Annotated in this window: 108 protein-coding genes and 1 tRNA gene; 71 read left to right on the top strand and 38 right to left on the bottom strand. The window is 70.9% G+C overall.

Annotated features, from left to right (window positions below; translation table 11 throughout):
- Positions 1-10: 10 nt before the first annotated feature.
- Positions 11-913, top strand: coding sequence for an NUDIX domain-containing protein (locus tag DC432_RS02845; RefSeq protein WP_116536594.1), 903 nt, complete (start codon positions 11-13; stop codon positions 911-913).
- Between the two features lie 416 nt (positions 914-1329).
- Here the strand turns inward: DC432_RS02845 and DC432_RS02840 are convergent, their stop codons facing one another.
- The gene (locus DC432_RS02840) at positions 1330-1710 is read right to left on the bottom strand and encodes an RNA-binding S4 domain-containing protein (RefSeq protein ID WP_116536593.1); all 381 of its coding nucleotides are present in this window, start codon (positions 1708-1710) and stop codon (positions 1330-1332) included.
- A 40-nt stretch (positions 1711-1750) separates the two neighbouring features.
- Entirely contained in the window at positions 1751-2329 is a 579-nt protein-coding gene (locus DC432_RS02835; RefSeq protein ID WP_165801166.1) for a GNAT family N-acetyltransferase, read from the bottom strand.
- 124 nt (positions 2330-2453) lie between these two features.
- Here DC432_RS02835 and DC432_RS02830 point away from each other — a divergent pair.
- Positions 2454-2527 (top strand) — tRNA-Pro (locus tag DC432_RS02830).
- Between the two features lie 374 nt (positions 2528-2901).
- Positions 2902-3261 carry a hypothetical protein gene (locus DC432_RS02825; RefSeq protein ID WP_133177872.1) on the top strand — a complete coding sequence of 120 codons (360 nt, stop codon included), beginning with the start codon at positions 2902-2904 and terminating at the stop codon, positions 3259-3261.
- A 6-nt stretch (positions 3262-3267) separates the two neighbouring features.
- Here DC432_RS02825 and DC432_RS02820 read toward each other — a convergent pair whose 3' ends face one another.
- On the bottom strand, positions 3268-3750 hold the full coding sequence (locus DC432_RS02820) for a MarR family winged helix-turn-helix transcriptional regulator (protein WP_108320015.1): 483 nt from the start codon (positions 3748-3750) through the stop codon (positions 3268-3270).
- Positions 3751-3935: 185 nt separating this feature from the next.
- Here DC432_RS02820 and DC432_RS16315 point away from each other — a divergent pair, with 185 nt between their 5' ends.
- The 3 genes from DC432_RS16315 to DC432_RS02810 all read left to right on the top strand — a co-directional run bounded on the left by DC432_RS16315 (position 3936) and on the right by DC432_RS02810 (position 4927).
- Positions 3936-4097, top strand: coding sequence for a hypothetical protein (locus tag DC432_RS16315; protein WP_165801165.1), 162 nt, complete (start codon positions 3936-3938; stop codon positions 4095-4097).
- A 32-nt stretch (positions 4098-4129) separates the two neighbouring features.
- Positions 4130-4471: a hypothetical protein gene (locus tag DC432_RS02815; protein ID WP_207770730.1), complete on the top strand. Its 342-nt coding sequence runs from the start codon at positions 4130-4132 to the stop codon at positions 4469-4471.
- Between the two features lie 117 nt (positions 4472-4588).
- On the top strand, positions 4589-4927 hold the full coding sequence (locus DC432_RS02810) for a hypothetical protein (protein ID WP_243392993.1): 339 nt from the start codon (positions 4589-4591) through the stop codon (positions 4925-4927).
- A 481-nt stretch (positions 4928-5408) separates the two neighbouring features.
- Here the strand turns inward: DC432_RS02810 and DC432_RS16830 are convergent, their stop codons facing one another.
- The gene (locus DC432_RS16830; RefSeq protein ID WP_116536589.1) at positions 5409-6008 is read right to left on the bottom strand and encodes a GH-E family nuclease; all 600 of its coding nucleotides are present in this window, start codon (positions 6006-6008) and stop codon (positions 5409-5411) included.
- A gap of 934 nt (positions 6009-6942) precedes the next feature.
- Between DC432_RS16830 and DC432_RS16700 the strand changes: the two genes are divergently transcribed.
- Positions 6943-7599 (top strand): excalibur calcium-binding domain-containing protein, encoded by a 657-nt coding sequence (locus DC432_RS16700; protein WP_243392992.1) that lies wholly within the window; start codon positions 6943-6945, stop codon positions 7597-7599.
- 146 nt (positions 7600-7745) lie between these two features.
- On the opposite strand, the gene DC432_RS02790 is transcribed toward DC432_RS16700, so the two are convergent.
- From DC432_RS02790 to DC432_RS02775, 4 genes are read right to left on the bottom strand one after another with little or no spacing between them, the layout of a single operon-like run.
- A complete protein-coding gene (locus DC432_RS02790) occupies positions 7746-8087 on the bottom strand; it encodes a hypothetical protein (protein ID WP_116536587.1) in 342 nt (113 codons plus the stop codon).
- Between the two features lie 50 nt (positions 8088-8137).
- The gene (locus DC432_RS02785) at positions 8138-8515 is read right to left on the bottom strand and encodes a DUF732 domain-containing protein (RefSeq protein WP_116536586.1); all 378 of its coding nucleotides are present in this window, start codon (positions 8513-8515) and stop codon (positions 8138-8140) included.
- Positions 8516-8568: 53 nt separating this feature from the next.
- Positions 8569-10245: an FAD-binding dehydrogenase gene (locus DC432_RS02780; RefSeq protein WP_116536585.1), complete on the bottom strand. Its 1677-nt coding sequence runs from the start codon at positions 10243-10245 to the stop codon at positions 8569-8571.
- Between the two features lie 60 nt (positions 10246-10305).
- Positions 10306-10518 (bottom strand): alternative tryptophan synthase beta-subunit, encoded by a 213-nt coding sequence (locus DC432_RS02775; RefSeq protein ID WP_116536584.1) that lies wholly within the window; start codon positions 10516-10518, stop codon positions 10306-10308.
- A gap of 137 nt (positions 10519-10655) precedes the next feature.
- Between DC432_RS02775 and DC432_RS02770 the strand changes: the two genes are divergently transcribed.
- The 3 genes from DC432_RS02770 to DC432_RS02760 all read left to right on the top strand — a co-directional run bounded on the left by DC432_RS02770 (position 10656) and on the right by DC432_RS02760 (position 12365).
- Positions 10656-11015, top strand: a complete 360-nt coding sequence (locus tag DC432_RS02770; protein WP_116536613.1) for a YnfA family protein — start codon at positions 10656-10658, stop codon at positions 11013-11015.
- A gap of 20 nt (positions 11016-11035) precedes the next feature.
- The gene (locus DC432_RS02765; RefSeq protein ID WP_133177871.1) at positions 11036-11245 is read left to right on the top strand and encodes a hypothetical protein; all 210 of its coding nucleotides are present in this window, start codon (positions 11036-11038) and stop codon (positions 11243-11245) included.
- Positions 11246-11552: 307 nt separating this feature from the next.
- Positions 11553-12365, top strand: coding sequence for a shikimate 5-dehydrogenase (locus DC432_RS02760; protein ID WP_116536612.1), 813 nt, complete (start codon positions 11553-11555; stop codon positions 12363-12365).
- Positions 12366-12435: 70 nt separating this feature from the next.
- On the opposite strand, the gene DC432_RS02755 is transcribed toward DC432_RS02760, so the two are convergent.
- On the bottom strand, positions 12436-13620 hold the full coding sequence (locus DC432_RS02755) for an MFS transporter (RefSeq protein ID WP_116536583.1): 1185 nt from the start codon (positions 13618-13620) through the stop codon (positions 12436-12438).
- 114 nt (positions 13621-13734) lie between these two features.
- Between DC432_RS02755 and DC432_RS02750 the strand changes: the two genes are divergently transcribed.
- Positions 13735-14181, top strand: coding sequence for a MarR family winged helix-turn-helix transcriptional regulator (locus DC432_RS02750; protein WP_108319990.1), 447 nt, complete (start codon positions 13735-13737; stop codon positions 14179-14181).
- Positions 14182-14233: 52 nt separating this feature from the next.
- On the opposite strand, the gene DC432_RS02745 is transcribed toward DC432_RS02750, so the two are convergent.
- Positions 14234-15538, bottom strand: a complete 1305-nt coding sequence (locus DC432_RS02745; protein WP_116536582.1) for an ABC transporter permease — start codon at positions 15536-15538, stop codon at positions 14234-14236.
- Positions 15535-16242 carry an ABC transporter ATP-binding protein gene (locus tag DC432_RS02740; protein ID WP_116536581.1) on the bottom strand — a complete coding sequence of 236 codons (708 nt, stop codon included), beginning with the start codon at positions 16240-16242 and terminating at the stop codon, positions 15535-15537. The genes DC432_RS02745 and DC432_RS02740 overlap by 4 nt, the downstream gene beginning before the upstream one ends.
- 134 nt (positions 16243-16376) lie before the next feature.
- Between DC432_RS02740 and DC432_RS02735 the strand changes: the two genes are divergently transcribed.
- The 5 genes from DC432_RS02735 to DC432_RS02715 all read left to right on the top strand — a co-directional run bounded on the left by DC432_RS02735 (position 16377) and on the right by DC432_RS02715 (position 20511).
- Complete coding sequence (locus tag DC432_RS02735) at positions 16377-17564, top strand: sensor histidine kinase (protein WP_243392991.1); 1188 nt, start codon at positions 16377-16379, stop codon at positions 17562-17564.
- On the top strand, positions 17561-18226 hold the full coding sequence (locus tag DC432_RS02730) for a response regulator transcription factor (RefSeq protein WP_116536580.1): 666 nt from the start codon (positions 17561-17563) through the stop codon (positions 18224-18226). Before DC432_RS02735 ends, DC432_RS02730 begins: the two co-directional genes overlap by 4 nt.
- 36 nt (positions 18227-18262) lie before the next feature.
- Positions 18263-18658 carry a barstar family protein gene (locus DC432_RS02725; protein ID WP_116536579.1) on the top strand — a complete coding sequence of 132 codons (396 nt, stop codon included), beginning with the start codon at positions 18263-18265 and terminating at the stop codon, positions 18656-18658.
- A 294-nt stretch (positions 18659-18952) separates the two neighbouring features.
- Positions 18953-19729, top strand: a complete 777-nt coding sequence (locus DC432_RS02720; protein WP_181373596.1) for a PH domain-containing protein — start codon at positions 18953-18955, stop codon at positions 19727-19729.
- A complete protein-coding gene (locus DC432_RS02715; protein WP_133177870.1) occupies positions 19729-20511 on the top strand; it encodes a hypothetical protein in 783 nt (260 codons plus the stop codon). Before DC432_RS02720 ends, DC432_RS02715 begins: the two co-directional genes overlap by 1 nt.
- A gap of 38 nt (positions 20512-20549) precedes the next feature.
- Here DC432_RS02715 and DC432_RS02710 read toward each other — a convergent pair whose 3' ends face one another.
- The 8 genes from DC432_RS02710 to DC432_RS02675 all read right to left on the bottom strand — a co-directional run bounded on the left by DC432_RS02710 (position 20550) and on the right by DC432_RS02675 (position 33803).
- Positions 20550-22319, bottom strand: coding sequence for a Na+/H+ antiporter (locus DC432_RS02710; RefSeq protein WP_116536577.1), 1770 nt, complete (start codon positions 22317-22319; stop codon positions 20550-20552).
- Positions 22320-22546: 227 nt separating this feature from the next.
- Positions 22547-25894, bottom strand: coding sequence for an ATP-binding protein (locus tag DC432_RS02705; RefSeq protein ID WP_116536576.1), 3348 nt, complete (start codon positions 25892-25894; stop codon positions 22547-22549).
- Positions 25891-26640: a DUF4194 domain-containing protein gene (locus DC432_RS02700; protein ID WP_116536575.1), complete on the bottom strand. Its 750-nt coding sequence runs from the start codon at positions 26638-26640 to the stop codon at positions 25891-25893. The genes DC432_RS02705 and DC432_RS02700 overlap by 4 nt, the downstream gene beginning before the upstream one ends.
- Positions 26633-28108: a DUF3375 domain-containing protein gene (locus DC432_RS02695; RefSeq protein WP_116536574.1), complete on the bottom strand. Its 1476-nt coding sequence runs from the start codon at positions 28106-28108 to the stop codon at positions 26633-26635. The genes DC432_RS02700 and DC432_RS02695 overlap by 8 nt, the downstream gene beginning before the upstream one ends.
- A gap of 87 nt (positions 28109-28195) precedes the next feature.
- Positions 28196-30163 carry a glycosyltransferase family 39 protein gene (locus DC432_RS02690; RefSeq protein ID WP_116536573.1) on the bottom strand — a complete coding sequence of 656 codons (1968 nt, stop codon included), beginning with the start codon at positions 30161-30163 and terminating at the stop codon, positions 28196-28198.
- A gap of 174 nt (positions 30164-30337) precedes the next feature.
- Positions 30338-31921 carry an APC family permease gene (locus tag DC432_RS02685; RefSeq protein WP_279304071.1) on the bottom strand — a complete coding sequence of 528 codons (1584 nt, stop codon included), beginning with the start codon at positions 31919-31921 and terminating at the stop codon, positions 30338-30340.
- Between the two features lie 8 nt (positions 31922-31929).
- Positions 31930-33336, bottom strand: a complete 1407-nt coding sequence (locus DC432_RS02680) for an aspartate aminotransferase family protein (RefSeq protein WP_116536572.1) — start codon at positions 33334-33336, stop codon at positions 31930-31932.
- On the bottom strand, positions 33333-33803 hold the full coding sequence (locus DC432_RS02675; protein WP_116536571.1) for an Lrp/AsnC family transcriptional regulator: 471 nt from the start codon (positions 33801-33803) through the stop codon (positions 33333-33335). The genes DC432_RS02680 and DC432_RS02675 overlap by 4 nt, the downstream gene beginning before the upstream one ends.
- Before the next feature lie 145 nt (positions 33804-33948).
- Here DC432_RS02675 and DC432_RS02670 point away from each other — a divergent pair, with 145 nt between their 5' ends.
- Both DC432_RS02670 and DC432_RS02665 read left to right on the top strand, forming a co-directional pair.
- Positions 33949-35643 carry a cellulase family glycosylhydrolase gene (locus DC432_RS02670; protein WP_207770731.1) on the top strand — a complete coding sequence of 565 codons (1695 nt, stop codon included), beginning with the start codon at positions 33949-33951 and terminating at the stop codon, positions 35641-35643.
- Positions 35644-35741: 98 nt separating this feature from the next.
- Positions 35742-37769, top strand: a complete 2028-nt coding sequence (locus tag DC432_RS02665; RefSeq protein ID WP_243392990.1) for a glycosyltransferase family 39 protein — start codon at positions 35742-35744, stop codon at positions 37767-37769.
- Between the two features lie 22 nt (positions 37770-37791).
- Here DC432_RS02665 and DC432_RS02660 read toward each other — a convergent pair whose 3' ends face one another.
- The gene (locus tag DC432_RS02660) at positions 37792-38589 is read right to left on the bottom strand and encodes an alpha/beta fold hydrolase (protein ID WP_116536570.1); all 798 of its coding nucleotides are present in this window, start codon (positions 38587-38589) and stop codon (positions 37792-37794) included.
- A 56-nt stretch (positions 38590-38645) separates the two neighbouring features.
- Between DC432_RS02660 and DC432_RS02655 the strand changes: the two genes are divergently transcribed.
- The 6 genes from DC432_RS02655 (at position 38646) to DC432_RS02630 (ending at position 42366) form a co-directional block, all read left to right on the top strand.
- Positions 38646-39212 carry a mismatch-specific DNA-glycosylase gene (locus DC432_RS02655; protein WP_116536569.1) on the top strand — a complete coding sequence of 189 codons (567 nt, stop codon included), beginning with the start codon at positions 38646-38648 and terminating at the stop codon, positions 39210-39212.
- Positions 39209-39691 (top strand): DUF2809 domain-containing protein, encoded by a 483-nt coding sequence (locus DC432_RS02650; protein ID WP_116536568.1) that lies wholly within the window; start codon positions 39209-39211, stop codon positions 39689-39691. The genes DC432_RS02655 and DC432_RS02650 overlap by 4 nt, the downstream gene beginning before the upstream one ends.
- Before the next feature lie 45 nt (positions 39692-39736).
- Entirely contained in the window at positions 39737-40033 is a 297-nt protein-coding gene (locus tag DC432_RS02645; protein WP_108320195.1) for a DUF1905 domain-containing protein, read from the top strand.
- A 5-nt stretch (positions 40034-40038) separates the two neighbouring features.
- The gene (locus DC432_RS02640) at positions 40039-40491 is read left to right on the top strand and encodes a prepilin peptidase (RefSeq protein ID WP_116536567.1); all 453 of its coding nucleotides are present in this window, start codon (positions 40039-40041) and stop codon (positions 40489-40491) included.
- A 95-nt stretch (positions 40492-40586) separates the two neighbouring features.
- Entirely contained in the window at positions 40587-41621 is a 1035-nt protein-coding gene (locus DC432_RS02635; protein WP_116536566.1) for a YhjD/YihY/BrkB family envelope integrity protein, read from the top strand.
- Positions 41614-42366, top strand: coding sequence for an NAD(P)H-hydrate epimerase (locus tag DC432_RS02630; RefSeq protein ID WP_116536565.1), 753 nt, complete (start codon positions 41614-41616; stop codon positions 42364-42366). The genes DC432_RS02635 and DC432_RS02630 overlap by 8 nt, the downstream gene beginning before the upstream one ends.
- Here DC432_RS02630 and DC432_RS02625 read toward each other — a convergent pair.
- Positions 42354-43109: a glutamine amidotransferase gene (locus DC432_RS02625; protein WP_116536564.1), complete on the bottom strand. Its 756-nt coding sequence runs from the start codon at positions 43107-43109 to the stop codon at positions 42354-42356. The genes DC432_RS02630 and DC432_RS02625 overlap by 13 nt on opposite strands.
- A gap of 68 nt (positions 43110-43177) precedes the next feature.
- On the opposite strand from DC432_RS02625, the gene DC432_RS02620 reads away from it, so the two are divergent.
- Entirely contained in the window at positions 43178-43405 is a 228-nt protein-coding gene (locus DC432_RS02620) for a response regulator (RefSeq protein WP_116536563.1), read from the top strand.
- Positions 43402-44046 (top strand): CYTH domain-containing protein, encoded by a 645-nt coding sequence (locus tag DC432_RS02615; protein ID WP_116536562.1) that lies wholly within the window; start codon positions 43402-43404, stop codon positions 44044-44046. The genes DC432_RS02620 and DC432_RS02615 overlap by 4 nt, the downstream gene beginning before the upstream one ends.
- A gap of 453 nt (positions 44047-44499) precedes the next feature.
- Here DC432_RS02615 and lpdA read toward each other — a convergent pair whose 3' ends face one another.
- Positions 44500-45897 carry a dihydrolipoyl dehydrogenase gene (lpdA, locus tag DC432_RS02610; protein WP_116536561.1) on the bottom strand — a complete coding sequence of 466 codons (1398 nt, stop codon included), beginning with the start codon at positions 45895-45897 and terminating at the stop codon, positions 44500-44502.
- A 9-nt stretch (positions 45898-45906) separates the two neighbouring features.
- Positions 45907-46551, bottom strand: a complete 645-nt coding sequence (locus DC432_RS02605; RefSeq protein WP_116536560.1) for a copper resistance CopC family protein — start codon at positions 46549-46551, stop codon at positions 45907-45909.
- A 267-nt stretch (positions 46552-46818) separates the two neighbouring features.
- Here DC432_RS02605 and DC432_RS02600 point away from each other — a divergent pair, with 267 nt between their 5' ends.
- From DC432_RS02600 to DC432_RS02590, 3 genes are all read left to right on the top strand, one after another.
- A complete protein-coding gene (locus DC432_RS02600) occupies positions 46819-47304 on the top strand; it encodes an FHA domain-containing protein (RefSeq protein ID WP_108320521.1) in 486 nt (161 codons plus the stop codon).
- Positions 47304-47990 (top strand): transcriptional regulator FtsR, encoded by a 687-nt coding sequence (gene ftsR, locus DC432_RS02595; RefSeq protein WP_116536559.1) that lies wholly within the window; start codon positions 47304-47306, stop codon positions 47988-47990. The genes DC432_RS02600 and ftsR overlap by 1 nt, the downstream gene beginning before the upstream one ends.
- A 95-nt stretch (positions 47991-48085) precedes the next feature.
- On the top strand, positions 48086-48631 hold the full coding sequence (locus tag DC432_RS02590) for a MerR family transcriptional regulator (protein ID WP_108320519.1): 546 nt from the start codon (positions 48086-48088) through the stop codon (positions 48629-48631).
- A gap of 218 nt (positions 48632-48849) precedes the next feature.
- Here the strand turns inward: DC432_RS02590 and DC432_RS02585 are convergent, their stop codons facing one another.
- Complete coding sequence (locus tag DC432_RS02585; protein ID WP_108320518.1) at positions 48850-49662, bottom strand: ParA family protein; 813 nt, start codon at positions 49660-49662, stop codon at positions 48850-48852.
- A gap of 68 nt (positions 49663-49730) precedes the next feature.
- On the opposite strand from DC432_RS02585, the gene DC432_RS02580 reads away from it, so the two are divergent.
- From DC432_RS02580 to def, 3 genes are read left to right on the top strand one after another with little or no spacing between them, the layout of a single operon-like run.
- Positions 49731-53138, top strand: a complete 3408-nt coding sequence (locus tag DC432_RS02580) for a pyruvate carboxylase (RefSeq protein ID WP_116536558.1) — start codon at positions 49731-49733, stop codon at positions 53136-53138.
- Between the two features lie 46 nt (positions 53139-53184).
- Entirely contained in the window at positions 53185-55479 is a 2295-nt protein-coding gene (locus DC432_RS16695; RefSeq protein ID WP_243392989.1) for a MinD/ParA family protein, read from the top strand.
- Positions 55476-55967 (top strand): peptide deformylase, encoded by a 492-nt coding sequence (gene def / locus DC432_RS02570; protein ID WP_116536557.1) that lies wholly within the window; start codon positions 55476-55478, stop codon positions 55965-55967. The genes DC432_RS16695 and def overlap by 4 nt, the downstream gene beginning before the upstream one ends.
- Positions 55968-56110: 143 nt before the next feature.
- On the opposite strand, the gene DC432_RS02565 is transcribed toward def, so the two are convergent.
- A complete protein-coding gene (locus DC432_RS02565) occupies positions 56111-57937 on the bottom strand; it encodes an AMP-dependent synthetase/ligase (RefSeq protein WP_165801163.1) in 1827 nt (608 codons plus the stop codon).
- A gap of 156 nt (positions 57938-58093) precedes the next feature.
- On the opposite strand from DC432_RS02565, the gene DC432_RS02560 reads away from it, so the two are divergent.
- Genes DC432_RS02560 through DC432_RS02550 form a run of 3 tightly spaced genes read left to right on the top strand, consistent with a single transcriptional unit; the run spans position 58094 to position 61092 of the window.
- Complete coding sequence (locus DC432_RS02560; RefSeq protein ID WP_116536555.1) at positions 58094-59029, top strand: ROK family glucokinase; 936 nt, start codon at positions 58094-58096, stop codon at positions 59027-59029.
- A 2-nt stretch (positions 59030-59031) separates the two neighbouring features.
- Positions 59032-59745 carry a lysophospholipid acyltransferase family protein gene (locus tag DC432_RS02555; RefSeq protein ID WP_108317461.1) on the top strand — a complete coding sequence of 238 codons (714 nt, stop codon included), beginning with the start codon at positions 59032-59034 and terminating at the stop codon, positions 59743-59745.
- 9 nt (positions 59746-59754) lie between these two features.
- Positions 59755-61092: a class II 3-deoxy-7-phosphoheptulonate synthase gene (locus tag DC432_RS02550; protein ID WP_116536554.1), complete on the top strand. Its 1338-nt coding sequence runs from the start codon at positions 59755-59757 to the stop codon at positions 61090-61092.
- Positions 61093-61204: 112 nt separating this feature from the next.
- On the opposite strand, the gene pknB is transcribed toward DC432_RS02550, so the two are convergent.
- Together pknB and DC432_RS02540 are read right to left on the bottom strand one after the other, a co-directional pair.
- Positions 61205-63157, bottom strand: coding sequence for a Stk1 family PASTA domain-containing Ser/Thr kinase (gene pknB, locus DC432_RS02545; protein ID WP_116536553.1), 1953 nt, complete (start codon positions 63155-63157; stop codon positions 61205-61207).
- Between the two features lie 60 nt (positions 63158-63217).
- Positions 63218-64219 carry a lytic transglycosylase gene (locus DC432_RS02540; protein ID WP_116536552.1) on the bottom strand — a complete coding sequence of 334 codons (1002 nt, stop codon included), beginning with the start codon at positions 64217-64219 and terminating at the stop codon, positions 63218-63220.
- 149 nt (positions 64220-64368) lie between these two features.
- On the opposite strand from DC432_RS02540, the gene DC432_RS02535 reads away from it, so the two are divergent.
- Complete coding sequence (locus DC432_RS02535) at positions 64369-64713, top strand: Rv2175c family DNA-binding protein (RefSeq protein WP_116536551.1); 345 nt, start codon at positions 64369-64371, stop codon at positions 64711-64713.
- Positions 64714-64843: 130 nt separating this feature from the next.
- On the opposite strand, the gene DC432_RS02530 is transcribed toward DC432_RS02535, so the two are convergent.
- A complete protein-coding gene (locus DC432_RS02530) occupies positions 64844-65926 on the bottom strand; it encodes a polyprenyl synthetase family protein (RefSeq protein WP_116536550.1) in 1083 nt (360 codons plus the stop codon).
- Positions 65927-65990: 64 nt separating this feature from the next.
- Here DC432_RS02530 and DC432_RS02525 point away from each other — a divergent pair, with 64 nt between their 5' ends.
- The 24 genes from DC432_RS02525 to DC432_RS02410 all read left to right on the top strand — a co-directional run bounded on the left by DC432_RS02525 (position 65991) and on the right by DC432_RS02410 (position 92817).
- Positions 65991-66371 carry a DUF3040 domain-containing protein gene (locus tag DC432_RS02525; protein ID WP_108320657.1) on the top strand — a complete coding sequence of 127 codons (381 nt, stop codon included), beginning with the start codon at positions 65991-65993 and terminating at the stop codon, positions 66369-66371.
- A gap of 303 nt (positions 66372-66674) precedes the next feature.
- Entirely contained in the window at positions 66675-67106 is a 432-nt protein-coding gene (gene mraZ / locus DC432_RS02520) for a division/cell wall cluster transcriptional repressor MraZ (protein ID WP_108320658.1), read from the top strand.
- Between the two features lie 98 nt (positions 67107-67204).
- Entirely contained in the window at positions 67205-68158 is a 954-nt protein-coding gene (gene rsmH / locus DC432_RS02515; RefSeq protein ID WP_108320659.1) for a 16S rRNA (cytosine(1402)-N(4))-methyltransferase RsmH, read from the top strand.
- Positions 68155-68799: a hypothetical protein gene (locus DC432_RS02510; RefSeq protein WP_116536549.1), complete on the top strand. Its 645-nt coding sequence runs from the start codon at positions 68155-68157 to the stop codon at positions 68797-68799. Before rsmH ends, DC432_RS02510 begins: the two co-directional genes overlap by 4 nt.
- A gap of 4 nt (positions 68800-68803) precedes the next feature.
- Positions 68804-70597 carry a peptidoglycan D,D-transpeptidase FtsI family protein gene (locus DC432_RS02505; RefSeq protein WP_116536548.1) on the top strand — a complete coding sequence of 598 codons (1794 nt, stop codon included), beginning with the start codon at positions 68804-68806 and terminating at the stop codon, positions 70595-70597.
- 64 nt (positions 70598-70661) lie between these two features.
- Positions 70662-72074 carry a UDP-N-acetylmuramoyl-tripeptide--D-alanyl-D-alanine ligase gene (locus DC432_RS02500; protein WP_116536547.1) on the top strand — a complete coding sequence of 471 codons (1413 nt, stop codon included), beginning with the start codon at positions 70662-70664 and terminating at the stop codon, positions 72072-72074.
- The gene (gene mraY / locus DC432_RS02495; RefSeq protein WP_116536546.1) at positions 72071-73177 is read left to right on the top strand and encodes a phospho-N-acetylmuramoyl-pentapeptide-transferase; all 1107 of its coding nucleotides are present in this window, start codon (positions 72071-72073) and stop codon (positions 73175-73177) included. Before DC432_RS02500 ends, mraY begins: the two co-directional genes overlap by 4 nt.
- Positions 73159-74694, top strand: a complete 1536-nt coding sequence (gene murD / locus DC432_RS02490) for a UDP-N-acetylmuramoyl-L-alanine--D-glutamate ligase (RefSeq protein WP_431739670.1) — start codon at positions 73159-73161, stop codon at positions 74692-74694. Before mraY ends, murD begins: the two co-directional genes overlap by 19 nt.
- A gap of 10 nt (positions 74695-74704) precedes the next feature.
- Positions 74705-75952 (top strand): putative lipid II flippase FtsW, encoded by a 1248-nt coding sequence (ftsW, locus tag DC432_RS02485; protein WP_116536544.1) that lies wholly within the window; start codon positions 74705-74707, stop codon positions 75950-75952.
- Between the two features lie 40 nt (positions 75953-75992).
- Complete coding sequence (locus tag DC432_RS02480; protein ID WP_116536543.1) at positions 75993-77066, top strand: UDP-N-acetylglucosamine--N-acetylmuramyl-(pentapeptide) pyrophosphoryl-undecaprenol N-acetylglucosamine transferase; 1074 nt, start codon at positions 75993-75995, stop codon at positions 77064-77066.
- Between the two features lie 76 nt (positions 77067-77142).
- On the top strand, positions 77143-78549 hold the full coding sequence (gene murC / locus DC432_RS02475) for a UDP-N-acetylmuramate--L-alanine ligase (RefSeq protein WP_116536542.1): 1407 nt from the start codon (positions 77143-77145) through the stop codon (positions 78547-78549).
- Between the two features lie 2 nt (positions 78550-78551).
- Positions 78552-79511 carry an FtsQ-type POTRA domain-containing protein gene (locus DC432_RS02470; RefSeq protein ID WP_116536541.1) on the top strand — a complete coding sequence of 320 codons (960 nt, stop codon included), beginning with the start codon at positions 78552-78554 and terminating at the stop codon, positions 79509-79511.
- Positions 79512-79662: 151 nt separating this feature from the next.
- Positions 79663-80862 carry a cell division protein FtsZ gene (ftsZ, locus tag DC432_RS02465; protein ID WP_108317887.1) on the top strand — a complete coding sequence of 400 codons (1200 nt, stop codon included), beginning with the start codon at positions 79663-79665 and terminating at the stop codon, positions 80860-80862.
- Between the two features lie 67 nt (positions 80863-80929).
- The gene (locus DC432_RS02460; protein WP_116536540.1) at positions 80930-81616 is read left to right on the top strand and encodes a YggS family pyridoxal phosphate-dependent enzyme; all 687 of its coding nucleotides are present in this window, start codon (positions 80930-80932) and stop codon (positions 81614-81616) included.
- A 31-nt stretch (positions 81617-81647) separates the two neighbouring features.
- On the top strand, positions 81648-82118 hold the full coding sequence (locus tag DC432_RS02455; protein ID WP_108317885.1) for a cell division protein SepF: 471 nt from the start codon (positions 81648-81650) through the stop codon (positions 82116-82118).
- A 6-nt stretch (positions 82119-82124) separates the two neighbouring features.
- Positions 82125-82427 carry a YggT family protein gene (locus tag DC432_RS02450; RefSeq protein WP_108317884.1) on the top strand — a complete coding sequence of 101 codons (303 nt, stop codon included), beginning with the start codon at positions 82125-82127 and terminating at the stop codon, positions 82425-82427.
- Between the two features lie 121 nt (positions 82428-82548).
- Positions 82549-83169: a DivIVA domain-containing protein gene (locus DC432_RS02445; RefSeq protein ID WP_116536539.1), complete on the top strand. Its 621-nt coding sequence runs from the start codon at positions 82549-82551 to the stop codon at positions 83167-83169.
- A 4-nt stretch (positions 83170-83173) separates the two neighbouring features.
- Entirely contained in the window at positions 83174-83758 is a 585-nt protein-coding gene (gene lspA, locus DC432_RS02440) for a signal peptidase II (protein WP_116536538.1), read from the top strand.
- Position 83759: 1 nt separating this feature from the next.
- Positions 83760-84683 (top strand): RluA family pseudouridine synthase, encoded by a 924-nt coding sequence (locus DC432_RS02435; protein WP_116536537.1) that lies wholly within the window; start codon positions 83760-83762, stop codon positions 84681-84683.
- 201 nt (positions 84684-84884) lie between these two features.
- Positions 84885-88349, top strand: a complete 3465-nt coding sequence (dnaE, locus tag DC432_RS02430; RefSeq protein WP_243392997.1) for a DNA polymerase III subunit alpha — start codon at positions 84885-84887, stop codon at positions 88347-88349.
- A 108-nt stretch (positions 88350-88457) separates the two neighbouring features.
- A complete protein-coding gene (locus DC432_RS16690; protein WP_243392988.1) occupies positions 88458-89924 on the top strand; it encodes a DUF4401 domain-containing protein in 1467 nt (488 codons plus the stop codon).
- Positions 89925-89987: 63 nt separating this feature from the next.
- Positions 89988-91289 (top strand): histidinol dehydrogenase, encoded by a 1302-nt coding sequence (gene hisD, locus DC432_RS02420; RefSeq protein WP_116536535.1) that lies wholly within the window; start codon positions 89988-89990, stop codon positions 91287-91289.
- A 9-nt stretch (positions 91290-91298) separates the two neighbouring features.
- Positions 91299-91784 (top strand): transcriptional regulator NrdR, encoded by a 486-nt coding sequence (nrdR, locus tag DC432_RS02415; RefSeq protein ID WP_108320526.1) that lies wholly within the window; start codon positions 91299-91301, stop codon positions 91782-91784.
- A 10-nt stretch (positions 91785-91794) separates the two neighbouring features.
- Positions 91795-92817 (top strand): quinone-dependent dihydroorotate dehydrogenase, encoded by a 1023-nt coding sequence (locus DC432_RS02410; RefSeq protein ID WP_116536534.1) that lies wholly within the window; start codon positions 91795-91797, stop codon positions 92815-92817.
- Between the two features lie 53 nt (positions 92818-92870).
- Here the strand turns inward: DC432_RS02410 and DC432_RS02405 are convergent, their stop codons facing one another.
- Positions 92871-93443, bottom strand: a complete 573-nt coding sequence (locus tag DC432_RS02405) for a DUF3043 domain-containing protein (RefSeq protein ID WP_116536533.1) — start codon at positions 93441-93443, stop codon at positions 92871-92873.
- Between the two features lie 46 nt (positions 93444-93489).
- Between DC432_RS02405 and DC432_RS02400 the strand changes: the two genes are divergently transcribed.
- From DC432_RS02400 to DC432_RS02375, 6 genes are all read left to right on the top strand, one after another.
- A complete protein-coding gene (locus tag DC432_RS02400) occupies positions 93490-94884 on the top strand; it encodes a dipeptidase (protein ID WP_108319515.1) in 1395 nt (464 codons plus the stop codon).
- Between the two features lie 72 nt (positions 94885-94956).
- On the top strand, positions 94957-95322 hold the full coding sequence (gene erpA, locus DC432_RS02395; RefSeq protein ID WP_058232406.1) for an iron-sulfur cluster insertion protein ErpA: 366 nt from the start codon (positions 94957-94959) through the stop codon (positions 95320-95322).
- A gap of 164 nt (positions 95323-95486) precedes the next feature.
- Positions 95487-96368 carry an aa3-type cytochrome oxidase subunit II gene (gene ctaC / locus DC432_RS02390; protein ID WP_108319517.1) on the top strand — a complete coding sequence of 294 codons (882 nt, stop codon included), beginning with the start codon at positions 95487-95489 and terminating at the stop codon, positions 96366-96368.
- Positions 96369-96370: 2 nt separating this feature from the next.
- Positions 96371-98134 (top strand): aa3-type cytochrome oxidase subunit I, encoded by a 1764-nt coding sequence (gene ctaD / locus DC432_RS02385; RefSeq protein ID WP_116536532.1) that lies wholly within the window; start codon positions 96371-96373, stop codon positions 98132-98134.
- A gap of 4 nt (positions 98135-98138) precedes the next feature.
- Positions 98139-98555, top strand: coding sequence for a cytochrome c oxidase subunit 4 (locus DC432_RS02380; RefSeq protein WP_108319521.1), 417 nt, complete (start codon positions 98139-98141; stop codon positions 98553-98555).
- A 4-nt stretch (positions 98556-98559) separates the two neighbouring features.
- Positions 98560-99351 carry a PP2C family protein-serine/threonine phosphatase gene (locus tag DC432_RS02375; RefSeq protein ID WP_116536531.1) on the top strand — a complete coding sequence of 264 codons (792 nt, stop codon included), beginning with the start codon at positions 98560-98562 and terminating at the stop codon, positions 99349-99351.
- A 36-nt stretch (positions 99352-99387) separates the two neighbouring features.
- Here DC432_RS02375 and DC432_RS02370 read toward each other — a convergent pair whose 3' ends face one another.
- The 6 genes from DC432_RS02370 to ctaE all read right to left on the bottom strand — a co-directional run bounded on the left by DC432_RS02370 (position 99388) and on the right by ctaE (position 105394).
- Positions 99388-100338 (bottom strand): alpha/beta fold hydrolase, encoded by a 951-nt coding sequence (locus DC432_RS02370; RefSeq protein WP_116536530.1) that lies wholly within the window; start codon positions 100336-100338, stop codon positions 99388-99390.
- Between the two features lie 63 nt (positions 100339-100401).
- A complete protein-coding gene (locus tag DC432_RS02365) occupies positions 100402-100809 on the bottom strand; it encodes a rhodanese-like domain-containing protein (protein ID WP_116536529.1) in 408 nt (135 codons plus the stop codon).
- A 146-nt stretch (positions 100810-100955) separates the two neighbouring features.
- A complete protein-coding gene (gene qcrB / locus DC432_RS02360; RefSeq protein ID WP_116536528.1) occupies positions 100956-102800 on the bottom strand; it encodes a cytochrome bc1 complex cytochrome b subunit in 1845 nt (614 codons plus the stop codon).
- The gene (gene qcrA, locus DC432_RS02355) at positions 102797-103855 is read right to left on the bottom strand and encodes a cytochrome bc1 complex Rieske iron-sulfur subunit (RefSeq protein ID WP_116536527.1); all 1059 of its coding nucleotides are present in this window, start codon (positions 103853-103855) and stop codon (positions 102797-102799) included. The genes qcrB and qcrA overlap by 4 nt, the downstream gene beginning before the upstream one ends.
- A gap of 39 nt (positions 103856-103894) precedes the next feature.
- The gene (qcrC, locus tag DC432_RS02350) at positions 103895-104707 is read right to left on the bottom strand and encodes a cytochrome bc1 complex diheme cytochrome c subunit (RefSeq protein ID WP_108319533.1); all 813 of its coding nucleotides are present in this window, start codon (positions 104705-104707) and stop codon (positions 103895-103897) included.
- 15 nt (positions 104708-104722) lie between these two features.
- Positions 104723-105394: an aa3-type cytochrome oxidase subunit III gene (gene ctaE, locus DC432_RS02345; RefSeq protein ID WP_108319535.1), complete on the bottom strand. Its 672-nt coding sequence runs from the start codon at positions 105392-105394 to the stop codon at positions 104723-104725.
- A 133-nt stretch (positions 105395-105527) separates the two neighbouring features.
- Here ctaE and trpD point away from each other — a divergent pair, with 133 nt between their 5' ends.
- Positions 105528-106589, top strand: a complete 1062-nt coding sequence (trpD, locus tag DC432_RS02340; RefSeq protein ID WP_116536526.1) for an anthranilate phosphoribosyltransferase — start codon at positions 105528-105530, stop codon at positions 106587-106589.
- Between the two features lie 2 nt (positions 106590-106591).
- Positions 106592-107584, top strand: a complete 993-nt coding sequence (locus tag DC432_RS02335; RefSeq protein ID WP_207770729.1) for a PHP domain-containing protein — start codon at positions 106592-106594, stop codon at positions 107582-107584.
- 13 nt (positions 107585-107597) lie between these two features.
- On the opposite strand, the gene DC432_RS02330 is transcribed toward DC432_RS02335, so the two are convergent.
- Positions 107598-108509: a 5'-3' exonuclease gene (locus DC432_RS02330; protein WP_116536524.1), complete on the bottom strand. Its 912-nt coding sequence runs from the start codon at positions 108507-108509 to the stop codon at positions 107598-107600.
- Positions 108510-108582: 73 nt separating this feature from the next.
- On the opposite strand from DC432_RS02330, the gene DC432_RS02325 reads away from it, so the two are divergent.
- The 3 genes from DC432_RS02325 to DC432_RS02315 all read left to right on the top strand — a co-directional run bounded on the left by DC432_RS02325 (position 108583) and on the right by DC432_RS02315 (position 110528).
- Positions 108583-108981 (top strand): YchJ family protein, encoded by a 399-nt coding sequence (locus DC432_RS02325; RefSeq protein ID WP_116536523.1) that lies wholly within the window; start codon positions 108583-108585, stop codon positions 108979-108981.
- 99 nt (positions 108982-109080) lie between these two features.
- The gene (locus tag DC432_RS02320) at positions 109081-109755 is read left to right on the top strand and encodes an SDR family oxidoreductase (RefSeq protein ID WP_116536522.1); all 675 of its coding nucleotides are present in this window, start codon (positions 109081-109083) and stop codon (positions 109753-109755) included.
- Positions 109752-110528 (top strand): isocitrate lyase/PEP mutase family protein, encoded by a 777-nt coding sequence (locus DC432_RS02315; RefSeq protein WP_108319547.1) that lies wholly within the window; start codon positions 109752-109754, stop codon positions 110526-110528. Before DC432_RS02320 ends, DC432_RS02315 begins: the two co-directional genes overlap by 4 nt.
- A 7-nt stretch (positions 110529-110535) precedes the next feature.
- Here DC432_RS02315 and DC432_RS02310 read toward each other — a convergent pair whose 3' ends face one another.
- Together DC432_RS02310 and DC432_RS02305 are read right to left on the bottom strand one after the other, a co-directional pair.
- Positions 110536-111189, bottom strand: coding sequence for an LON peptidase substrate-binding domain-containing protein (locus DC432_RS02310; protein ID WP_116536521.1), 654 nt, complete (start codon positions 111187-111189; stop codon positions 110536-110538).
- A gap of 87 nt (positions 111190-111276) precedes the next feature.
- A partial coding sequence (locus tag DC432_RS02305; RefSeq protein ID WP_347707116.1) for an FUSC family protein occupies positions 111277-112306 on the bottom strand: 1030 nt, incomplete at its 5' end.

Genomic DNA, 112306 nt, shown 5'->3' with positions numbered 1-112306 from the left:
GCTGGACGGGATGACGATCGAGCCCCCCGCCCCCGGTGAGCCGCGCCGCCCGCACGGTCCGCGCGACCCCGGCGATGCCTGGGTGGTCGCGCCCACGGGCGAGAAGTACTGGGGTCGTTTCGGTGCCGCGGGACTGCTCGCGCTCGACGCCGACCGCGGGGTGCTGCTGCAGCACCGCGTCGCGTGGAGCCACTTCGGCAACACCTGGGCCCTGCCCGGCGGGGCCCGGCACCAGGGCGAGTCCGCGCGCGACGGAGCGTTGAGGGAGTCGGGTGAAGAGGCGGGAGTGCCGGTGGATGCCGTGCGCGCCCGGTTCGAGAGCGTCCTCGACCTGGGCGTCTGGTCGTACTCGACCCTCGTCGCCGATGTGACCACGCCGTTCGAGCCGGTGATCAGCGACCCCGAGAGCGTCGCTCTCGAGTGGGTCGCCGTCGATCGTGTCGACGAGCTGCCGCTGCACCCCGGCTTCGCCGCGTCGTGGCCGGCGCTCCGCGCGGCGCTGGCGACGCGACCGGCGATCGTGGTCGACGTCGCGAATGTGATGGGCGCCGTGCCCGACGGGTGGTGGAAGGACCGCGCGGGAGCCGCCGGGCGCCTGCTCGCCCGGCTGTCGACCCTGTCTCAGCGGGGGATGGATGCCGACGCCCTCGGCCTGTCGGCCACGTTCTGGTTTCCGTCGCTCCTCGCCGTGCTCGAGGGGCAGGCGCGATCGGCGGCTTCGGCGGTGGCCGGCGTCGAGGTGCGCGAGGCGGCGGGTGAGGGCGACGACGAGATCGTCGCGGTCGCGCGGGAACTCGTCGCAGCGCACGACCCGGTGGTGGTCGTGACCAGCGATCGCGGGCTCGCGGAACGCGTCGAAGCGCTGGGCGCGAGCGTGCGCGGGGCGCGCTGGCTGCTCGATCAGCTCGACTGACGCTCGGGCGGCGGTGCTGCCGGGCTGCGGGTGCTGCCGGGCGCGGGTGCTGCCGGGTGCGGTGCTGCCGGGCGTGGGTGCACGGTGAGGGACCGGCGGTGCATAACCTCCGCGATGTGCGCAAAGTCGGTCGGATCGGGCGGGATGCCGCTGAGGTTGTGCGCATCGCGGAGTTTGTGTGCGGCGCGGCCGGTTTCGGGTGGTGGCGCGCGGGGTCGGGCGGCGGGTTCGGTGGTGCGCGCGGCGGGGTCGGTGGTGCGTAACCTCCGCGATGTGCGCAAAGTCAGTCGGATCAGGCGGGATGCCGCTGAGGTTATGCACATCGCGGAGTTTGTGTGCGGCGCGGCCTGCCTCGCGCGGATGCGGCCGGACCACGGCCGCTGCGGGTTCACCCCCGCAGACGACTGCCCGCGGGCTTACCCGAGCTCGCGGCCGCGGAGCTTCTCGATGTCGCGGCGGTCCCGTTTGGTGGGGCGTCCCGCGCCGCGGTCGCGGACGGGGACGAAGGGCATGCTCTCGCGCGACGGCGGCGGGGGAGTGCGGTCGTCGAGGGCTTCGGCGACGAGGGCCGCGCCGACGCGCTTGGCGATCGTCTTCTTGACGACGAGGATGCGGTCGAAGCCCTGGATTCGCACGCGCAGCTCGTCGCCGGGGCGCACGGGTTGGGCGGCCTTGGCGCGGTCGCCGTTGACGCGGACGTGTCCGGCGCGGCAGGCCGTGGTCGCCGCGGAGCGGGTCTTGTAGACGCGTACCGCCCAGAGCCACGCGTCGACGCGGGTGGTGGTGGCATCCGTCATGGGGTCCTCCTGGGGCGAACCTCCATCGTAGATCGGGGTGTCACTCGCGGAGGGAGAGGGCGACCAGAGCGCGATCGGGTTTCGGGCGGTCGACGACCTCGAAACCGGCGTCCTCGAAGACGGCGACCGTGCCGCGGAACAGCTGATTGGCCGGCTTCGACGTCACCGTCGGGTCGAGGGGGTAGCCCTCGACCACGCGCGCTCCGGCGTCGCGGGCGAACGAGACCGCGGCATCGAGGAGGGACCGCGTGAGCCCGGTGCCGCGGTGCTGCTTTCGCACGACGAAGCACGACACGGCCCATACGTCGGGGTCGTCGAGCGGTTCGGCGGTGGCGGTCATGACGTCGCGCGTGCGGGCGAGGCGGGGTTGCGATGGGCGGGGACCGACGCGCACCCACCCGGCGGGCTCGCCGTCGACGTAGGCGATCAGGCCGGGGGCTCGGTCGCCCTGCGTCTCGGCCCGGAAACGCTCCGTCAGATCGGCACGCGACTCGTCGTTGAACTGGGCGTTGGTCAGCAGCCACCACTGGCACTGGCATCCCGGCCCGTCGCCGCTGTCGAGCGCCATCTCGGCATCGTCGAAGCGCTCACCGGTGGCGGGCAGGATCTCGATCGTCATGGTGGCGACCGTAGCGAGGGGCTCCGACATCGACAAGGGGTCGCGCCACACGCCCGGGGTGGGCACTGGTTCGCGGCGGTGCCGGGGAGGGGCTAATATAGGGGAGTTGCCTGCTCGCAGGGAACGGGATGTGGCGCAGCTTGGTAGCGCACTTGACTGGGGGTCAAGGGGTCGCAGGTTCAAATCCTGTCATCCCGACGGAATGCGAAAGCCCCGGCGGATCGAAAGATCTGCCGGGGCTTTCGTCTTGCCCGGCGAGGTATGCAGCTATGCAGGGCTCTCGACCATCAGCCCACCATTCTCCGGAGAGGTCACGTCAGGGTTGAGTCCGACCGTTGCTGAGTGCACCAGCTCGACGTGCGGCTTTCGACACTCCCGGGTTGCGAAGCGCGTACGGTCGGCGGCGATGTCAGTGACACAGAGGGCCGACACTCCGCAATCATCTGTCCACCCGAGACGCGCCCGTCACCACGGCCTAGCTGTGCGGTCTCGGACTCGACGGTGTTGCGAGGCTGCTTTTCGTATCCCGTACAATTTCGAAGGCGGAACCCGATCCGCCCGTGAAGAAGAGGATGAGCGCGGTGCCGTTTCGCAGCAAGGATTTGTTGGAAGCCTGGCTCGACGAGTTCACCGCGAGCGGGGCCGGCGGCGGCGGTGTCGCCTATGTCGCTGACCAGGAACCGTTGAACGGCGCAGACAGTGGCCTGGTGATCTTCCCGCTGGCCAATGCGACGACGTCGGTGTACCTGGCGCCCGTGGCCGTCGGGGTGCCGGATTGGCGCGTCACGATCGAAGCTCAGCCCGAGGTGACCGAGCTTTCGCCGAGCGCGGTGTACGACCTCTGTCGCGAACTGTCGTACGCGGCGGATCTGTGCGCCTTCCTGCAGGTGAAGTCTGTTGCTCACATGGCCCAGCTCGCCGAGGACGCCTGAACCCTCTTACGCCGCGGACACTCCCGTGACGGCGGCACGATCCACACGCGATGCCTGCTCTTTGGCCGCGAGCGTCGCGTGGCGCATGAAGGCGGCGAAGTCTTCCTCGACCTTCGCGTCGAGCTGCTGGATGATGCCCCGGAACGTGTCTTGGAAGTGAGCCAGCTGCGACCACGGTTCTTTCTCGAGGTCGACCGCGAGGTGAATGTGGTTGACGCGGCGGTCATCTTCGTCGGCTTCGCGTCGGAGGATGCCGCGACGCACGAGGCGCTCGACCATCGTGGTGATCCCCGCCGACGTCACACCGAGGTGCCCGGCAAGCTCTGACGGCCGGACGCCCGGGTTCAGACGCACGTACGCGAGTGCCTTTGCGTCGAGTTCGTTCACACCGAGCTGCTTGCGCGCACGGGCTGCCGCCTCGTCTCGCTCCCAGCAGTACAGCGCCAGCGCTGCCATGAGGGGGGACGTCTCACCCGATTCTGCGTTCATCGACTCGCTCCAATGGTTTCGTGTGACGGATTCAGTGTACCTAAGGCTGTTAGGTTCTCGCGCTGATGATCACGTCAGCTGATGTTCAATCATCGTGACACTCAACTGAGTTACCTAACTGAGTTTATTATCTGCTACGTTGATCATCACCGGGCCAAGGTAGCTCGGATGAGAGGACGATCATGATGACCGACAACGCATTCGCCTGGGGCATGCCCGCTCGCCGTGTCACCTTCGTCCCCTCCGCGTCCGAAATCGCCCTTCGCCGGCTTCGGGTCGGGGTGTCCGTCGCGGCCGTCGTCGTCTCGGCCATCAGCGTCGGCGTCGTCGCCCCCCTCGTCTTTTAAGTAACTCGCCTTCTCCACAGTCAGGAGCCCTCATGGGACAGCTCTTCTACGGATCCGACCCACAGCCCATCGAGATGGACGACCGTCTGCTGCAATATCTGCAGGTGGTCCTCACCACGAAACTGCGTCGAGGCGAGTCCTTCACCATCACCTGGACCGACACCGCCTCGGAGCACAGCCGCACCACCCTGTGGATCCAGCCCGCGATCTCGATGCGATTCCAGTTCTCGTCCCCCGAGTCGCAGCGCCTGTCCGGCGGATACCTCCGTCAGCTCGCCGACAGCGCCGCCCTCTCATCCGGCCTCATGTTGAACGCCGCCACCTGGCAGCAGCAGGAAGACGCCCACCGCGTGCAACTCGCCGCGGCGGCGTGAAGGCTCCCGCGTTCACGGCCCACCCTCTCGAGGGTGGGCCGTTTCTCGATCATTCGACACTCTGGAGCGAAGAGCACCCCGATGCCGTTTCACAGTAAGCAGACACTCGAACACTGGGTGGCGGAGTTCGTCGCCGCCAGGGGAGCAGGCGAGGAAGTAAAGGTTGTGGTTCAGGATGGTCACGACGGTCAGGACACCGGTCTCGTGGTCATGCCGTTGGAGCATGCGCCGAACACGGTATGGATCGAACCGCGCGAATCCGGCGACGAACTCGCCTGGCACATCCTGATCGAGCCCTCGAGCGAAGCGCTCGACGTGACCAGCTTCGAACTCAACGCCCTGACTCACGAACTCCAGATCGCGGCCGAACTGTGCGCGTTCCTGCAGGAGAAGTCGTTAGGACACTTCGAACCTGACGGACCAGGAGCGCATCCGGAGACAACCACCGCCGAGTGAGGACGGGTTACGTCGCGTGGTCGCGCATCAGTCGCCCCTTTTGTGCCCGCGGCGGGCGCTCAGGCGGGGAGCGACCGCCCTGCGCCGAGATGCTCGGCGAGCGCGGTGTCCGTGGTCGTCTCTAAGAATCACGTGTCGGAAGAACGTGTCGATCGACGCCGAGGCCATGGCTGAAGCGAGGCGGAGCAGATCCGCACGCACATCCTTTGGCGTCTGTGGTGCGTCGAGGACGAGAAGTGCATCGGCGCGGTCTCTGACATCGGTCGCCGCTTGCCGTGGTGTTCAGGCCGCCGCGGTCCGCACCCGTCGCGGGCGCGAGCAATCACCGTGTTCTCCGCCGCCGCTGAGCGCACGAGAAGGGGCGGAATGACGCCGGGTGATGCGCTCACTCACCCAGGGCTGGTCGGGTGGTCGATATCGCGCTCATCGCGCAGCAAGACGATCTCGCATGACTCAGCACGCGCGCGACCTGGCTCGGCTGTCAGACGGCGCTAGACCGCCCGGTGTCGTAGATGTCCACGGCGTCGCTCTCGAATGTGTCGATCAGCTTCTCGACGCCAGCGTCGAGAAGCCACTCGACATCGACGCCATCCCGGCTCAGCCCGTCAAAATGCGTGTCCCACGCGAACGGGTACCAGAGGAGGCCGTGGGGGGTCGCGATGTCGGGGCCATAGCCATCGAAGATGCCGGGGAAGACAATCCCGGGCTTAGCCTGATACCCGCCCGAGGCGATGTTCAGGGCCGCGTTCGCGAGCCCGCTTGCAAGGAAAGTGTTCTCCTCGCGCCCAGTGACGAGCAGCTCGATGCCGATACGGTTGCCACTCTCGGACGTGAGCCCGTTGTCGAACTGGCTGAGGCCGATGGTGGCGTACGTACAGAGCCCGGCCTCAGGCAGCTCCGGGCGATAGCGGTGCCAGGCGTTGTGCGCGTCGAGGAACTCTGCGCGTGAGATGCCACGGTCCGCGGCCGAGACCTGGTGCTTCCGGACCTTCCACCCAGGTAGGTGCCCCATGTCCCATCCGGTCCGACGAGTCGGGGCGGCTGCTCGTCCGAATCCCGACAGCGGCGATGCGAAGGGCATTCATGCCGAGCTCCCTGCCAGCTGCAGACGGGCCCGATCCTGCATCTCCAGAAGCTTCGCTCTAGGGCGAGAGCGCGGGCTCATGCTCGATCACGCGTGCGACGAACGACCGAGCGCGTGATCCGCGAGGAACATCGCGCTCTTCAACGTCAGGCGTCGCTCCCTCCGCCGGAGAGCACGCGTGACATTCACGGTGTCTCGGCGCTCCACGGGAATTCCCTCGAGAATGGCACTCGCCCACTGGAGCGCAGCCCTGGGAGGCCGACCACTCTTGGGCACCTCACCGCCGAATACGGACTGCAATCGCGCACGCGGGTCTTCCCTGTCCCCGAAGATCTTCGCGGCCCACTCGCTCTGCATCTTTTTGCACCTCCGCGGCCGAACCTACGCCGATATGCTCCGCTCGTCCTCCGCCGCACGACGGATGTCGGCGCAAACCGGCTGCGTACCGTGAAGGCTCGCCCCGGAATATCGGCATCTTCGGCGGGGGTCCGTCTGGCAGCACGAGTTCGAAGAGTGTGGTGAGACTCGTTCGACCTGATCGGCTTCTCCGCCCGATAGCGAGGAACTCATTCGTGGGCGACGGCGAGCTTCGGGCCTCGCTCCGCTGGGCGCACAGGAAACCGGATGCGGCGGAAAAGGGCGAGCGGTTCGCGTCATGCATTCTCCGGTCTTCGTCGGTGGAGGTCTTGCTCGCTCGCGCCGGCGGTTCTGAACGCTGAGTGTCCGCTATGTTCCAATCGAACAGTTCTCTATGGGGGGATATATTTTGCGACGATCTCGCGCGCGTATCGCGCTTTTCGCCGGAGCGGCGATCCTGTTTTCTCTGCTGACGCCCGCGGTGGCGAATGCGGTCGATGACGTCCCGGAGGCCGCTCCCCTCGGGACGGGTGCGGTATCCATCAAGGGGCCGTCGTCGGAACTCCTGCCGGGCGTGACCGTGGAAATCCGTCAGGGCGACTGCGATGGCGCGGCGGTCTGGCTGACCACCACCACCGATCGGCCCGACGCCTACGGTGCGTTCGGTATCGGGCTCGAGCAGGGCTCTTACTGCATCAGGACGCTCTCGGTGCCGGCTCCGTACTCGGTGCCGGCCGACGTGACCTTCACGATGGAGGCGCGCCCGGCGAACTGGGTCACGGTGTGGGTACCCGGGCCGGTGATCGTCACGGGGGCTCTGGTCGCGAAGAACAGCAACGGCACGCCCATCAACGGTGTCACGGCGTACATCGCAGAGGGATCGTGCAGCCAGCCGGGCCGTGGGGTGTGGCAGAACACGACCGCCGCCAATCAGTGGGCCGAGGGGGGCTTCGGCGTCTCGCTCGCGACGGGTGTGCACTGCGTGTCGACGCTGTCGGTGCCGTCCGGTTATCAGACACCGGCGCCCTATCAGATCGATGTGACCGCTCCGTCTCCCTACTGGATCACCACGTGGGTACCGGGGACGGGACCCTCGACGGGGACACCCGAGCCGTACTACGCGAATTGCGCGGCCGTCCGCGCCGCGGGAGCCGCGCCGCTCTACCGAGGTCAGCCCGGCTACAGCAGCCACCTCGATCGGGACGGTGACGGAGTCGCCTGCGAGAAATGAACGGCTGAGCGGTTCGTGAAGAACGCCCCCGTCGATAGCGACGAGATCGCATCGACGGGGGCGTTCTTCCGTCCTTCGGGGGTGCGTCGGTGGAGGGGCCGTCCGGCGCCGGAAGCGGTCGCGCGCCGACCGATGCCCCCCGCCTCTCAGCTCACCGGCGCGGCGGCATCCGTCCGCTTCTGCAGGTACTCGCACAGCTGGCCGGTGGTGAGCAGTTCTTCGCCGAGCGCGATCAGGTGATCGCCCGGAAGGGGGAATTCGCCCGAGCGCTCGGTGAGCGCGGCGGTCCAGCGCCGTTCGCAGTCCACATTGAGGTAGATCGACGCGGGACCGTGGTTGAGGTGCACGGCCACGATGCCGGAGTCCACGTGGTCGAGGTCTTCCTGCGGCAGCACGTGGACGGTGGCGTGGGCGACGCGCGAGGTCTTCTCGTAGTCGGCCACCCAGTCGGTGATCTCGGCGAGCGTCGGGCGAGAGCTGCACGTCATGCGCCAAGGCTATACGCGTTACACCGCGGCGTCGCCGTCACGAGACAGTCCTACGGCGTGGGCGTCGGCGCGTATTCCGGACACAGGTGGATGCCGGAGAGCACCACGACCACGCTCGCCTCCTGCTGCGTGACCCCGCCGCCCTGCATCGAGTCGAACAGTTCTTTCGGGGTCAGGCCGTCGTCGAACCCCGCGCAGACGGCGTGCCCGAGATCGACCCAGACTTGCGTCGCCGACAGGTCGGTCTTGGGCAGCTGCTGACGCAGCGCCCGCACGTACGCGACCTCTTGCTCGTAGACCTGCTGCGCCCGCGCGTCGACGGTGGGCGTGGGTGACGCTTTCGGCGCCTGCCCGACGGGGATCGCGCCGCAGCCGCTCAACCCGGCGGCCAGCGCGACGGCGACGGCCACGGCGCCGATCTTCCTCATGGGGCGAGCGTACGCTGGGGCGTCGCTCGGCGCGAGGGTCTCCGTGGCCACGGTCAGAGCGCGGCGGCGATGGCCCGGCCCACGGTCCGCCCGGTGAACAGGCACAGCCCCAGGAACGTCCCCTCGAGCGCGTTGTACCCGTGCGCGCCTCCGCCGCCGAACCCCGCGGCCTCTCCCGCGGCGTACAGGCCGGGGATCGGCATCCCGGATCCATCCAGCGCGCGTCCGTCGAGGTCGGTCTGGATGCCGCCGAGCGTTTTGCGCGTGACGACCCACAGGCGCACGGCGATCAGCGGACCGTGCCGGGGGTCGAGCAGCGCGTGGGCGGGCACGGTGCGGAAGAGGCGATCGCCGCGGAAGCGACGGCTGTTCTGGATGCCGATAGTCTGCGCGTCCTTGGAGTAGGGGTTCACGACCTCGCGATCGCGCGCCACGATCTGCGCGCGGATCGCCTCCTCGTCGAGCAGGTCGTCGCCGGTGAGGTCATTCATGCCGCGCACGAGCTCGCCGAGGGTGTCTGCGACGACGAAGTCGGCCCCGTGCGCCTTGAAGTCCTCGACCGGACCCGGTGCGGCGCGGCCGAGCCGCGTCCTCAGCAGCAGGCCCAGGTCGCGATCGGTGATGTCGGGGTTCTGCTCCGACCCCGACAGGGCGAACTCCTTCTTCACGATGGTCTGATCGAGCACGAACCACGAATAGTCGTAGGCGGCGATGTCGGGCGTCGTGCGCAGGATCTTGAGCGTCCCGAGGGTGTCGTGGCCGGGCAGCCCCGGTGCGGGCAGGCGTCGGCCGCGCGCATCGAGCCACATCGACGAGGGACCGGGGAGGATCCGGATGCCGTGCCCCGGCCAGACGGGGTTCCAGTTCTGCAGCCCCTCGGTGTAGTGCCACATGCGGTCGCGATTGACCAGGCGCACGCCCTGGTCGGCGGCGATGTCGAGCATGCGCCCGTCCACGTGGGCGGGGACGCCCGTGACCATCTTCTGCGGGGGAGTGCCGAGCCGGTCCGGCCACCACCGCCGCACGCGCTCGTGGTCGCCGCCGATGCCCCCGGACGAGATGACGACGGCCTGCGCCGAGAGGGTGAAGGCGCCGACCTCCTCGCGCGAGGACGACACTCCGCGCGCCGCGTCGTCGGGCGCCAGGATCGTGCCGCGTACGCCGGTCACCGTGCCGCCCTCGACGACGAGTCCGTCGACGCGGTGACGGAACAGCAGGCGGACGGTGCCGGCATCCGCTGCTTCTCTGGCTCGATCGGCGAAGGGTTCCGAGATGCCCGTGCCGGTGCCCCACGGCACGTGGAACCGGGGGACCGAGTTGCCGTGCCCGCCCGCGGTGAACGAGCCGCGCTCGGCCCATCCGACGACGGGGGTGAAGCGCACGCCGTGCGCGCGCAACCAGGAGCGTTTGTCGCCGGCGGCGAACTCGACGTAGGCCCGACCCCACTTCTGCGCCCACTCGTCCTCGGGATGCGCGCCGTCGAGGCGGTCCCATCCCGCCGAGCCCTGCCAGTCCTGCCACGCGAGGTCGAGGGAGTCCTTCACGCCCAGGCGTCGCTGCATGGGGGAGTCGATGAGGAAGATGCCCCCGAACGACCAGAACGCCTGGCCGCCCAGGTTGGCGGCGTTCTCCTGCTCGACGATGACGACGCGCTTGCCCGCGCGCACCAGTTCGTTGCTCGCGACCAGGCCCGCGAGCCCGGCTCCGATGATGATGACGTCGGCGTCCATGTTCCCCCTCGGCGTCGAGTGCGACACCTCACGCTACGCCGGAGAGGGAGCTGGTCGGGCTCATCCGTGTCGCGGTGCGGACCCGGAGCGCGCGGGAGGCGGGTTCAGCAGCGAGATCTCGCGCACGTCGAACAGCCCGCGACGCGCGCGGACCATCGTGATGCCCTGTCGGCGCAGCTCGTCGGCGAGGTCGACGGTGAGCGGACCGTGCCGCGCGCGCTGCCAGCCGCCGGCCAGGGTGTACGTGTGCGTCACCGTGCGAGGTCGGGTCATGGGCTCCTCCTGAGGGCACCGTATCGAGCCGCCGCGGCGTCGCGCCGAAATGTTTCGCACCCGTCATCTGCCCGTGTTGCGGCGTAACCCGCACGGTCACGCGAGGCCGGTCCGGGGCGCCGGGGATAATGGCGCGCATGACCACGGCCCGCATCGTCATCCTCTTCGCCCTCGCCGCTCTCGCCGAGATCGGCGGCGCGTGGCTGATCTGGCAGGCGGTGCGCGAGAACCGGGGATGGTGGCTCGCGCTGCTGGGCATCATGGCGCTCGGCGCGTACGGGTTCGTGGCGGCGCTGCAGCCCGATGCGAACTTCGGGCGCGTGCTCGCCGCGTACGGCGGGGTGTTCGTCGCCGGCTCGCTGGCCTGGGGCATCGTGATCGACGGCTTCCGACCCACGATGTGGGACTACATCGGCTCGGCGGTCGCGCTGGTGGGTGCCGGCATCATCGTGCTGCAGCCGTCGCTCGGCGTCACGGACGCGGCCCCGGGGTCGTGAGCGCGCGTACGCTGGCGGTCATGACGAACGCCCCCGGAGACTCCGACCGACTGCGCGCCGTGCTGGCGAAGATCGATGCGGACAATCCGCTGAAGGTGCCCTTCAGCTACAACCAGGGTCATATCAGTCCCCGCCTGGATCGCCTCGAGGCCAAGCTGTCGTACATGGCCGAGTACATCGCCTACCTCGAGCAGCGCATCGAAAGTCTAGAGGCGCAAGTAGTTAGCTAGGCGAGATATAAGGCTGTTGTCAAGCGCCTCTCCCGACGACGACCTCTCGCGCACACTGATGGCATGCAGAACGAATACGCGCCTCACGAGGGCATTGCCGACGACTTCGCCGCCACCGAGACCGGACGCCCCTTCGGGTCGTACCTGTCGGTGATCAACGGCGGTAACTAGTCGTCCGGAACCTCCGTGCGAGGTTCGAATGAGAGGGCCGGATGCCGTCAGGCGTCCGGCCCTTCGTCGTTCCCGCGCGAGGGCCCCGGGAACGGCCGCCCGTAGCATGGAGATCCGCCGTTCGAAGGAGCCCCTCATGCCCGAGCTCAGCAAGGACACCACCCTCTGCATCTCGCTCTCGGGGCGCCCCTCCAACATCGGGACGCGTTTCCACAACTTCCTCTACGCCGAGCTGGGGATCGACTTCGTCTACAAGGCGTTCACCACGACCGACATCGCGGCGGCGATCGGGGGAGTGCGCGCCCTCGGCATCCGGGGATGCTCCGTCTCGATGCCGTTCAAAGAGGCAGTGATCCCGCTGGTGGACCGGATCGAACCGTCCGCGGCGGCGATCGGGTCGATCAACACGATCGTCAACGACGACGGAGCGCTGACGGCGTCGAACACCGACTACGAAGCCATCGCGAGTCTGATCGAGAGTCACCGGCTCGAGCCCGCGGCATCCGTCGTCGTCCGTGGATCGGGCGGGATGGCCAAGGCCGTCGTCGCGGCGTTCCACGGGGCGGGTTTCGGCGACGTCACCGTGCTGGCCCGCAACGCGGCCGCCGGATCCACCCTCGCCGAGGCGTACGGCTACCGGTGGATCGCCGACGATCCCGCCCCCGGCGCCGCGATCATCGTCAACGTGACGCCCCTGGGCATGGACGGTGCGGATGCCGGGACCCTCGCCTTCTCGCCCGCGCACATCGAGGCGGCGCGCACCGTGTTCGACGTGGTCGCTTTTCCGGCCGAGACGCCGCTCATCCGCGCCGCGCGCGCGGCGGATCGCGACGTCATCACCGGCGCCGAGGTCATCGCCCTGCAGGCCGCCGGTCAGTTCGCCCGGTACACCGGCGTGACGCCCACGCCCGACCAGGTGCAGCGCGCCTCGGCGTACTCGCGGGCGTGAGTGGCGGCATCCCTCCTCAGACGCCGGTGACCCGCACCCCGAGGGGGGACGGGTCACCGGGCGACTCGGGTCAGGCCATCGCGGCCACGGGCTGAGGCGCTGCCGTCCGCCGACCCCGGGCGCTGAGCATGGCGGCGACGACCACCACGAGGGCGGCAGCGGTGATGGCGGCGCCGATCCACAGCGGCGAGGTGTAGCCCCAGCCGGCGGCGATCCCGAGGCCACCGGCCCACGCACCCACCGCGTTGCCGACGTTGAAGGCGCCGATGTTGGCGCCCGAGGCGAGCGTGGGTGCGCCCCCGGCGGAGTTCATGATGCGGCTCTGCAGACCCGGGACGGTGCCGAAGCCGAAGCCTCCCATGAGGAACAGCGCGATCGCCGCGGCGATCCCGGATGCCGCGAGAGCCGCGAACGCGACCAGCACCATCAGCAGCGCGGTGACGAAGAACAGCAGGGTGCGGTCGATCGAACGGTCGGCGAGGCGCCCGCCGACCACGTTGCCGATGACGAGGCCCACGCCGAACAGGACGAGCAGCCAGGGGACGGACTCCGCGGCGAAACCGCTGACGTCGGTCAGGGTGTAGGCGATGTAGGTGAAGGCGCCGAACATCCCGCCGTAGGCGAGCACGGTGATCAGGAGCGAGAGCCAGACCTGGCCCGAGCGGAACGCGGCGAGCTCGTTGCGCAGCGCGACCGGAACGGCCGGGCGGGGCAGGGACGGCACCAGGGTCAGGATGCCGACCAGGGCGACGACGCCGACGGCGACGATCGCCCAGAAGGTCGAGCGCCAGCCGAACTGCTGACCGAGGAAGGTGCCGAGGGGGACGCCGAAGACGTTCGCCGCGGTGAGCCCGGTGAACATGAGGGCGATGGCGCCCGCCTTCTTCTCGGGGGCGACCAGGTCGGCGGCGACGACCGCGCCGATGCCGAAGAAGGCGCCGTGGCACAGGGCGGCGACGATCCGTCCGATCATCGCGACGTCGTACCCCGGGGCCATCGCGGTCAGGGCGTTGCCGATGAGGAAGAGGACGATAAGGCCCACGAGGACGGGTTTGCGGGGGAGGCGGGTGGTCGCCGCCGTCAGTCCGAGGGCGCCGACGACGACGCTCAGGGCGTAGCCCGAGATGAGCCAGCCCGCGCTGGCCTCCGACACGGCGAAGTCGCGCGCGACCTCGGGCAGCAAGCCCATGATGACGAACTCCGTGAGTCCGATTCCGAAGGCGCCCACGGCGAGGGCGACGAGTCCGAGAGGCATGAGGGGTCTCCTGATACACTGAAGTAGTTGCACGCGCGCTCTTTTGCAGCGCGAGAGAGATCATTGCATACGCAAGTATCCCGCGCAAGCAACTATCTACGAGAGGAGTGCGCCATGGGCATCGCCGACGACGCCGTCGAGGTCCGCGCCCAGGGCTGGCGGACCCTCGCCGCCCTGCACGGACTGATCGAGGCCGAGCTCGAGCGGGCGCTCGCCGCCGTCGAGCTCTCGGTCGTCGAATACACCGTCCTCGACGCCCTCGACCGCCAGGACGGCTGGCACATGCGCATGCAGCAGCTCGCTCGGGCCGCGGCCCTCAGCCCGAGCGCGACGACCCGTCTGGTCAACCGGCTCGAGGGGCGCGGCCTGCTGACCCGCGTGCTCTGCGCCGATGACCGCCGCGGCATCTACACCGAGCTGACCCCCGCGGGGCGGGCGCTGTATCGCGACGCCCACCCGGTGCACGACGCTGCTCTGGCGCGCGTGCTCGCCGACGCCGAGCAGCAGCCCGAGCTGGCCCCGGTCGTCGGCGCGCTGCACGGGGTCGCGCTGCCCGCCTGAGAACGCCGCGACGGCCCGGGCTCTGTCGAACCCGGACCGTCGGCTGCCGCGCTCACTCGTAGCGCAGCGACTCCACCGGGTCGGCGCGCGCGGCGCGGGCCGCGGGGAGGCTTCCCGCGAGGAACGCGATCGCCATGATCGCCACCGTCGTCACCAGGATCGACACGGGGTCGAAGGCGATCAACTGCAGGCCGGGCAGGTCGCTGAACAGCGTCCGGCCGAGCTGCGCGCTCACGGCGGAGCCGACGACCATCGCCGCCCCCGCGCCGATGAGGCTGCCCAAGAGCCCCAGGAACACGGCCTCGAGGCTGAAGAGCGAGAACACCCGTCCGCTCCCCATCCCCATGGCCTTCATCAGGCCGATCTCGCGCGTGCGCTCCTGCACCGACATGAGCAGGGTGTTGACGATGCCGAAGCTCGCGGCCAGCAGAGCGATCACGGCGAAGGCGTTCAGCACGAGCACGATGCCGTCGATCACGGCCTTGAACGTGCCCAGCTGGTCGGACACGGTCCGGCCGCTGTATCCGGCATCCGACAGGGCGGTCTTGACCTCGTCGATCTGCGCCGTCGTCGACGCAGGCGACACGAACGCGCTCGCGCTCGCGTACCGGTCGAGCTGATCGGTGGGCACCCCGGTGTTCTGGGCCGTGAAGAGCGCGTCCTCGAGCGCGGGGGTGGTGGTCAGCGACGTGGTGTCGGCGAACGCGCCCTCGGTCACCCCGGTGATCTCGGCCTCGACGAGGTGCTGCGTGCGCACCGGGTCCGAGACGGCGATCGTCAGGGTCGCGCCGATCGCGTCGTCGGCGCTCGAGAAGCCGAGCGGGGTCACCAGCGACTGCGGGATGGCCGTCTGGAGCGTGCTCGCGGAATCATCGGGGGCGGAACCCGCCGCGAGCTGCGGCGTCTGTCCGCCGATGAGCGACCCGGCCGACGCGACGTAACGCTCCCCTCCGTCGACCTGGACGAAGTCGATCTTCACGGCCTTCGTCGGCACGACCTTCTCGACGCCGGGCAGCTGCGCGATCGTCGAGAGGTCGGCATCCGTCAGGGCGGACACCTCGGTCGTCGCCCCGGGACGGCCCGGATTAGTGGTGCCCGAGGCGACGGACTCGGGGTCGTACTTCTGGGGTCCGGTGGATGCCGCGCCCCCGCCGGTCGCCTTGGTCACCGTCAGCACGTCGGACGCGCCGATGCCCGCGACCGTGTCATCGATGAAGCGGTTGATGCCCGTACCGAGACCGTTGGTCAGGGTGAGGGTGAACGCCCCGACGAAGATCGCGAGGACGGTGAGGACGGTGCGGGTCTTGGACCGGAAGGTGTTCGACGCCGCGGTCGAGACGAGATCGGTGGTCTTCATGCCGCGCTCCGTTCCTCGGCGACGATGACACCGTCGCGGATCAGCACCCGGCGATCGCACCGCGCGGCCAGGTCTTCGTCGTGCGTGACGACGATCAGGGTGATGCCGTGCTCGCGGTTGAGGCGGAAGAGGATGTCCTCGACGACGGCGCCGGTGGCGGAGTCGAGGTTGCCCGTGGGCTCGTCGGCGAAGATCACCTGCGGGTCGTTCACCAGCGCGCGGGCGATGACCGCGCGTTGCTTCTGGCCTCCCGACAGGGCGGTGGCCTTGTTCTTGGCCTTGTCCTGCATGTCGAGCTCGGCGAGGGCGGCGAGGCCGCGGCGGCGGCGTTCGGCCCGTCCGACGCCGGCGATCTTCAGGGGCAGCACCACGTTCTCGAGCACCGAGGCGGTGGGGGTCAGGAAGAACTGCTGGAACACGAAGCCGAACGTCTTGTTGCGGGTGCGGTTGAGGCGGCGGCCGCGCAGGGTCGCGGCATCCGTCCCCTCGAGGCGGACGGTGCCGCGGGTGGGTGCGTCCATCAGGGCGAGCAGGTGCATGAGCGTGGACTTGCCCGAGCCGCTCTTGCCGACGATCGCGATGCTCTCGCCGCGGTGGATGTCGAGGCTCACGCCGCGCAGCGCGTCGAAGCGCGCCGAACCGCGGCCGTAGGACTTGTGCAGATCGGTGACCGAGAGCAGTGGGGGAGGAGGTGCGGATGCCATGTCCTCACTGTCGCCCGCCGGCCCCGGCATCCGCGTCGCTCGGTGGGGGTGACCGCCTCCCCCCGTGGGGGTATTCCTCGACCGCCCCGGCAGGGCGATGGAGAGCCGGCGGCCCGAGCGGTCAGACTGGAGCGATGCGACCCGACCCGATGACGGACTCCCCGCCGCGCCTGGTGCCGGCCGGTCGCGCGTGGATCGTCGACGTCGTCATCGCCGTGCTCGTCGTGGTGCCGACCTTCGCGCCGGTCCCCTTTCCCGAACTGCGCCCGTCGAGCCCCCTCGTCTGCGCCCTCGTCCTCGCCCCGGCGGTGCTGCTGCCGCTGCGGCGTCGCCTGCCGCGGTCGGTCCTGATCGCCTGCATCGCGCTGTACGTCACCGCGCTCGCGCTGGGCACGCTCGCCCCGGGCGCGGCCCTGGCGGTGGTGATCGCCGCGTACGGCATGGCCGACCGCCTCACCCGTCGCGAGGCCGCGCCCGTCGCGATCCCCGCCGTCGCGGGCCTGGTCGCCGCCGGCATCGTCATCGAGCTGACCACGGGGCTCGACACCCGCTTTCTGCAGGTCGGCCTGGCCGTGGCCCTGGCGGGAGCCCTGGGGGATGCCGCGCGCTCTCGCCGCGCGTACGTGGATGCCGTGATCGAACGCGCGCGTCGCGCCGAGCAGACCCGCGAGGCCGAGGCGCGCCGGCGGGTCACCGAGGAGCGCCTGCGCATCGCCCGCGACCTGCACGATGCCGTGGCCCACCAGATCTCGGTGATCAGCCTGAACGCCGGGGTGGCGACCTCGACCCTCGAGGCGCGTCCGGAGCGGGCGCGCGAGGCCCTCGCGACCATCCGGACGGCCTCGCGCGACGTCCTCGCCGAGATCGGCTCGCTGCTGGCGGTGCTGCGCGCCCCCGACGAGTCCGGCTCGCGCGAGCAGCCGGGCCTCGCGCGACTCGGCGACGTCGTCGAGTCCGTGCGGGTCGCGGGGTTCGACGTGGTCGTCCGCGACGAGCTCGCCCCCGACGTCCTGCCCCTGACCCTCGACATCGTCGCGTACCGCGTGGTGCAGGAGGGGCTGACCAACGCGCTCAAGCACGGCACGGGCCGACGCGCGCACGTGCTGCTGCGCCGGGTCGACGACGCGGTCGAGGTCGTCGTCACCAACCCGCTGGACCGACCCGTCGAGGAGCCGACGGCCTCGGGCTTCGGGCTGGTCGGCCTGCGCGAGCGCGTCGAGTCGGTGGGCGGGAACCTGCAGGCGGGCGTGGCCCCGGGTGGTTTCCGCCTCGCCGCGCTCCTCCCGCTCTCGCGCAGCGAGACGTCGGGAGCAGACCGATGACCCGTGTGCTCGTCGTCGACGACCAAGCCCTCATCCGCACCGCCGTGCGTGACCTGCTCGACGCACAGCAGGGCATCGAGGTCGTCGGAGAGGCGACCGACGGCGAAGAGGCGGTCGCGCTCGCCGCGGCGCTGCGCCCCGACGTGGTGGTGTGCGACATCCGCATGCCGCGCATGGACGGCATCGAGGCGACCGAGCGCATCTGCGCCGATCCGGCGCTGGGCGAGACGAGGGTGCTCATCCTCACCACGTTCGAAGAGGACGACTACGTCGTCGCGGCCCTGCGCGCGGGAGCGAGCGGGTTCATCGGCAAGGGCGCCGAGCCCGACGAGATCGTCCACGCCGTGCTCACCGTCGACGAGGGCGGGGCCCTGCTGTCGCCCGTCGCGACGCGGGCCATGATCGAGAAGTACGTCCGCCGCGCCGCGACCGCCGCCCCGCGGGACGCCCCCTCGCTGGCGATGCTGACCGAGCGCGAACGCGAGGTGCTCGCCCTCGTGGCGCGCGGCCGGTCGAACGACGAGGTCGCGGCATCCCTGTTCATCTCGCCGCACACCGCGAAGACGCACGTGAAGAACACGATGCTCAAGCTCGGCGCGCACGACCGCGCGCAGTTGGTCATCGCGGCCTACGAGAGCGGGCTGCTGGTCCCGGGGGAGTGACGCCCCGATCCGAGAGGGCGCACCAGAATGGATGCCATGCCCCCGCGTACCCTCGAGATCGACGGTTCGGTGGTCCGCGGCATCCCGTCGCTCTATGCCGAGCTGAACCGTGTCTTCATGCCGGACGAGGAGTGGACGCTCGGTGAGAGCCTCGACGCTCTCGACGACCTTCTGTACGGCGGGTTCGGGGTGCTGCGCGGCGCGGAGCCGGTCCGCGTCGTCTGGAGACACGCCGACGTCGCGCGGCGGGCGCTGGGCGTCGCGGCGACGAAGGAGTACTACCGTGCCAAGCTCGGTCGACCCGAGGTGTACTCGCAGGATGCCGCGCGCCGCGCGCTCGAGGCGCTGGACGCCGGGGGTGGAGAGACGTACTTCGAGCTGGTGCTGCGCGTGTTCGGTGAGCACCGCAATATCGAGGTGGTGCTTGACTGATGAATAGGTGGCTCCCTGTCCTCGGGGGTCGTGAGTGCGCTGGGAGGTATGGGGGTGCCTCCGGTGGAGCCGCGGTAGCCGTCGCTGCTTTCGGAGGCAGCAATCCAATCGGGTGGGCGATCACCGGCGCGGTAGTCGGCAGCATTGGCGCCGGCGTCGGTGCCCGGTGGCTGTGGGAGGCCGCCGTAGGTCTAGATGTGCGCGAGAGCATCGATGATTTCTTTGTTGGAAGTCCTCCGCGTTTGGAGGGTCATGACGCGCCACCCCCGCGCACTCGATAGATGGGAATTCAGAATGGGTCTCGTGACAGCGCATCCGCGTCTCAAGGAGCCTGGTGCGCCATCCGTTCCGCTTTTTCGGAACGGTCGCTCGCCTGGGAGGCTGGCGCCGGTCATCCTGGCCTTCGCCGTTCCTCCGGCTGCTGTAGCCGTCTTTGATGACCGTCTGGGGCTCCGGCTCGTCATGGCGTCGTTGGTCATCGTGATCTCGGTCGCGGCGATCGTCGCGGTCGTCCGGTCGCGAACCATGGCGGCGGGTGTCGTACGCTTTCACAACTCGTCTCACTCGCTCTGGCTGCGACCACCTGTCATCCCTTCCCTCGCGGTCGTCGTTCTTCTCATCGTGCTCCTTCTTCCGGCCGTTGCGCAGGGCGCCGTGGAGCTTTTCGGGCTCGACACCATGCCGTCCGGTCTCGTTCGACGGGTGCCCTACGTGCTAGCGGCCCTCAGTCTCGTCAGCCTTGTCGTGATGCTGTGGCGTCTCCGGCTCGCGCCGGGAATCGAGATGACGCCGACGGGTATCCACGGCGTGCGCGGTGTCGGGGCGGTTCATTGGCGCTGGGACGAGGTGGGAGACGTGACCGTTGAACCGGGCCGCGTCGCTCGTCTCGCTCTCGCGCACGCAGGGGGGTCCCCGGTCCTGGCCGTTCCGGCGCTTCTGCTGGGGTCGGATCCGAGGCAAGCGGCCGCGCTGCTGCAATTCTTCAGAGACAATCCCGAGGACCGCGTGGTCCTCGCTGAGGGAGGCGCGGCGGCCCTCCGCCGTGTCCGTGAAGTCACAGCCTTGCGCTGATGCCGGTCGCCGAGGTGTCTCTGCGACTACCGCCCGACGTTCGGACCAGGGTGCCCGTGAGCGTTCAACCCCGCGCGCTGGCGCCGGCATTCGTCGGTGCGTATGCCCTGGGCGGAGTCGCCCTCTTCCTCGCCGTCGTGCTCGGGGTTCCCGGGGTGCAGCTCGTGATGGCGCCAATCGGTTTCACCGTCGTGGTCGCCACGACGGGGGCCGTCATGCAGCTGCGGCAGGTGAAGGAGCGTCGTCTTCTGATCGACACGTCGTCCGCTTCGCTCCGGTTCAGACCCCGCGCATCACGCGGTGCCTGGATGGTAGCGACGGCAGCGTCGACCCTCGCACCGGTGACGGCGATGATTTACGGGCTTGTGAAGGGACTGCCAGGGAGCTCGTCACGGTCGATCGTGATCGGTACCAGCGTGATCGCCGTCGTCGGTCTGATCGCACTCGCGCGAATGCTGTGGGCGGCTCGGTTCCCTGAGGGACTGGAGATGACGGAACTCGGAATCCACGGCATCCGGGGTGCAGGAGAGGCCCACCTGATGTGGGATGACATCGCCGACGTCGGAGTCGTCGCGGCACCCGCGGCGAAGCTGTCGATCGCGGACGTGAATGGCTCCCATCCAGTCCTGGCCGCTATGCCCTACCTCGGTGCGGACCCGAATGACGTCGCGGTGGTGCTGCGGTTCTTCCGAGACCACCCCGAGGAACGGTGGGTGCTGACGACAGGCGGGCGAGCCGCACTACGGCGCGTGGAGGAGGCTCTCAGCGGGACGGCCGTCTGACCGCCCAGAGGACCACGCCGAGTCGTCGGCCGGCGCGATCACTCGCCCGCCTTCTCGATTCCCCGGGTGCGGATCTCCTCTACGTCCAGGTCGGCGAGGATCCGGCGGGCGACGAGGTCGTCGATCGTCCCCTCGCGGCGCAGGCGCAGCAGCACCTCGCGTTTGCGATCGAGGATCGCGAGGCGCAGACGCTGCGCCTCTTTGTGACGCAGCAGGGGCGAGCGCTGGGTGACGTCGATGTCGTCGCTGACGGCGATCATCTGCAGGGGCCCGGTGAAGGCGGCATCCTGATCCGTTTCCGCGGCCGCACGGTCGCCGGTGCGCTGCTCGCCGTCCGGCCCGTCGGGAGGCACCGGGCCCGTCGACGACGCGTCGTCGAACGACGCATCGAGCTCGGCCAGGTCGCGCTCCTCGATCGCACGCTGGCGCGCGACCGCGCGGGCGTTGGCGAGTTCGAGACGCTCGTATCCCTCGCGCCGAGCACGGTCGCGCACGCGGTCGCTGATGCCGTGCTCGACCGCGAGGTCGTCGAGGGCCGCGAGAGCCGCACCCGAGATCGCCCGCTCGGCGAGTTGGTATTCGTCGACCGCGGCATCGTCGCCGGGCAGCTTCGCCCAGCGGATCACAGCGGGCAGGAGTGGTCCCTGCACCAGGAGCGTCAGGACGATGACCCCCGCGGTGACGAAGACGATCGCGTCGCGTCCCGCGACAGGCTCACCCGCGGCCGTGGTGACGGGCACCGACAGGGCGATCGCGAGCGACACGGCGCCGCGGAACCCGGCGACCGTGCTCACCACGCGAGAGCGGTGCCGAAGCGACCTCGACGACCCGGCGGGGGGCCGCGAGAAGGGCGAGAAGAGCCACTGGAACAGGTACCGCACCACGAAGAGCGCGATCCACGCGGCCACCGTCACCAGCAGCAGGATGCCGATCTCGGACCCCGAGATCTCGTGCAGCACGAGCTGGACCTCGAGCCCGATCAGCACGAAGAGGGCCCCGTTCAGCAGGTAGACGCCGAAGGGCCACGTGGCATCCGCCGCTCTTCTCGACATGGCCGTCGTGATGCGCGGCGAGACCCACGCCATGATGAGGCCCGCGAAGACGACGGCGAGCACCCCCGATGCATCGATCAGCTCGGCGATGAGGAACGAGACGAACGGCACCAGCGCCAGCGTGAGGTTGATCGTGAGGGTCGACTGCATGCGGCGCAGGGCGAAGAACGCGGCGGCGGCCACGGCGATACCCGCGGCCGCCCCGCCGAGGTACGACAGCAGCACCATTCCGGTGATCTGCAGGGGGGTGATCTGGTCGCCCAGCAGCAGCGCCACCGCGATCGCGTACAGCACCAGGGCGGTGCCGTCGTTGGTGAGGCTCTCGGCCTTGAGCTTCATGAACGTCTTCGCCGGCAGCAGCCGACCCAGCGCGGCGACGGCGGTGGCGTCGGGCGGGGCAACCGCCGCCCCCAGCACGAGGGCGGCCTCCCACGGCACTCCCATCCAGGTCGCGACTCCGGCGACGGCGAAGGCGGATGCCACGACGAGCAACGTGCTCATGGGGATGATGTAGCGCAGTGACCGCCGTACCGAGCGCAGCGATGTCGTCCACGCCTCGCGGAAGAGCAGGACCGGAAGGAACAGCAGCAGCACGGTCTCGGGCGGCAGCTCGATCCGCCGCAGCTCGGGGATGAAGCCGAGCGCCAGGCCGATGACGAGCAGCACGAGCGGCGTCGCCACCCGCAGGCGCGGTGCCAGCACCGTGCCGACGAGCATCGCGAGCCCGAGCAGAACCGTGATCTCGAGTCCCTGCATGCATGCCGCCTTCCGTGCGTGTCCCTGGACACAGCGTAGAGAGGGGCGCGGGCATTCCCGAGGGTCTGTGCGCGCGCATCCTCCGCGATGCGCACAACCTCCGTCACGCAGAGTCGAACCGAGCGGAGGTTGTGCACATCGCTGAGGTTGCGCACGCGCCCCGCGCCCGGCCGCGTCTGCCCGGCGCCCCGCGCTCGCGCGCCTGCCCGGCCGCGCGCGCTTCGCGCTCAGCCCGGCAGAGCCACCTTCGCTTTCGCCCACGAACGGCCGCGCGTGTCCTTGAGGATGTCGTACTCCACGTCGACGTGCGGTTCGATCGCGCTGTACTTGTCGTTCGGCGCCCCGATGACGAGCTGGAAGCCCAGCCCGCGCCACGCGCCGATCGCGCGCTTGGTGAAGTGCGCGTCGGCCTTTATCAAGGCCTCGTCCAGGAACACCGGGGCGTAGCGGGGGCGCTCGGCGCCGGCATCCCCCAGCTGATAGCGCAGAGCCGCGCCGACGATGAAGGCGATCAGCTCCTGCGACTCGCCGCCGGACTTCTCACCGATGTGGTCGTACAGCGCCACGTGCTCGCCGGTGTCGGCGCGGAAGCGCTCGGCGCTGACGCGCACGTGGTTGCGCACGTCGACGAGGTCGGCGAAATCGGGCGAGTCCGGGCGCACGCGGTTGATGATGCGCGCCATGCGCGCGTACACCGCCTCGCGCTCGTCGTCGCTGCCGGCCGCGTCGATGGCGGCCCGTACGTCGCGCAGCTCGCGGCGGAACCGGCGGCGCACCTCGGACTGGTTCTCGCGCGGAACGATCTGCAGGCGGTGATCGTCGTCGTAGAACGGCAGGTCCTGCATGATGTCGTTGATCGGGGCGATGCGCTCGCGGATCTCGCGCAGCGCGCGGGTCAGGGCCGAGTCGAGGTTGGTCAGGTCGTTGCCCGACAGGCGCAGCAGCGAGTCGCGCCACTCGGCCTCGAGCTCGTGCAGGCCGCTGGCCTCGAGGTCGGCGAGGATCCGCTCGAAGTCGCCGAGAGATTCGTCGGGATCGGCGAGCAGATTCGGGCTCGGCCACCGGTCGGTGAACGCGGTGAGCGTGCGCCGCAGTCCGTCGCGCTGGTCGGCCCACGTCTCCTGCGCGGCGCGCTGCTCCTCGGCGAGGCGCTTCGCGGCGGACTCCAGCGCCGTGTCGAATCGGGCGAGCAGCTGCGACGGCGTGGCGTCCGTCGACCCGGGCGCCACGAACAGGGCGTCGAGGTACGCGACCTCGTCGGGTGACAGGGCGACGTCGTGATCCTCGGCGCGTTCGAGCAGCAGCTGCGCGGCATCCACCTCGTCGGTCACCTGCGCCCAGCGTGCGGCCAGGGCCTGCTGCTCGGTTTTGGCGGCACCGATCTCTTCGCGCAGGCGCGCCGCGCGAGTGCGCGTGCCCGAGATCTGCTCCTGCAGCTCGGCGATGCGCGGGTTGCCCGCGGTGATCTCGACGACGGTCTCGTTCCAGCGCTCGCGCTCGCGGTCGACGGATGCCACGTCGACCTGGTCCCACGTCAGGTCGGCGATCTTCTCGAGGGCGCCGCGCCGGTCGTCGAAGGCGTCGAGGGCCGCGGCGGCCTCGTCGACCGCGGCCTTGGCGGCGGTGAGGTCGCGGCGCACGGTCACGATCTGCTCGCCCAGCTCGGTCAGACGCACCCGGCTCGAGAAGCCCAGGATGCTGTGCGCCGCCGACCCGCCGTGCGCGCCGCGCGCCCCCTGGCTGGTCTGCCCCGAGATCGTCAGCGCCATCCGGTGCTGCGACAGCCGGGTTGCGGCATCCACGCAGACGAAGGCGAACTGCTGCTCGAGCCGGTCCTGCAGCCAGCCGGTGAAGGGGGAGCGGCGGAACTCCAGGCGCCCCGGCAGGGTCGCGGGGTCGAGCGCGCCGCGCTCGGGAAGATCGGTGGGGACGCCCTCGAACCGCAGACGCTCGCCCAGGCGCACCCCGTCGATCGCGGAGCGGAAGGATGCCAGGTGCCCGGCGTCCACGAGCAGCGTCGTCGCGAACCCGCCGAGGGCGAGGGTGAAGGCGCCGCGCCACGGCTCGAACTCGGTGCGCACGTCGATCAGCTCGGCCACGAACGGCAGTTCGGCCGCCGTCAGTCCGGCCGCCGCTGCCAGCGCCTCGCGGGCCTCGTGCAGGCGCGGGGGGATGTTGTCGTCGCGGGTCTGCGTGCGGCGGTGCTCGGTCTCGAGAGCGGCGAGCTGCTGACGCAGGTCGGTGTGGCGACTGCTCGCGGCCACGAAGGCCTCGCGTACGGCGGCCTTGGCGTCGGTGTCGGCGAGGGTGCGGCGGGCCTCGTCGACGAGCGCGGTGAACGCGGCCGCGGTGTCGACCTCGGTGCCGAGCACCGCGAGGGCGGCCTCGAAGCGCTCGCGGTCGCGCTGCATGCCGGCGAGACGGCGCTCGAGCCCGCGCAGTTCGCGCTGGGCGGCGTCCAGCCGGTCGCCGCCGGCCGCGCGCAGCACGTCGCCGAGCCCCTCGCGCTCCGCCTCGGCGGCGTCGGCCAGAGCCTGACGCTCGCGCACGAGGGCGTCCGTGGCGTGCGTGCGCTCGCGCAGTTCGTCCTCGACGGCGCCGAGCAGGTCGACCCGACGTTCGGCGCGCCAGAGCGAGGCGCGGGACTCGGGGTCGGTGAAGCGGCCGAGCGCGTCGATCAGGCGCAGCCGTTCGGTGGCCTCGTCGATGCGCGTCCTCATCGCGCGGATCGGTTGCAGCGCGCGCACCTGCTGACGCGCCTCGAGCATGCGCGTGCGCGTGCCCTCGAGACCGTCGAAGTGGGCGACCACGGCCTCGGCGACCGCGAGCGTCTCGGGCTCTTCGAGCACCATGCGCTTGTACAGGTCGTCGACGGTGGTGATCTGCTGACCGGCCTGGATGCGCGCGAGCAGGCTCATCGCCTTCGCGCCCGACCCGGCGGCCCCGATCCCCAGAACGGCGTGCAGCCGCGCCGAGAACTCGCGGTCGGTCGCGAGGGTGTCCAGGCCCGTCGCCCGCACCGCCGTGTCGGAGAGGTGGCTCTGCGCCGCCCGCTCGAGCTGACGCAGGTCGAACGCGCCGTGCACCGTCGCGCGCACCTTGACGGCGTCGTCGAGGGTGCGTGCGGCGGCCGGGATGTACCAGGCCCGCACCGCGGTGAACCGCGCGCCGTCGTGATCGGCCCAGGTCATGGCGATCGCGGTCCACGTGTCGGCGCCGTCGCCGCGCAGCACCCGCACCTTCGTGCCCTCGTCGGTGCGGGACTCGTCGAGCTTGCCGCGGCCGTACGACAGGATGTTGCGCTGCTCCTGCCCGCGCGGACGCCCCACCACCGCGCCGTTCGAGGCGCCGTTGAAGGGGGTGGTGTGCGGCATCATCAGCGCCACGTAGGCGTCCATCAGCGTCGACTTGCCCGACCCCGAACCGCCGCACAGCAGCGTCGCGGTCGGCGCGAACCGCACGCGGTGCGTGCCGTCGTATCCGCCCCAGTTGATCAGCTGCAGGTCTTCGGCGACCCACTGCTGACCGCGCGAGGCGGCCGGGATCAACCCGAACAGGGTCTCGAGCATGGTCATGAGAGAAGTCCCTCCTCGGGAGCCCCGGGTTCTGCGGCGGACGGCGTCGGCGTGGCATCCGCCGTCTGCTCCTCCAACCAGCGCTGCAGCTCCCGCAGGGTCGCGGCGTCGAGAACGATCTCGATGAGCGGGCCGATGCGGTAGCGCCCCTCGGACTCCTCCTCGATGATGCCCTCGCGGTCCAGGCGCGCGATCGCCGTGCGCACGGCCCGCTGCTGGCTGGCGCGCGTGCCGTCGGTCTCGCTGAAGTAGGTCAGCACGGTCTGCTCGACCTCTTCGACGTCGACGCGGGCGGATGCCGTGCCGGCGGTCGTCTCGCGCTGGAACACCGTGCGCAGGTACACCAGCACCAGCGTCTCGGCGCGCGAGTAGGCCTCGTCCTTGAGCAGGATGGGCACGTCGACGTCGTCGCTGCGCACCTGCTCCTTGTAGGCCACGCCGCGCGCGTGGTCGACGACGAGACGCACGAACAGGTCGTTCAGGCGCGACTCGATGCTCTGCTGGTGCTCGAGCAGCAGCTTCCACTCGGTCGGCGAGGTCTCGGCGAGCAGGAACCGCCGCTGCAGGATGCGCACCAGGACGCGGCGCACGTCGGCATCCAGGATGCCGCGGTCGCCCGCGAACAGGGCGTCGGGGTCGTTCTCCATCGCCACGGGGGCGATGAAGGCGGGCGTCTCGGCGTCCGTCGCGCGGTCGTCCGCGTCGCCTCGGGTGTCGGCCGGTGCGGCCGTGTCGATGTCAGTCATCGGCATCCGTTCTCGTGTGTCGCGCGGCCCGGACCGCTCCGAACGCGAAGCGCCGGGTCGTGCCGTCGGGGCGAACGGCCTCGACGACCGAGACGTCGTCGGTCTCGATCAGGCCGTCGCGGTGGACGATCTCGAGCAGACCGACGAGATCGACGGGCCGGCGGGTGTCGGCATCCGCCCCCGCGAACGCCGTCGCGAGGTCGAAGCCGTCGTCGAGACCGCCCACGTAGGCCTCGAGCTCGGCGTAGTGCGGCCCGCCCCACGCGCGCGTGTCGGCGTCGACGAACTCCACGTCGTCGTCACCGGATGCCAGGGGCTCGGGCGCTCCGGGCGGACGCACATCGCTGAGCGAGCGGCGCAGGTGCCCGATGTCGGCGAGGGGCAGGGTGCGCACCGGCTCGACCCGGCCCGGGGCGCGGGTCTGACTCCAGCGGTGCAGCCCCGCCATCACCGAGCGCAGCAGGTCGTCGACCTGGCGGTCGCGGATCGGGTCGTGCGTGCGCACCTGGGCGGTGATGACGTGCGAGGCGCGCCGCTGCGCCGTCAGCACCTCTTGCACCCCCGCTTCGACGCGGCGGGCGATGGCGTCCAGGTCGCCCCGCTGCTCGGGGGTCATGAGGCGCGAGAACGGCTGGGTCAGCACCGCGTGCACGCGGTCGGTGAGGTCGTCGATGTGCTCGGGGTCGCCGATCAGGCGCAGCGCGCCCTGGAACGCCCGGCCCTCGGGGGTGGCCTGCATCACCTGACGGCCGCGTTCGAGGTATTCGCGCAGCACCTCGCCGGTGGGTCGCACGTCACGCCGCAGCTCGGCGACGACGTCGCGCTGCATCGCGGCGATCGACTCCGCGACCCGCGAGAAGTCGGCGGGGAGCTCGCGGGCGAGGTGGATGACGTTCTCGGCCTCTTCGAGCAGGTGCTCGTCGTCGAGGGGCTCCACGACGCCCTCGTCGAGGGCGGCGATCTCGGCGTCCAGGGCCGCGCGCTCCTCGAGCAGGGCCTCGCGGCGGCGGGCGGGGTCGCTCTCGGCGTCGCGGGCGAGGCGGTCGACGGCGTCGAGCAGCGTCCGCACGCGCGAGCGCGACACGCGGGCGCGGCCCCCGCCGGCGCGGCCGGCGATCTCGAGGGCGCCCACCGCGTGCGCCGACAGGCGGTAGACCTCGACGTCGTCCTCGATCTGCAGGCCCAGCCAGCCCACGCGCACCCAGCCGCGGCAGATCTCGCGGGCGGTGCCGGCGGGGATGCGGCGGTCGTCGTCGGTGTCGATGCCGGCCGCACGCAGCTCGTCGATGGCCTCGGCGACCTCGACGTGCGCGTCGGCCACGGCCACGGCGGGACGGTCGGGGGTGAAGACCACCGACAGGACGGCGACGACGAACGGCGCGAAACGCCCGTGCAGCAGGTCGAGCGTCGGGTTCTTGAACGCCGTCGCCGAGCGCAGGTATGCGGCTTCGGCTCGGGTGCGGGTCACTGAGGGGAGTCTACCGGCGACGCGGCGGTGGCCATGGCCGGTGACGGGCCGGGCTGCCCGCGAGCGAGCGGGTGATCCCGGGATCCGTCAGCCCGCGCTGCACGTGTACAGGGTCGCGCCGGTGACCTTGTTCACCTCGCCACCCTCTCCGGGGTCGCCGAAGTCCCATGACCGCACCTCGCGGCATCCTGGTCCCGTCGCCACCTCGCGCACGGGGTCGCCCTCGGGGGCGCCGTCGGCGACGACGAACAGGTGGGCCCCACCGGTGCGCAGCGAGCGCTGCAGATCGTCCGCGGTGAAGACGGGGACGCGGCCGCTGTAGCCGCCGTCGGTGAGCACGCTCGCCCCGGTCGCGTCGATGACCTGCGCCGACAGGGCCCACGAATCGGTCGTGAACAGCGGGGTGCCGTCCGCTCCGCCGCCGTTCTCGCGCGCGGCCTCGACGAGCTGGGCGACCGCGGGGGTCATCTTGGGGGTTCCGCCCCACATCGCCGGGCTCGAGACGGCGAAGGTCTCGTCGGGGTGTCCGCCACGCGCGGTGACGCCCACGTACGCGTCGCCACCGCTGCCGTCGCGGGCGTCGTCGAGCACCTGCAGGCTCGTCGCGACCGGCAGGCAGAGCAGGGCGATCGCGAGGCCGGTCGCGGCGGCGGCGCGGCCAGCACGACCCCCGCGCACCGCGACGACGATGCCGAGCGCCAGCCCGACCGCGCCGACGGCGATGGCCGGGGCGAGCAGCACCAGCGGCAGACCCGCGGTGGGGATCAGCACCGCCCACCACACCGCCTGGATCACGACGACGACCGGGAGCACGAGACGACGAGTCAGCCGCGGCGATGCGAGTCGTCGCGCGCCCTCGCTCCAGGCCTGGGCGGCGAGCAGCGCCAGGGGGACCCCGAGCGCCGCGACGTACGCGGTGTGCGGGACGCGCGTCAGCGTCAGCACGAGGGCCGCCGTGACCAGCCACACCGCGAGCGCGAGGGTGAGGGCGAACCGCTGCCGGCGCGCGGGGGAGCCGGGGCGGCCGCGGCGCGGGCGGAAGCCCCACACGCCCAGCGCGATCCCCGCGAGGGCGGCCGGGTAGAGCCACCCGATCTGGGTTACGAGGGGCAGCTGCAGCAGTTTCAGCGCGGACGAGCTCGCGTCCGCCGAGGCGGCCGCGTGCGACGACAGCGCGTGCGCCAGAGCAGCGAGGGTCGTGCCGACCCCGCCGGTCGAGGTCGACGAGCCCACGCTCCCCGGCCACGCGCCCGGCGCGAACCGGTCGATGCCGTTGTAGCCGAACACCATCGCGAACACGTCGTCGTCGGTCGATCCGTCGACCCAGGGGCGGGAACCGGCGGGGACCAGCGCGATGACCGCGATGCCGGCGATCGAGGCCAGCACGGCGGCGCCGGTCACCGTGCCGGCGCGCGCCAGGCCCCGGCGCCGCCCGACCGTGGCGACGAGGGTGCCGACCACGAGCGCGGGGAGCACGAACCAGGCGGCCATCATCTTCGCCTGGAAGCCGACGCCGACGAACAACGCCGCCAGCAGCAGCGGCCACGACCGCGCCGTGAGCATCGCGCGCTGCCACCAGACGACGGCGACCGCGAGCGCCATCGTGAGCAGTCCGTCCTCCATGGGGTGGGCGAACATCGACACGAAGACGGGCGTCGATGCCGCCGCGGCCGCCGCGACCAGGCCGAACCCGCGGCCGCCCGCGCGCAGACCCACGACCGCGCACGCCACCACCGTGACGACGCCCTCGATCACCTGGGGCAGGGCGATCGCCGAGATCGACATGCCGAAGAGGCGGATGCTGAGCGCCTGCGGTACCGCGAAGCCGCTCAGCTTGTCGAGGGTCACCGTCGCCGCCGGGTCGAAGGCGCCGAACAGCAGCGCGTGCCACGACTGCGACATCGACCGCGCCGACGCCTCGTAGAACGAGAAGTCCCCGCCCCGCGCCAGGTTCCAGCACGTCAGCAGCGCGAACCCGGCGACGATCAGACCGAGCGCGACACGCGCCCACCACGGTTCGCGCCACCAGCGCGCGAGGGGGACGGGATTCTCCACGCTGCACAGCGTGGCGCGGTCAGGGCGGCGGCGGGTATCAGCCGGGTATGAGCCCGCTGTGGGTCTGGCCGCCCGGAACGCTGCGGTGACGGCATCCGTTCCCGGGGAGCCGAGACGCCGGAATCCGCCGCCCGCGGCGAACGCGCGGGCGACGGATTCCGGGTGAGGGGTCGATCAGATCTCGGAGCGGGGTCCCGGCACGGTCTTGTTGAAGCCGGTGACCGGCTCGTTCTCGTCGAACGAGGCGATCGGGCGGCGGAACCCGCGCGTCAGCACGATGAGGTAGACGACGCCGATGCCGGTCCAGATCAGACCACCGATCAGCGCGTGCATATCGAGGTTCACCCACAGCAGGCCGGTGAGCACCATGCCGATCGCGGGCATGACGATGTAGCGGGCGATGTCGCCGGGGGTCTTGCGCAGCCCCTTGCGGACCGCGAACCAGGCGATGACCGAGATGTTGACGAAGGTGAAGGCCACGAGCGCGCCGTAGTTGATGTACGCCGCGATCTGCTCGAGCGTGAAGGCGATCGCCAGCAGGCTCACCACCCCCACGATCACGATCGAGAACGTCGGGGTGTGGGTCTTCGGGTTGATGAAGCCGAAGATCCGCCGCGGCAGCACGTTGTTGCGGCCCATCACCATGAGCATGCGCGACACCGAGGCGTGCGAGGCGAGCCACGATGCCAGGGTCGCGGCGAACCCGGCGGCGGTCAGGACGGCCTGCAGGACGGGGCCGCCGACCTGGACGCCGATCTCGGGGAGCGTGCTGTCTTCGATCGCCTCCTGCGGGAACGCGGTGGAGTCGGGGAAGCGCAGCTGCGTGACGTAGGCCGCGACGAGGAAGATGACGCCTCCCGCCACCAGGGTGAGCAGGATCGCGCGGGGCATGATCTTGGGGGTCTTGGCCTCTTCGGAGTACATCGACACCGCGTCGAAGCCGATGAACGAGAAGCACACGACCGTCGCCCCGGCCAGCACCGCGCCGAACTGCACCTCGCTGTGGGCGAAGGGGGCGAGCGAGACCGCCGTCCCCGCTCCCGCGCCGCCGACCAGCTGCACGACGACCATGACGACGAACACCGTCATGACGAGGATCGAGAACACGAGCAGGATCATGTTGACGTTCGAGGTGCCGCGCATCGTCAGGTAGATGACGCCGGTCACCCCCGCCGTGAAGACGACCACCCAGATCCAGCCCGGCACGTCGGGGAACAGCGCCTCCATGTAGCTGCGCAGGATCAGCGCGTTGACCATCGGCAGCAGCATGTAGTCGATCAGCGCCGTCCAGCCGACGACGAAGCCGACGCCGGGGTGGATGGACTCGCGCGCGTAGGTGTACGCCGAACCCGCGCTCGGGATGACGCGGACCATCTTGCCGTAGCTGATCGCGGTGAACACCAGCACGACCAGGGCGACGGCGTACGCGGCGGGGACGACGTTGTTCGTCTTCTCGGCGACCAGGCCGAAGGTGTCGAAGACGACGGTGGGGGTCATGTACCCCAGGCCCAGGCCGACGATCGACCAGAGTCCCAGGGTGCGGGCGAGCTTCGCGCCCGAACTCGTCTGCGCGGCGGTGGCGGCGCGGGTGTTCTCGTTCGTGGCTCCTCCTAGAGGGGGCGGGTCGCGTGGACGCGACGTGCGGATGATGTCGGGTACAGCATCGGAGCGCCGCTCGATCGAGCGGGGTCTGGAGGGGAGCGGGCGCCCCCGTGGGGTGGAGAGGGGCACGGATGCCGACGCGCCCGGCGCCGGCATCCCCTCGATCAGAGTCGGGTCCAGGCTTCGGTCAGCACGCCGCGCAGGATCTGCTCGATCTCGTCGAACTCGGCGGGGCCGAGCGTGAGGGGCGGGGCGAGCTGGATCACGGGGTCGCCCCGGTCGTCGGCGCGGCAGTACAGCCCCGCGTCGAAGAGCGCTTTGGACAAGAACCCGCGCAGCAGGCGCTCGGATTCGTCGTCGTCGAAAGTCTCTTTCGTGGCCTTGTCCTTGACCAGCTCGATGCCGAAGAAGTACCCGTCGCCGCGGACGTCGCCGACGATCGGCAGGTCGAGCAGGCGCTCGAGCGTCGAGCGGAACACGGGGGAGTTGGTGCGGACGTTCTCGAGCAGCCCCTCCTCTTCGAAGACGTCGAGGTTCTCCATCGCCACGGCCGCCGACACCGGGTGGCCGCCGAAGGTGTACCCGTGGGGGAAGGTGGCGTCGCCGTGTGCGAAGGGCTCGTACACCCGGTCGCTCACGATCGTGCCGCCCAGCGGCGAGTACCCGCTGGTCACCGCCTTGGCGAAGGTGATCATGTCGGGCTGATAGTCGTAGGCCGAGGCGCCGAAGTAGTGGCCCAGGCGGCCGAACGCGCAGATGACTTCGTCCGAGACGAGCAGGACGTCGTACTTGTCGCAGATCTCGCGCACGCGCTGGAAGTATCCGGCGGGGGCGGGGAAGCATCCGCCGGCGTTCTGGACGGGCTCGAGGAAGACCGCCGCGACCGTCTCGGGCCCTTCGAACTGGATCATCTGCTCGATGCGGTCGGCGGCCCACAGCCCGAACTCCTCGGGAGTGCCGCCGCCGAAGCCGGACTCGGCGGCGCGGTAGTAGTTCGTGTTGGGCACGCGGAACCCGCCGGGGGTGACGGGCTCGAACATGTGCTTCATGACGGGCAGGCCCGTGATGGCGAGGGCGCCCTGGGTGGTGCCGTGGTAGGCGATCGCGCGCGAGATGACCTTGTGCTTCGAGGGCTTGCCCTGCGTCTTCCAGTACTGCTTGGCGAGCTTGAACGCGGTCTCGACCGCCTCGCCGCCGCCCGTCGAGAAGAAGACGTGGTTGAGCTCGCCCGGCGCGAGGTGGGCCAGGCGCTCGGCGAGCTGGATCGCGGCGGGGTGGGCGTACGACCACAGGGGGAAGAACGCCAGCTCTTCGGCCTGCCGCGCTGCGGCCTGGGCGATGCGGCGCCGGCCGTGACCGGCGTTGACGACGAACAGCCCGGCCAGGCCGTCGATGTACCGCTTGCCCGCGGCGTCGAAGATGTGGTGGCCCTCGCCCTTGACGATGATCGGGACGCCCGGGCCGTCGGTCATCGTCGACTGACGGGAGAAGTGCATCCAGAGGTGATCGCGGGCCTTGCTCTGCAGCGCGGCCTGCGCGTCGGTGTGCGGGTCGGTTTCGATGAGTGTCATCGGGTTCCCCAGTTGTAGAGCTGTCGGTGCAGCTTGAGATAGACGAAGGTCTCGGTCGAGACGACGTCGGGCAACGACCGGATGCGGTCGTTGAGCAGGTCGATCAGGTCGTCGTCGCTCTCGCAGACGACCTCGACCAGCAGATCGAACGAGCCCGCGGTCGAGACGACGTAGGTCACCCCGGGCAGTTCGGTCATCGCGGCGGCCGCGACCCGGGTGTCTCCCGAGACGCGGACGCCGATCATGGCCTGCCGCGCGAACCCCAGTTGCAGGGGATCGGTGACCGCGACGATCTGCAGCACGCCGGCGTCCTGCAGTCTCTGCACGCGCTGTCGGGTCGCCGTCTCGCTCAGACCCACGGCCTTGCCGATCTCGGCGTAGGAGCGGCGGCCGTCCTCTTGCAGCTGCTCGACGATCGCTTTCGACACGGCGTCGATGACGGGGGCGCGAACGGCTGCGGGGCTCATGATGGGGCGACGGTATCAGCGGTCGAATTGCCAAATCAATGATGATCTCGATATTTCACACGCGGAAACAAAACGGAAACCGCCTCCCTTGAGAATTCCCCATGAGATTCTCGCGACCGCCGATACGATCAACGCGGGGGTGCCCATGTCCGAGAAGCGCGACCGCTGGTCGACCATGCGTTCGTCGATCCGCCGCGCGGCGGCGATCGCCGCCGGAGCAGCGCTCGTCGCGGCGGGCGCCCTCGCGGCCCCCGCGGCCTCGGCGGCGGCGCTGCCCGGGTGGTTGTCGACGAACGGCTCCACCATCGTCACCTCGGCCGGGACCCCGTACACGATCAAGGCCGTGTCCTGGTTCGGAATGGAGACGTCGAACTGCGCGCCGCACGGTCTGTGGACGATCCCCCTCGACGACGGCCTCGCGCAGATCGCCGGCATGGGGTTCAACACCATCCGCCTGCCGTTCTCGAACGAGTGCCTCGCAGCGTCGTCGTCCAACTCGATCAACGCCTCGGCCAACCCGACGCTCGTCTCGCTCACGCCGCTGAAGCTCATGGACACCGTCATCGCGCGCGCCAAGGCGTACGGTCTGTCGGTCATCCTGGACCGTCACCGTCCCGACTCCGCCGCGCAGAGCGAGCTCTGGTACACCGCGCAATACAGCGAGCAGCGCTGGATCGACGACTGGAAGATGCTCGCGACCCGGTACAAGAACGAGTCCGCCGTGATCGGCGTCGACCTGCACAACGAGCCGCACGGACCCGCCTGCTGGAACTGCGGCGACGCCGCCCGCGACTGGCGGGCCGCGGCCACGCGCGCGGGCAACGCGGTGCTGTCGGTCAACGCGAAGCTGCTCATCATCGTCGAGGGCGTCGAGCGTCAGCAGGACGGCTCGAACACCTGGTGGGGCGGAGGCCTCAAGGACGCCGGGGCGGCGCCCGTGACGCTGTCGGTGAAGAACCGCGTCGTCTACTCGCCGCACGACTACCCGGCCAGCGTGTACGCACAGCCCTGGTTCTCGGCATCCGGGTATCCCGCCAATCTCGAGGCGGTGTGGGATGCCAACTGGGGTTACCTCGTGCGCAAGAACATCGCGCCCGTGCTGCTCGGCGAGTTCGGCACGAAGCTCGAGACAGACAGCGACAAGGCCTGGCTGAACACCCTCGTCGCGTACCTGGCGAAGACGAAGATCTCGTACGCCTACTGGTCGTTCAACCCCAACAGCGGCGACACGGGCGGACTCGTCGCCGACGACTGGCGCACGCCGCAGACGGCCAAGCTCGCCGCGCTCAAGCCGATCCTCACCCCGACGGCCACGGCCACCCCCCAGCCCACGGCGACGCCGACCGCGACGCCGAAGCCGACCGCGACGCCCAAGCCCACCGCGACCCCCACCGCGACGCCGAAGCCCACCGCGACCGCCACGGCGACGCCGAAGCCCACGGCCACCCCGACCGCGACGCCCAAGCCCACGGCCACTCCGACCCCGACCGCGACGCCGAAGCCCACGGCATCCGCCACCCCGACCCCGTCACCGAGCGCGAACGCGGGCATCACCGCGGAGTGGATCCCGCAGAACGCCTGGGGCGAGGGATACGTGGTCGAACTGTCGGTGACGGCCACGGGGCCGGTGAAGCAGTGGTCGGTCTCGTTCGATGCCCCCGGCACCACCGCGATCACCAACGCGTGGGGGATCGGGTGCGCGATCACCGGCACACGCGTGACCTGTACCGGACGGGAGTGGGCGCAGACCCTGACCCCCGGCCAGAACGTGCGCGTCGGCTTCCAGGCCGCCGCCACCCGCGCGCCGCAGTCCCCGACGCTGACCCTCTCGGCATCCTGAGCCCCGAGGGCGCGCGGTGCCCGCGGGTGCCGGCATCCATCGCCCACGCATAAGCGTCTCTGGGCTGCGACGAGGCATGCGCTGCCTACGATGCGCGGGTGACCGCCCTCGTCTCCGCCGCCCCGTCGGCCACCCCCGCCCGTCTTTCCGCCGTCCGCCGACCCCGGGGGTGGCCGCTCGGTTTCGCCGCGATCGGGATCGTCGCCCTCGTCCTGACCGGGTGGCAGGTGTGGGCGGGCGCTCCGAGCGAGTACTACGCCTCGATCGCCCTGTCGATGAGCCGCTCGTGGTCGAACTTCTTCTTCGGCGCCGTCGACCCCGCCGGCACCGTGACCCTCGACAAGATCCCCGGCTCGTTCTGGATCCCCGCGCTCATCGTGCGCGTCTTCGGATACTCGGCGTGGGCCGTCATCCTCCCCAACGCGCTCGCGGCGGTGGCGGCGGCGCTGATCACCGCGGTCACCGCTCGCCGCCTCGCCGGGGTGCGGGCGGGCCTGATCGCCGGAGCGGTCGTGGCGACCACGCCGATCCTCGTCGCCGTCGCCCGATCGAATCAGCCCGAGACGTTCTTCGTGCTGGGGCTGGCCCTCACCGCGTGGGCCGCGGTGCGGGCGGTTCAGCAGCGCCGTCTCGGCTGGCTCATCGCGGCAGGGGCGCTGGTGGGGCTGTCGTTCCAGTTCTACATGCTCGAGGCGTGGGCCGTCTGGCCCGCCCTCGCCGCGGCGTACCTGTTCACACGGCAGTCGTGGGCGCGCCGGATCGCCCACCTCGCCCTCGCGGGGGCGGTCAGCCTCGTGTCGTCGCTGTGGTGGGTGGCGATCGTCGCCGCGATCCCGGCGGGCGCCCGGCCCTACATCGGCAGCACCCTGTCGAACGACCCGTGGGAGATGGTGTTCGGCTACAACGGCCTGGGGCGGTTCGCGGCGACGGCCGACAGCAGCGCGTACGAGTCGTTCACCCCGCCCTTCTCGGGCGAGCCGGGCGTGCTGCGCCTGTTCAACGCTCAGCTCGCGGGGCAGATCGCGTGGCTCGTTCCCGCCGCGGTCGTCGCCCTCGTGATCCTGTGGGTGCTGCGCTTCCCGCGCCCGCTGACCGTGCTGCTGACCGTGTGGACGGCGACCTTCGCGGCGATGTTCTCGGCCGTGGCGGGAATGCACCAGTTCTACACCGCGGCGCTCGCGGTGCCCCTCGGCCTCGCGATCGCGACGGCGCTCGCGGCGGCGCACCGGGCCGATCGGACGTGGCCGCAGATCGCGATCGTCGGTACCGCGGGCGCGACCGCGTTGGGCATCGGTCTCGCCTCGGGCGGATACAGCGTGCCGGTCTCGATCGCGCAGGCGGTGGCGGCCGCGGTCGCGATCGCGCTGCTGTCGAGCAGGCGCGCCCCTCGCGCCGTGTCGACCGCGGTGATGCTGGTCGGCCTGCTGCTGACCCCGACGGCCTGGTCGGCGATCACGATCGCCCACCCGAGCTCGATCAACCCCGTCGCGGGTGGTGTGTCCGAGATGACCGGCGGCGGCGGGTTCGGGGGAGGGGCGGGGATGCCGGGCTCCGGCCGCGACGGACGCGCCGCCGGGGCGGTTCCCGGCGGTGCGGCACCCGGCGGTGCGGCACCCGGCGGTGCGGCACCCGGCGGTGCGGCACCCGGCGGTGCGCCGCAGGGCTTCGCGCGGGGCGGGGCCGCCGGCGGGGGAGCGCAGGCGGGCGCGGCACCCGGCGGTGACGGCGGGCGTCCCGGGGGCGGCGCGTCCGGCGGCGCCACGACGGCCGACACGCAGCTGATCGCCTGGCTGCAGCAGAACGCCGCCGGATCGACCTATCTCGCCGCGACCTTCGGAGCCCAGTCTGCGGCGCAGCTGATCCTCGCCTCGGACGGGGGGTCGTTCCTGCCCATCGGCGGTTTCAACGGAACGGATGCCGTCCCCACCCTCGACGAGTTCGTCGCGCTCGTCCAGCAGGGCCAGGTGCGGTACGTGATCGAACCCGCCGGGCAGTGGAACGGCAGCCGTGGCGGTGGCCTGTCGAGCGGCGACGACAGCTCGGCCTCGGCGCAGATCCGCACGTGGGTGGGGCAGCACTGCGCCGTCGACGCGAGCGCGCCGTCCACCGTGTACGCGTGCGGGTGACGGACGGACGCGTGGTTCAGCGCTACAGGGTCCGGTTCAGGAACTCCAGGCCCGTCTCGCGGAACGCCCGCGAGCCCGGCGCGTTCACGTGGTGCCGCTTCGGGATGTCGGCGAACTCGCCGCGCGGCAGCAGCCCCGCGAGATGCGCGGACTGATCGTGGATGGGGTCGTCCGTGCCCGTCGCGATGAGCACCGGTTGCTGCGGAGGAGCGCTCGGATCGGGGTCGGTCTCGCCGAGGCGCATGCCCTCGGCGATCGCCACGAGCGCGCGCAGGTCGTTGCCCGGCACGCGCTCGGCGAGCGAGACGTACCGCTGGGTCGTCGCGTCCTCGACGGGCGTGCCGTGGTCGAGGAAGGCACGCGCCTGGTCGACGCGCAGGCGCGCCAGCGGTCGTCCGTCCGGGATGCCGCCGAGCACCGCCCGCTCGACGTGCTCGGGGGCGTCGACCGCGAGCTGCCAGCCCACGCGACCGCCGAGGGAGTAGCCCAGGTAGTGCACCTGGTCGACGAGGTAGGTGTCGAGAACCGCGACGAGGTCGGACACGAGCGTCGGCATCGTGTACGCCGCCGCATCGTGGGGCTTCTCGCTCTCGCCGTGACCGCGCTGGTCGACCGCGATCACGCGGAAGCCCGCCCGCAGCAGATCCCGCACCCAGCCGGTGTTGACCCAGTTGTCGCGGGTGCTCGATCCGAAGCCGTGCACGCACAGCACGGGGTCGGCGTCGATGTCGCCCCACGAGTACGTGGCCAGGCGCACGTTGTCGCCGACGAGGACGGACTGCGCGGGGGGCATCTCGGTGAGGGCGGGGACGGCATCCATTCCCCCGATCCTGGCAGAACGCCGAGTGGCGCGCCCGTAGTGGTCATAGTGGTCGTATGGGGTTCACGCGCGCCGAGCTGGAATCGTTCCGGGATGCCACCATCCCCCCGCTCGTCGAGCCCGGGGTGCGGCTGCTGTTCGTCGGGATCAATCCCGGCCTGTGGACAGCGGCGACCGGCACGCCCTTCGCCCGCCCCGGCAACCGGTTCTGGCCGGCGCTGGTGACGGCGGGGATCCTGCCCCGCCTGCCGCGGTACGCCGAACCGCTGAGCGCCGACGACCGGCGGATGATCTTCGACGCCGGGGTGGGCGTGGACAACCTCGTCGCGCGCGCGACCGTCCGGGCCGACGAACTGTCCCGCGACGAACTGCGCACCGGGGCGACCGCCCTGGCAGACCGCGTGGGCGCGTGGCGACCGCGGGCCGTGGCCGTGGTCGGGCTGACGGCGTACCGGCAGGGCTTCGGGCGACCTCGGGCGGTGGCGGGACGTCAGGACGACGACATCGCGGGGGTTGCGACCTGGGTGCTGCCGAACCCGAGCGGGCTCAACGCCCACGACACGGTGGAGTCCCTCGCCCGTGCGTACGCCGGGCCCGCCCGCGCGGCGGGGGTGATCGGGTGAGCGGGCGCGATCGGGGCGCCGTGCCGATGCCCACCCGACGGATCGCCGCGTCGATCGCCCTGGCGGCGACGATCGCGGCGGGGCTCGCCACGCGCGCCGACGTCGTCCCCGAGCTGCTCGGCGACGTGGCCGGCGACGCGCTGTACACCGTCGCGGTGTACGCCGGAACGGTGCTGCTCCTGCCGCGTCTGCGGCCCGCGGTCGTCGGGCTGATCGCCGGCGGGTGGAGCGTCGCCGTCGAGCTCTTCCAGGCCACCGGCATCCCGATCGCGCTCGCGGAGGCCTTCCCCCCGATCGCCCTCGTCCTCGGCACCGGGTTCGACCCGCGCGACCTCGTCGTGTACGTCGCCACGGCGGTCGTGGCTTCTTCCATCGACGTGGGCGCGGGGGCGGCCCGACGCACCCGCCGCGGGGCCGCACCCCTCCTCCCGACCCCGGAACCGAGCCGGTCGGCGGGGGAGGGCGAGGGCCCCGCGTGATGTCCCGGGTATCGTGACCGGTCCAGCCGACGAGGGGAGCGGGCGATGCGCATACGGTTCGAGGGCGAGGTCTTCCGCTGGGAGGCGCGTTCCGACAGCGACTGGTACTTCGTCGCGCTCCCGCCCGCGCTCAGCGACGACATCCGCGAGACGCAGACGTACCGCCGGGGCTTCGGCGGGGTGCGGGTCGAGGCGACCATCGGGTCGTCGACCTGGCGGACGTCGATCTTCCCGCAGGCGGGCGGGGTCTACGTGCTGCCGCTGAAGAGGGCCGTCCGCGACGCACAGCGCATCGCCCCCGACGGTGTCGTCGAGGTCGACCTCTTCGTGATCGACGCCTGAGCGCGATGCCCGCCCTGCTCGCCGCCTGGGGCGTCCTGGCCGTGGCCGGAGTCGCTCTCGCCGTCATCGACGTCCGGCGGCACCGCCTGCCGGATGCCGTGGTGCTCCCCGCCCTGGCGCTCTCGCTGGCGCTGCTGGCGCTCGCCGCCGCCGCGCGCGACGAGCCGGCGCGTGCTCACGGCGTCGTCGGGGGAGCCCTCCTGGCCTTCGCGCTGTGCGCGGCCGTGCACCTGGCGCGCCCGTCGGCCCTCGGTGGGGGAGACGTCAAACTCGCCGCCCTGGTGGGCGCCCACCTCGGCTGGTTCGGCGCCGAGGCCGTGGCATCCGCCCTCGCCATGGCCGGCGTCCTGGGCGGGTGCGCGGCCGCGGGCGTCCGGCTCGCGGGGATGCGGCGGGCGGAACTGGCGTACGGGCCGTATCTGCTCGGCGGGGCGTGGTGGCGGATCCTGCACGGGTGACCGCGCGCGGCGGTGCGACGGGCGCCCGGTGCCCTGCGCCGACGCGCCGGTCAAGCCCGCACGGCGCCGGGTCACCTGGCGGATAGCCTGAGCCAATGGCCGACCTCATCCGTCGCGTCACCGCGTGGGCCCTGTCGCTCCGCATCGTGCGCGCCTTCCTCGTCTACTCGGGCGCCCGCGGTCCCGCGTTGGCCGACAGCGTCACCTACCGCACGCTGTTCAGCCTCTTCGCCGCCGTCCTCATCGGTTTCTCGTTCGCGGCGATCTGGCTCTCGGGCAACCCCGACGCCCTCGCCGCGCTCGAGCGGTCGGTCAACAACGTCGTGCCCGGGCTGGTCGGCCCCGACAACCTGCTCGACGTCAGCAGGCTCGACGCCCCCCGCGAATTCACCGTCGCGGGCGTCATCGGTGCCCTCGGTCTTGTCGGTGCGGCCATCGGCGCGATCGGCACCCTGCGCACGGCCCTGCGTCAGATCGCCGGGGTCACCACCGACGACACCCTCCCGGTCCTGGTGATCCTGCGCAACCTCGCTGTCGCCGTCGGCATCGGTGTCGCCCTCGTCGGCGCCGCGGTCGTGACCTTCCTCGCCACGGCGGGACTGACCTTCGTCCGCGAACTGCTCGGGATCCCGGCCGACTCCTGGGTCAGCGCCGTCCTCACCTGGCTGATCTCCACAGCCGTCGTCCTGCTGCTCGACACGGCGGCCGTCGCCGTCGCCTTCGCCGCCCTGTCGGGGGTGAAGGCTCGCCGGAGCACGCTCATCCGCGGTGCCCTTCTCGGTGGCGTCGGTCTGGTCGTGCTGCAGCAGCTGTCGGGCCTCTTCGTGGGCGGTGCGGGCAACAACCCGCTGCTGACGACCTTCGCCTCGCTCATCGCGCTGCTGCTGTGGCTCAACCTGTCGAGCCAGGTCATCCTGCTCTCCGGCGCCTGGATCACGGTCGCCACCGAAGAGGACCACGACCGCGTCAAGGCGAAATACGGCGCCTCCACCCTGATCCAGTTCCGCGTCGCCCGCGCCGAGAAGGCGGTACGGGCGGCGACCGGAGAATTGGATGCCGCCCGCACGGCCGAGAAGAAGGAACGCGAGACCCTCGCGGCCGCGGCGCAGAAGGCCGCCGCCGATGCCTGAGTCCGCGTCCGGAGCCCGCGAGAGCGCGCCTCGCGTCCCCGCGTACGAGGCCGACGCGGTCCGCGCCGCCGAGAAGCCCTCGCTCGCCGCCGGACTCCCGCTGATGCGGTGGGCCGCCTCGGCTCTCGCCGACGTCGTCGCCGCCGAGCTGCGAGCCCGCCCGGGGGCGATCCTCGTCATCGCCGGCGCGGGGGACAACGGCGGCGACGCCCTGTACGCGGCGGCCGAGCTGTGCGGCGCGGCCGACCGGGTCGACGTGGTCCTCGTCCGCGACCGGGTGCACCGCGCCGCCCTCGAGGCGGCCACCGCTGCCGGGGCCCGCGTGCGGTCGACCTCCGAGGCGTGCGCCGATCTCGCCGACTACACGGTCGTGATCGACGGCATCCTGGGCATCGGTCGCCTCGCCGACCGGCGACTGCGCGGCAGCGCCCGGGCGCTTGTCGAGCGCGTCCTGTCGCTTCCGACGCGGCCGCGGGTCGTGGCGGTCGATCTGCCGAGCGGCCTGGACCCCGACGACGGATCCGCGGATGCCGCCGTCCTCCCCGCCGACGTCACCGTCACCTTCGGTGCGCTCAAGGCCGGTCTCGTGCGCGGTCGCGGGCCCGACCTGGCCGGTCGCGTGCACCTGGTCGACCTGGGTCTGGATGCCGCGCTCCGCCTCGCGCGGCCCGCCCTGACCGCGCCGCTCGATCTCGTGCGCGTGTCGACGCCGGGTTCCTCGGACGCGGTGGCTCAGCGCGCGTAGCGCTCGACGAACGTGCGCAGCAGTCGCGACGGAGCCGTGACCGGCGCCCGCCGTACCGCCGCGAGGGTGAGGTCGAGCTCGTCGGGACCGAAGTACCCGTACGACGCGTAGGCGTGGATGCGCGTGACGATGCCGTCCAGGTCGAGCTCGGGGTGGAACTGGGTGGCGTACACGTTCCGTCCGAGCCGGAACATCTGCACGGGGCAGGTGGGAGAGGACGCCAGCAGCTCCGCCTGGGGAGGAAGAGCGCTGATCGCTTCTTTGTGGCCGACGAAGGCGGTGAAGCCCTCGGGCAGGCCGGTCGTCAGCGCATCGGCGCGGCCCGCGGCCGTCAGGCTGATGTCGACGACGCTGATGGGCTCGGCGAAGGTCGCGTCGATCGGGGCGCCGAGGTGCGTGCCGAGGGTGCCGACGCCGTAGCAGGCGCCCAGGAACGGCGTGTCGCGGGCGACGACCTCGGCGACGAGCTCGGCCATCTCGGCCTCGACCCGTCGCTGCACCGCCGACTTCTTCTCGAGGGGGTCCGACGCGTTGAAGGGGCTCCCGCCGACGAGGATGCCCGACACCTCGTCGAGGTCGAGCGGCGGCATCGGGTCCCGCTCGAGGCGCACGCGCAGGAGCCGCTCGGGGGAAAGCCCGGTGTACCGCAGGAACAGCGCGTACTCCTCGTCGGCCGGCAGGTCCTCGGCCCGCGTGGCCAGCAGGACGAAGGGGCGGTCGCCGGGCAGTTCCGTCGCAGTCACCCGAGCGATTCTAGGTCAGCGGTGTCAAGGCGCCGGGCGCGGGGGCGCCCGCGGTCTACGCTGGCGACATGGCTATCGCACGACTGACCGGAGGCCCGCTCGACGGGCAGGTCATCCCCCTCGAGAACGACTCCGACGACACGCTGATCATGCCCTACAGCGAGGGCCAGCTGATCTACCGCCGCCAGGGCGAGGCGACGAACACCGGGGATGCCGACGGCCCCACCCAGAGCGTCTTCGTGTATGCCGAAGAGACCGAGGACATCAACCCCGACGGCTACGGGCGCGACGATTGAGCGCAGCCCCCGCGGGCGGGTCGAGCGTCGAGGTCGAGAAGAAGTACGACGTCGACGCCGACACGCCCCTTCCGGACTGGTCGACGCTGCCCGGTGTGGTGCGCGTCGGCGACGCTGAGCCGCGCGATCTCGACGCCCGGTACGTCGACACCCCCGACACCGCGTTGGCGCGGGCGGGCGTGGCGGTGCGACGCCGCCGTGGCGGCCCCGACGAGGGCTGGCATGTCAAAGGCCCCCTCGAGGGTGGCGGTCGCCGCGAGACGCAGTGGCCGTTGGGCGACGTGACCGACGACGACGCCGACCCGGTGGTTCCCGAGGCGGTCCAGGATGCCGTGTCCTCCCTCGCGCAGCCGCCCTTCCTGCCCCTCGCGCGGGTGCGCAACGCCCGCACGGCGTACGCCCTGCTCGACGCCGAGGGCCGTGAGGTCGCCGAGTTCGTCGACGACCGGGTCCGTGCCCGCGACGAACGCCGCGACGCCGAATCGGCCTGGCGCGAGTGGGAGGTCGAGCTCGGTCCCGCCGCCCCCGCCGACGACGCCGAGCGCGCCGCGTTCTTCGCCGCCGTCGATCAGGCCGTCTTCGCCGCCGGCGGCAGGCCCGCGGCATCCGGCTCGAAACTGGCGCGCGCCCTCGGCCACTGACCCGGCCGGCCGCCCGCCCGGTCGCGCCGCGCCGGCGCCGCGCCGCCGCCGCGCCCGTGCGCCGTTCGCTCGGCGCGGCTGAGCGCGAGACTGCGTTCCGCTGACGAGTCGGTTGCAGGATGTCGCCGAGTTGTCAGCGGCATGCTGTTTCGCGACGCTGCGCGCGATGCGGCCCGGCCGTGGGCCGCTCGCGGGCTGCTCGCGGACTGGGCCGCGCCCGGCGAACCCGCGCGCGGTCCGGCTTCGCGTGGCTGCGCGCGAGACTGCGTTCCGCTGACGAGTCGGTTGCAGGATGTCGCCGAGTTGTCAGCGGGATGCTGTTTCGCGACCCCGAGCCCGAGCCCGAGCCCGGGCCCGAGCCCGAGCCGAGCCCGCGCCCGCGCCCGCGCCGCGCCCGAGACGCGCGAAGGCCCGCCCGGCGAGCCGGGCGGGCCTTCGTGATGGTCGGTGCGATCAGAGGTTGATCATGTGACCCGTCAGGCCGTGGAACGCCTCTTGCAGACCCTCCGACAGCGTCGGGTGGGTGTGCACGTTGCGAGCCGCCTCGAGGGCCGTGAGGTCCCACTTCTGCGCGAGGGTGAGTTCGGGCAGCAGTTCGGACACGTCGGGGCCGATGAGGTGGCCGCCGATGAGCTCGAGGGTGTCGGCGTCGGCGACGAGCTTGACGAAGCCGACGGGCTCGCCCAGGCCGTTCGCCTTGCCGTTGGCCGAGAAGGGGAACTTGGCGACCTTGATGTCGTGTCCGGCGTCGCGGGCCTGCTGCTCGGTGAGGCCGAACGAGGCGACCTGCGGGTTGCAGAAGGTGGCGCGGGGCATGTTGCGGTAGTCGCCGAGGGTCTGGGTCTCGGCGTTTGCGATGGTCTCGGCGGCGACGACGCCCTGCGCTTCGGCGACGTGCGCGAGCTGCAGCTTGGCGGTGACGTCGCCGATGGCGTAGATGTGGGGCACGTTGGTGCGCATGTGGTCGTCGATGTCGATCGCGCCGCGCTCGGTGAGCTTCACGCCCGTGTTGTCGAGACCGAAACCGTCGACCTTGGGGGCGAAGCCGATGGACATCAGCACGCGGTCGGCGTCGATGGAGCCGGTCGAGCCGTCTTTGGCGGTGTAGGCGACGGTGACCTTGTCGCCGTGGTCGGTGACGGAGTCGACCTTGGTGGAGGTGAGGATGTCGACGCCGTAGCCCTTGTACTGCTTCTGGATCTCTTTGGACACCTCGGCGTCTTCGTTGGGCAGGGCCCGGTCGAGGAACTCGATGATGGTGACCTTCACGCCGTAGTTGGTCATGACGTAGGCGAATTCCATGCCGATGGCGCCGGCGCCGACGATGACGATCGACTCCGGCAGCTCACGGGTGAGGATCTGCTCCTCGTAGGTGACGACGTTCTCGCTGAGGGTGACCCCCGGCAGCAGACGCACGGTGGAACCGGTGGCGATGATGACGTTGTCGAAGGTGACCTGCTCCTTCGAGCCGTCGGTCAAGGTCACATCCAGGGTGTGGTCGTCGGTGAAGTGACCGCGGCCTTCGTACTCGGTGACCTTGTTCTTCTTCATCAGGTAGTGGATGCCCTTGACGTGGCCGGCGGCGACCGTGCGGGAGCGGTCGAACGCCTTGCCGAAGTCGAAGGTGACGTCACCGGAGATGCCGAACAGGTCGGCCTTCGCGTGGAACGTGTGCGCGAGGTCGGCGTTGCGCAGGAGGGCCTTGGAGGGGATGCAGCCCACGTTCAGGCACACACCGCCCCAGTACTTCTCTTCGACGATCGCGACCGACAGTCCGAGCTGTGCGCCGCGGACGGCGGCGACGTACCCGCCGGGACCCGCACCAAGAATGACCAGATCGTAATGAGGCATGGCTCCAGCCTATCGCCCGGAGGTCCCGCGGTCGGCGGTGTTCCCCCGCCCGCGAGCGGCGAAGACGTACACCAGGACGCCGGCCACGACGACCAGGGCGACGGCGAGCAGGATCCACGGCAGGGGAGAGGCCGGGGAGGCCGTCTCGGCGGGGGCCGCGGTCGCCGCTGCGGTCTCGACGGGTGCGCGAGAGGCCTCGGCCGAGGGCGTCGGAACCGCGGTGGTCGCCTGGGGGGTCGGGGTGGGGGTGGATGCCGCCACGGGCACCGAGAACGAGAAGTCGCCGTCGATCGGGTGGCCGTCGCTCGAGACCACGCGCCACAGCACCGTCACCGCCCCCGACGCCTCGCCGGTCAGCGCCTGGGTGACCTCGGTGCCCGCGACCTGCGGCGCACCGTCGTCGAGGCGTGTGCCGGCGGCATCCGTCACCTCGATCACCGTGGCCCCCGCGTCGGTCAGGACGTCGGCGCTGAAAGACAGCGTCAGCTGGGACGGGAGCGCATCGAGGACGGCGTCGGCACCCGGGTCGCTCGAGACCAGCTCGTCGTGCGCGGACGCCGGCAGAGCCGGGAGGAGCACGGCGGCCAGGGCAAGCAGCAGGGCGGCCACGACGGCGGGAAGGGAGCGTCGGCGGAGAGCGGAGGAAGAGGTCACCCGGCGAGCCTAACGAGGGCGTCCGACATCGTCCTGGGAGCGTCGCGGGTGATCCGCCGCGCCCGGCGGGTGCACGCGGGGGTGGCCGGACTCGACAGGGGCGACCCCGGGTCGATAGGTTCGAGTGTCTCGTCGACCGATTCCGCACCCCCATCTCCGCGGCGTCGTCGACGAAGCCGAGACATCACGCCTCACCATGGCCCGCGTCCGCTCGGTCGCTCCTTCCGCGCAGAAGCGATCGGTTATGGTGAAAGAGAGGGAGTAGCCGTGGACGAGACCAGCCGATTCGATCGCGACGAGATCCGACGCGCGGCCGACGCCGCCGCCGATCGCGCGCACGACACGACCCAGACCCACGACGCCGACCTGTCGTTCGTCCCCTTCGGAGCCGACCTCACCGAGGCCGAGCTCGAGGCCATCGATGCGCTGCCCTCGGGTGCGGCTCTGCTGATCGTGCGCTCGGGCCCCACGACCGGTGCGCGCTACCTGCTCGACACCGACGTCACGACCGTGGGCCGGCATCCCGAAGCCGACCTCTTCTTCGACGACGTCACGGTCTCGCGTCGTCACGCCGAGATCATCCGCAACGGCAGCGCGTTCGAGATCGTCGACCAGCGCTCGCTCAACGGCAGCTACGTCAACGGTGAGCGTGTCGACCGCTCGGCCCTGGTCAACGGCTCCGAGGTGCGCATCGGCAAGTTCCGGCTGAACTTCTTCGGTTCGCCCGTCGACCTGCCCGCGGCAGAGCACTGATGGCGGCAGCCCCCTCCCGTGGTCGTCAGGCGGCTGCGGGGCTGCTCAGCATCGGCCAGGTGCTCGCGCGCCTGACCCCCGACTTCCCGGCGCTGACGTCCAGCAAGCTGCGCTTCCTCGAGGTGCAGGGCATCGTCACGCCCACCCGCACCGAGTCCGGTTACCGCAAGTTCTCGGGCGCCGACCTCGAGAGGCTGCGACTGGCGCTCACCCTCCAGCGCGATCACTACCTGCCGCTCGTCGTGATCCGCGAGTACCTCGAGGATCTCGACGCCGGCCGCAATCCCGCGCCGCCCACCGCGATCCCCTCGATGACCACGGCTCCGCGCCGTTACCGCCGCGAAGAGCTCCTGGCCGCGGCCGGTGCCGGTCCGCAGCTGCTCAACGACGCGGTCAGCACGGGCGTGATCGCCGCGGCCGACAGCTACTCCGAGCAGACGGTCACGCTGCTGCGCGCCCTGGTCGCGCTCGATCGGTACGGGATCGAGCCCCGGCACGTCCGCTCGCTGCGTCAGAGCGCCGAGCGCGAGGTGTCCCTCGTGGAGTCGGCGCTGTCGGCTCTGCTGCGTCGTCCCGATGCGCCCTCGCGCGCCAAGGCGAGCGAGCTCGCGCCCGAGCTGGCGACGCGTCTCGACGAGGTCCGCGCGATGTTCGTGCGCGACGCCCTGGAGCGATTGCTGTCCTGATCGCGACACGCCGCGGCCCTCGGAGCGGATGTCATTGCCGGGGGAGCCTCGCTGATCTAGCGTGGAAGAAACGAGCAGAAGAGGAGGGCGCGAGCATGAACGCTGGCGACGCAGTCGGCGAACCCCGGTTCGCCACCGACCTCCTCTTCACCGACGGTCTGCCCGAGATGGACGACGACACCGGATACCGCGGAGCGGTCGCCGCCCGCGCCGCCGGGATCACCTACCGTCAGCTCGACTACTGGGCCCGCACCGAGCTCGTGGTCCCCACCGTGCGCGGCGCGAGCGGCTCCGGTTCGCAGCGTCTCTACGGCTTCCGCGACATCCTGGTGCTCAAGCTCGTCAAGCGCCTCCTCGACACCGGCATCTCGCTGCAGCAGATCCGCACCGCGGTCGACCAGCTGCGTGCGGCCGGCATCCGCGACCTCGCGGGCACGACGCTCATGAGCGACGGCGCCTCGGTCTATCTCTGCACCTCGAACGACGAGGTCATCGACCTCGTCAGCCGCGGTCAGGGCGTCTTCGGCATCGCGGTCGGCAAGGTGCTGCGCGAGGTCGAGTCGACGCTGGTGGACTTCGAGAAGGCCACCCCCGAGGCGGTCGACGAGCTCGCCGCCCGCCGCGCGGCCCGCACCGCCTGACGCGCCCCCGACGCTCTCGGATCCCGGATGCCACGGCATCCACGTTTCGCGTGCCCGGCGGCCGCACAGCCTGACGCTCTCGGATCCCGGATGCCACAGCATCCACGTTCCGTGTGCCCGGACCCCTCGACGGGCTCAGGTCCTCGACCGGGTCACCAGGGAGAAGAAACGCCGCCCCGGCTGCAGCGCAGCGGGACGGCGTTCTCGCGAAGGCGGGGTCAGGCCTGCGGGGCCTCGGACGCAACCGGGATCCGACCCGTGCGCACGATGCGGTCGAGCAGGGCGTCGAAGTCGGCGGCGAGCTCCTGCGCCGAATCGCCCGGCCACACGTGCAGCGGCTTGGCGGCACCCTGCGCCTGCTGCAGCGAGGTGCGCTCGGGCAGCTGGGGGTTGAGCACGAGCGGGCCGAACATGTCGCGCAGTTCTTTGATGCGGAACTGGTGCTCGATCGACTGCGGGCGCACGCGGTTGACCACGACGCCGAGGGGCTGCAGACGCGGCGACAGGCCGCGGCGGATCTCTTCGATCGCGCGCAGTGCGCGGTCGGCGGCGGCGACCGAGAACAGACCCGGCTCGGTCACCACGACCACGCGGTCGCTCGCGGCCCACGCGGTGCGCGTGAGCGCATTGAGTGAGGGGGCGCAGTCGATGAGCACGAGGTCGTACTCGCTCTCGATCGTGGCGAGGGCCTCTTCGAGCTTCCAGACGTCGCGCACGCTCGGGTGCGGGCCGTCGAAATTGATGGCCGACGGGCTGCCGATGAGCACGTCGATGGTGCCGGGGTGCACCTTGGCCCACCCGCTCGAGGTGATCGCCTGGCGCACGACCTTCTCTTTCGGGTTCGCCAGGACATCGGCGATGTTGAGGCGACCGGCGACCTGGATGTCCATCCCGGTCGACACGTCGGACTGGGGGTCGAGGTCGACGACGAGAGTGCGAACGCCACGTGCGAAGGCGGCCGAAGCCAGCCCGAGTGTCACGGTCGTCTTGCCGACCCCGCCTTTGAGAGAGCTGACGGAGAGTACGTGCACGAGAGTCCACGTTACCGTCCCCTAGGCTGTGAGCACATTCAGCTCCGCCAGCTTGACGTGAGGTGCGCATGTTCTCGAAGATCCTGGTCGCCAATCGCGGGGAGATCGCCATCCGGGCGTTCCGCGCCGCTTACGAGGTCGGAGCGCGCACCGTCGCGGTCTACCCGTACGAGGACCGCGCGTCCTTGCACCGCCTGAAGGCCGACGAGGCCTACCAGATCGGCGAGCGCGGGCACCCCGTGCGCGCCTACCTCGACGTGGACGAGATCATCCGTGTCGCGCGCGAGTGCGGGGCGGATGCCATCTACCCCGGCTACGGATTCCTGTCCGAGAATCCGGAGCTCGCCGCCAAGGCCGCCGCTCACGGCATCACGTTCATCGGCCCGCCCGCCGAGGTGCTGTCGATGGCGGGCAACAAGGTCACCGCGAAGGAGCACGCCGTCGCCGCGGGCGTCCCGGTGCTGCGCTCCACTCCCGCCTCCGACGACATCGACGCGCTGCTGGCGCAGGCCGACGACATCGGCTTCCCCCTCTTCGCCAAGGCGGTCGCCGGTGGCGGCGGGCGCGGGATGCGCCGCGTCGAGACCATCGGCGAGCTGGCCCCGGCTCTGGCCGAGGCCATGCGCGAGGCGCAGAGCGCCTTCGGCGACCCCCGCATGTTCCTCGAGCAGGCCGTGCAGCGCCCGCGCCACGTCGAGGTGCAGATCCTCGCGGATGCCACGGGCGAGACCGTGCACCTGTTCGAGCGCGACTGCTCGGTCCAGCGCCGCCACCAGAAGGTCATCGAGATCGCGCCCGCCCCGAACCTGGACGACGCCGTGCGTCAGGACCTCCACCGTCACGCGGTCGCCTTCGCCCGGTCGATCGGCTACCAGAACGCCGGGACCGTGGAATTCCTGCTCGAGACGGCGGGGCCGCGGACGGGTGAGGTCGTCTTCATCGAGATGAACCCCCGCATCCAGGTCGAGCACACCGTGACCGAGGAGGTCACCGACGTCGACCTCGTGCAGTCGCAGATGCGCATCGCCGCGGGACAGACCCTCGCCGACCTCGATCTGCGCCAGGACGACATCCGCCTGCGCGGAGCCGCCCTGCAGTGCCGCATCACGACCGAGGACCCCACGCAGGGCTTCCGCCCCGACACCGGCAAGATCACCACCTACCGTTCGCCCGGCGGTGCCGGCATCCGCCTCGACGGCGGGACGACCGCCGCGGGGTCGCAGGTGAGCCCGCACTTCGACTCGATGCTGTCGAAGCTGTCGTGCCGCGGTCGCGACTTCCCGGCGGCGGTCGCCCGCGCCCGGCGCGCCCTGGCCGAGTTCCGCATCCGCGGTGTCTCGACCAACATCCCGTTCCTTCAGGCGGTGCTCGACGACCCCGCGTTCGTCGCCGGCGATCTCAGCACCTCGTTCATCGACGAGCGTCCCGAGCTGCTGAAGGGGCGCGAGTCCAAGGACCGCGGCACCAAGATCCTGTCCTGGCTGGTCGACACGACTGTCAACCGGCCGAACGGCGAGAACCCGCTGTCGATCGACCCGGCCGCCAAGCTCCCGCGCGTCGACCTCGCCGAGCCCGCCCCCGACGGCTCGCGTCAGCGGCTGCAGCAGCTCGGGCCTGACGGCTTCGCCCGCGCCCTGCGCGAGCAGACGGCTCTCGCCGTCACCGAGACCACGTTCCGCGACGCCCACCAGTCGCTCCTGGCGACGCGCGTGCGCACGCGCGACCTGGCGCGGGTCGCGCCGTACGTCGCGCGGATGACGCCCGGACTGCTGTCGGTCGAGGCGTGGGGCGGGGCGACCTACGACGTCGCTCTGCGCTTCCTCGGCGAAGACCCCTGGGAGCGCCTCGACGCGCTGCGCCAGGCCCTGCCGAACGTGGCGATCCAGATGCTGCTGCGCGGCCGCAACACGGTCGGCTACACCCCGTACCCCACGCAGGTGACCGATGCGTTCGTGGCCGAGGCCGCGGCATCCGGTGTCGACATCTTCCGCATCTTCGATGCGCTCAACGACGTGTCGCAGATGCGGCCCGCGATCGACGCGGTGCGGGCGACGGGCACCGCGGTCGCCGAAGTGGCGGTCTGCTACACGGGCGACCTGCTCGACCCCGCCGAGAACCTCTACACCCTCGACTACTACCTGCGCCTGGCGGAGCAGATCGTCGAGGCGGGCGCGCACATCCTGGCCGTGAAGGACATGGCGGGTCTGCTGCGTCCGGCGGCGGCGGCGCGCCTGGTGTCGGCGCTGCGCGAGCGCTTCGACCTGCCGGTCCACGTGCACACGCACGACACCGCCGGAGGGCAACTCGCCACGCTCCTGGCCGCCTCGGCGGCCGGGGCGGATGCCGTCGACGCGGCCTCGGCGCCGATGGCCGGCACCACGAGCCAGCCCTCGCTCTCGGCCCTCGTGGCCGCCCTCGCCCACACCGAACGCGACACGGGGATCGACCTGGCCGCCGTGAGCGACCTCGAGCCGTACTGGGAGGCGGTGCGTCATCTGTACCGCCCCTTCGAGTCGGGCCTCGCCGGTCCGACCGGGCGCGTGTACCGTCACGAGATCCCCGGCGGCCAGCTGTCGAACCTGCGTCAGCAGGCGATCGCCCTGGGGCTCGCCGACGATTTCGAGCTCATCGAGGACATGTACGCCGCGGCCGACCGCATCCTGGGACGCGTGCCCAAGGTCACGCCCTCGTCGAAGGTCGTGGGCGATCTGGCGCTGCACCTGGCCGCCGTCAAGGCCGACCCCGCCGACTTCGAGCGCAACCCCGAGAAGTACGACGTTCCCGACTCGGTCGTGTCGTTCATGGCGGGCGAGCTCGGCGACCTGCCCGGGGGCTGGCCCGAGCCGTTCCGCTCGAAGGTCCTGTCCGGTCGGGATGCCAAGACCGGGACGACCCCGCTCACCGACGACGACGCCGCCGCGCTCGCGGGGGAGTCGAGCGAGCGCCGCGCGCGTCTGAACGCCCTGCTGTTCCCCGGGCCCACGCGCATCTTCCTCGAGACGCGCGCCGCCTTCGGCGACCTCAGCGTGCTCGACACGGCCGATTACCTCTACGGCCTGCGGCCCGGAGGCGAGCACACGGTCGAGATCGAGCGGGGCGTGCAGCTGTTCGTGGGGCTCGAGGCCGTCGGCGACGCGGACGACAAGGGCATGCGCACGGTCATGACGACCCTGAACGGCCAGCTGCGACCGGTCTTCGTGCGCGACCGTTCGATCGACGTCGAGGCTCGCCAGGCCGAGAAGGCCGACACCTCTCGACCGGGTCAGGTCGCCGCCCCGTTCTCGGGCGTGGTCACCCTCAAGATCGCCGCCGGCGACCGCGTCGGCGCGGGCCAGGCCGTCGCGTCGATCGAGGCGATGAAGATGGAGGCCGCCATCACCACGCCGGTCGACGGGGTGGTCGAGCGTGTCGCGATCGGTCCCACGCAGCAGGTGGAGGCCGGCGACCTTTTGCTGGTGATCCGCCCCGCGCAGTAGCCTGGGAGGGGGCGCTTTCGCGCCCTCTTCCCGTTTGGAGACTGCAGTGACCCCCGACCGCACCGACGCGACCCCCGACGACGGCGCCGAGCACGGCGTGCTCGATGAGAGCGGGAACCTCGACACGGCGAGCATCACGATCCTCGGAGGGCACATCGCCCAGGTCAGCGTCGACCTGCCGGTGACGTCCGGCGACGACGACATCGACGACGACGTGATCGAGGACGAGATCCCGATCGAGTCCGCCCCCGGCGACCACGCCCTCGGCGAGCTGTCGTCGCCGACGCTCACGGCCGACGCCGAGCCCCGCGCCGACGATGCCCCCGCGCACGAGTCCGAGCTGGTGCAGGAGCACCACGTCGAGCAGCTGCCGACCGGCGACATCATCCTCGAGCCGCATGACGACGCCCCCGAGCCCGAGACCCTCGACGACGTCCTCGACGCCGAGGTGGTCGACGAGGAACCGCCGACGGATGCCGTGGCCCGAGACGCCGACGAGCCGGTAGCTGCCCACGCGCACGGCGCGGTCGACGAGGTCGACGACGTGGTCCTCCACGACGCATCGGACGCGGACGGGCCCTCCGAGCCCGCACATGACGAAGACGTCGAGGTCGTCCGGACCGACGAGCCGGGGTTCGACGACCGCGTCGTCGCCGACGAGCACGTGGCCCGAGAGCACGCCGCTGACGAGCACGGCTCCGAAGAGCACGACTCCACCGAGCACGACGCCGGAGAGCACGACGCCGAACAAACCGAGCCCGACGAAGACGAGGCCCGCGCGGCGGACCTGCACGATCTCGACGTGGTCGAGGACGTCGAGCTGTTCGAGGCCGACGCCGCCGAGCCGGTGGACCCGAGCGACGCCGCGGCCGGCACCGAGGCGGTCGCCGAGCCCCTGACGCACGCGCCCTGGACGCCCGCGCCCGCTGCGCGGGTCGCCGACGAGTCGGGTGCCGACGAGGCCGAGGCGCACGAGCCGATCACCGTCGAGAGCCCCGCCGCGACGTCGGCCGTCGTCGTCGAGCCCTCCGGCGCCTCGGACGAGGGCGCGGCATCCCCGGCCATCGAAAGCACGGCCGTCGTCGCGGCCCCGCATGACGTCGCCGGCGCCGCGGCCGGATCCGTCGCTCCCTCGGTCCCGCCCGCCCCCGCGGACGCCGCCCCCCGCACCCCGGCCACCGGACCGGTGCCCGCGACGCGTGGCGAGCGCGCCGCGACCGGCGTCATCGGCACGATCCCGCTCACGCGGCGCAGCGCCCAGCAGGCCGACGAGGCCGCACGCAGCGCCGACGAGGCCGCGCGCGTCGACCGCGCCCACGCGATGGAGCGGGTGCGCACGCCCGCGCCCGAGGTCGCGTTGACCTCCAAGCGCATCGGACAGATCGACGACCAGCGCGAGAGCAGCGACCTGCTCACCGCTGATCGCCTGCTCGACCCGCGGCAGATCGCGCGTCCCGAACCCGAGGGCCTCTTCCAGCAGCTCGTGTACTCGGTGTCGCGGCAGCGCATCAACCTCGGCGACGGTCGCCGCGCGCGCGAGCGCAAAGAGCTGGACCGCCGCATCTCGACGCCGCTGAGCGGCGGGGCGCGCTTCGTCCCCGTGCTCTCGCGCAAGGGCGGGGTGGGGAAGACCACCGTCACGTCCCTTCTCGGCATGGCGCTGGCCGACGCGCGCGACGATCGCATCATCGCCGTCGACGCCAACCCCGATCGCGGAACGCTCGCCGACCGCGTGGGCCGCTCCAACGGTCGGACGGTACGCGACCTCGTCCGCGCGCACGACGAGATGGCCGGGTACAACGACGTCTCGTCGATCGTGGCCCGGGATGCCACCCGCCTCGACGTCCTGGCATCCGATTCCGATCCTCGGGTCTCCGAAGCCTTCAGCGACGACGACTACCGCCAGGTCGCCGACGTCGCCGCGCACTACTACTCGATCGTGCTGACCGACACCGGCACGGGGATCGTGCACTCGGTCATGGGGGCGACGCTCGAACTCGCCGACACCCTCGTGATCGTCGCCGGCCTGTCGGTGGACGAGGCGCGACTGGCCTCCGAGACCCTCACCTGGCTCGAGACGAACGGCTACGGCTCCCGCGTCCGCGACGCCGTCGTGGTGCTGAACAACAGCCGTCCGGGTGCACCGCTGGTGCGCGAGAACGAGCTCGAGGCGCACTTCCGCTCGCGCGTGCGCACCGTCATCCGGATGCCGTACGACCCGCGTATCGCGGCCGGCAGCGCGATCGTCTTCCGCGACCTGCAGCCCGCGACGCGCCAGGCCGCGCGCGAGCTCGCCGCCGCCGTGGTCGAGGGCCTGCGGGCACCGGTGGGTGCCGCATGACCGTCCGACAGATCCGCTTCTTCGGCGACCCCGTCCTGCGCGCCACGAGCGAGCCGATCACCGAGATCGACGACGGCATCCGCGCCCTCGTCCAGGACCTGCTCGACACGGTCGCGCTGCCCGGTCGCGCCGGGGTCGCGGCACCCCAGATCGGGGTCGGCCTGCGCGCCTTCAGCTACAACATCGACGGCGACATCGGCTACGTGCTCAACCCGGTACTCGTCGAGACGCGCGGCGAGCCCGAGCCGGTGGGGGAGGGATGCCTCTCGGTCCCCGGCCTGTGGCACGACGCCATCCGCTACCCGTGGGCGCGTGTCGTCGGCCACGACCTCGACGGCAACGAGGTCGTGCTCGAGGGCGAGGGGCTGCTCGCGCAGGCTCTGCAGCACGAGACAGACCACCTCGACGGCATGCTCTACCTCTCGCGGCTTCCCGCCGAGACGCGCCGCGAAGCGATGCGTCAGGTGCGCGAGAGCGACTGGTTCTGACCCCGTCGCGTCGCCGAGACGGGCTTCCGCGCCGAGAGCAGGGCGATCCGCCGCGGAACGTCCGGTTCTCGCCGCAGACCCTGCTCCGGTGACGCGGAACGGCCCGGCCCCCGCGGGGACCGGGCCGTTCTCGGCATCCGGGATCAGGGGAGCGACACGTTGGTCGTGTTCACCGGCACGGCGTAGATGTCCTCGATCGCGTCGGCGAAATCGGTGACGATGACGTTGCGCTTGATGCTCATCTTGGGCGTCAGGTGCCCGCTCGCCTCGGTCCACTCCGTCGGCAGGATCGTGAACTTGCGGATCGACTCGGCGCGCGAGACGCGCGTGTTCGCGCGATCGATCGCGCCCTGCACCTCGGCGCGAACCTTGTCGTTCGCGCTCGCGTCGGCGAGGGACATGTCGGCGGGCAGGCCGTTGTTCGCCAGCCACGTCGGCAGCATCTCGGGATCGAGGGTGACCAGCGCCGAGATGAACGGCTTGTGGTCGCCCACCACCACCACCTGACCCACGATGGGGTTGGCGCGGATGGGATCCTCGAGGGCGGCCGGGGCGACGTTCTTGCCGCCCGCGGTGACGATGATCTCTTTCTTGCGGCCGGTGATCGCCAGGAACCCGTCCGCATCGAAGGCGCCGATGTCGCCGGTCTTGAACCACTCGCCGTCGAACGCCTCGGCCGTGGCCTCGGAGTTCTGCCAGTACTCGCGGAACACGTTGATGCCGCGGACCTGGATCTCGCCGTCGTCGGCCAGGCGCACGCCGACACCGGGCAGCACGGGACCGACGGTGCCGATCTTCGACTTCGTGGCGAGGTTGACCGTCGCGGGCGCCGTCGTCTCGGTCAGGCCGTACCCCTCGAGGATGACCACGCCGAGGCTGCGGAAGAAGTGGCCCAGGCGCGGACCGAGCGGAGCCGACCCCGACACCGCGTAGACGACGCGTCCGCCCATGGCATCCCGAAGCTTCGAGTAGACCAGCTTGTCGAACAGCGCGAACTTGGCCTTGAGCACGAGCGGGATCTTCTTGCCGTCCTGCAGGCGCTGGGAGTGCTCGACGGCCGTGGCCGCGGCGGCGCGGAAGATCTTGCCCTTGCCCCCGGCCTCGGCCTTCTGCTCGGCCGAGTTGTACACCTTCTCGAACACGCGGGGCACGGCCAGCAGGAACGTCGGCTGGAAGGTGCCGAGCGCGGGCAGGAGCTGCTTGGTGTCGGGCTGGTGGCCCGTCTTGACGCCCGCGTGGACGTTGAGCAGCGAGATGAACCGGGCGAAGACGTGCGCCGTCGTGATGAACAGCAGCGTCGAGGCGCCGGGGGTCTCGACGACCTCGTGCAGCGCCTTGGCGGAGTTGCGGGCGAGCTCGACGAAGTTGCTGTGCACGAGCACGCACCCCTTGGGGCGGCCCGTCGACCCGGACGTGTAGATGAGGGTGGCGACGTCCCCGGCCTTGGCGAGGCGGCGACGCCGCTCGATCTCTTCGTCGGTGATGTGCGTACCGTTCGCCGCGAGCCGATCGAGGTCGCCCCCGTGCATGCTCCACACTTCGCGCACGAGCGGCAGGTCGCTGCGCACCTCGTCGAGACGCTGCGCGTGCTCGGCGGACTCGAGGACGACCGCGATCGCGCCGGAGTCCGACAGGATCCACGAAATCTGCGACGGCGAACTGGTCTCGTACACGGGGACCATCACGGCCCCGGCGTAGAACAGCGCGAAGTCGACGAGCGTCCAGTCGTAGGTGGTGCGCGCGATGAAGCCGACCTTCTCGCCCGGCTGAACGCCCGCGGCCACGAAGCCCTTCGCCAGGGTGATCACCTGACGCTCGAAGTCGGCGGCGGTGACGTCGCGCCACCCGTCGGCGTCGGGCACGGCGAACAGGGGCCGGTCGGGCGTCGCGCGGACGCGCTCGGCGAGCAGATCGGACGCGTTGGCGTCGGGATCGGCGGGGACGACAGGGGGGAGGTCGAACTGGATCACGGTAACTCCTTTGGCACCGGAAAGAACGTCGAACGGTCCGTCGAGTCTATCCGCATGCATCGGAGCGGCCCGGGACGGCGCCCGCCCCGCGCGGGTCGTCGGGGGTGGCTAGACTTTCCCGGGCCGCGCGGCACGCTCGGCCCGGAAGGGAGCGCGGTGCGCAACGTCGGCATCGACATCGGGGGAACCAAGATCGCGGGTGGCGTCGTCGACGACGACGGGACCATCATCGAAAAGCTCCGCGTCGACACCCCCATCGACCCCGCGGCCCTCGTCGACGCCGTCGTCGACATGGCCGAGCACCTGCGACGGGCGCACGACATCCACGCGATCGGCGTCGCCGCCGCCGGCTTCATCAGCCGCGATCGCAGCACCGTCATCTACGCCCCCAACATCGACTGGCGCGACGAGCCCCTGCGCGCGCGCCTCGAGCAGCGCCTCGACGCGCCCGTCACCATCGAGAACGACGCCAACGCCGCAGGCTGGGGCGAGTACCGCTTCGGTGCGGGCCGGGGCGTGCGCGACATGGTCATGCTGACGATGGGCACCGGGGTCGGCGGAGCCGTCGTCACCGACGGCGAGCTGTTCCGCGGCGGCCACGGCATCGGCGCCGAACTGGGGCACATGCGCTTCGTGCGCGGCGGCCACCCCTGCGGGTGCGGGCAGAACGGATGCCTCGAACAGTACGCCTCGGGACGGGCCCTGCAGCGCGAGGCCAACGACATCGCCGACGAGGGCGGCATCGGCGCGGCCCTCGCCGCCGTCCGGGCGGAGCGGGGCGCGATCCCGGGACCGGCCGTGTCGCGCCTGGTGCTGGCCGGAGACCCCGGTGCGGTCGAGGCCCTGCGCCGCGTCGCCACGGCCCTGGGCGAGGCGTGCGGCGGTTTCCAGGCGGTGCTCGACCCCGAGGTCTTCGTGATCGGCGGGGGAGTGGCGCAGCTCGGCTCCGACCTGCTCGAGCCGGTGAAGCTGGCGTACGAGACGTCGCTGCCGGGGTACGGTGAACGTCCGGTCGCGGAATTCGCGATCGCGCGCCTGGGCAACGACGCCGGTCTGATCGGGGTCGCCGACCTCGCCGGGAAGGAGCGCTGACGATGTTCTACTGGCTCATGAAGTACGTGGTCATCGGACCGGTCATCAAGGCCGTGTTCCGACCGTGGATGGTGGGCCGGCGCAACATCCCCGCCGAGGGCGCCGCGATCCTCGCCAGCAATCACCTGTCGTTCTCGGACTCGATCTTCCTCCCGCTGATGATCGACCGCCGCATGGCGTTCCTCGCCAAGAGCGACTACTTCACCGGCAAGGGCCTCAAGGGCTGGGCCACCCGCATGTTCTTCACCGCGACCGGACAGCTGCCCATCGACCGCTCCGGCGGCAAGGCCTCGGAGGCCTCTCTCAACACCGGCCTCGGCGTCCTGGGCCGCGGCGAGCTGCTGGGCATCTACCCCGAGGGCACCCGCAGCCCCGACGGAACGCTGTACCGCGGTCGCACCGGTATCGCCCGCATGGCGCTCGAGGCTCGCGTGCCCGTCATCCCGGTCGTCATGGTCGACACCGGCTCCGTCATGCCGATCGGCCAGCGCGTGCCCCGCGTCGGACGGGTGGGCATCGTGATCGGCGAGCCGCTCGACTTCTCGCGCTTCGAGGGTATGGAGGGCGACCGCTACGTGCTGCGCTCGGTCACCGACGAGATCATGGTGGCCCTGCAGCGCCTCGGCGAGCAGCGTTACGAGGACGTCTACGCCTCGACCGTGAAGGACCGTCTCGTGACCGCGCAGGCGGCGAAGGCGCCGTCGACGCGCCAGTAGACTTCAGGGGTGAATCAGCAGCTTCCCGACCTCGACCACTGGCGTTCCCTGCCCATCAAGCAGCAGCCGCAGTGGTATGACGAGGCCGCGGTGGCCGCGGCATCCGCAGAGCTGGCGACCCTCCCGCCGCTGGTCTTCGCCGGCGAGGTCGACATCCTGCGCGACCGCCTCGCGCGCGCCGCCGCCGGACAGGCCTTCCTCCTGCAGGGTGGTGACTGCGCCGAGACCTTCGCCGGTGCCACCGCCGAGCAGATCCGCAACCGCATCAAGACGGTCCTGCAGATGGCCGTCGTGCTCACCTACGGCGCCTCGATGCCCGTCGTGAAGATGGGCCGCATGGCGGGGCAGTTCGCCAAGCCCCGCTCGAGCGACACCGAGACGCGCGGCGAGGTGACGCTGCCGGCCTACCGCGGCGACATCGTCAACGGCTACGACTTCACCGAGGAGTCCCGCAAGGCCGACCCCGCGCGCCTGCTGAAGGGGTACCACACCGCCGCCTCGACGCTGAACCTCATCCGCGCGTTCACGCAGGGCGGGTTCGCCGACCTGCGCGAGGTCCACAGCTGGAACAAGGGCTTCGCGAGCACGCCGGCGAACCAGGCCTACGAGAGCATGGCGACCGAGATCGACCGCGCCATCAAGTTCATGGAGGCCGCCGGGGCGAACTTCGACGAGCTGACGCGCGTGGAGTTCTACACGGGCCACGAGGGCCTGCTCATGGACTACGAACGGCCCATGACCCGCATCGACTCGCGCACGGGGCTGCCCTACAACACCTCCTCGCACTTCCAGTGGATCGGCGAGCGCACGCGCGAGCTCGACGGCGCGCACGTCGACTACTTCTCCAAGATCCGCAACCCCATCGGCGTCAAGCTCGGTCCCACGACGACGCCCGAGACGGCCCTCGCCCTCATCGACAAGCTCGATCCCGAGCGCGAGCCGGGTCGTCTGACGTTCATCACGCGCATGGGTGCGGGCAAGATCCGCGACGCCCTGCCGCCGCTGCTCGAGGCCGTCCGCGACGCGGGCGCCACCCCCCTGTGGGTCACCGACCCCATGCACGGCAACGGCATCACCACCCCCACGGGCTACAAGACGCGTCGCTTCGACGACGTGGTCGACGAGGTGCGCGGCTTCTTCGAGGCGCACCGCTCCGTGGGCACGCACCCCGGTGGCATCCACGTCGAACTCACCGGCGACGACGTCACCGAGTGCCTGGGCGGTTCGGAGCAGATCGACGAGGCGACCCTCGCGACCCGCTACGAGAGCCTGTGCGACCCCCGTCTGAACCACCGGCAGAGCCTGGAGCTGGCGTTCCTCGTCGCGGAGGAGCTCGAGAAGCGCTGACGCCCCGCGCCACGGACGACGCCCCCGACCTGTCGCGGTCGGGGGCGTCGTCGTCCGCGGTGGCGGAGCGGACCCGATGTCGAGATGGGCCGGATGGCGACGGCTCGTGACGTCAGAGCGTCGGCGTCAGGGTGATCGTGGCACCCCGCGGGGCGGTCGACCCCGGCTGCGGGTTGCTCGCGCGCACCTTGTAGATGTCCCAGTACTTGAAACCGAGGGGCAGGGTGCCGTCGTCGATGCCGGCGTTCACCTCGAAGCCCAGGCCCTGCAGCTGGTTCACGGCGTCGCGGATGGACTTGCCGACCAGATCCCCGGGGATCTGCACGGGCTCGGGGCCCTTCGACACCACGAGGGGGACGGTGTCGCCGGGCCGCCAGTTGCCCCCGCCGTCGCGATCGCCCATGCTGATGACGACCCCGGATGCCACGGAGTTGCTGAAGCGCTCCGACACGCTGTAAGCGAGCCCGACGCCGTCGAGCGCGCGCTGGGCCTGGCTCTGCGACTCGCCCGTGACGTCGGGGATCGGACCGAGCGAGACGACCAGGGTCGCGGCGTCGCCCTCGTACACGGTGCACCCCTCGGTGCAGGCGATCGCGTCGCCGCCGGAGCGGGGGATGATCGACGCGCCGATCACGGTGTTCTCACCCGCGTCCGAGAACTGCCGTTCCGGGTCGTCGCCCACGCCGACGAACACGGCCTGCAGGATGCCGCGCACCTCGTCGGCGCTCTTGCCGCCGAGGGTGGGGATCTGATGAGAGGCCGGGCCGATCGACACGAAGACGGTCACGACGGAGTCCTTGTCGAGACGCTCGCCGGGGGAGGGGTCGGAGCCGATCGTGGTGCCCGAGGGGATGTCGCGATCGTTGACGTCCTGCTGCTGGGCCTGCAACTGCTGCTCGGTCAACAGCAGCTCCGCGTCGGCGAAGCTGCGACCCGACACGTCGGGCACCGCGACGAGCGAGCCGGGGCCGGAGCCGAAGTACCAGCCCGTGAACCCGGCGCCCGCGGCGAGCAGCAGCACGACGATGAGCGCCCAGACGCCGCGGGCCGAGCGCTTGCGGGTGCGCGCGCGCAGCCGCGCGGCGTTGTCGGGTTCGTCGACGGTGGCCGAGGGGACGGCCGCCGTCTGCGGCAGCACCTTGGTCAGCTCGCGCGACTCGGCGGGCGTGGGGGCGCCGGCCGTGCCCACGGCGACGGCGCGGGCGACCTGCGGCGCGAGGCCCAGTTCTTTCTCGATGCCGCGGAGGCGCTCGAGCATGGCGCCGGCGTCGAGGGGACGGTCGCCCGGCTCGCGTTCGGTGGCCCACAGCACGAGTTCGTCGAGCTGCTCGGGCACGCCGGGGTTCTTGGCGCTGGGCCGGGGGACCGAGTCCGTGGCGTGCTGGTAGGCGATCTGCATCGGCTGCTCGCCCTTGTAGGGCTGCTCGCCGGTGAGCATTTCGTAGAGCATGATGCCGAGCGAGTAGATGTCGCTGCGGGCGTCGGCGGTGCCCCGCGTGACCAGCTCGGGCGCGAGGTAGGCGATCGTGCCCATCAGCTGGGCGCCGCTGGCGGTGTTGGCCGTCGTCGCGCGAGCGAGGCCGAAGTCGCCGATCTTGATGCGACCGTCCTCGGCCAGCAAGACGTTCTCGGGTTTGACGTCGCGGTGGACGATGCCGGCGCGGTGGGCTGCGGCGAGGCCCGACAGGATGGCATCCATGATCGTCAGGGTCTGATCGATCGTGAGGCGCCGGTGCTCGCGCAGCAGTTCGCGCAGCGTGATGCCGGGCAGGTACTCCATGACCAGGTAGGCCATGTCGCCGTCCTGGCCCTGGTCGAAGACGTTGACCACGTGCGGGTCGCTCAGACGCGCGGCCGATCGCGCCTCTTGGATGAACCGGCTCTGGAACACGGTGTCGTCGCTGAGGTGGCCGTGCATGACCTTGAGCGCGATCCGGCGCTCCAGGCGCAGGTCGGTCGCGACGTACACGGTCGCCATGCCGCCGCGCGCGATGCGCGCGCGCACCCGGTACCGGCCGTCGACGAGACGGCCGATCAGCGGGTCGGCCTGCTGACTCGTGCTCACGAGTCGAGTCTACGGAGGTGCCCCTGTGAGCCCGGGCAACGGCTCACCGCGTCCTCGGCCTCAGCCCAGCACCTGCAGCCACGTGGTGGCGGGGGACTCCCACTGCGCGTAGCGGTCGGGGTAGGCCGAGATCTGCACGGCCTGCGCGGCGTCGGCGTAGGCGAGATGGTCCCAGCCGGGGATGTCGAGCAGTCCGCGCGTCGTCGCGCCGTTGGGGTCGGCGCCGCCGCCGTAGAACACGCGCGTCGCGCGGTCGCGGTCGCGGATCTGCTCGGCGGTGCCCCACCCCATGCTGGGCCGCTGCTGGAAGAGCCCGAGCGAGTCGCGATCGCCCCAGTCCAGGTTGCGCAGCCACGACTCCTGCATGGCGGTGCCGAGCGCGATGACGATCCCGCGGTCCGAGACGCCCAGTTCGCGTCCGATGCGGATGATGAGGCGGGCGTTCTCGCTCTGCTCGGCGTCGAGTCCGGGAGCGGTGGCGGGGGCGGATGCCACGGCGGGCGCCGCGGCCGCGGCCGAGGGGATCTGCAGGACGTCGCCGGGGTAGATGATCGACGCGCGCGTGAGGCCGTTGGCTCCGAGCACCGCGTCGACCGAGACGCCGTTCGCGCGCGCGATCGCCGACACGGTGTCGCCGGGACGGACCTCGTGCGTCGCGGCGGTCGGGGCGGGGGCGGGCGCGTCGACCGGCATCGCCGCCGGGCCGAGGGCGAGCACCTGGCCGGGCTGGATCACACTGCCCGGGCCGAGCCCGTTCGCCGCCTGGATGGATGCCGTCTCGACCCCGTGCGCGCGGGCGATCGCCCACACGGTGTCGCCGGGGCGGACGGTGTAGGTCGCCGGGGGAGCGACGGCGGTCGTGACCACGACGGTGGCGCGGGGGGCCGCGGGGGGTACCGCGGCGAGAGGGGGGACCGGCGGCGCGGCGTGGGCGGCGTTCTCGCCCGTGAGGCTGAGGGCGATCGTGCCGGCCACGGCGGCGGGCCACACCATCGCGGTGCGGCGGCGGGTGGTGTCCGCGGTGACGCGGACGGGACGGGGGGAGGAGGGGAGTCGTCGCATGGTGGGGGGATTTCCGTTCTTCCGACTGCCCGACACGCTGACACGGCCCGGGGAGGATGTCAACGCGTGAGGCTGATGTGACGAATGTGACGCGTGAGACGATCGGGTCGTCGGCGCGAGCCGATCGATCCGGGTGAGATAGTGGAAACGTGACCGAGAACTCCCGTTACGCGACCGAGTGGCTGACCATCCCCGACCTCGTCGAGCTGCTCGACGAGCCGCTCGGAAAGGTCCGTCGCCTGATCGACGAGAACTACCTCGTCGGCTCGCGCCGCGACGGCGTGTTCAAGGTTCCCGCCGTCTTCCTCGTCGACGGTCGCCCCCTGCCCTCGCTGCGCGGCACGATCATCGTGCTGCACGACGCGGGCTTCGACCCCGACGAGACGATCGACTGGCTGCTCACCCCCGAAGAGACCATCGGTCTCGCGCCGATCGAGGCGCTGCTCGCGGGGCGCAAGAGCGAGGTCCGCCGCGTCGCGGCGACCCTCGCCTGAGCCTGAGCCTGAGCCTGACCGAGGCCCGAGGTCCAGGGCCTGGGGCCTGAGACCCACGCCCGGGGGTCGCCGGCCGGACGTGCTCGAGGCCTCGCCGTACGCGGCGGACCGGGCGGCTCGGCGCGCCCGGTCAGGACGTGCGCTGGGTCGCCGCGTGCGCCAGGGCGCGCAGCTCGCTCACGGCGTCGTCGCGCAGGGGGGCGCCCTCGAGGGCGCCGTCGGCGGTGTGCGCGTAGCCCGAGATGAGGCGCTCGAGGCGATCGAGAGCGCCCGTGTCGACGATCACGCGCTGCAGGTCGGCGATCTGGTCGGCATCCAGGCCCGGGTCGCCCAGCAGGGCGTCGACGCGCAGACGCTCGCTCTCGGGGAGGGCCTCGCGCGCGTAGGCGACGAGCACGGTCCGCTTGCCCTCGCGCAGATCGTCGCCGACGGGCTTGCCGGTCACGGCGGTGTCGCCGAACACGCCCAGCACGTCGTCGCGCAGTTGGAAGGCCATGCCGACGTCGTGGCCGAACCGGCTGAGCGCGTCGTGCTGCGCCTCGTCGGCGCCGGCCAGCGAGGCGCCGATCAGCAGGGGCTGCTGGATGCTGTAGCGCGCCGATTTGTACGAGGCGACGCGCAGCGCCCGCTCGGCGTGCGAGTCGTCGGGGTAGGCGGTGTACGCCGACTCCTCGGCCACGTCGAGGAACTGGCCGATCGTGACGTCGCGGCGCATCTGCGCGTACGCGCGTCGCGTCGCCGCGGCGGAGGCGGGCGAAAGCGCGAGGCCCTCTTCGAGAAGGTCGTCGCTCCACGCCACGAGCAGGTCGCCCAGCAGGATCGCCCCCGAGCGTCCGAAGGCGTCGGAGTCCCCTGTCCACGCGGCGTCGCGGTGGCCCTGCTGCAGCGCGCGGTGGGCCGCGGGCTGACCGCGCCGGGTGTCGGAGTTGTCCACCAGATCGTCGTGCACGAGGGCGGCGGCGTGGAAGATCTCGAGCGAGGTCGCAACGGCCAGGGGAGCCTCGTCGGGGACGTCGCCTGCGACGCCGACGGCCGCGAAGCCGGTCAGGCAGAAGCGGGCGCGCAGACGCTTGCCGCCGCGCAGGGCGGATGCCCCGGAACGGGTGAGCATTTCGGCCTCGGGTCCCAGCGAGGACGCGTACGATAGCTGTTCGGAGAGGAACTTGTCGAGTCGCTGGGAAACAGCTTCGATCGGTTCCTGGGAGGTCGGCACGGGCCTAGCCTAGTGATCCACGCCCCGCGTAGAATCGTCCGCATCGAACAATAGAGGGGGATGCATGCCACTCTCCGAACAGGAGCAGCGTCTGCTTGATGAGATGGAGCGCCATCTCATGAGTAACGACACCGATGTCGTGTCGGCTCCCAGTCGCGCCCTCAGCTACCGCAACATCGTCCTCGGTTCGATCCTGGTGCTCGCCGGTCTCGGCGCGCTGGTCGTGGGCGTCTCGATCGGTTTCAACACCGGCGTCCTGGGTATCGCGATCGGCGTGATCGGCTTCCTCCTGATGGTGGGCGGCGTCATCTTCGCCGTGACCCCCACCCGCGGAGCGGCGGTGACGCCCCCGCGTGCCGCCAAGCAGCGTGGTCCCCGCACCTCGGGCAGCTCGTTCATGGACCGCATGAACGATCGCTGGGATCGTCGCCGCGAAGGCCCCTGACCCCGCAGCTCACCCCTCGTCGATCAAGCACCGGCTCTTCGGAGTCGGTGCTTTTTCGTGCGCCCGGGGGTCGGCATCCATCGATCTTCGGCGACCGATGCGCTCCCTTTCCCTCCACCGACGGCCCGCGGGGGTGGTGCCGGCGCGGAATTCCGCGGGTGCGGGGACGCCGATCTCGGGTGCCGCACACAGTACACGGAGGAGCGTCTGCCCAGAAGACCCCTGATTTCGATGGCGTAGTGGAGGGTGGTGGAGTAAAGTGGGGGAAACTTCGCAGGCCGGACGAAGGGGGTGGACGCCCGAATGCTGCTCGGTACGCACACACCCAAGCTCGACGACAAGGGTCGGGTCATCCTGCCGGCGAAGTTCCGTGACGATCTCGGCGCCGGAGTGGTGATCACGCGTGGGCAGGACCGCTGCCTCTACGTGTTCAGCACCGAGGAGTTCGAGCGCGTGCACGAGCGGATCCGCGAGGCCCCGCTCAGCAACAAGCAGGCCCGCGACTTCCTGCGCATGTTCCTCTCGGGGGCCAGCGCCGAGAAGCCCGACAGCCAGAACCGCATCACCGTCCCGCCCGCGCTGCGCGCGTACGCGGGGCTGGGTCGGGAACTGGTGGTCACGGGTGTCGGCGCCCACGCCGAGATCTGGGATGCCGAGGCCTGGAACGCCTACGCGGAGAGCAACGAAGAGACGTACGCCGAGATGGAGCAGGAGGTGATCCCGGGACTGTTCTGACCCTCCGGCTGTGATGCCCAGCCGCACGCCCTGACGCACTTCCCCGGCGCCAGGTCGATGCGGGTGGGGATCAGAGCCGAAGGACCGGCCCCCTCATCATGGACATCCGCGACATCCACACCCCCGTTCTGCTCGAGCGGTGCGCCGAGCTGCTCGGTCCTGCGCTGCAGAAGCCCGGAGCCGTCTTCGTCGACGGCACGCTCGGCATGGGCGGCCACTCCGAGGCGTTCCTCGAGCGCTTCCCGAACGCCCGGCTCATCGGTCTGGACCGCGACACCGACGCCCTGCGCATCGCGGGGGAGCGGCTCGCGCGGTTCGGCGACCGCGTCACGCTCGTGCACACCGTGTACGACGGCATCGCCGACGCGGTGGCCTCGGCCGGTGTCGAGAAGGTCGACGGCATCCTGTTCGATCTGGGCGTGTCGTCGCTGCAGCTCGACGTGGCCGACCGCGGCTTCGCCTACGCGCAGGACGCGCCCCTCGACATGCGCATGGACCAGACCACCGGCGTCACGGCGGCCGAGGTGCTCGCGACCTACGGCGAGGGCGACCTGCGCCGCATCTTCGAGCGCTACGGCGAAGAGAAGCTCGCCGGACGCTACGCCCGCGCGATCATCGCCGCCCGCAACGAGGCCCCGCTGGAGCGGTCCGGTCAGCTCGTCGACGTGCTGCAGGCGGCAACTCCCGCCGCGGTCCTGCGCGAGCGCCACCCCGCCAAGCGCGTCTTCCAGGCCCTGCGCATTGAGGTCAACGCCGAACTGTCGGTGCTCGAGCGCACCATCCCCGCGGCCCTCGGGGTCCTCGGCGTCGGCGGGCGCATCGTGGTGCTGTCGTACCAGTCGCTCGAAGACCGTCTCGTCAAGCGCGTGTTCGCCGAGTCCTCGGCATCCACCGCTCCGCGAGGACTGCCCGTCGAGCTGCCCGAGCACGCGCCGAAGTTCCGGCTGCTCGTGCGCGGAGCCGAACTGGCGAGCGACGACGAGCGCGCCGCCAACCCCCGAGCCACCCCCGTGCGCCTGCGTGCGGCCGAGCGGATCCAGGAGGACGCATGAGTGCACCCCAGGCCATCGACGCCGCTTTCCTTCCCGACTTCCCGACCCCCGTCCGCGAGCGTCGGCTCACCGTCGTCCCCCAGACGGCTCGGCGCCGCGCGCCGCGCCGCCTGTTCGGGATCGTGGCCGTCGCGGGCGCGCTGGTGATCGTGCTGGTGCAGATGGGCCTCGGCATCCTCACCACCCAGAGCTCCTTCGAGATCGCCTCGCTCACGCAGCAGCAGCGCGACCTGACCTACCAGAAGCAGATCCTGTACGACGAGACCGCCGGGCTCAGCTCGCCGCAGTACCTCGCCGCGAACGCCGCCGCGCTCGGCATGGTGATCGACGAGTCGCCGACCTACCTGCGCCTCAGCGACGGCGCGGTGATCGGCTCGGACAAGCCCGCCGACACCACCTCTTCGGTGGATGCCAAGGGCCGGGGCTCGGTGAACAACTCGCTGATCGCCGGGGTGCCGCTGGTGACCGACCCGGCCGCCTCGACCACCGAACCCGCCGCTCCGGCCGCCTCGACCCCCGCCGAGGGCGCCGCGGTCGCGCCCGACGGTCCCTCGCGGCCCGCCGACGGCCCCGCGCCCGCGACCGGATCGGCGACACCCCCGCCGATCAACGACGGTCTGCCCACGCCCGCGACACGATAAGCGCATGACGACAGCAGCCTCCCGGTCCCCGCGCCGCCGCACCGTCATCGCCCTCGCCGTCGTCCTGATCGTGCTGGTCGCCTTCGTGGTGCGCCTGATCGACATCCAGGTCGTCAACGCCCGCGAACACGTCGACGACTCCCTCTCGATGGGTCTGCAGAGCTCGCGCGTCGAGTACGCCTCGCGCGGGTCGATCGTCGACGAGAACGGCATCCCCCTCGCCAGCAGCGTCAACCGGTACGACGTCCAGATCGACCCCATGCTCGCGGCGAAGGGCATCACCACCCGCGACGACGACGGCGACGAGATCACCACCGAGTGGCCGGAGCTGGCCGCCCGCATCGCCTCGGTCACCGGTCAGGACGCCGCCGAGGTGCAGAAGACCGTCACGGATGCCGTGGCCGACAACCCCGACTCGCGCTACGCCATGATCGCCCGGAGCGTCTCGACCGAGCAGTACCGCGCCCTCGTCGCGCTGGGCCTGCCGTTCCTGAGCTTCCCGCCGCAGGCCGGACGCATGTACCCCGACGGAGCGGTGGGCGGCAACCTGCTCGGCTTCGTCGGCAGTGACGGACAACCGCTCGAGGGTCTCGAGAGCGCCGACGACTCCTGCCTCGCCTCGAGCAACGGCAAGGTCGTCTTCCAGCAGAGCCGCGACGGCGTCGTGCTCCCGGGAACCGAGGTCGTCACGCAGCCCGCCGTCGACGGCGGCACCCTCAAGCTCACGATCGACCGCGACCTGCAGTGGTACATGCAGCAGCTCATCGCGGAGCAGGCGCAGAACACCGGCTCGCTCGGCGGCACGATCACCGTGGTCGAGGCGAAGACGGGCAAGATCCGCGCTCTCGCCGAGTACCCCACGGTCGACCCCAACGACCCCACCGCCTCACCGGCGACCGAGCGCGGCAGCGCCGCCTTCCGCGACCCCCACGAGCCCGGCTCGACGATGAAGGCGATCACCGCGGCGATCGGCCTCGACAGCGGCTCGTTCTCGACGGGCACGACCGTGACGGCATCCTCGAGCGAGACGCTGCCCGGGGGAGCGCGGGTGTCGGACTCGTTCGCGCACCCCGCGAACACCTACACGCTCACGGGCGTGCTGATCGACTCCTCGAACGTCGGCATCTCGAAGTTCGGCGACATGATCCCCCTCGACACCCGCGTGTCGTACCTCGACAAGTTCGGGCTCACGCAGCAGACGGCCGTGGGCTTCCCCGGCGAGTCCGGCGGCATCATGCGCGACCCCTCGTCGTGGGACAAGCAGACCTTTTACAACACCACCTTCGGTCAGGGCATCTCGGTCACCGTGCCGCAGCTGGCGGGCGCCTACCAGACCATCGCCAACGGCGGCGTGCGCATGCCGCTGTCGCTGGTGGAGAGCTGCACCGCGGCCGACGGGACCGTCACCGACGTGCCCGACGCCCAGGGCACGCGCGTGGTGTCCGAGGACGCCGCGCGCACCGTCTCGCAGATGCTCGAGAACGTGGCCACCCAGGGCACGCTCGCCACGCAGGTCGCCATCCCCGGGTACCGCATCGGCATCAAGACGGGTACCGGTGAGAAGACCGACCCCGTCACGGGCGCCTACAAGGGCGACGCGTACTTCACGACAATGATCGGTTTCGCCCCGGCCGACGACCCGCAGTACGTGGTCGAGGTCAACCTGGACGAACCGCGGACGGTAAAATCGTCCGCGGCCACCGCCCCCGCGTTCCAGAAGGCCATGACGCAGGTTCTCAAGAACTACCGCGTCATCCCCTCGGGAACCACGACCCCCGAACTGCCCAAGTTCGGCTGAGACACCGCCGACGCCGGTCTCGTCTCGGTAACGAATGCGACACGGAAAGGGCGTCCGCACAGCTATGATCCCCACCCCGCTCTCCCACATCGCCGACCTGCTCGGCGGGCGCCTCGTCGTGCGCCGCGACGACACCCCCGACACGCTCGTGTCCGGGCTGGTCGACACCGACTCGCGCCTCATCGAGCCCGGCGGCGTCTTCGTCGCCAAGCCCGGCGAGACCACCGACGGCCACCTCTTCGTCGGCACCGCCGTCGAGCGCGGAGCCGTCCTCGCCCTGGTCGAGCGCGAGCTCGACGACGACGTGAGTCAGATCGTCGTCCCCGACGTCGTCGCCGCCCTCGGCGCGCTGGCCAGCGACGTCGTCGCGCGCGTGCGCGCCCATGGCGACCTCAAGATCGTCGGCATCACCGGCTCCAACGGCAAGACGACCACCAAGAACCTCCTCGCCCGCATCCTCGAGGTCGAGGGCGAGACGGTGGCGCCGCGCGCCTCGTTCAACAACGAGGTGGGCGCCCCGCTGACCATGCTGCGCGTCACGGATGCCACCCGCTACCTCGTCAGCGAGTTCGGCGCGAGCGCCCCCGGCGCGATCGCCCGCCTCGCCGGCCTGGTGACCCCCGACATCGGGGTCGTCCTGATGGTCGGCATGGCCCACGCCGGGGGCTTCGGCGGCATCGAGTCGACCTTCCACGCCAAGAGCGAGCTGGTCACGGCCACCCGCGAGGGCGGTCTCGCCGTCCTCAACGCCGACGACCCCCGCGTCGCCGCGATGGAGCCGATCGCGCGCGAGCGCGGACAGGACGTCCGCTGGTTCGGCCGGGGCGAGCGCGCCCAGGTGCGCGCCCTCGACGTCGAGGTCTCGGCATCCGGGACCCGCGCCGAGCTGCTCGTCGACGGCGAACCGCACACCCTGACCCTGCGGGTGCTCGGCGAGCACCACGTCATGAACGCCCTCGCGGCCCTCGCCGCCGCCACCGCCCTGGGCGTCGCGGCCGCCGACGCGATCGCGCGGCTCGAGACGGTCGAGATCGCCGAGCGCTGGCGCATGCAGCCGATGGGCTCGGACCGCGTGCGCATCATCAACGACGCCTACAACGCCAGTCCCGACTCCATGGCCGCGGCGCTTCGCACCCTCGCGCAGATCACCGGCCCGGGCGAGCGCACCGTCGCCGTCCTCGGCGCGATGAGCGAGCTGGGGGAGTACGCCGACGAGGAGCACGACCGCGTGGGGCTGCTCGCGGTGCGCCTGCGCATCCAGCGGATCGTCGTGATCGGCCCCGAGGCGCGGCGCATGTACCTCGAGGCCATCGCGCAGGGCTCGTGGGACGGCGAGGCCGTGTTCTTCGCCGACGCCGACGCCGCGTTCGCCTACCTCGAGACCGAGCTGCGCGACGGCGATCGGGTCCTGGTGAAGTCGTCCAACTCGGCGGGGCTTCGTCACCTCGGCGATCGACTCGGGGAGCGTTTCGCGTGAGATCTCTGCTGACCTCGGCGGCGATCTCGCTCGCCTTCACCCTGTTCCTCACCCCGGTGTTCCTGCGGTGGTTCCGCAAGTGGGGCTGGGGGCAGGTCATCCGCACGCCCGAGAACGTGCACAACCCCTCGCACGGCGCCAAGCGCGGCACGCCCACCATGGGCGGCACGATCTTCATCCTCGGCACCATCGTCGGCTACCTGATCGGCTCGTTCGCCGGGAACAACCCCCCGACGATGTCGGGTCTGCTGGTGCTGTGGATGATGCTCGGCTTCGGCGTCGTCGGGTTCATCGACGACTACATGAAGGTGCGGCACCAGAACAGCCTCGGCCTCTCGGGCTGGCGCAAGATCGCCGGTCAGGTCATCGTCGCGGTCCCGTTCGCGATCGTGGCGCTGAACTTCCCCAACGCCGTCGGACAGACGGCCGCGTCGGGATACGTCTCGGTGTTCCGCGACATCCAGCTGCTGTCGTTCTTCGCGCTCGGGCCCATCCTCGGCTGGCTGCTCTACCTCGCGTGGATCTCGCTCATCGGCACCGCGACCTCGAACTCGGTCAACGTCGCCGACGGTCTGGACGGCCTCGCGGCGGGATCGGGCATCTTCGTCGTCGGCGCCTACAGCCTCATGGCGTTCTGGCAGAACAAGCAGGTGTGCGCGGACGTGCTCGACCCGAGCGTGCAGGCCGGCTGCTACGCCGTGCGCGACCCCTTCGACCTGGCGATCGTGTCCGCCTCCTTCGTGGGCGCCCTCGTCGGCTTCCTCTGGTGGAACGCGCCCAAGGCCAAGGTGTTCATGGGCGACTGCGGTTCCATGGCGATCGGCGGCGTGATCGCGGCCCTCGCGATCTTCACCCGCACCGAGCTGCTGCTCGTGCTCATCGCGGGCGTCTACGTCATCGCGTCGGGCTCGGTCATCCTGCAGCGCGCGTACTTCAAGATCACGAGGGGCAAGCGCCTGTTCCTCATGAGTCCCCTCCATCATCACCTCGAGATGCGCGGGTGGCCCGAGGTCACCATCGTCGTGCGCATGTGGATCATCGCGGGCCTGCTGGCCGTCTCGGGCATCGGATTCTTCTACGTCGAATGGCTCTCACGCGTATGACCGACCTCACCACCCTCACCAGCTGGCACGCCGACTGGAAGGGCCTGCGCGTCGCCGTGCTGGGCCTGTCGGTCACGGGCTTCTCGGTCGCCGACACGCTCGCCGAACTCGGCGCCGACGTGCTCGTGGTGACGGAGCGGGCGGATGCCGAGTACGGCCGCCTGCTGCCGGTGCTGGGCGTGCGCCTGCACGAGGGTCCGCTCGACACCGTCCCCGCCGAGCTGGCCGACTTCGCGCCCGAGGTCGTCGTCGCCTCGCCCGGATTCCCCCCGCACCACCCGGTGATCCGCTGGACGCAGGAGCGGGGCATCGCCCTCTGGGGCGACGTGGAGCTGGCGTGGCGCGTGCGCGACAAGGTCGTCCGCGCCGACGGCCGCCCCGCGGAGTGGGTGCTCATCACCGGCACCAACGGCAAGACCACGACGACGCGGCTCACGGCCGAGATGCTGGTGACGGCGGGTCTGCGCGCCGCGCCCGTCGGCAACATCGGCACCCCCGTCCTCGACGCGGTGCGCGATCCCGGCGGCTTCGACGCCCTCGTGGTCGAATTGTCGAGCCACCAGCTCTGGTACCTCAACCTGCAGCAGGGGACGGATGCCGTCTCGCCCCACGCCGCGGTGTGCTTGAATCTCGCCGACGACCACCTCGAGTGGCACGGCGGGGCCGACGCGTACCGCGCGGCCAAGGCCGGCGTCTACGCCCGCACCCGCGTCGCGTGCGTCTACAACAAGGCCGACGTCGCCACCCGCGAAATGATCGAGGACGCCGAGGTGGTCGAGGGCGCCCGCGCCATCGGCTTCGACCTCGGCGTCCCCGGGCCCAGCGATCTGGGCGTGGTCGACGGCATCCTGGTCGACCGGGCCTTCCTCGAGGAGCGCGCGACCTCGGCGCTCGAACTCACCACCGTCGCCGATCTGGCCGAGCGCGGACTCGCCGCCCCGCACATGGTGGCCAACATCCTCGCCGCCGCCGCTCTGGCGCGCTCGCTCGGCGCGACGCCGGCGCAGATCTTCGACACGCTCGAGCGGTTCCGCCTCGACCCCCATCGCATCCAGGTCGTGGGCGCGCATCGCGGCGTGACCTGGGTCGACGACTCGAAGGCGACCAACCCGCACGCGGCGGCCTCGTCGCTCGCGGCGTATCCCGGCGCGGTGTGGATCGTGGGCGGCCTGCTCAAGGGCGTCGACGTCACCGACCTCGTCCGACAGCGCGGGGCGTCCGTGCGCGCGGCCATCGTGATCGGCACCGAACGCGCAGACATCGTCGCGGCGTTCGCGCGACACGCCCCCGCGGTGCCGCTGTTCGAGGTCGACCACGCCGAGACTGAAGACGTCATGGCCCGGGTCGTCGAACTGGCGGCGGGTGTGGCCCGGGACGGAGACACCGTGCTCCTGGCTCCCGCGGCGGCATCCTTCGATCAGTTCTCGTCCTACTCCGACCGCGGTGAGCGCTTCGCCGACGCGGTGCGGACGTGGATCGCGGGCCAGGGCGACGGAGCGACTCGACCGACCGATTGAGGAGACACGCGTGACCACGACGGCGCCTCCTCCCCGGCAGAGCTCCGAAGAGCCCGCCCGCCCCGGACTCACCGCCCGGGTCTCGCTCGGCCGGGCCTTCCGTCCCGTCCCCAGTGAGTTCCTGCTCATCACCTCGGCCGCCCTGCTGCTGACGCTCTTCGGGCTCGTGATGGTGCTCTCGGCGACCTCGGCGCTGGACGGGGCGCAGAACCCCTTCGATCACGTGCTCAAGCAGGGCGTGTTCGCGGTGGTCGGCATCCCGCTCATGTTCGTCCTGAGCCGCGCGCCGCTGCGCTTCTGGAAGCGCATGGCGTGGCCCGCGCTGATCGCCGCCACGATGTTCCAGCTGCTGGTGTTCACCCCGCTGGGCATCTCGGCCAACGGCAACCGCAACTGGATCAACCTGGCCGGCATCCAGGCGCAGCCCGCCGAGTTCCTCAAACTCGCCCTCGCGCTGTGGCTCGGGTACGTGCTGTTCCGCAAGCAGACACTGCTGGGCGACTGGCGTCACGTCTTCATCCCCATCGTGCCGGTGGCGGCGCTGGTGATCGCCACGGTCATGGGCGGTAAGGACCTCGGCACGACGATGGTCCTCGTCCTCGTGCTGCTGGGGGCGCTGTTCTTCTCGGGCGTGCGCCTGCGCATCTTCCTGCTGCCGGCGATCGGCGCGCTCGGCGCGATCGCGCTCTTCGCGCTGACGAGCCCGGACCGCATGCGCCGCATCATGAGCTTCCTCGACCAGGACTGCCTCGCCAACTACCTCGGCGACTGCTATCAGCCGCTGCACGGCATCTGGGGCCTCGCCGCCGGGGGAGTGTTCGGTGTGGGACTCGGCAACTCCGCCGAGAAGTACGACTGGCTGCCGGCCGCCGCGAACGACTACATCTTCGCGATCGTCGGCGAGGAGCTCGGCCTGATCGGCTGCGTCGTCGTGCTGGCGCTGTTCGCGCTGTTCGCGGTCGGGGCGTTCCACATCATCCGCCGCACCGACGACCCCTTCGTGCGCATCGTCGCGGGCGGCATCACCATCTGGATCGTCGGTCAGGCCATGATCAACGTCGCCGTGGTGCTGCGCGTGTTCCCGGTGCTGGGCGTGCCGCTGCCGTTCATGTCGCAGGGCGGCACCTCGCTGCTGTCGGTGCTGATCGGCTGCGGCGTGCTGCTGTCGTGCGCGCGGACCCTGCCCGATCGCCGCGCGGCGGTGGCGGCCCCCGCGCGTCCCGCGCGTCGGGCTGCGGCGCGGCGGACCCGCGGCTGATCGGGCGGGAACCGCCACCCGGCCTGGTTAGGGTCGTACGGTGACGACTTACCTGCTCGCCGGCGGCGGCACCGCCGGCCACGTGAACCCCCTCCTCGCCGTCGCGGACGGCCTGCGGGCGCGCGACGCCGCGGCCGACGTGCTCGTGCTCGGTACGCGCGAGGGCCTGGAGGCGCGGCTCGTGCCCCTGCGCGGCTACGAGCTGCTGATCGTGGCGAAGGTGCCGTTCCCGCGGCGTCCGAACCGCGCGGCGGCGGTCTTCCCCCGGCAGTTCCTGGCCGCGGTGGCGCACGTGCGGCGGCTCATCCGCGAGCGGGGCGTCGACGTCGTCGTCGGTTTCGGAGGCTACGCCGCGGCACCGGCGTACGTGGCGGCGCGGCGCGAGCGCGTCCCCTTCGTCGTGCACGAGGCCAACGCCAAGCCGGGCCTGGCGAACGTGCTGGGCGCCCGGGCGGCGGCCGGGGTTGGCACGGCGTTCGCGGGCACGCCGCTGCGCGGTGCGAGAGAGGTGGGGATGCCGTTGCGCCGCGAGATCGTCGAGCTCGACGTCGCGGCCACCCGCGCCGAGGCGGCCGCGCACTTCGGCCTCGACGCCGGGCGGCCGACGCTGCTGGTGTTCGGGGGGTCTCTGGGCGCGCTGCGCCTGAACACGGCGTTCGGCGGCGCGTGGCGCGACGTGCTCGACGCCGGCTGGCAGCTGCTGCACGTGACCGGTCAGAACTCCGACCTTCCCGACCCGGGCGCGCAGGGGTACGCCGTCGTGCGGTACGTCGACCGCATGGACCTGGCCTTCGCCCTCGCCGACCTCGTGGTCTCGCGATCGGGCGCCGCGACGGTCAGCGAGATCAACGCGCTCGGCATCCCGGCCGTCTACGTGCCCTACGCCGTCGGCAACGGCGAGCAGAGCCTCAACGCCGCCGCCGCGGTGCGGGCGGGGGCGGCGATCCTCATCCCCGACGGGGAGTTCACGCCCGAGCGCGTGCGCGCCGAGATCGTGCCGTTGCTCGCCGACGGCGCGCGCCGCGAGGCCATGCGGACCGCGGCGGCGCGCACCGGCATCCGCACCGGTACCGAGAACGTGATCGCGATGATCGACGAGGCCCTCGCCCGCTGACGTCGCCGCACGGCGCCCGCCCGCCCCGCGCGCCGGGGCTCGCGCGCAGGATCGGCGACGTAAACTCGCAGACGCCATGATCAGACCCGACCTGAGCCTCCCCATCCCCGAGACCATCACCTCCGCGCACTTCATCGGCGTGGGGGGCTCCGGCATGTCGGGCCTGGCCCGCATGTTCCTCGACCGCGGCATCCGGGTCTCCGGCTCCGACCGCGCCGACAGCGCGGCGCTGCGCGACCTCGCCGCCCGCGGGGCGACGGTCCACGTCGGTCACGACGCCGCGCACCTGGGCGATGCCGACACGGTCGTGCACACCGGGGCGATCTGGCCCGAGAACCCCGAGTTCGTGACCGCGAAGCAACGCGGCCTGCACGTCATCCACCGTTCGCAGGCCCTGCACTGGCTCATCGGCGGTCGCCGCCTGGTGTCGGTCGCGGGGGCGCACGGCAAGACCACCTCGACCGGCATGATCGTGACGGCTCTGCGCGCCCTCGACGTCGATCCGACCTTCGTCAACGGCGGCGTCATCGCGGACCTCGGGGCGTCGAGCGGCACGGGCTCGGACGACCTCGTCGTGATCGAGGCCGACGAGTCCGACGGCACGTTCGAGCTGTACGACACCTCGGTCGCGCTGATCACCAACGTCGACCCCGACCACCTCGACCACTACGGCTCGCGCGACGCGTTCGACGCCGCGTTCGCTCGATTCGCGGATGCCGCGAGCGAGGCCGTGGTCATCTCGGCCGACGACGCGGGAGCGCGCGCCGTGCGCGAGCGCATCACGCACGCCACCGTGGTGACCTTCGGCGAGGACCCCTCCGCGGACGTGCGGCTCAGCGGCATCCGCACAGAGGGCCCCGTCGCCTTCACGCTCACCGCCGACGGCGAGAGCGTCGAGGTGCGCCTGCGCGTGCCCGGCGCCCACAACGCCGTCAACGCCGCCGGAGCGGTGGCCGTGCTCCGCGTCCTCGGTCACCCCCTCGCCGACGCGGCCCGCGCCGTCGAGGGCTTCGGGGGGACCGTGCGCCGCTTCGAGCTGCACGGCGTGCAGCACGGTGTCAGCGTGTACGACGACTACGCCCACCATCCCACCGAGGTCGCCGCGGCGCTGTCCGCCGCGCGTACGGTCGTGGGCGAGGGGCGCATCATCGCGATCCAGCAGCCGCACACGTACTCGCGGACGCAGGAGATGTACCGCGAATTCGCCGAGGTGCTCGAGACGCACGCCGATCACACGGTCATGCTCGACGTCTACGGTGCCCGCGAGGACCCGGTGCCCGGGGTGACCGGCGAGCTGGTGAGCGGCGCGTTCGCCGACCCGGCGCACGTGCAGTACGTGCCCGACTGGCAGCAGGCCGCGGAGTACACCGCGCGCGTCGCGCGTCCCGGCGACTACGTCATCACCCTCGGCTGCGGCAACGTCTACCAGATCATCCCGCAGGTGCTCGAGGCGCTCTCCCGCACCGAGGCGCCGGCGGTCTGAGCGTGCGCCGGCCCTCGCCCCTGCCGCAGCCGCCGGCGTCCGCCCGTGCGTCGAAGGCCGAGCGTCCCGCGGCGCGCGTGCCGCGGCATCCGGATGCCGTGGACGACACCGCCCCGGTGACGCCCTTCGTGCGGCCGGACGACGCGCAAACCGACGGCGGGCGGGCGGATGACGTGGCGTCCGGCGGCGACGGCGAGACCACGCGTCTGCGCGACGTGTGGCGCGCCTCGCGTGCGCGGCGCCGCGCGCTGTCGGCCGAGGTCAAGCGCTTCACGGTGCGGCAGCGCCGTCGTCGGCGCGTGTGGATCGGCGTGGGAGTGGCGTTCCTCGTGACGGTGCTGGGGACGGCGGGAGCGGCGTACAGCCCGCTGTTCGCCGTGGAGCGCATCGACGTCGTGGGCACCTCGCAGCTCGACGTCGCGGCGGTGACGGCCGCGCTGGACGCGCAGAGGGGCACCCCCCTCGCGATGGTCGACGACAGCGCCGTGAAGGCCGCGCTGGTGCGCTTCCCCCTGGTCGAGTCGTACACGCTCGAGGCCCGCCCGCCGCACGACCTCGTCGTGCGGATCGTGGAGCGCACGCCGATCGGGGCGATGCAGACCCCGGCGGGCTTCACGGTGGTGGATGCCGCCGGCGTCGCCCTGTCGACGACTCCCGACGCCCCGGCGGGGCAGCCGGTGCTCGACATCGCCGGTGGTACGGATTCGGCGGCGTTCCACGCCGCGGGGCGGGTCGTGCGGGCGCTGCCCGACGCGATCCGCGCGCAGGTCACCGCCGTCTCGGCGTCGACGCCCGATGACGTCACCCTGACGCTCGGCGCGTCGGGTTCGCGCGTCGTGTGGGGCAGCGCCGAGCGTTCGGCCGAGAAGGCGGTCGTCCTCGACCGTCTGATGGCGAAGAGCCCGCCGGACCGGGCCAAGGAGTACGACGTGACCTCGCCCGAGGCGGGCGTCGTCCGCTGATCTTCGAGGCGAAAACGGAACACGCCGCGTGTCGGTCCCGCGGGGCCCCGGACGCCGCCTACCTTCGAGCTAAGGAATTGCATACCGGGCAATTCTTTAACCCTCAACATGAGGTTTAGAGTTTCGGGTTCGGGGACAAACGGAGGCCGGCATGAGCCACAACCAGAACTACCTCGCCGTGATCAAGGTCGTCGGTGTGGGCGGGGGCGGCGTCAACGCCGTCAACCGCATGATCGAGCTCGGCCTGCGCGGCGTGGAGTTCATCGCGATCAACACCGACGCACAGGCGCTGCTCATGAGCGACGCCGACGTCAAGCTCGACGTGGGTCGCGAGCTCACGCGCGGCCTGGGCGCCGGAGCGGACCCCGAGGTCGGCCGCCGTGCCGCCGAGGACCACGCCGAAGAGATCGAAGAGGCCCTGCGCGGCGCCGACATGGTCTTCGTCACCGCGGGCGAGGGCGGCGGGACCGGCACCGGCGGTGCGCCCGTGGTCGCCAAGATCGCCAAGTCGATCGGCGCGCTGACCATCGGTGTCGTCACCAAGCCCTTCTCGTTCGAGGGTCGTCGCCGCCAGAGCCAGGCCGAGGGCGGGGTGCAGCGCCTGAAAGAAGAGGTCGACACCCTCATCGTCGTCCCCAACGACCGCCTGCTCGAGATCAGCGACCGCGGCATCTCGATGATCGAGGCCTTCGCCACCGCCGACCAGGTGCTGCTCGCCGGTGTCCAGGGCATCACCGACCTGATCACCACGCCCGGTCTGATCAACCTCGACTTCGCCGACGTGAAGTCGGTGATGCAGGGCGCAGGCTCCGCGCTCATGGGCATCGGATCCTCGCGCGGGGCCGACCGCGCGATCAAGGCGGCCGAACTCGCCGTCGAGTCGCCCCTGCTCGAGGCCTCGATCGAGGGCGCGCACGGCGTGCTCCTGTCGATCCAGGGCGGGTCCAACCTCGGCATCTTCGAGATCAACGACGCTGCGCAGCTGGTCAAAGAGGCCGCCCACCCCGAGGCGAACATCATCTTCGGAACCGTCATCGACGACACCCTCGGCGACGAGGTGCGCGTCACCGTCATCGCGGCCGGGTTCGACGGCGGCGAGCCGTCGCTGCGCATCGACCCGGTCAGCGCGCAGCGGCCGGCCAGCATCCCCGTGGTGCCCGTCATCCCCGCCGACGACGTCGCCCGCGACCTCGACGCGGCCGAGGAGCAGAAGGCGGCGACCGAACGCCCCGTCGAGCGCGCCCCTGAGCGTCGTCCCGAGCCCGCGCCGGTCACCGCGCGCGTTCCCGAGACCTCGTACGACAACGGCTACGCCGACGACGACCTCGACGTGCCCGACTTCCTGAAGTAAGCACGAACTCTCCGACGAAAGCGGGTCCGGTCTTCACCGGGCCCGCTCTCGTCGTCGAAGGAGCAGCATGGACACCGCCCTGGCCGACCGGCTCGCCGCCGTCGACGATCGCATCCGGGATGCCGCCCGCGCCGCCGATCGCGACGTCTCCGGGATCACCCGCATCGTCGTGACCAAGTTCCACCCCGCCGCGCTCGTGCAGGACCTCTACGCCCTCGGCGTCCGCCACGTCGGCGAGAACCGTCAGCAGGAGCTCACCGCCAAGCGCGCCGAGCTCGTCGGCATCCCGGATCTGACCTGGCACTTCATTGGTCAGGCGCAGACCAACAAGGCGCGCCTGGTGCGGGCGGGGGCGGATGCCGTGCACTCCGTCGACCGCGCGCGCATCGCCGACGCCCTGCACAACGCCGCACCCGGCGACGACGTCCTCGACGTCCTGGTGCAGGTGAATCTCACCGACGACCCCGGCCGCGGGGGAGTGGCCCCCGAAGAGGTCGGCGCGCTCGCGACGCACGTGGCGGCCCTCGACAGCCTGCGCCTGCGCGGTGTGATGGCGGTCGCCCCTCTCGACGAGCAGCCCGGTCGCGCGTTCGAACGACTGCGTCGATGCGCCGACGCCGTCCGGGTCGTCGTGCCCGACGCCGACTGGATCTCGGCGGGCATGACCGGAGATTTCCCCGAGGCGATCGCGATGGGCGCGACACACCTGCGGATCGGCTCCGCAATCACGGGCCCGAGGCCCCCGCGCGACTAGCCTCGGACCAGACGAGCGAACGGAGGATGCGATGTCGAACCCCCTGAAGAAGACCATGGTGTACCTGGGCCTCGCCGACGAGGAAGAGACCTACGAGGAGACGGCGCCGCAGCCCATCGCGCGCAAGCAGGCCGCACCGGCCGCTCCCGTGGAGAAGGCCGCGCCGGTCACCCCGCTGCACCGTCCCGCCGTGGTGCGCCAGCCCTCGGCCGGACCCGTGAGCGAGATCCTCACGGTGCACCCCAAGCAGTACCGCGACGCCCAGACGATCGCCGAGAACTTCCGCGAGGGCATCCCGGTCATCATCAACCTGTCGCAGATGAGCGACGCCGACGCGCGTCGCCTGATCGACTTCGCGAGCGGTCTCTCGCTCGGGCTGTACGGCCGCATCGAGCGGGTGACGAGCAAGGTCTTCCTGCTGTCGCCCGAGAACATCGCCGTGTCCGGCGACGGTGCGATCGCGCAGGCCGACCCCGAGGCTGCGCCCTTCGCGTCCCAGTAATCGATCGTGGCCGTCCTGAGCCTGATCGGCTCCGTCCTCAGCGCGATCCTCTTCATCTACATCGTGCTGCTGCTCGCGCGCCTCGTGCTCGAGTACATCCCGATGTTCAATCGCGAGTGGCGTCCCCGGGGTGCGACCCTGGTGCTCGCCGAGATCGTCTACACCGTGACGGATCCGCCCATCAAGCTGATCCGCCGCATCATCCCTCCCCTGCGCATCGGGGGCATCGCGATCGACTTCGGTTTCGCGATCGTGATGTTCGTCTGCTTCATGCTGTTGAGCGTCACGCGGTCCCTCGCGTCCGCCTGACGCTTTCGCCGCCGCCCTTCGACACCGGTCGAGGGCGGCGGCTATGCTGTTCCGAAGCGGTACGCCCCGGTGCGACACCCCCCACAGTTCCGAAATCAGAGCTCTCGAAAGAGGAAACACCATGGCACTGACCCCCGATGACGTCGTCACCAAGCAGTTCCAGCACGTGCGCTTCAAGGAGGGCTTCGACCCCGACGAGGTCGACGACTTCCTCGACGAGATCGTCGTCGAGTGGCGCAAGACCATCGCCGAGAACGAGGAGCTGAAGACCAAGCTCGCCGCGTACGAGTCCGGCGAGGCCGCTCCGGCCGCGACCGAGGCCCCCGTCGCCGAGGCCCCCAAGGCCGAGGAGCCCGTGGACGAGACCCCCGCTCCCGCGCCGGTCGCCGAGGCCCCCAAGGCCGACGTCGAGCCCGCCGCGCAGAGCGCCGGCATCATCGAGCTCGCTCAGCGTCTGCACGACGAGCACGTCGCCGAGGGCAAGGCCCAGCGCGACCAGCTCATCGGCGAGGCGCAGGCGCAGGCGGCGTCCATCGTCGCCGAGGCCGAGCAGAAGGGTCGCGAGGAGCGCGCCCGCCTCGAGAAGGAGCGCGTGACGCTCGAGGGCCGCATCACCGAGCTCCGCACCTTCGAGCGCGACTACCGCTCGCAGCTGCGTTCGTACATCGAGGGCCAGCTGCGCGACCTCGACACCACCGCGACGTCGTCGGGCTCGACCCCGGTGTCGGCGATCGGTCTGTAACTCTTTGCGCAGTCGACCTCCTCTGCGTTCGGCGGCGGCCGGCATCGTCATCGCGATCCTCGCGGTGGTGGTGCTGGCCGCCGACCAGTTGGCGAAGACCGTCGCCATCGACAGCCTCCCCCCGGAGCGCGTCGTCCCGGTGATCGGTGAAGCGCTGCAGTTCTACCTCGTGCGCAACCCCGGCGCGGCGTTCTCCCTCGGCGAGGGCGTGACGTGGATCTTCACGATCGCGTTGGCGATCGTGGCCGGGATCATCGTCTACCTCGCCGCGCGGCGCGTGCACTCCCGCCTGTGGGCCGTCGTGCTGGGCCTGCTGCTGGGCGGCGTGCTCGGAAACCTCACCGACCGGCTCCTGCGCGAGCCCGGTTTCCCGGTGGGTCACGTCGTCGACTTCATCTCGACACCGTGGATGATGCCCGCGATCTACAACGTCGCCGACGTGTTCATCGTGTCGATGATAATCTCGGTGGCGATCCTGGTGCTGTTCGGACTCCGGTTGGACGGCACCCGAGAGACCAAGGCCTCGCGCTCGACCGAGTCCGCCGCGGCCGACGACGCCCCCTCCGGGGCCGAGCCGGGCGCCCGCTGACATGGAGTCGCGGAGCCTCCCCGTCCCCGACGGGCTCGATGGGACGCGTATCGACCAGGCCCTGGCCAAGATGCTCGGCTTCTCCCGGACGTTCGCGGCCGAGGTCGCGGATGCCGGGGGAGTGAGCGTCGACGGACGCACCGCCGGTCGCAGCGACCGCCTGCGCGCGGGTTCGTGGATCAGCGTCGAGTGGGAGCCCAAGCGCGACCCCGAGATCGTCCCGGTCGCGGTGCCCGACCTCGGGATCGTCCACGACGACGACGACATCGTCGTGGTCGACAAGCCCGCCGGCGTCGCCGCCCACCCCTCCGTCGGGTGGGAGGGGCCGACGGTTCTGGGCGCCCTCGCGGCCGCGGGCTTCCGCATCGCGACCAGCGGCCCGGCTGAGCGCCGTGGCGTGGTCCATCGCCTGGACGCGGGGACGAGCGGTCTCATGGTCGTCGCCAAGACCGAGCGCGCGTACACCCTGCTCAAGAGCGCGTTCAAGGACCGCGAGGTCGACAAGATCTACCACGCCGTCGTCCAGGGGCATCCGGATCCGCTCGCCGGTACGATCGACGCGCCGATTGGGCGGCATCCCCACCACTCCTGGAAGTTCGCGGTCACCCCGGACGGCAAGGACTCCGTCACCCACTACGAAACGCTCGAGGCGTTCCCTCGCGCCTCGCTGCTCGAGATCCACCTCGAGACCGGTCGCACGCACCAGATCCGCGTGCACATGGCCGCGCACCGTCACCCGTGCGCGGGCGACCCCCTATACGGCGCCGACCCGACGCTGTCGGCCCGACTGGGGCTGACGCGCCAATGGCTGCACGCCCACCGTCTGGCGTTCGCGCACCCGGGATCGGGGGAGTGGGTCGAGTTCGCCTCGCCGTATCCCGCCGATCTGGCGCGCGCGCTCGAGATCCTCTCCGACGGCGCCTGAGCGGGCGCACGCCGCTCGCCTGCGCCCGCCGGCGCGGCGGGCGGACGACCCCGGCCGACGCGCCGCGGCGACGCGCCCGGGGCGACGGCCGCGGCTGGGGGTCGGCCCCGAACTTCAGGGGTCGATGTCGGAGGGCGAACGTAGACTCGTCGCGTGGCAGCAGACTCCTTCGTTCACCTTCACGTGCACAGCGAGTACTCGATGCTCGACGGCGCCGCGCGCATCGGTCCGATGGTCCAAGAGGCCGTCAAACAGGGAATGCCCGCGATCGCGGTGACCGACCACGGCAACACCTTCGCGGCCTACGAGTTCTACAAGACCGCCAAGGACGCGGGGATCAAGCCGATCATCGGCATTGAGGCGTACGTCACCCCCGGCACCCACCGCTCCGACAAGGCGCGCGTGCGGTGGGGCACGCCCGAGCAGCAGAGCGACGACGTCTCCGGTTCGGGCGCGTACACGCATATGACGCTGCTGTCCGAGACCACCGAGGGCATGCACAACCTGTTCCGGTTGTCGTCCAAGGCGAGCATGGAGGGCTACTACTTCAAGCCCCGCATGGACCGCGAGCTGCTGCAGACGTACGGCAAGGGACTCATCGCCACGACGGGCTGCCCGTCCGGCGAGGTGCAGACCCGCCTGCGTCTCGGGCAGTACGACGCGGCGCGGGCGGCGGCGGCCGAGTTCCAGGACATCTTCGGCAAAGACAACTACTTCGCCGAGATCATGGACCACGGCCTGTCGATCGAGCGTCGCGTCATGACCGATCTGCTCCGGATCTCGAAAGACCTCGGCATCCCCCTGGTCGGCACCAACGACCTGCACTACACGCACCAGCACGACGCCACGAGCCACGCGGCGCTGCTGTGCGTGCAGTCGGGTTCGACCCTCGACGACCCCAAGCGCTTCAAGTTCGACGGCGACGGGTACTACGTCAAATCGCCCGCCGAGATGCGTCAGGTGTTCCGCGACAACCCCGAGGCGTGCGACAACACGCTGCTCATCGCCGAGCGGTGCGAGGTCGAGTTCGACACCTCGGCCAACTACATGCCCCGCTTCCCCGTGCCCGCGGGCGAGACCGAGGGCAGCTGGATGATCAAAGAGGTCGAGAACGGCCTGCAGGATCGCTATCCCGACGGCATCCCGGATGCCGTGCGCAAGCAGGCCGAGTACGAGACCGACGTCATCCTGCAGATGGGGTTCCCCGGTTACTTCCTCGTCGTCGCCGACTTCATCAACTGGGCTAAGCGCAACGGCATCCGGGTCGGTCCCGGCCGCGGCTCGGGCGCGGGATCGATGGTCGCCTACGCCATGAAGATCACCGATCTCGACCCCCTGCAGCACGGTCTGATCTTCGAGCGCTTCCTCAACCCCGACCGCGTCTCGATGCCCGACTTCGACGTCGACTTCGACGACCGCCGTCGCGGCGAGGTCATCCAGTACGTCACCGAGAAGTACGGCGACGAGCGCGTCGCGCAGATCGTCACGTACGGCACCATCAAGGCCAAGCAGGCCCTCAAGGACGCCGGGCGCGTGCTCGGTTTCCCCTTCAGCATGGGTGACAAGCTCACCAAGGCCATGCCGCCCGCCGTCATGGGTAAAGACATGCCGCTGGACGGCATGTTCAACCCCGAGCACCCCCGCTACAAAGAGGCGAGCGAGTTCCGCACGCTCATCGAGACCGACCCCGAGGCCAAGACGGTGTTCGACACCGCGCTGGGGCTCGAGAACCTCAAGCGTCAGTGGGGCGTGCACGCGGCCGGCGTGATCATGTCGAGCGAGCCGCTGATCGACATCATCCCGATCATGCGCCGCGAGCAGGACGGCCAGATCGTCACGCAGTTCGACTACCCGGCGTGCGAGTCGCTCGGCCTCATCAAGATGGACTTCCTGGGGCTGCGCAACCTCACCATCATCAACGACGCCCTCGACAACATCGAGGCCAACCGCGGTCATCCTCTCGTGCTCGAGGATCTCGCCCTCGACGACGCGGCGTCGTACGAGCTCCTCGCCCGCGGCGACACGCTCGGTGTGTTCCAGCTCGACGGCGGCCCGATGCGATCACTGCTGCGCCTGATGCGTCCCGACAACTTCGAGGACATCTCGGCCGTCCTGGCGCTGTACCGGCCTGGCCCGATGGGCGTGAACTCGCACATCAATTACGCGCTGCGCAAGAACAAGCAGCAGGAGATCGAGCCGATCCACCCCGAGCTCGAGGAGCCCCTGGCAGACATCCTCGACACGACCTACGGCCTGATCGTCTATCAGGAGCAGGTGATGGCCGTGGCCCAGCGGGTGGCCGGGTACACGCTCGGTCAGGCCGACCTGCTGCGCCGCGCGATGGGCAAGAAGAAGAAGAGCGAGCTCGACAAGCAGAAAGAGATCTTCTTCGGCGGTATGACCGAGCGCGGGTTCGGTGACGTCGCGCAGCAGACGCTGTGGAAGGTGCTCGAGTCGTTCGCCGACTACGCCTTCAACAAGGCGCACACGGCCGCCTACGGCCTGGTGTCGTACTGGACCGCGTACCTCAAGGCGCACTATCCCGCCGAGTACATGGCCGCGCTGCTCACCAGCGTCGGCGACTCGAAGGACAAGATGGCGGTGTACCTCAACGAGTGCCGCCGCATGGGCATCAAGGTGCTCCCGCCCGACGTGAACGAGTCGATCCGCTTCTTCGCCGCCGTCGGCGAAGACATCCGCTTCGGCCTCGGCGCGGTCCGCAACGTCGGCACCAACGTGGTCGACGGCATCGTCGCGGCCCGGCACGAGGCGAAGTACACCTCGTTCCACGACTTCCTGTCCAAGGTGCCGATGCACGTGGCCAACAAGCGCACCGTCGAATCGCTCATCAAGGCGGGGGCCTTTGATTCGCTCGGCTCGACGCGCCGCGCTCTCGTCGAGGTGCACGAGGACGCCTGCGAGGGAGCGGTGCTCGACAAGCGGCGCGAGGCCAACGGCGAGGTCGGCTTCGACTTCGACTCGCTGTGGGACGAACCGCAACAGGTCGTCAAGGTGCCGGAGCGGCCCGAGTGGACCAAGAAGGACAAGCTCGCCTTCGAGCGCGAGATGCTCGGCCTGTACGTGTCCGATCATCCGCTCGCGGGTCTCGAGGTCCCGTTGGCCAAGCACGCGTCGACGTCGATCCACGACCTGCTCGCGTCCGAGGACGTGCAGGACGGCGACCAGGTCACGGTCGCGGGTCTTCTCACCAGCGTGCAGCACCGCGTCGCGAAGCAGAGCGGCAACCCGTACGGCATGGTCACCGTCGAGGACTTCAACGGCGAGGTGACCGTGATGTTCATGGGCAAGACCTACGCCGAGTTCGCTCCCGTCCTGCAGGCCGACTCGATCCTCGTCGTCCGCGGCCGGGTGTCGCGGCGCGACGACGGCCTCAACCTGCACGCGCAGAGCGCGTTCGCCCCGGATCTCGAGGGTCTCGACGAGACCGGCGGTCTCACGCTCGTCGTGCCCGAGCAGCGCGCGAACGAGGCGCTGGTCGGCGAACTCGCGCACATGCTGCGCCGTCACGCGGGGTCGACCGAGGTGGTGCTGAAGCTCCACAAGGGGGGCTCTGCGAAGGTCTTCGAGGTGCCGATGCCGGTCCGCGTGACCGCGGACCTGTTCGGAGAGCTCAAGGGTCTGCTCGGCCCGAACTGCCTCGGCTGACGCCCGCCCCGTTTCCCCCCGTACGTCATCGTCACAACCCCAGCGGATGCAGAACACCCGCTGGTTAGGATGACCGGGCGCTGCGGCGCCCCTGGTGAAAGGACCACCGTGACCGATCAGACCCCCCACCACGACTCCGCGTCCGACGCGCCCGTGTCGGACGGTTTCGCGCGCGACGAGGATCGACGTGACGACTCGAACGCCGTGCGTTCCCCCCACGACCGTTCCCCCTTCGACCGTTCCGCGCTCGAGCGCGAGGGCGTCGAAGCCGACGTGCACGACACCGGCGCCGTCGACGACTCCGACCGTGTCGGCTCCTCCGCGACCTCGGCCCCGACCGGAGCCCGCGGACGCGCCGGCTCCTCCGTGCCCGCTTCGGCGCACGCCAACGCAGCCTCGGCGACCCACGACGTGGATCACGACGGCACCGCAGCGCACGGCGCGCGGCGCGCCGCGGACGGGCCCAACTACGGCGTGGGTCCGTTCTCGATCCGCGAGGTCGCCCTTCTCGGGGCGTGGGTCGTCGCCTTCTTCGTCTCGTTCTTCCGCACGAACATCCTCGATTCGCCCTCCGGGGTCCTGATCGGCGGTGCCAACGTGTGGCTGTCGGGACTCTGGTGGATCCCCGCCGCGGCCCTGCCGACCGTCGCGGTCGGCCTCATCGTGCTGCGGCGCCTCTCGCCGCAGGGAATCCGCCGCGTCGGCTCGCTCGGCATCGACCAGTTCGCCTCGGTCGCCTTCACCGTCGCCGCTCTCGTGTGGATCGCCTGGGTGTGGGACACCGTGGCCGTCTTCAGCGAAACCGGTATCTGGACGCGCTCGTGGGTCATCTGGGTCGAGGCCGTCGTGCTTCTCGCCGGTGTCGTCCTGACCGTGTTCGCGCCCTTCATCCCGCCCTTCTCGCGTGACTTCCGCGATCGCGAGGACGTCCCCGCCCACCGCAACGCGCGGCCCATCGGCCCCGTGGTCGCGCGGCCCCGGACCCCGCGCGCCCCGCGCACCTCCGCGGCGTCCGCCGCCGCGCACGACGCCCCGGCGCACGACGGCACGGCCCACCACGCCACGCCGCACGACGCCACGGCCCACGGCGCGACGGCGCACGACGCCACGGCCCACGGCGCGACGGCGCATGCCGATGACGCCCCCGTCCCGGGCAGCTACACCGGCTCGACCGACCTGTCCCACGACGACGCGGAACCGCGCACGAGCGTTCTCCCCACCCGCCACGAAGACCGGTCCGACCACGACCGGTCGAGCGCCTCGACCGACGAGGACGACAACGACACCGACATCTTCGCGCCGCTGCGAACGTCGGAGCACGACCGTCGCGAGAGCGCGCGCGAACAGGACGATCGGGCGGACCACGGTCGTGACGACCACCCGCACGCGCAGGCGTTCTGGGCCCTGGCGCCCGAGCAGCGCGAGATCGTCGACGACTACGGCACGCCGATCTTCCACATCGGACCCACGGCGTGGGCGCTCGTCGTCGAGGACCGCGGCGAGACCTTCGTCGTGCGTCACGACGACGGCCGCATCGGCTACCTGCACGACGTCTCGGGCGTCACCCGCGGCTGAGCACCGCCTGCGAGCCGCCCGCATCGCGCGAGGCGGCTCGCAGGGGGCCGGTAGCCTGGAGCAATGCTTCGCACGATCGATCTCCGCGGCCGCGTGCTCTCGCCGGCCGAGCTCCTCGCCGTCGTCCCCCGAGCGGATGCCGCTCGCGACGAGGCGCTGGCGACGGCGGCGCGTCTCGTCGACGACGTCGCCCGCCGGGGCGAAGAGGCGCTGCGCGAGCAGGCGGCGCGTTTCGACCGCGTGAGCGACCACGCCATCCGCGTCCCCGCCGCGCACCTCGACGAGGCCCTGCGCGATCTGGATCCCGCCATCCGCGCGGCCCTGGACGAGGCCATCGACCGGGTGCGCACGGCATCCGCAGCTCAGGTCCCCGCTCCGACCGTCACCGAGCTCTCCGACGGCGCCCGCGTGACGCAGCGGTGGCAGCCGGTGCGGCGGGTGGGTCTGTACGTCCCGGGCGGCAAGGCCGTGTACCCCTCCAGCGTGGTGATGAACGTCGTCCCCGCCCAGGTCGCGGGCGTGCGCGAGGTCGCCCTCGCGTCTCCGCCGCAGGCGGCGTTCGGCGGACGCGTTCACCCCGTCATCCTCGCCGCCGCGCGTCTGCTCGGCGTGACCGAGGTCTACGCCATGGGCGGTGCCGGCGCGATCGGCGCCTTCGCCCACGGTGTCGCCGAGATCGAGCTCGACCCGGTCGACGTCGTCACGGGTCCGGGCAACAACTTCGTCGCCTCGGCCAAGCGCGCCGTCGCGGGCCGCGTCGGCACCGACTCCGAGGCGGGCGCGACCGAGATCCTCATCGTGGCCGACGACTCCGCGACCCCCGACCTCGTCGCGGTCGACCTGGTGAGCCAGGCCGAGCACGACGAGCAGGCCTCGGCCGTGCTCGTGACCGACTCCGCCGCCCTCGCCGAGGCCGTCCAGGCGGCGCTGCCCGCGCGCGTGGAGGCGACGCGGCACAGCGAACGCGTGACGGCGGCCTTCCACGGTCCCCAGTCGGCCGTCGTGCTCGTCGACGACCTCGCCCAGGCGACGGCGTTCAGCAACGCCTACGCGCCCGAGCACCTCGAGCTCCACCTCGCCGACCCGCGTCCCGAGGACTTCGTCAACGCGGGGGCGGTCTTCGTCGGCCCCTACACGCCGGTGAGTCTCGGCGACTACCTGGCCGGCAGCAACCACGTCCTACCGACCGGGGGACAGGCCCGGTACAGCGCGGGGCTGTCCGCGGCGACCTTCCTGCGTCCGCAGCAGGTCGTGCAGTACGACCGTGAGGCGCTGTACCGGGTGAAGGACGCGATCGTCACCCTCGCCGAGGCCGAGGCGCTCCCGGCGCACGGCGAGGCCGTCACCGCACGTTTCGAGGCCTGAGGCGCCGTCATGCACTGCCCCTTCTGCCGCAACCCCGACTCGCGCGTCATCGATTCGCGCACGAGCGACGACGGTCTCAGCATCCGCCGTCGTCGACAGTGCCCCAAGTGCGGCGGTCGCTTCTCGACCGTCGAGACCGCGAGCCTCAACGTGATCAAACGGTCGGGCGTCGTCGAGCCTTTCAGTCGCGAGAAGGTCATGTCGGGGGTGCGCAAGGCGTGCCAGGGGCGACCGGTGACGGATGCCGACCTGGCGGTCCTGGCGCAGCAGGTCGAAGAGGCGATCCGCCAGACCGGGTCGTCGCAGATCGAGGCGAACGAGATCGGCCTGTCGATCCTCGGTCCCCTGCGCGAGCTCGACGAGGTGGCCTACCTGCGCTTCGCCAGCGTCTATCAGGCCTTCGACTCGCTCGATGATTTCGACGCCGCGATCGCGCAGCTGCGGGCCGATCACGCCGCGCGCGCGAGGAGTGTCGAGGGTGGCGCGGTCCAGTAGCCTGGCGGGGATGTATCCCCTCCTGTTCCGCACGGTCCTCACCCGCTTCGACCCCGAGTTCGCCCACCACCTGGGGGCGTTCGTCATCCGGGTCGCCGGCGTCGAGCCGGTGGCATCCGTCGTCCGCCGCTTCACCGCGCCCGCGCCGGGTCTCGGCGTCGAGGCGCTGGGTCTGCGCTTCGACTCGCCCTTCGGCGTCGCCGCCGGCTTCGACAAGAACGTGACCATGGGGCGGGGCCTGGGCGCCCTGGGCTTCGGGCACGTCGAGGTGGGTACGGTGACCGCCCTGCCGCAGCCGGGCAACCCCAAGCCTCGTCTCTTCCGGCTCGTGGCGGACCGCGCGGTCATCAACCGGATGGGCTTCAACAACGAGGGCGCGGCCGTGGCCGCGGCGCGTCTGCGTCGTCTCCGGCGCGCACGTCGTCGCCCCGTGATCGGAGTGAACATCGGCAAGAGCCGGGTGGTCGCGGTCGAGGATGCCACCACCGACTACGTCCGCAGCGCGCGGCTGCTCGCTCCCCTCGCGGACTACCTGGTGGTCAACGTCTCGTCTCCGAACACCCCCGGTCTGCGCGGTCTGCAGGCCGTCGAGACGCTGCGTCCCCTGCTGACGGCCGTGCGCGAGGCGGCGGGGCGGACGCCGCTGCTGGTCAAGATCGCGCCGGACCTGGCGGACGACGAGGTGGGCGACATCGCCCGCCTGGCCGTCGACGCCGGATTGGCCGGCATCATCGCCACCAACAGCACGATCGACCGTGCGGGACTGTCGACCCCGGCGGCCCAGGTCGAGGGCATGGGGGCGGGTGGCCTGTCCGGTGCCCCGCTGAAGGCGCGCGCGATCGAGGTGCTGCGACTGGTCCGGGCGGCCGTTCCGGCGGAGTTCGTCGTCATCTCGGCCGGGGGAGTCGAGACCGCCGATGACGTGCGCGAGCGCCTGGCGGCCGGGGCCACCCTGGTCCAGGGGTATACGGGCTTCCTCTACCGCGGCCCCCTCTGGGCCCGACAGATCAACCGCGGTCTCGCTCGCGGGTGAGCCCACGCAGAAGCGGCGCGCCCGAGGGCGCGCCGCTTCGCGAGGATTCCGGATCAGACCGGGTACTGACCGCGCTTGACCTGCGCCTTGGGCAGGCGCATGAAGCGCATCTGCACCGTGCGCATCGCCGCGTACCACCCGAGGCCCTTCTCGAGACGGGTCTCGCCGAACTTCTCCTTCGCCGCGCGCTTGACGCGGATCGAGGTGATGATCATGTCGCCGACGACGAAGAGAATGAAGATCCACAGCGCCACGAACGACCAGTACTGGAAGAACGCGACGGGGATGAGCGTGGCGACGATGACGAGCACCATGAACGGCATGACGCCCTCGCCCAGGTGCCAGCCGGCATCCACGAAGTCACGGGCGAACCGGCGCTGGGGCCCGCGGTCGCGGACGGGCAGGTAGCGCTCCTCGCCGGCGGCCATGCCGATACGGGCCTTCTCGCGCTGCGCGGCGAGTTCGGCGCGCGCGCGGGCCTTGGCCTCTTTGGTGTCAGGCACCAGGGGACGCTTGCGCGCGGCTTCCTGCTCGGCGCGCGACGGGGTCGCACGGCCCTTGCCCGATCCGAGCTCCGTCGGATCGACGGGGGTGTCGTTGGGGGCGGGGGCGGGGGACTTGGCCACGGGAAACCTCGGTGATTCGCTGATCGGGAGACTTAAGATTACCCGCATGACCCTCGACCTGTCCCGGCAGGAAGCTGTGCAAAAAGCAGCCGACGCCGGAATCCCCGCCGCCCTCGCCGATCTCGGCTCCCTCGTCCGCATCCCCTCGATCGCCTGGCCCGCTTTCGACCAGAACGCGCTGGTGCAGAGCGCGGACGCCGTCGCCGCCCTGCTGCGCGGTACCGGCGTCTTCGACTCCGTCGAGATCAAGCGCGCCGCCATCCCCGGAACCGACGAGATCGGTCAGCCCGCGGTCCTCGCGACCCGCGCCGCGCGCAACGGCCGACCCACGGTGCTGCTGTACGCCCATCACGACGTCCAGCCCCCCGGCGACGAGGCCCTCTGGGATTCGCCCCCATTCGAGCCCACCGTCCGCGACGGTCGCCTGTACGGCCGCGGCGCGGCGGATGACAAGGCCGGCGTCATGGCCCACGTCGGCGCCGTCCGCGCGATCGCCGAGGTGCTCGGCGACGACCTCGACCTCGGAATCGCCGTCTTCATCGAGGGCGAGGAGGAATACGGCTCGCGCTCGTTCGGGCAGTTCCTCTCGGACAACCTCGACGTGCTGCGCTCCGACGTCATCGTCGTGGCCGACTCCGGCAACTGGGACGAGCGCACCCCCGGGCTCACCGTGTCGCTGCGCGGAAACGCCCGCTTCACGCTGACCGTGCGCACCCTCGAGCACGCCTCGCACTCGGGGATGATGGGCGGTGCTGTTCCGGATGCCATGCTCGCCACCGTCAAGCTCCTCGCCACCCTGTGGGACGACGACGGAGCCGTGGCGGTCGAGGGGCTCGCGGTGCGCGACGCGGCGACGCCCCCGTACGACGAGGCCACGCTGCGGGCTGAATCCGGCCTCCTCGAGGGGGTGACCCCGATCGGTCGCGACTCGATCCTCAGCCGGATCTGGAACAAGCCGTCGATCACCGTCACGGGATGGGATGCCACTCCCGTCGAGGCCGCGTCCAACACCCTGGCCCCGCAGACGAGCGTCGTCATCAGCGCGCGCGTCGCCCCGGGCCAGGATGCCGAAGAGGCCTTCGCCGCCGTCGAGAAGCACCTGCGCGCGCACGCGCCGTTCGGCGCTCGGCTCGAGTTCACCGACATCGACTGCGGCGATTCGTTCCTCGTCGACACGAGCGGCTGGGCCGTCGAAGAGGCGCGGGCGGCGTTCGCCGACGGCTACGGCGTGGACGCGGTCGACGTCGGCATCGGCGGTTCGATCCCGTTCATCTCCGACCTTGTGCGCGAGTTCCCCGCGGCGCAGATCCTCGTGACGGGGGTCGAGGACCCCCACGCGCGGGCGCATAGCCCGAACGAGTCGCTGCATCTCGAGACCTTCCGCAACGCTCTGGTCTCCGAAGCGCTGCTGCTGGCGCGTCTGAACGCGCGCACCATCTGATCGAAGCCGCGGGGGCGGGACGGGCGTACACTCGAACCGTCCCCGCGACCGAACAACCCGAAGGGCATCGCCATGACCGACACCACACTGTCGTCCTCCGCCGAGACCCGCGAGCACGGCGTCGGCCTGACCGCGGCCGCCTCCGACAAGGTGAAGAGCCTGCTGTCGCAGGAGGGTCGCGACGACCTCCGCCTCCGCGTCGCCGTCCAGCCCGGCGGCTGCTCCGGCCTCATCTACCAGCTCTACTTCGACGAGCGCTACCTCGACGGCGACAAGGTCGTCGACTTCGACGGCGTCGAGGTCATCGTCGACGACATGAGCGTTCCGTACCTCGACGGTGCGAGCATCGATTTCAAGGACACGATCTCGGAGCAGGGCTTCACGATCGACAACCCGAACGCACAGGGCTCCTGCGCCTGCGGCGACAGCTTCCACTGACCTGAAACGCCGTTCGCCGGCGTCGGATCGAGAGCCCCCGGGCCACGGATCGCACCGTGGATTCCGGGGGTTCTCGATGTCTCGGCACTGGACGAATGGCCTGAGAACGGTGAGAGGTTGCTCTAGACTGTCAGAGCAACATCCACGACCCGGAAAGGTGCATTGTGCCCTCCAAACGTCGCCTTCGCTGGGCAGCGCTCCCCCTGGGGATCGCCTCCGTCGCACTCCTCTCGGGCTGCACCACGACCCAGCTCCACGGCTTCCTCCCCGGCTTCGTCGATGACGGCACGCCTGCCACGAACCACACCGACATGGTCGCCGGTCTGTGGGTCAACTCGTGGATCGTCCTGCTGGCCGTGGGTGTCATCACCTGGGGTCTGATGCTGTGGTCGGTCATCGCCTACCGCCGTCGCAAGGGCCAGTCAGGTCTCCCGGTGCAGCTGCGCTACAACATGCCGGTCGAGATCTTCTACACCATCGTTCCGCTGATCCTCGTGGTCGGTTTCTTCGCCTTCACGGCGCGCGATCAGAACACGCTCGAGACGCAGTACGAGAACCCCGACGTCTCCATCACCGCCTACGGCAAGCAGTGGGCGTGGGACTTCCAGTACAACGGCGAGCGTGAGGACAACTCCGACGCGGTGTACTCCATGGGTGTGCAGGCCAAGGCCACCAGCGATGGTTACGACCTCCAGGACGTGCCCACCCTCTACCTGCCGGTGAACAAGACGGTGAAGATCGACCTGCGCTCGCGCGACGTCATCCACTCCTTCTGGATCATCGACTTCCTCTACAAGAAAGACATGTACCTCGGTCGCGAGAACGAGTGGTCGTTCACGCCCACCCGCGAGGGGACCTACGAGGGCAAGTGCGCCGAGCTGTGCGGTGAATACCACTCCGCCATGCTTTTCAACGTCAAGGTCGTGAGCGAAGCCGAGTACGAGGACTACCTCGACTCCCTCCGCAGCGCCGGTGACGTCGGCGACATCAGTGATCTGTCGCGCCTGCAGAACCTCAACACGGCCGGCGCCGAAGGGAACGAGTGATCATGGCCACGACGCTTCCGCTCCAGGGGACGGGCCCTTCGCGCCCGACGACTCTCCCGCCGCGTCAAGCCGCACTGCTGAGCACCACGCGTGTCGAGCAGAAGGGCAATCTGGTCGTCAAGTGGATCACGTCCACCGACCACAAGACCATCGGGTACATGTACCTGATCGCCTCCGTCGTGTTCTTCATGCTCGGTGGTGTCATGGCGCTCATCATCCGCGCCGAGCTGTTCGAGCCCGGGATGCAGATCATCCCGACCAAAGAGCAGTACAACCAGCTGTTCACCATGCACGGCACGATCATGCTGCTGATGTTCGCGACGCCGCTGTTCGCGGGCTTCGCGAACGCGCTGCTGCCGCTGCAGATCGGCGCCCCCGACGTGGCCTTCCCGCGTCTGAACGCCTTCGCGTTCTGGCTGTTCCTCTTCGGCTCGACCATCGCGGTCTCCGGCTTCCTCACCCCGCAGGGTGCGGCCGGCTTCGGATGGTTCGCCTATCAGCCGCTCGCGAATGCCAGCTTCTCTCCGGGCGTCGGCGGAAACCTCTGGATGCTGGGTCTCGGCATCAGCGGTTTCGGCACGATCCTCGGCGCGGTCAACTTCATCACCACGATCCTGACCATGCGCGCCCCGGGTATGACCATGTGGCGCATGCCGATCTTCTCGTGGAACACGCTCATCACGAGCATCCTGATTCTGCTCGCCTTCCCGGTCCTCGCCGCGGCGATCTTCGCCGCCGCCGCCGACCGCGTGCTGGGCTCGCACATCTACAGCCCCGAGAACGGCGGCGTCCTGCTCTGGCAGCACCTGTTCTGGTTCTTCGGCCACCCCGAGGTCTACATCATCGCGCTGCCGTTCTTCGGCATCGTCTCCGAGATCTTCCCGGTCTTCAGCCGCAAGCCGATCTTCGGGTACAAGACCCTCGTCTACGCCACCATCGCGATCGCCGCTCTGTCGGTGGCCGTGTGGGCGCACCACATGTACGTCACGGGTGGCGTGCTGCTGCCGTTCTTCGCGCTGATGACGATGCTCATCGCGGTTCCCACGGGCGTGAAGATCTTCAACTGGATCGGCACGCTCTGGCGTGGTTCGGTGACGTTCGAGACGCCGATGGTCTTCGCACTCGGCTTCCTCGTGTCGTTCGTCTTCGGTGGTCTCACCGGCGTCATCCTGGCCTCGCCGCCGCTGGACTTCCACCTGTCGGACTCCTACTTCGTCGTGGCGCACTTCCACTACGTCGTGTTCGGCACGGTCGTGTTCGCGATGTTCGCCGGCTTCTACTTCTGGTGGCCCAAGTGGACCGGGAAGATGCTCAACGAGCGTCTCGGCATGGTGCACTTCTGGATGCTGTTCATCGGCTTCCACATGACGTTCCTCATCCAGCACTGGCTGGGTGTCGACGGTATGGTCCGTCGCTACGCCGACTACGCGGCCGCTGATGGGTGGACGTGGGAGAACCAGCTGTCGACCGTGGGTTCGATGATCCTCGGCGCATCGATGATCCCGTTCCTCCTCAACGTGTGGATCACCGCGCGCAAGGCGCCGAAGGTCACCGTCGACGACCCGTGGGGTTACGGTGCATCGCTCGAGTGGGCGACCTCGTGCCCGCCGCCGCGTCACAACTTCACCTCGATCCCGCGCATCCGCAGCGAGCGTCCCGCCTTCGATCTGAACCACCCCGAGGCCGGCATCCCGGTCGGTGTGGGTCCGGCCAAGGACGCTCCCGATACGCCCGTCGTCGACGCAGCTGCCGGAGAGGTCAAGTAACGACATGCGCACCAACGTCAATCTCTGGTGGATCCTGGCGGTCTTCGCCTTCCTCATCGCCGGTGTCTACACCGTCTGGAGCCTGCTCCAGCACGGCGGCGTCGAGTGGGTCGGCACGGTGGCTCTGGCCTTCCTCGGCCTGATGTCCTCGATGATCGCGTTCTACATCGGGCGCGTCCTCAAGGCGCAGCGGGGAGAGCTGCCCGAAGACACCCTGACCGCCGACATCGACGACGGCGACCCCGAGATGGGCGAGTTCAGCCCCTGGTCGTGGTGGCCCATCGTGCTCGCGGCGTCCGCGGCGATCGCCGTCATCGGCCTCGCCGTCGGTAGCTGGCTCGTCCCCGTCGGTTTCGCGGTGTTCGCCGTGGCCATCGTCGGCTGGGTGTACGAGTACTACCGCGGGTACTTCGCGCGCTGATCCCGTGCCCGTTCGGCTGATCGCGGCCGCCGCGTCCGACGCCGGCGCGCACCGTCCCACCAACCAGGACGCCGCTTTCGCGGCGGCCTGGGGTGCGGCGGTCGCGGACGGCGTCGGCGGCGGTCCTTCCGGGGATCTGGCATCCGCCGCCCTGGTCCACCGGCTCGTGGCGACGAGTGGTCGCAGCATGGATGCCGACGGACTGCTCGTGCGAATCCGTGAGGCGAACTGGGACATCCGCGCCCACGTCGAGCGCGACCCCGCGCTCGAGGGCATGGCGACGACCTTCACCGGCATCTTCTTGAGCACGAGCGGCGACCTGCTGCTCGCCCATACGGGTGACTCCCGCGCCTACCTGCTCCGCGACGGCGAGTTCTCGCGCGAGACGCGCGACGACTCGTACGTGCAGGCGTTGGTCGACCACGGCATCATCCCGCCCGAGGCCGCGGCGGCGCATCCGCGGCGGAACATCATCACGGCCTCTCTGGGCGGGGCCGAGGGCGACGTCGTCTCGGTGGCGGAACGGCCCCCGCTCGCGGGCGACCGATGGATGCTGTGCAGCGACGGGCTGACCGACTACGTGCCCGAGGCCGATGTCGCGCGTCTGATCGCGCAGGCGCCCGATGCCCGCTCTGCGGCCGCGGACGCCGTCGCCCTCGCCCTCGAGGCGGGGACGCGGGACAACGTCACAGTGGTGGTCTGCGACGTCGTCGATGACGACGAGCCGATAGGCACCGATCCGATCTTCTTCGGCTCGGCGGCCCGCTGGTTCACCGAGGACGTCGAGACCGCCTGACGTTGCGTGACGATCGTCGGTCGTTGCCGCTCGGCGTCATGCGTCCGCACGCGCGAAGTCGTCGATCGCCTGCTGGCACAGCCCGGCGCTGCGAGGACCCCCGTGGCCGTCTTCCTCGACGATCTCGAGTCGGCTGCCCGGCCACGCGTGATGAAGACGCCACGGCGTCAGCGCGGGTCCACTGATGTCGCGGCGCCCGTGGACGAGGACGCCCGGAATGCCGGCGAGTTCGTGCGCTCGGGAGAGCACCGACCGCTCGCCGGGGAGGAAGCAGTCCTGCGCCCAGTAATGCGTCACCAACGTCGCGAAGTTGCGGCGCTGGTGCGGGTCGGCGTGCAGGGGACCCGGGGCGGCGAGAGGCCCGAGCGAGAGGTGCGTCGCCTCCCACGAGTCCCACCTCTCGGCTGCTTCGACGCGCACCGCGGGGTCCGGGTCGCGCAGGAGTCGCGCGTAGCCCTCGATAGTGCGTTCGTCCGGGTCGAGGAGCGCCCGCAGGTCGGCGAGGGCCTCGGGGAAGACCGGTGCGATCCCGTCGGTGATCCAGTCGATCTCCCAGCGGTGGCCGGTCGTGACGGCCAGGTTGACGATCTCGCTCACGCGCGCCGGGTGCTCGAGCGCGTACGCCAGCGCCAGGGTCGATCCCCATGACACCCCGTGCAGCAGCCAGCGCTCGACGCCGAGGTGCTCGCGGAGCGCCTCGAGATCGTCCAGCAGGTGATCCATGGTCTGCGTCGACAGGCTGTCGAGGTCGTCGCAGGCCCAGGGTTCGCTGCGCCCGCATCCCCGCTGGTCCAGCCCGATGATGAGGTACAGCTCGGGGTCGAAGCGCCGCCGGTAGCCGCCTTTGCCGAGGCCTCCGCCCGGCCCGCCGTGCAGGTAGAGCGCGGGTCGACCGCGCGGGTTGCCGGACGTCTCCCAGTACAGACGCGCCCCGTCGGGACGGTCGAGGTAGCCGTGGGCGAAGGGCTCGAGAGGGGGATGCTGCATCGTGGCATCCTACGGTCTTCCGCCTGTCGTGCGGGGGAGGACGGTCGACGCCCTCTCGGACGCTTAGCTGCGGACGACCATCACCGTGGGGTCGAAGATGCGCTCGAGGGGGCCGTCGTCGTTCTCGGCCGGCTGTCCCTCTCGCAGCCAGTACTCGTAGCCGCCGATCATCTCGCGCACGTCGTAGCCGAGGCGGGCGAAGGCGAGCGCGCCCTTCTGGCCGGCGTTGCATCCGGGGCTCCAGCAGTAGACGACGACGGGGGTGTCGCGCGGGATCTCGGACGGAGCGCGCTCGGCGATTTCTCGATACGGCAGGTGCACGGCCCCTCTGATGCGCCCCTGTGCCCACGCATCGTGTCCGCGCACGTCGACGAGGGTGAGGGGTTCGCCGGAGCGCTGTGCGGCGTACACGTCCGAGGGGTCCGTCTCGAAGGCGAGTCGAGCGGCGAAGTAGTCCTGGGCGTCGGTCATGGCCCCACGGTAGAGGCGCCCGCGGCACGGGGGGAGGGGAGGGGATGCCAACGACCGACGGCATCCTGCCAACGGGCCTCGGCGCGCACCTCGGCCGAGAACGACGAAACCCCGGTGCCGAAGCACCGGGGTTTCGTTCTGCGCGATTACTCGCTCTTGTCGTCCGTCGACCGGTTGCGGTCCGCGAGGCCCTTGGGCGCCGGGATCTCGACCTCGACCCGCTCACCGATGGCCATCGGCGGGCGGCCGTCCTCGTCGGCACGAGCATTGGCGCCGGCGATCTCGTCGGCCTCTTCGTGCGCGATGTGGTCGAGCTCGTGGTGCTGGTGGGCGTTCGCGGCGTCGAGCTCGGCCTGCGTCAGCGGGGCGAGACGGTCCTCGAAGAACCAGCGCGACACCGAGGCGCGGATGTTCTCGTGCCAGGGGATCTGGCCCTTGTCGTTGGGACGCACGACCAGCGGCTCGTAGGTCTCGTTGTCGACCAGCTTCCACCGCTCGAACTCGTCGACGGGCTGGTGCACCTCGATGTACTCGCCACCGGGGAGGCGGACGATGCGTCCGGACTCGTAGCCGTGCAGGGCGATCTCGCGGTCCTTCTTCTGCAGCGCGATGCAGATGCGCTTGGTGACGAAGTAGGCGAAGATCGGGCCCAGGATCAGCAGCGCCTGCAGGGTGTGGATGACACCCTCCATGGTCAGCTTGAAGTGCGTCGCGATGATGTCGGACGAGGCCGCGGCCCACATGACGGCGTAGAACGTGACACCGGCCGCGCCGATCGCCGTGCGGGTCGCCGCGTTGCGGGGACGCTGGGCGATGTGGTGCTCGCGCTTGTCGCCCGTGACCCACGCCTCGATGAAGGGGTACACCAGGACCAGCACGATGAACAGTCCGAGAACCGCGACGGGCAGGATGATGTTCCACGACCAGGTGTGACCCCAGAGAACGAACTCGAGGTGCGGCGGCACGAGACGCAGGGCGCCGTCCGCGAAGCCGATGTACCAGTCGGGCTGGGTACCCGCCGACACCGGCGACGGGTCGTACGGGCCGTAGTTCCAGATCGGGTTGATCGTCACCAGGGCGGCGATCAGGACGATCACACCGAAGGTGATGAAGAAGAACCCGCCCATCTTGGACGCGTACACGGGGAGGATCGGGTAGCCCACGACGTTGCTGTTCGTGCGGGCGGGCCCGGCGAACTGCGTGTGCTTGTTGATGATCATCAGCATGAGGTGCACGGCGAGCAGCGCGACGAGGATCGCCGGCAGCAGCAGGATGTGCAGCGTGTAGAGGCGACCGACGATCGCGGTGCCGGGGAAGTCGCCGCCGAACAGCAGGAACGAGGTCCAGGTGCCGATGATCGGCAGACCCTTGATCATGCCGTCGATGATGCGCAGACCGTTGCCCGAGAGCAGGTCGTCGGGGAGCGAGTAGCCGGTGAAGCCCTCGGCCATCGCGAGGATGAACAGGATGAAGCCGACCACCCAGTTGAGCTCGCGCGGCTTGCGGAAGGCGCCGGTGAAGAAGACGCGCAGCATGTGGACGCCGATACCGGCGACGAACACGAGAGCGGCCCAGTGGTGGATCTGTCGGACGAGCAGACCACCGCGGAGGTCGAACGAGATGTGGAGAGCGGACTCCATGGCCGCCGACATCGCGATGCCGCGCATCGGCTCGTAGGCGCCGTTGTAGTGCGTCTCGACCATCGAGGCCTGGAAGAAGAACGTCAGGAAGGTGCCCGAGAGCAGCACGACGACGAAGCTCCACAGCGCGATCTCGCCCAGCATGAACGACCAGTGGTCGGGGAAGATCTTGCGACCGAGCTCTTTGACGATGCCGGACATGCTGGTCCGCTCGTCGAGGTAGTTCGCGGCCGCACCGACGAACTTGCCGCCGAGCGGCTTGCCGTCGCGACCCGCGGGGGCCTGCGGCGGTCCGGAGTACACGGCCGGTTCGGTCGTGACGTTCTCGGTGGGGTGAGTACCGGTACTCATGAGCGCTCCCAGAAGCTGGGGCCGACGGGCTCCTGGAAGTCACTCTGCGCGACGAGGTAGCCCTCGGCGTCGACGGTGATGGGGAGCTGCGGCAGGGGACGGGCAGCCGGGCCGAAGATGACGGCGGCGCCGTTGGCGACGTCGAACTGCGACTGGTGGCAGGGGCACAGGAGGTGGTGGGTCTGCTGCTCGTACAGAGCGACGGGGCAGCCGACGTGGGTGCAGACCTTGGAGTACGCGATGATGCCGTCGTACGACCAGTCCAGCTTGTTGGTCTCGGGGTTGAGCTGCTCGGGCTGCATGCGCATGAGCAGGACGATCGCCCGAGCCTTCTCCTCGAGGTAGCCCTCGTCGTGGCCCAGGCCGGCGAGTTCTTCGGGGATGACGTGGAACGCGGAACCGAGGGTGACGTCAGCCGCGCGGATCGGGCGACCCGAGGGGTCGTGCGCCAGGCGCATGCCCTGCTTCCACATGGTGTGGCTGAGGTTGACCACGGGGTCCTGATCCTGCGGAGCGAGACCGCGGAACAGGGTGATGCCGGGGATGACCGAGGCGGCGAGGGCCGCGAACAGCGAGTTGCGGATGATCTCGCGACGTCCGAAGCCGGAGTCCTTCTCGGCCTCGACGAAGACGTTGACCGCGCCCTCGCGGACCTGGTCGCGACCGCGCGTGGCGTGGCGGTCCTCGATGTACTCCTTGTCGGACATGACCGACTTGCCCCAGTGGATGGTGGCGATGCCGATCGCGAGCAGCGCGAAGGCGATGCCCAGTCCGATGAAGAGGTTGTTGTACCGGATGTCGACCATCGCGCCCGACTCGATCGGGAAGATCATGTAGGCGATGCTCGCCCAGATGCTCGCCGCGACCGAGATGTAGAACAGCGTGTAGACCGTGCGGACCGCGCGCTTCATCTCATGCGGGTCCTTGTCCGTCATGCGCTGACGGTGACCGGGCAGACCCGGGTTCTGTGCGGCGTCCGGAACCGCAACGGCGAGACCCGAGCCGGGCTTCCAGGAAGCCCTCTCGTGCTCCAGTGCGTCGTCCTCGTGTGCCATGGTGCTCCTCGTGCGTTTACGTAATGTCGAAGACGACGGTCAGTTGGACTTCGCCGTGATCCACACGGTGAGCGCGATCAGGCCGCCGATGCCGAAGATCCAGATGAACAGACCCTCGGACACGGGTCCGAGCGAGCCCAGAGCGAAACCGCCGGGGGAGTCGTTCTGCTGGTTGTACATCAGGTACGAGATGACGTCGCGCTTGTCTTCGGGGGTGAGGTTCAGGTCGTTGAACACCGGCATGTTCTGGGGGCCGGTGACCATCGCCGCGTAGATGTTGACGGGGGTCGTCGAGTGGATGTCGGGGGCGTACTTGCCCTCGGTGAGCGCTCCACCCGCGCCCGCGACGTTGTGGCACATCGCGCAGTTGATGCGGAACAGCTCTGCACCGTGCGAGAGGTCGCCCTGGCCGTCGAGCAGCTCCTCCGAGGGGTACGCGGGACCGGGGGCGGCCGACTGCACGTACGCCGCGATCGCGTTGGTCTGCTCTTCGGTGAACTGGACGGGCTTGACCGGTGCCTGCGGGCCCTGGGCCTGCAGCGGCATGCGTCCGGTCGAGACCTGGAAGTGCACCGACAGCTCGCCGACGCCGAACAGGGACGGACCCTGCTGGCTGCCCTGCAGGTCGAGACCGTGGCACGTGGCGCAGTTGGCCTGGAACAGCTTCTGGCCCTCTTCGACCGCGGTCGCGTTGTTGGCCTCGCTGACCGGGGTGCTGGAGGTGGCGGCCACCGCCGCCGTCGCTCCCGCGTAGACGCCGCCGGTGAGGAGGAGTCCGATACCGATCAGTGCGGCGGCGGCCAGAGGGCTCCGACGCCCGGTCGCCTTACGAGTCTTCTTCTCGCGTGCCATGTGGATGCAGCTCTCTTACTTGAGGAAGTAGATGACGAAGAACAGGGCGATCCAGACGACGTCGACGAAGTGCCAGTAGTACGACACGACGATCGAGGTGGTCATCTCTTTGCGTCCGAAGTTCTTCACGGCGTACGCACGACCGATCACGAGCAGGAAGGCGATGAGGCCACCCGTCACGTGAAGGGCGTGGAAGCCGGTGGTGAGGTAGAAGGCCGAGGCGTAGGGGTTGGCGCTGATGGGCATGCCCTCGGCGACCAGCGTCGCGTACTCCCACACCTGACCCGACACGAAGACCGCGCCGAGGATGAAGGTGAGGTAGAACCACTCCACCATTCCCCACTTCAGGATGCCGGTGCGCGTGCCCGTGCGGTACGGCTGGTACCGCTCCGCGGCGAACACGCCCATCTGGCACGTGACCGAGGACAGCACGAGGATGATCGTGTTGACGGTCGCGAAGGGGACGTTGAGCAGCTGGGTCTCTTCGGCCCACAGGGAGGCGGAGGTGCTGCGCAGGGTGAAGTAGATCGCGAAGAGGCCGGCGAAGAACATGACCTCGCTGCCCAGCCACACGATGGTGCCCACGGCGACCGGGTCGGGTCGCTTCACGGCACGCACGGCCTGGGAATACGTCGCTGAGGTCGTCACCGTTCCATTATGCGCGATGCCGGGACGCAATATTCCCATCCCCAAGATGAGATATTCCATCGTCGAGACTTAGGGAACCCTCATAATCCGCAAGGAATCCCCGGTACGACCGGGGTTCCGTCAGGTGCCGCGCGGGCGTCGCCGCGGGACACGCGTGTGAAAGGATCATGGCATGGCGGAACGCTTCACCTGGCCCGATCTGCTCACCTCCCTGCTGGCCGGCAGCGACCTCAGCGTGTCGGAGTCGACGTGGGCGATGAGGAAGGTCATGGCGGGCGAGGCCACGCCCTCTCAGCTCGCGGGATTCCTGATGGCCCTGCGGGCGAAGGGCGAGACGGTCGAAGAGATCGTCGGCTTCCGCGACGCGATCCTCGAGGCCGCCGTGCCCCTGCCCGTCCGCGCCGAGGTGCTCGACATCGTGGGCACCGGCGGCGACCGCTACGGCACGGTGAACGTCTCGACCATGGCGGCCGTGGTGGCGGCGGCATCCGGAGTCCCCGTCGTCAAGCACGGCAACCGTGCCGCGAGCTCGGCGTCGGGCTCGTCGGACGTTCTGTCGTCGCTGGGCATCGCGCTGACGCTGTCGCCCGAGAAGGTGGCCGAGACGCTCGAGCGCACGGGCATCACCTTCGCCTTCGCCTCGGCCTTCCACCCCGGGTTCCGCCACGCCGCGGCGACGCGCTCCGAGCTCGGTGTGCCCACGGTGTTCAACTTCCTCGGACCGCTGTGCAACCCGGCGCGCGCCGAGGCGAACGCGGTCGGTGTCGCCCACCTCGACCGCGTCCCCCTCATCACCGGTGTCTTCCGCACCCGCGGTGCGACCGCGCTGGTCTTCCGCGGCGACGACGGACTCGACGAGCTCACCACCACCGGCCACAGCCGGCTGTGGGAGATCAGTCGCGGCGACGTGCACGAGCACGATCTGGATCCCCGGGATCTCGGCATCCCCCTCGCCGACATCGACGATCTGCTGGGCGGGTCTCCCGACCACAACGCCGAGGTCGTCCGTCGGGTGCTCGGCGGCGAGACGGGGCCGGTGCGCGACATCGTCCTGCTCAATGCGGCGGCGGGTCTGGTCTCGTACCGCCTCTTCCAGGATGCCGCCGAGGTGCAGCGTCCGATCCTGGAGCGACTCGCCGAGGCCATGTCCGACGCGGCCGCCGCGATCGACGACGGGCGGGCCGCGGCCAAGCTCGACGCCTGGGTGCAGACCTCGCGCGACCTGGCGGAGTGAGCGTGGACCCGCTCGACGCCCTCACCGAGATCGCGTATCTGCTCGAGCGGGAGAGGTCGTCGCGCTACAAGTCCAAGGCATTCCGCACCGCGGCCGCGGCGATCGAGGGTCTCGGTCCCGAAGAACTGCGCGACCCGGGCCTGCGTCGTCGGCCGGGGATCGGGGAGTCGACGTTCGCGGTCATCCAGCAGGCGCTGGCCGGGGACGTCCCCGAACGCCTGGCGGCCCTGCGCGCCGAGAACGCCCCGGTGGGCGGATCAGAGTTGCGCGCGCGCCTTCGCGGCGACCTGCACAGCCACAGCGAGTGGTCCGACGGCCTGACCCCGATCGAGGCGATGGTCGATGCCGCGCGCGGACTGGGGCACGAGTACCTCGCCCTGACCGACCACTCGCCCCGCCTGACCGTCGCGAACGGTCTGTCGCCCGAGCGTCTGCGCGCCCAGATCGAGATCGTGCGGGGGCATCGGGGCGACGGCTTCACGCTGCTGACCGGGATCGAGGTCGACATCCTCGACGACGGCGACCTCGACCAGCAGGACGAGCTGCTGCGCGAGCTCGACGTGGTCGTGGCATCCGCGCACTCCAAACTACGCATGGAGCGGGGGCCGATGACGAGGCGTCTCGTCGCGGCGGCCCGCGACGCGCGCGTCGACGTGCTGGGCCACGTGACCGGCCGATTGGTCGAGGGGGCGCGGGGGACGCGACCGCCCTCGGACTTCGACGCCGCAGCCGTCTTCGCGGCGTGCGCCGAGAGCGGGGTCGCGGTCGAGATCAACTCGCGTCCGGAGCGGCAGGATCCCCCGGACGAGCTGCTCGCCCTGGCGATCGAGGCGGGGTGCCTGTTCTCGATCGACTCGGACGCCCACGCCCCGGGCCAGCTGTCGCTGCTCGACTACGGCGCCGCCCGCGCCGAGGCCCTGGGCGTCCCGACCGATCGCATCGTGACGACGTGGCCGCTCGAGCGGCTGCGCGAGTGGCTCGAACGCCCGCGCTGAGCCCGAGCCCGGGTCAGTGCGGGAGCGCGGCGAGGGCCCGGGTCATCGAGGAGCCCAGGTTCCACGTCTCGGCGAGAGCCTCGGCGGCATCCCGATCGACGGGGGAGAGGCGATCGTCGACGGCCTCGAGGTCGAGGTCGCGGGCGACGCGGACCACGGTCGGGGCGACGTCGAGGTAGTTCGCGGCGGCGAGGATCTTGGATCGCTGCGACGGGGTGCCGAGGGTGCCCGCGGCCACGGCGTCGCGGATGCCGTCGAGCGTGCCGCCGGCCGCCAGCAGCGAGGCCGCCGACTTCTCGCCGATCCCCGCCACGCCGGGCAGCCCGTCGGAGGGGTCGCCGCGCAGGGCTGCGAAGTCGGCGTACTGCGCGGCGTGGACCCCGTACTTCGTCATGACGGCGGCGTCGTCGACGATCTCGAGGTTGCTCATGCCGCGAGCCGTGTAGATCACCCGGACTCCGCGGTCGTCGTCGACCAGCTGGAAGAGGTCGCGGTCACCGGTGACGATGTCGACGGGGATGTCGGATCGGGTGGCGAGGGTTCCGATGACGTCGTCGGCCTCGTGGGCGGCGGCTCCCACGATCGGGATGCCGAGCACCTCGAGCGCTTCGCGGATCACCGGAAGCTGCGCGGCGAGCGGATCGGGGACCTCTTCGACATCGGGGCCGGTGGCGGACGGCTCGACGACGCGGTGCGCCTTGTAGCTCGGCAGCAGGTCGACCCGCCAGGCCGGGCGCCAGTCGTCGTCCCAGCACGCGACGAGGTGCGTGGGCGCGTAGGTGCCCACCAGTTTGGCGATCATGTCGAGCAGGCCCCGCGCCGCGTTCACCGAGGTGCCGTCCGGTGCCGTGACCTTGTCGGGCACGCCGTAGAAGGCGCGGAAGTACAGCGACGCGGTGTCGAGGAGCATGAGGCGGTCGGTCACGCGTCCGATCCTGGCACGCCGGGTGTGCTCGCCGACAGCGCCGGGCGCCGCGGTCGCGACCTAGAGTTGCGGAATGTCCTTCGGCTCGGCGTCGTCCCGCCCGTCCGCGTCCGCCGCGTGCCCGTGCGGCGGGCCGACCTTCGGCTCGTGCTGCGGTCCGATCCTCGACGGCGCACCCGCGCCGAGCGCCGAGCGGTTGATGCGGTCGCGCTACACCGCCTTCGCGGTCGGCGACGCGGCGCACCTGGCGCGGTCGTGGCATCCGCGGACCCGACCCGACGAGATCACGGTCGACGACGGCACGCGATGGACGGGGCTCGACATCGTCGAGGCGCAGGAGCAGGGGGATGCCGCCGTCGTGGCGTTCCGTGCGCGCTGGCGTCACGGGGTCGACGTCGGCGAGCTGCGCGAGCGCAGCCGCTTCGCGCGACGCGCGGGCCGCTGGGTGTACGTCGACGGCGACGTGGACTGAGGCGGGTCGGACGCCCCGCGCCGGGGCGTCAACCCCGCACGGGCGTGTCGGAGGTGCTGCGTAGGGTCGATCCCGACCGACCCCGAGGAGGACAACGACATGGAACGCATCGTGATCATCGGCGGACACGGCAAGGTTGCTCTGCACCTGGCCCGCCTGCTCGCCGACCGCGGAGACGAGGCCACCTCCGTCATCCGCAACCCCGACCAGAAGAGCGACATCGAGCAGGCCGGCGGTACGCCCCTGGTGCTCGACGTCGAGAACGCCGGCACCGACGAGATGGCCGAGGCGTTCTCGGGCGCGGACGCGGTGGTGTGGTCGGCGGGCGCCGGCGGCGGCAGCGCGGAGCGCACCTACGCCGTCGACCGCGATGCCGCGCAGCGCGCGATCGACGCCGCGGCCCGGGCCGGTGTGCGCCGCTTCGTGATGGTGTCGTGGATCGGGTCGACGCCCGACCACGGGATCGACCCCGACGACGACTTCTTCGCCTACGCCGACGCCAAGCTCGCCGCCGACGACCACCTGCGCGCGAGCGAGCTGGACTGGACGATCCTGGGCCCCGGCACGCTGACGCTCGATCCGCCGTCCGGACGCATCACGACCGCGCCCGAGGGCAAGGGCGAGGTGTCGCGCGCCGACGTCGCGGCCGTGGCCGCCGCCGTCCTCGTGCAGCCGGCGACCATCGGACGCTTCATCCGCTTCGGCGCGGGCGACACGCTCATCGCCGAGGCGATCGCCGACGATTCCGCTCGAAACCGAGGAGACAACGCATGACCACGCCCCGCGACCGCGCCGAGACTCTCGCCGCCCTGCACACCGCCCCCGAGATCCTGCGGGTCGTCAACGTCTGGGACGTCGTCTCGGCGAAGGCGATCGCCGCGCTGCCCGAGACGAAGGCCCTCGCCACGGCGGGGCACTCGATCGCCGCGACCTTCGGCTACCCCGACGGCGAGAACATCCCCGTCGAGCTCATGCTCGACATGGTGGGTCGCATCGTCGACGCGGTCGACGTGCCCGTCACCGCGGACCTCGACGCCGGCTTCGGCAACCCCGGCGAGACGACCCGCCTGGCCATCGCCAAGGGCGTCGTCGGCGCGAACGTCGAAGACCGGGTCAAGCCCCTCGCCGAGGCGGTCGCCGCGGTCGAGGCCGTCATCGCGGCCGGAGAGGCCGAGGGCGTGCCCTTCGTGCTGAACGCGCGCACCGACGTCTTCTTGAAGGGCGCCGATCGCTCGGTCGACGACAAGGTGGCGGATGCCGTGGAGCGCGGCCGCGCCTTCCTCGCCGCCGGCGCGACGTCGGTGTTCGTCCCCGGCAAGCTCGACGCCGAGACGACGCGGCGACTCGTCGAGGGCATCGGCGAGCGCAAGGTCAGCGTCATCGGCGTCCCCGGCAACCTGACCGCCGCGGAGTACGAGGCGCTGGGCGTCGCGCGCATCTCGTACGGCCCGCAGACGCAGCGCGTCGCCCTCACCGCGCTGCAGGACCTCGCGATCGACCTGTACCGCGACGGCGAGATCCCCGCGACGGTGCGCGAACTGAACTGAGCGTGTCCTAGTCCTCGTCCCCGGGGGTGTCGTCGTCGACGACGATCACACCGTCGGGGACGGGGTCGCCCAGCAGCGGCTCCGCCGCGAGCGTCAAGTCGATCGTGGCGCGCAGCAGTCCGCCCATGGTCGCGGAGCGCAACAGCTCCATCTGGTCGAGTTCGCCCAGGGGAGCGATGGCCGCCAGCTGCCAGGCCCGCGGCAGCGGCTCTTCGGAGAGCTCCACCTCGGGATCCCAGCGGGTGCCGCCGAACTGCTGCGCCCGGCCGAGGACGCGTCGTACGATGCGTTCCGCCTCGTCGAGCAGGGGGAGGAGCGCGTCATTCCACTCCAGGTCGGGAAGTGCGCGGACCTCGGCGCGCGGGTAGGGATCGTCGTCGAGCCATCCGACGATCTCGAAACGCTCGGTGCCGCGCGCGACGATCTGCATCTGCCCCGCCTGCGGGACGACGTGACTCAGCTGCGCCATCGTGCCCAGGCGGAAGCGCTGATCCCCGCCGCCGGTCTCGGAACCGCGCTCGATCAGCACGACGCCGAAAGCCGGGTCCTCCTCGTCGAGGAGCCGACCGAGCATGATCAGGTACCGCTCCTCGAAGATCCGCAGCGCCAGCGGCGTATGCGGGAAGAGGACGGCTCCAAGGGGGAACATGGCGGTGCCCATGCGCCCAGTCAACCAGCGCGGGCGGCGGCGAGGGTCGCCGGGGCGGGATTCGCCGGACCTTCCCGACGCGGCGCGCGTGCGCGCGGGCTAGGACTCGCCGTCGCGCAGGCTCTCGTGGACGCGATGCAGATCCATCAGCAGCGATCCGACGAGGACCCAGTGCAGGGGAGAGGGCGTCTGGATCTGCAGGGGACGGGTGAGGGCGGGTTCGGCGTCGACCACGCGCTCGGGCCCCGCGTCGAGCGCGAACGCGAGACGGACGTCGTGGGCGGCGCGATGCAGCTGCTCCGCGATCGCCCGGACGGCGGGCTCGTCGACGATCGAGCTCTCGTAGCCGTCGTAGACCGCGCGCGTCATGCCGACGGTCTGGGTCACGACGGGACTGAAACGGTCGAGCAGCTCGCCCATCTCGGCCAGTTCGGCGCGGTGCCGCCCGCTGCGCGGGTTGAGCGCCAGCGAGTCGGCGCCGTCGCGGATGGCGTCGGACGCGGCATCCCGGACCGGACGGAGCAGCCGCGCCTCGATCAACAGGCCCTCGAGCGAAGCGGGCGTCTGGGGCGTCTCGAGGGCGTCGGCCAGCCGCTCGAGGGCGCCGGCGAGCTCGCGGCCCAGCACGTCGACCTTGTCGCGGGCCGCGGGCACGAGCACGGGTGGGACGAGCACCGCGTTGACGACGATGCCGATCGCCGCGCCGATGAGGGTCTCGAGCACGCGGTCGAGCGCGTAGTTGGGGGTCGCGGTGCCCAGGGCCAGCACGAGGAGCGCGCTGATGGCGATCTGGTTGGTCGCGCCCGGCGAGATGCGCGCGGCCCACGCCACGGCCAGCGCGACGCCCGCCGACAGCAGCGCCACCCACGGCTGCGAGCCGAAGACGAGGCCCAGCGCCGCGGCGATGACGACGCCCAGGATGACGCCGACGCTGCGCTCGACCGCGCGCGTGAACGACTGGTTGATGCTCGGCTGGACGACCAGCAGCGCGGCGATCGCGGCGAAGATCGGCGGCGGACCCTGCACCAGCCACCCCGCGACCAGCCAGGCGGCGATGATCGCGAGAGCGGACTTGGCCACCTGCAGCAGGGGGACGCGCCGCGGGGCGCGCACGTTCAGGCTGCCGCGC

Source organism: Microbacterium testaceum (assembly GCF_003075375.1).
GTDB lineage: Bacteria > Actinomycetota > Actinomycetes > Actinomycetales > Microbacteriaceae > Microbacterium > Microbacterium testaceum_E.
Note: the sequence above shows the minus strand (reverse complement) of the source record. Positions and strands in the feature narration are given on the sequence as shown.

What these genes read in the sequence shown, in the direction of transcription:
- DC432_RS02845 (WP_116536594.1), top strand. Translation starts at nt 11, where the DNA reads ATGACGATCGAGCCCCCCGCCCCCGGTGAGCCGCGCCGCCCGCACGGT.
- DC432_RS02840 (WP_116536593.1), bottom strand. Translation starts at nt 1,710, where the DNA reads ATGACGGATGCCACCACCACCCGCGTCGACGCGTGGCTCTGGGCGGTA.
- DC432_RS02835 (WP_165801166.1), bottom strand. Translation starts at nt 2,329, where the DNA reads ATGACGATCGAGATCCTGCCCGCCACCGGTGAGCGCTTCGACGATGCC.
- DC432_RS02825 (WP_133177872.1), top strand. Translation starts at nt 2,902, where the DNA reads ATGAGCGCGGTGCCGTTTCGCAGCAAGGATTTGTTGGAAGCCTGGCTC.
- DC432_RS02820 (WP_108320015.1), bottom strand. Translation starts at nt 3,750, where the DNA reads ATGAACGCAGAATCGGGTGAGACGTCCCCCCTCATGGCAGCGCTGGCG.
- DC432_RS16315 (WP_165801165.1), top strand. Translation starts at nt 3,936, where the DNA reads ATGACCGACAACGCATTCGCCTGGGGCATGCCCGCTCGCCGTGTCACC.
- DC432_RS02815 (WP_207770730.1), top strand. Translation starts at nt 4,130, where the DNA reads ATGGGACAGCTCTTCTACGGATCCGACCCACAGCCCATCGAGATGGAC.
- DC432_RS16830 (WP_116536589.1), bottom strand. Translation starts at nt 6,008, where the DNA reads ATGCCCTTCGCATCGCCGCTGTCGGGATTCGGACGAGCAGCCGCCCCG.
- DC432_RS02790 (WP_116536587.1), bottom strand. Translation starts at nt 8,087, where the DNA reads ATGACGTGCAGCTCTCGCCCGACGCTCGCCGAGATCACCGACTGGGTG.
- DC432_RS02785 (WP_116536586.1), bottom strand. Translation starts at nt 8,515, where the DNA reads ATGAGGAAGATCGGCGCCGTGGCCGTCGCCGTCGCGCTGGCCGCCGGG.
- DC432_RS02780 (WP_116536585.1), bottom strand. Translation starts at nt 10,245, where the DNA reads ATGGACGCCGACGTCATCATCATCGGAGCCGGGCTCGCGGGCCTGGTC.
- DC432_RS02775 (WP_116536584.1), bottom strand. Translation starts at nt 10,518, where the DNA reads ATGACCCGACCTCGCACGGTGACGCACACGTACACCCTGGCCGGCGGC.
- DC432_RS02770 (WP_116536613.1), top strand. Translation starts at nt 10,656, where the DNA reads ATGACCACGGCCCGCATCGTCATCCTCTTCGCCCTCGCCGCTCTCGCC.
- DC432_RS02765 (WP_133177871.1), top strand. Translation starts at nt 11,036, where the DNA reads ATGACGAACGCCCCCGGAGACTCCGACCGACTGCGCGCCGTGCTGGCG.
- DC432_RS02760 (WP_116536612.1), top strand. Translation starts at nt 11,553, where the DNA reads ATGCCCGAGCTCAGCAAGGACACCACCCTCTGCATCTCGCTCTCGGGG.
- DC432_RS02755 (WP_116536583.1), bottom strand. Translation starts at nt 13,620, where the DNA reads ATGCCTCTCGGACTCGTCGCCCTCGCCGTGGGCGCCTTCGGAATCGGA.
- DC432_RS02750 (WP_108319990.1), top strand. Translation starts at nt 13,735, where the DNA reads ATGGGCATCGCCGACGACGCCGTCGAGGTCCGCGCCCAGGGCTGGCGG.
- DC432_RS02745 (WP_116536582.1), bottom strand. Translation starts at nt 15,538, where the DNA reads ATGAAGACCACCGATCTCGTCTCGACCGCGGCGTCGAACACCTTCCGG.
- DC432_RS02740 (WP_116536581.1), bottom strand. Translation starts at nt 16,242, where the DNA reads ATGGCATCCGCACCTCCTCCCCCACTGCTCTCGGTCACCGATCTGCAC.
- DC432_RS02735 (WP_243392991.1), top strand. Translation starts at nt 16,377, where the DNA reads ATGCGACCCGACCCGATGACGGACTCCCCGCCGCGCCTGGTGCCGGCC.
- DC432_RS02730 (WP_116536580.1), top strand. Translation starts at nt 17,561, where the DNA reads ATGACCCGTGTGCTCGTCGTCGACGACCAAGCCCTCATCCGCACCGCC.
- DC432_RS02725 (WP_116536579.1), top strand. Translation starts at nt 18,263, where the DNA reads ATGCCCCCGCGTACCCTCGAGATCGACGGTTCGGTGGTCCGCGGCATC.
- DC432_RS02720 (WP_181373596.1), top strand. Translation starts at nt 18,953, where the DNA reads ATGGGTCTCGTGACAGCGCATCCGCGTCTCAAGGAGCCTGGTGCGCCA.
- DC432_RS02715 (WP_133177870.1), top strand. Translation starts at nt 19,729, where the DNA reads ATGCCGGTCGCCGAGGTGTCTCTGCGACTACCGCCCGACGTTCGGACC.
- DC432_RS02710 (WP_116536577.1), bottom strand. Translation starts at nt 22,319, where the DNA reads ATGCAGGGACTCGAGATCACGGTTCTGCTCGGGCTCGCGATGCTCGTC.
- DC432_RS02705 (WP_116536576.1), bottom strand. Translation starts at nt 25,894, where the DNA reads ATGACCATGCTCGAGACCCTGTTCGGGTTGATCCCGGCCGCCTCGCGC.
- DC432_RS02700 (WP_116536575.1), bottom strand. Translation starts at nt 26,640, where the DNA reads ATGACTGACATCGACACGGCCGCACCGGCCGACACCCGAGGCGACGCG.
- DC432_RS02685 (WP_279304071.1), bottom strand. Translation starts at nt 31,921, where the DNA reads ATGCCGGCGCCGGGCGCGTCGGCATCCGTGCCCCTCTCCACCCCACGG.
- DC432_RS02680 (WP_116536572.1), bottom strand. Translation starts at nt 33,336, where the DNA reads ATGACACTCATCGAAACCGACCCGCACACCGACGCGCAGGCCGCGCTG.
- DC432_RS02675 (WP_116536571.1), bottom strand. Translation starts at nt 33,803, where the DNA reads ATGAGCCCCGCAGCCGTTCGCGCCCCCGTCATCGACGCCGTGTCGAAA.
- DC432_RS02670 (WP_207770731.1), top strand. Translation starts at nt 33,949, where the DNA reads ATGTCCGAGAAGCGCGACCGCTGGTCGACCATGCGTTCGTCGATCCGC.
- DC432_RS02660 (WP_116536570.1), bottom strand. Translation starts at nt 38,589, where the DNA reads ATGGATGCCGTCCCCGCCCTCACCGAGATGCCCCCCGCGCAGTCCGTC.
- DC432_RS02655 (WP_116536569.1), top strand. Translation starts at nt 38,646, where the DNA reads ATGGGGTTCACGCGCGCCGAGCTGGAATCGTTCCGGGATGCCACCATC.
- DC432_RS02645 (WP_108320195.1), top strand. Translation starts at nt 39,737, where the DNA reads ATGCGCATACGGTTCGAGGGCGAGGTCTTCCGCTGGGAGGCGCGTTCC.
- DC432_RS02640 (WP_116536567.1), top strand. Translation starts at nt 40,039, where the DNA reads ATGCCCGCCCTGCTCGCCGCCTGGGGCGTCCTGGCCGTGGCCGGAGTC.
- DC432_RS02635 (WP_116536566.1), top strand. Translation starts at nt 40,587, where the DNA reads ATGGCCGACCTCATCCGTCGCGTCACCGCGTGGGCCCTGTCGCTCCGC.
- DC432_RS02630 (WP_116536565.1), top strand. Translation starts at nt 41,614, where the DNA reads ATGCCTGAGTCCGCGTCCGGAGCCCGCGAGAGCGCGCCTCGCGTCCCC.
- DC432_RS02620 (WP_116536563.1), top strand. Translation starts at nt 43,178, where the DNA reads ATGGCTATCGCACGACTGACCGGAGGCCCGCTCGACGGGCAGGTCATC.
- lpdA (WP_116536561.1), bottom strand. Translation starts at nt 45,897, where the DNA reads ATGCCTCATTACGATCTGGTCATTCTTGGTGCGGGTCCCGGCGGGTAC.
- ftsR (WP_116536559.1), top strand. Translation starts at nt 47,304, where the DNA reads ATGGCGGCAGCCCCCTCCCGTGGTCGTCAGGCGGCTGCGGGGCTGCTC.
- DC432_RS02590 (WP_108320519.1), top strand. Translation starts at nt 48,086, where the DNA reads ATGAACGCTGGCGACGCAGTCGGCGAACCCCGGTTCGCCACCGACCTC.
- DC432_RS02580 (WP_116536558.1), top strand. Translation starts at nt 49,731, where the DNA reads ATGTTCTCGAAGATCCTGGTCGCCAATCGCGGGGAGATCGCCATCCGG.
- def (WP_116536557.1), top strand. Translation starts at nt 55,476, where the DNA reads ATGACCGTCCGACAGATCCGCTTCTTCGGCGACCCCGTCCTGCGCGCC.
- DC432_RS02555 (WP_108317461.1), top strand. Translation starts at nt 59,032, where the DNA reads ATGTTCTACTGGCTCATGAAGTACGTGGTCATCGGACCGGTCATCAAG.
- DC432_RS02540 (WP_116536552.1), bottom strand. Translation starts at nt 64,219, where the DNA reads ATGCGACGACTCCCCTCCTCCCCCCGTCCCGTCCGCGTCACCGCGGAC.
- DC432_RS02525 (WP_108320657.1), top strand. Translation starts at nt 65,991, where the DNA reads ATGCCACTCTCCGAACAGGAGCAGCGTCTGCTTGATGAGATGGAGCGC.
- mraZ (WP_108320658.1), top strand. Translation starts at nt 66,675, where the DNA reads ATGCTGCTCGGTACGCACACACCCAAGCTCGACGACAAGGGTCGGGTC.
- rsmH (WP_108320659.1), top strand. Translation starts at nt 67,205, where the DNA reads ATGGACATCCGCGACATCCACACCCCCGTTCTGCTCGAGCGGTGCGCC.
- DC432_RS02510 (WP_116536549.1), top strand. Translation starts at nt 68,155, where the DNA reads ATGAGTGCACCCCAGGCCATCGACGCCGCTTTCCTTCCCGACTTCCCG.
- DC432_RS02505 (WP_116536548.1), top strand. Translation starts at nt 68,804, where the DNA reads ATGACGACAGCAGCCTCCCGGTCCCCGCGCCGCCGCACCGTCATCGCC.
- DC432_RS02500 (WP_116536547.1), top strand. Translation starts at nt 70,662, where the DNA reads ATGATCCCCACCCCGCTCTCCCACATCGCCGACCTGCTCGGCGGGCGC.
- murD (WP_431739670.1), top strand. Translation starts at nt 73,159, where the DNA reads ATGGCTCTCACGCGTATGACCGACCTCACCACCCTCACCAGCTGGCAC.
- murC (WP_116536542.1), top strand. Translation starts at nt 77,143, where the DNA reads ATGATCAGACCCGACCTGAGCCTCCCCATCCCCGAGACCATCACCTCC.
- ftsZ (WP_108317887.1), top strand. Translation starts at nt 79,663, where the DNA reads ATGAGCCACAACCAGAACTACCTCGCCGTGATCAAGGTCGTCGGTGTG.
- DC432_RS02460 (WP_116536540.1), top strand. Translation starts at nt 80,930, where the DNA reads ATGGACACCGCCCTGGCCGACCGGCTCGCCGCCGTCGACGATCGCATC.
- DC432_RS02455 (WP_108317885.1), top strand. Translation starts at nt 81,648, where the DNA reads ATGTCGAACCCCCTGAAGAAGACCATGGTGTACCTGGGCCTCGCCGAC.
- DC432_RS02445 (WP_116536539.1), top strand. Translation starts at nt 82,549, where the DNA reads ATGGCACTGACCCCCGATGACGTCGTCACCAAGCAGTTCCAGCACGTG.
- DC432_RS02435 (WP_116536537.1), top strand. Translation starts at nt 83,760, where the DNA reads ATGGAGTCGCGGAGCCTCCCCGTCCCCGACGGGCTCGATGGGACGCGT.
- dnaE (WP_243392997.1), top strand. Translation starts at nt 84,885, where the DNA reads ATGCTCGACGGCGCCGCGCGCATCGGTCCGATGGTCCAAGAGGCCGTC.
- hisD (WP_116536535.1), top strand. Translation starts at nt 89,988, where the DNA reads ATGCTTCGCACGATCGATCTCCGCGGCCGCGTGCTCTCGCCGGCCGAG.
- nrdR (WP_108320526.1), top strand. Translation starts at nt 91,299, where the DNA reads ATGCACTGCCCCTTCTGCCGCAACCCCGACTCGCGCGTCATCGATTCG.
- DC432_RS02410 (WP_116536534.1), top strand. Translation starts at nt 91,795, where the DNA reads ATGTATCCCCTCCTGTTCCGCACGGTCCTCACCCGCTTCGACCCCGAG.
- DC432_RS02400 (WP_108319515.1), top strand. Translation starts at nt 93,490, where the DNA reads ATGACCCTCGACCTGTCCCGGCAGGAAGCTGTGCAAAAAGCAGCCGAC.
- erpA (WP_058232406.1), top strand. Translation starts at nt 94,957, where the DNA reads ATGACCGACACCACACTGTCGTCCTCCGCCGAGACCCGCGAGCACGGC.
- ctaD (WP_116536532.1), top strand. Translation starts at nt 96,371, where the DNA reads ATGGCCACGACGCTTCCGCTCCAGGGGACGGGCCCTTCGCGCCCGACG.
- DC432_RS02380 (WP_108319521.1), top strand. Translation starts at nt 98,139, where the DNA reads ATGCGCACCAACGTCAATCTCTGGTGGATCCTGGCGGTCTTCGCCTTC.
- DC432_RS02370 (WP_116536530.1), bottom strand. Translation starts at nt 100,338, where the DNA reads ATGCAGCATCCCCCTCTCGAGCCCTTCGCCCACGGCTACCTCGACCGT.
- DC432_RS02365 (WP_116536529.1), bottom strand. Translation starts at nt 100,809, where the DNA reads ATGACCGACGCCCAGGACTACTTCGCCGCTCGACTCGCCTTCGAGACG.
- qcrB (WP_116536528.1), bottom strand. Translation starts at nt 102,800, where the DNA reads ATGAGTACCGGTACTCACCCCACCGAGAACGTCACGACCGAACCGGCC.
- qcrA (WP_116536527.1), bottom strand. Translation starts at nt 103,855, where the DNA reads ATGGCACACGAGGACGACGCACTGGAGCACGAGAGGGCTTCCTGGAAG.
- qcrC (WP_108319533.1), bottom strand. Translation starts at nt 104,707, where the DNA reads ATGGCACGCGAGAAGAAGACTCGTAAGGCGACCGGGCGTCGGAGCCCT.
- ctaE (WP_108319535.1), bottom strand. Translation starts at nt 105,394, where the DNA reads ATGGGAATATTGCGTCCCGGCATCGCGCATAATGGAACGGTGACGACC.
- trpD (WP_116536526.1), top strand. Translation starts at nt 105,528, where the DNA reads ATGGCGGAACGCTTCACCTGGCCCGATCTGCTCACCTCCCTGCTGGCC.
- DC432_RS02325 (WP_116536523.1), top strand. Translation starts at nt 108,583, where the DNA reads ATGTCCTTCGGCTCGGCGTCGTCCCGCCCGTCCGCGTCCGCCGCGTGC.
- DC432_RS02320 (WP_116536522.1), top strand. Translation starts at nt 109,081, where the DNA reads ATGGAACGCATCGTGATCATCGGCGGACACGGCAAGGTTGCTCTGCAC.
- DC432_RS02315 (WP_108319547.1), top strand. Translation starts at nt 109,752, where the DNA reads ATGACCACGCCCCGCGACCGCGCCGAGACTCTCGCCGCCCTGCACACC.
- DC432_RS02310 (WP_116536521.1), bottom strand. Translation starts at nt 111,189, where the DNA reads ATGGGCACCGCCATGTTCCCCCTTGGAGCCGTCCTCTTCCCGCATACG.